At 61.7% G+C, this 100,985-nt stretch carries 79 protein-coding genes; 27 read left to right on the top strand and 52 right to left on the bottom strand.

The features are described 5' to 3' along the window. Window positions 1-285 (top strand): helix-turn-helix domain-containing protein (locus AB6A66_RS14355; protein ID WP_371056430.1); only part of this gene is annotated, 285 nt, incomplete at its 5' end. 73 nt (window positions 286-358) lie between these two features. Here the strand turns inward: AB6A66_RS14355 and AB6A66_RS14350 are convergent. The 11 genes from AB6A66_RS14350 to AB6A66_RS14300 form a co-directional block, all read right to left on the bottom strand. Continuing rightward, window positions 359-3,496, bottom strand: a complete 3,138-nt coding sequence (locus AB6A66_RS14350; RefSeq protein WP_371056429.1) for a DEAD/DEAH box helicase — start codon at window positions 3,494-3,496, stop codon at window positions 359-361. Beyond that, the gene (locus tag AB6A66_RS14345; protein WP_371056428.1) at window positions 3,448-5,310 is read right to left on the bottom strand and encodes a phospholipase D family protein; all 1,863 of its coding nucleotides are present in this window, start codon (window positions 5,308-5,310) and stop codon (window positions 3,448-3,450) included. The genes AB6A66_RS14350 and AB6A66_RS14345 overlap by 49 nt, the downstream gene beginning before the upstream one ends. Then, window positions 5,300-6,466: a DUF6361 family protein gene (locus AB6A66_RS14340; protein WP_371056427.1), complete on the bottom strand. Its 1,167-nt coding sequence runs from the start codon at window positions 6,464-6,466 to the stop codon at window positions 5,300-5,302. Before AB6A66_RS14340 ends, AB6A66_RS14345 begins: the two co-directional genes overlap by 11 nt. A 6-nt stretch (window positions 6,467-6,472) precedes the next feature. Beyond that, complete coding sequence (locus AB6A66_RS14335; protein ID WP_371056426.1) at window positions 6,473-9,682, bottom strand: UvrD-helicase domain-containing protein; 3,210 nt, start codon at window positions 9,680-9,682, stop codon at window positions 6,473-6,475. Window positions 9,683-9,684: 2 nt separating this feature from the next. Then, window positions 9,685-12,231, bottom strand: a complete 2,547-nt coding sequence (locus AB6A66_RS14330; RefSeq protein ID WP_371056425.1) for a PD-(D/E)XK nuclease family protein — start codon at window positions 12,229-12,231, stop codon at window positions 9,685-9,687. A gap of 127 nt (window positions 12,232-12,358) precedes the next feature. Continuing rightward, the gene (locus tag AB6A66_RS14325) at window positions 12,359-13,927 is read right to left on the bottom strand and encodes an ADP-ribosylglycohydrolase family protein (protein WP_371056423.1); all 1,569 of its coding nucleotides are present in this window, start codon (window positions 13,925-13,927) and stop codon (window positions 12,359-12,361) included. Between the two features lie 79 nt (window positions 13,928-14,006). Beyond that, window positions 14,007-14,696: a hypothetical protein gene (locus AB6A66_RS14320; protein WP_371056422.1), complete on the bottom strand. Its 690-nt coding sequence runs from the start codon at window positions 14,694-14,696 to the stop codon at window positions 14,007-14,009. Further along, window positions 14,693-15,634 carry a helix-turn-helix transcriptional regulator gene (locus AB6A66_RS14315; RefSeq protein ID WP_371056421.1) on the bottom strand — a complete coding sequence of 314 codons (942 nt, stop codon included), beginning with the start codon at window positions 15,632-15,634 and terminating at the stop codon, window positions 14,693-14,695. Before AB6A66_RS14315 ends, AB6A66_RS14320 begins: the two co-directional genes overlap by 4 nt. Window positions 15,635-15,683: 49 nt before the next feature. Beyond that, window positions 15,684-17,687, bottom strand: coding sequence for an AAA family ATPase (locus AB6A66_RS14310; RefSeq protein ID WP_371056420.1), 2,004 nt, complete (start codon window positions 17,685-17,687; stop codon window positions 15,684-15,686). A 355-nt stretch (window positions 17,688-18,042) separates the two neighbouring features. Continuing rightward, the gene (locus AB6A66_RS14305) at window positions 18,043-18,885 is read right to left on the bottom strand and encodes a hypothetical protein (RefSeq protein ID WP_371056419.1); all 843 of its coding nucleotides are present in this window, start codon (window positions 18,883-18,885) and stop codon (window positions 18,043-18,045) included. Between the two features lie 238 nt (window positions 18,886-19,123). Beyond that, entirely contained in the window at window positions 19,124-19,780 is a 657-nt protein-coding gene (locus tag AB6A66_RS14300) for a hypothetical protein (RefSeq protein WP_371056418.1), read from the bottom strand. A gap of 322 nt (window positions 19,781-20,102) precedes the next feature. On the opposite strand from AB6A66_RS14300, the gene AB6A66_RS14295 reads away from it, so the two are divergent. Then, window positions 20,103-20,684 carry a rhomboid family intramembrane serine protease gene (locus tag AB6A66_RS14295; RefSeq protein WP_371056417.1) on the top strand — a complete coding sequence of 194 codons (582 nt, stop codon included), beginning with the start codon at window positions 20,103-20,105 and terminating at the stop codon, window positions 20,682-20,684. A gap of 122 nt (window positions 20,685-20,806) precedes the next feature. Here the strand turns inward: AB6A66_RS14295 and AB6A66_RS14290 are convergent, their stop codons facing one another. From AB6A66_RS14290 to AB6A66_RS14275, 4 genes are all read right to left on the bottom strand, one after another. Next, window positions 20,807-22,675 carry a UvrD-helicase domain-containing protein gene (locus AB6A66_RS14290; RefSeq protein ID WP_371056416.1) on the bottom strand — a complete coding sequence of 623 codons (1,869 nt, stop codon included), beginning with the start codon at window positions 22,673-22,675 and terminating at the stop codon, window positions 20,807-20,809. After that, complete coding sequence (locus AB6A66_RS14285; protein WP_371056415.1) at window positions 22,675-24,663, bottom strand: ATP-dependent endonuclease; 1,989 nt, start codon at window positions 24,661-24,663, stop codon at window positions 22,675-22,677. Before AB6A66_RS14285 ends, AB6A66_RS14290 begins: the two co-directional genes overlap by 1 nt. 274 nt (window positions 24,664-24,937) lie before the next feature. Continuing rightward, window positions 24,938-25,939: a DUF4236 domain-containing protein gene (locus AB6A66_RS14280; protein WP_371056414.1), complete on the bottom strand. Its 1,002-nt coding sequence runs from the start codon at window positions 25,937-25,939 to the stop codon at window positions 24,938-24,940. Window positions 25,940-26,117: 178 nt separating this feature from the next. After that, window positions 26,118-26,393 (bottom strand): hypothetical protein, encoded by a 276-nt coding sequence (locus AB6A66_RS14275; protein ID WP_371056413.1) that lies wholly within the window; start codon window positions 26,391-26,393, stop codon window positions 26,118-26,120. A 194-nt stretch (window positions 26,394-26,587) separates the two neighbouring features. On the opposite strand from AB6A66_RS14275, the gene AB6A66_RS14270 reads away from it, so the two are divergent. The 14 genes from AB6A66_RS14270 (at window position 26,588) to AB6A66_RS14205 (ending at window position 37,998) form a co-directional block, all read left to right on the top strand. Next, window positions 26,588-26,947 (top strand): hypothetical protein, encoded by a 360-nt coding sequence (locus tag AB6A66_RS14270; RefSeq protein WP_088716109.1) that lies wholly within the window; start codon window positions 26,588-26,590, stop codon window positions 26,945-26,947. A 130-nt stretch (window positions 26,948-27,077) separates the two neighbouring features. Then, window positions 27,078-27,656: a lytic transglycosylase domain-containing protein gene (locus tag AB6A66_RS14265; protein WP_371056433.1), complete on the top strand. Its 579-nt coding sequence runs from the start codon at window positions 27,078-27,080 to the stop codon at window positions 27,654-27,656. Further along, a complete protein-coding gene (locus tag AB6A66_RS14260) occupies window positions 27,653-27,943 on the top strand; it encodes a TrbC/VirB2 family protein (protein WP_072244820.1) in 291 nt (96 codons plus the stop codon). The genes AB6A66_RS14265 and AB6A66_RS14260 overlap by 4 nt, the downstream gene beginning before the upstream one ends. Window positions 27,944-27,952: 9 nt before the next feature. Then, a complete protein-coding gene (locus AB6A66_RS14255) occupies window positions 27,953-28,231 on the top strand; it encodes a type IV secretion system protein VirB3 (protein WP_071676063.1) in 279 nt (92 codons plus the stop codon). Further along, a complete protein-coding gene (locus tag AB6A66_RS14250) occupies window positions 28,221-30,617 on the top strand; it encodes a type IV secretion system protein B4 (RefSeq protein WP_371056412.1) in 2,397 nt (798 codons plus the stop codon). The genes AB6A66_RS14255 and AB6A66_RS14250 overlap by 11 nt, the downstream gene beginning before the upstream one ends. Further along, entirely contained in the window at window positions 30,614-30,829 is a 216-nt protein-coding gene (locus AB6A66_RS14245; protein WP_371056411.1) for a hypothetical protein, read from the top strand. The genes AB6A66_RS14250 and AB6A66_RS14245 overlap by 4 nt, the downstream gene beginning before the upstream one ends. A 4-nt stretch (window positions 30,830-30,833) precedes the next feature. Next, entirely contained in the window at window positions 30,834-32,000 is a 1,167-nt protein-coding gene (locus AB6A66_RS14240; protein WP_371056410.1) for a lytic transglycosylase domain-containing protein, read from the top strand. Beyond that, entirely contained in the window at window positions 31,997-32,794 is a 798-nt protein-coding gene (locus tag AB6A66_RS14235) for a type IV secretion system protein (RefSeq protein WP_371056409.1), read from the top strand. Before AB6A66_RS14240 ends, AB6A66_RS14235 begins: the two co-directional genes overlap by 4 nt. A 26-nt stretch (window positions 32,795-32,820) precedes the next feature. Beyond that, window positions 32,821-33,468, top strand: coding sequence for a virB8 family protein (locus tag AB6A66_RS14230; protein WP_168624963.1), 648 nt, complete (start codon window positions 32,821-32,823; stop codon window positions 33,466-33,468). A gap of 53 nt (window positions 33,469-33,521) precedes the next feature. Continuing rightward, window positions 33,522-34,178, top strand: coding sequence for a TrbG/VirB9 family P-type conjugative transfer protein (locus tag AB6A66_RS14225; protein ID WP_371056432.1), 657 nt, complete (start codon window positions 33,522-33,524; stop codon window positions 34,176-34,178). Further along, the gene (locus tag AB6A66_RS14220) at window positions 34,175-35,500 is read left to right on the top strand and encodes a TrbI/VirB10 family protein (RefSeq protein ID WP_371056408.1); all 1,326 of its coding nucleotides are present in this window, start codon (window positions 34,175-34,177) and stop codon (window positions 35,498-35,500) included. Before AB6A66_RS14225 ends, AB6A66_RS14220 begins: the two co-directional genes overlap by 4 nt. A gap of 1 nt (window position 35,501) precedes the next feature. Further along, complete coding sequence (locus tag AB6A66_RS14215; RefSeq protein WP_371056407.1) at window positions 35,502-36,536, top strand: ATPase, T2SS/T4P/T4SS family; 1,035 nt, start codon at window positions 35,502-35,504, stop codon at window positions 36,534-36,536. A 17-nt stretch (window positions 36,537-36,553) separates the two neighbouring features. After that, window positions 36,554-36,973: a hypothetical protein gene (locus tag AB6A66_RS14210; protein WP_371056406.1), complete on the top strand. Its 420-nt coding sequence runs from the start codon at window positions 36,554-36,556 to the stop codon at window positions 36,971-36,973. Continuing rightward, window positions 36,973-37,998, top strand: coding sequence for a type IV secretion system protein (locus AB6A66_RS14205; RefSeq protein ID WP_371056405.1), 1,026 nt, complete (start codon window positions 36,973-36,975; stop codon window positions 37,996-37,998). Before AB6A66_RS14210 ends, AB6A66_RS14205 begins: the two co-directional genes overlap by 1 nt. A 187-nt stretch (window positions 37,999-38,185) precedes the next feature. Here AB6A66_RS14205 and AB6A66_RS14200 read toward each other — a convergent pair whose 3' ends face one another. The 3 genes from AB6A66_RS14200 to AB6A66_RS14190 all read right to left on the bottom strand — a co-directional run bounded on the left by AB6A66_RS14200 (window position 38,186) and on the right by AB6A66_RS14190 (window position 49,600). Continuing rightward, entirely contained in the window at window positions 38,186-40,450 is a 2,265-nt protein-coding gene (locus AB6A66_RS14200) for a hypothetical protein (protein ID WP_371056404.1), read from the bottom strand. 214 nt (window positions 40,451-40,664) lie between these two features. After that, window positions 40,665-46,601, bottom strand: coding sequence for a DEAD/DEAH box helicase (locus AB6A66_RS14195; protein WP_371056403.1), 5,937 nt, complete (start codon window positions 46,599-46,601; stop codon window positions 40,665-40,667). Further along, window positions 46,598-49,600: a hypothetical protein gene (locus AB6A66_RS14190; RefSeq protein ID WP_371056402.1), complete on the bottom strand. Its 3,003-nt coding sequence runs from the start codon at window positions 49,598-49,600 to the stop codon at window positions 46,598-46,600. Before AB6A66_RS14190 ends, AB6A66_RS14195 begins: the two co-directional genes overlap by 4 nt. A gap of 402 nt (window positions 49,601-50,002) precedes the next feature. Here AB6A66_RS14190 and AB6A66_RS14185 point away from each other — a divergent pair, with 402 nt between their 5' ends. After that, complete coding sequence (locus AB6A66_RS14185; RefSeq protein ID WP_371056401.1) at window positions 50,003-50,329, top strand: helix-turn-helix domain-containing protein; 327 nt, start codon at window positions 50,003-50,005, stop codon at window positions 50,327-50,329. A 23-nt stretch (window positions 50,330-50,352) separates the two neighbouring features. Here AB6A66_RS14185 and AB6A66_RS14180 read toward each other — a convergent pair whose 3' ends face one another. From AB6A66_RS14180 to AB6A66_RS14170, 3 genes are read right to left on the bottom strand one after another with little or no spacing between them, the layout of a single operon-like run. After that, window positions 50,353-52,335: a type IV secretory system conjugative DNA transfer family protein gene (locus AB6A66_RS14180; RefSeq protein WP_371056400.1), complete on the bottom strand. Its 1,983-nt coding sequence runs from the start codon at window positions 52,333-52,335 to the stop codon at window positions 50,353-50,355. Beyond that, the gene (locus AB6A66_RS14175; protein WP_371056399.1) at window positions 52,328-54,679 is read right to left on the bottom strand and encodes a relaxase/mobilization nuclease domain-containing protein; all 2,352 of its coding nucleotides are present in this window, start codon (window positions 54,677-54,679) and stop codon (window positions 52,328-52,330) included. Before AB6A66_RS14175 ends, AB6A66_RS14180 begins: the two co-directional genes overlap by 8 nt. Beyond that, complete coding sequence (locus AB6A66_RS14170) at window positions 54,666-55,268, bottom strand: helix-turn-helix domain-containing protein (protein ID WP_371056398.1); 603 nt, start codon at window positions 55,266-55,268, stop codon at window positions 54,666-54,668. The genes AB6A66_RS14175 and AB6A66_RS14170 overlap by 14 nt, the downstream gene beginning before the upstream one ends. A 578-nt stretch (window positions 55,269-55,846) precedes the next feature. Here AB6A66_RS14170 and AB6A66_RS14165 point away from each other — a divergent pair. The 4 genes from AB6A66_RS14165 (at window position 55,847) to AB6A66_RS14150 (ending at window position 58,785) form a co-directional block, all read left to right on the top strand. Next, a complete protein-coding gene (locus AB6A66_RS14165) occupies window positions 55,847-56,548 on the top strand; it encodes a ParA family protein (protein WP_371056397.1) in 702 nt (233 codons plus the stop codon). A 304-nt stretch (window positions 56,549-56,852) separates the two neighbouring features. Further along, window positions 56,853-57,221, top strand: coding sequence for a hypothetical protein (locus tag AB6A66_RS14160; RefSeq protein ID WP_371056396.1), 369 nt, complete (start codon window positions 56,853-56,855; stop codon window positions 57,219-57,221). A gap of 145 nt (window positions 57,222-57,366) precedes the next feature. Further along, on the top strand, window positions 57,367-57,537 hold the full coding sequence (locus AB6A66_RS14155) for a hypothetical protein (protein ID WP_284166037.1): 171 nt from the start codon (window positions 57,367-57,369) through the stop codon (window positions 57,535-57,537). A 138-nt stretch (window positions 57,538-57,675) separates the two neighbouring features. Continuing rightward, window positions 57,676-58,785, top strand: coding sequence for a Fic family protein (locus AB6A66_RS14150; RefSeq protein ID WP_371056394.1), 1,110 nt, complete (start codon window positions 57,676-57,678; stop codon window positions 58,783-58,785). Between the two features lie 145 nt (window positions 58,786-58,930). On the opposite strand, the gene AB6A66_RS14145 is transcribed toward AB6A66_RS14150, so the two are convergent. From AB6A66_RS14145 to AB6A66_RS14090, 12 genes are all read right to left on the bottom strand, one after another. Further along, window positions 58,931-60,490, bottom strand: coding sequence for a hypothetical protein (locus AB6A66_RS14145; protein ID WP_371056393.1), 1,560 nt, complete (start codon window positions 60,488-60,490; stop codon window positions 58,931-58,933). Beyond that, complete coding sequence (locus tag AB6A66_RS14140) at window positions 60,487-61,866, bottom strand: toll/interleukin-1 receptor domain-containing protein (RefSeq protein ID WP_371056392.1); 1,380 nt, start codon at window positions 61,864-61,866, stop codon at window positions 60,487-60,489. The genes AB6A66_RS14145 and AB6A66_RS14140 overlap by 4 nt, the downstream gene beginning before the upstream one ends. 259 nt (window positions 61,867-62,125) lie before the next feature. Further along, a complete protein-coding gene (locus AB6A66_RS14135; protein ID WP_371056391.1) occupies window positions 62,126-63,058 on the bottom strand; it encodes a hypothetical protein in 933 nt (310 codons plus the stop codon). Then, the gene (locus AB6A66_RS14130; RefSeq protein ID WP_371056390.1) at window positions 63,058-64,746 is read right to left on the bottom strand and encodes an AAA family ATPase; all 1,689 of its coding nucleotides are present in this window, start codon (window positions 64,744-64,746) and stop codon (window positions 63,058-63,060) included. The genes AB6A66_RS14135 and AB6A66_RS14130 overlap by 1 nt, the downstream gene beginning before the upstream one ends. A gap of 15 nt (window positions 64,747-64,761) precedes the next feature. Beyond that, a complete protein-coding gene (locus tag AB6A66_RS14125; protein ID WP_371056389.1) occupies window positions 64,762-65,934 on the bottom strand; it encodes a restriction endonuclease subunit S in 1,173 nt (390 codons plus the stop codon). Continuing rightward, the gene (locus AB6A66_RS14120; protein ID WP_371056388.1) at window positions 65,931-67,454 is read right to left on the bottom strand and encodes an N-6 DNA methylase; all 1,524 of its coding nucleotides are present in this window, start codon (window positions 67,452-67,454) and stop codon (window positions 65,931-65,933) included. The genes AB6A66_RS14125 and AB6A66_RS14120 overlap by 4 nt, the downstream gene beginning before the upstream one ends. Continuing rightward, window positions 67,455-70,850: a DEAD/DEAH box helicase family protein gene (locus AB6A66_RS14115; RefSeq protein ID WP_371056387.1), complete on the bottom strand. Its 3,396-nt coding sequence runs from the start codon at window positions 70,848-70,850 to the stop codon at window positions 67,455-67,457. Then, window positions 70,847-71,860, bottom strand: a complete 1,014-nt coding sequence (locus AB6A66_RS14110) for a WYL domain-containing protein (RefSeq protein WP_371056431.1) — start codon at window positions 71,858-71,860, stop codon at window positions 70,847-70,849. Before AB6A66_RS14110 ends, AB6A66_RS14115 begins: the two co-directional genes overlap by 4 nt. Window positions 71,861-71,987: 127 nt before the next feature. Next, entirely contained in the window at window positions 71,988-72,248 is a 261-nt protein-coding gene (locus AB6A66_RS14105; protein WP_371056385.1) for a WGR domain-containing protein, read from the bottom strand. Window positions 72,249-72,332: 84 nt separating this feature from the next. Then, window positions 72,333-73,265 carry a DUF2493 domain-containing protein gene (locus AB6A66_RS14100; RefSeq protein WP_371056384.1) on the bottom strand — a complete coding sequence of 311 codons (933 nt, stop codon included), beginning with the start codon at window positions 73,263-73,265 and terminating at the stop codon, window positions 72,333-72,335. A gap of 366 nt (window positions 73,266-73,631) precedes the next feature. Continuing rightward, window positions 73,632-74,663 carry a toprim domain-containing protein gene (locus AB6A66_RS14095; protein ID WP_371056383.1) on the bottom strand — a complete coding sequence of 344 codons (1,032 nt, stop codon included), beginning with the start codon at window positions 74,661-74,663 and terminating at the stop codon, window positions 73,632-73,634. Window positions 74,664-74,666: 3 nt separating this feature from the next. Further along, window positions 74,667-79,031 (bottom strand): strawberry notch-like NTP hydrolase domain-containing protein, encoded by a 4,365-nt coding sequence (locus AB6A66_RS14090; protein ID WP_371056382.1) that lies wholly within the window; start codon window positions 79,029-79,031, stop codon window positions 74,667-74,669. Between the two features lie 177 nt (window positions 79,032-79,208). On the opposite strand from AB6A66_RS14090, the gene AB6A66_RS14085 reads away from it, so the two are divergent. Then, window positions 79,209-79,505 carry a hypothetical protein gene (locus AB6A66_RS14085; RefSeq protein WP_371056381.1) on the top strand — a complete coding sequence of 99 codons (297 nt, stop codon included), beginning with the start codon at window positions 79,209-79,211 and terminating at the stop codon, window positions 79,503-79,505. Between the two features lie 22 nt (window positions 79,506-79,527). On the opposite strand, the gene AB6A66_RS14080 is transcribed toward AB6A66_RS14085, so the two are convergent. The 10 genes from AB6A66_RS14080 to AB6A66_RS14035 all read right to left on the bottom strand — a co-directional run bounded on the left by AB6A66_RS14080 (window position 79,528) and on the right by AB6A66_RS14035 (window position 85,902). Further along, entirely contained in the window at window positions 79,528-80,550 is a 1,023-nt protein-coding gene (locus AB6A66_RS14080) for a nucleotidyl transferase AbiEii/AbiGii toxin family protein (RefSeq protein ID WP_371056380.1), read from the bottom strand. After that, a complete protein-coding gene (locus AB6A66_RS14075) occupies window positions 80,543-81,136 on the bottom strand; it encodes a DUF6088 family protein (protein ID WP_371056379.1) in 594 nt (197 codons plus the stop codon). Before AB6A66_RS14075 ends, AB6A66_RS14080 begins: the two co-directional genes overlap by 8 nt. A 57-nt stretch (window positions 81,137-81,193) precedes the next feature. Continuing rightward, complete coding sequence (locus AB6A66_RS14070) at window positions 81,194-81,838, bottom strand: antitoxin of toxin-antitoxin stability system (RefSeq protein WP_371056378.1); 645 nt, start codon at window positions 81,836-81,838, stop codon at window positions 81,194-81,196. Next, on the bottom strand, window positions 81,831-82,250 hold the full coding sequence (locus tag AB6A66_RS14065) for a hypothetical protein (RefSeq protein WP_371056377.1): 420 nt from the start codon (window positions 82,248-82,250) through the stop codon (window positions 81,831-81,833). Before AB6A66_RS14065 ends, AB6A66_RS14070 begins: the two co-directional genes overlap by 8 nt. A 75-nt stretch (window positions 82,251-82,325) precedes the next feature. Beyond that, a complete protein-coding gene (locus AB6A66_RS14060; RefSeq protein ID WP_107326214.1) occupies window positions 82,326-82,523 on the bottom strand; it encodes a hypothetical protein in 198 nt (65 codons plus the stop codon). A 1-nt stretch (window position 82,524) separates the two neighbouring features. Then, window positions 82,525-82,902, bottom strand: a complete 378-nt coding sequence (locus AB6A66_RS14055; protein ID WP_371056376.1) for a hypothetical protein — start codon at window positions 82,900-82,902, stop codon at window positions 82,525-82,527. Between the two features lie 10 nt (window positions 82,903-82,912). Further along, a complete protein-coding gene (locus tag AB6A66_RS14050; RefSeq protein WP_371056375.1) occupies window positions 82,913-83,404 on the bottom strand; it encodes a DUF6878 family protein in 492 nt (163 codons plus the stop codon). 101 nt (window positions 83,405-83,505) lie between these two features. Next, window positions 83,506-84,024: a DNA repair protein RadC gene (locus tag AB6A66_RS14045; protein WP_371056374.1), complete on the bottom strand. Its 519-nt coding sequence runs from the start codon at window positions 84,022-84,024 to the stop codon at window positions 83,506-83,508. 108 nt (window positions 84,025-84,132) lie between these two features. Further along, complete coding sequence (locus AB6A66_RS14040; protein WP_371056373.1) at window positions 84,133-84,573, bottom strand: RadC family protein; 441 nt, start codon at window positions 84,571-84,573, stop codon at window positions 84,133-84,135. 129 nt (window positions 84,574-84,702) lie between these two features. Then, window positions 84,703-85,902, bottom strand: coding sequence for a DUF932 domain-containing protein (locus AB6A66_RS14035; RefSeq protein ID WP_371056372.1), 1,200 nt, complete (start codon window positions 85,900-85,902; stop codon window positions 84,703-84,705). 411 nt (window positions 85,903-86,313) lie between these two features. On the opposite strand from AB6A66_RS14035, the gene AB6A66_RS14030 reads away from it, so the two are divergent. Next, window positions 86,314-87,435, top strand: coding sequence for a hypothetical protein (locus tag AB6A66_RS14030; RefSeq protein WP_371056371.1), 1,122 nt, complete (start codon window positions 86,314-86,316; stop codon window positions 87,433-87,435). A gap of 173 nt (window positions 87,436-87,608) precedes the next feature. Here the strand turns inward: AB6A66_RS14030 and AB6A66_RS14025 are convergent, their stop codons facing one another. Continuing rightward, window positions 87,609-88,013: a single-stranded DNA-binding protein gene (locus AB6A66_RS14025; protein WP_009820080.1), complete on the bottom strand. Its 405-nt coding sequence runs from the start codon at window positions 88,011-88,013 to the stop codon at window positions 87,609-87,611. A 425-nt stretch (window positions 88,014-88,438) separates the two neighbouring features. Here AB6A66_RS14025 and AB6A66_RS14020 point away from each other — a divergent pair, with 425 nt between their 5' ends. Further along, a complete protein-coding gene (locus AB6A66_RS14020) occupies window positions 88,439-88,759 on the top strand; it encodes an H-NS family nucleoid-associated regulatory protein (RefSeq protein WP_371056369.1) in 321 nt (106 codons plus the stop codon). Window positions 88,760-88,903: 144 nt separating this feature from the next. On the opposite strand, the gene AB6A66_RS14015 is transcribed toward AB6A66_RS14020, so the two are convergent. The 7 genes from AB6A66_RS14015 to repA form a co-directional block, all read right to left on the bottom strand. Beyond that, window positions 88,904-91,012 (bottom strand): hypothetical protein, encoded by a 2,109-nt coding sequence (locus AB6A66_RS14015; protein WP_371056368.1) that lies wholly within the window; start codon window positions 91,010-91,012, stop codon window positions 88,904-88,906. A 216-nt stretch (window positions 91,013-91,228) separates the two neighbouring features. Continuing rightward, window positions 91,229-91,393: a hypothetical protein gene (locus tag AB6A66_RS14010; RefSeq protein ID WP_371056367.1), complete on the bottom strand. Its 165-nt coding sequence runs from the start codon at window positions 91,391-91,393 to the stop codon at window positions 91,229-91,231. 390 nt (window positions 91,394-91,783) lie between these two features. Beyond that, window positions 91,784-92,257 carry a hypothetical protein gene (locus AB6A66_RS14005; RefSeq protein ID WP_371056366.1) on the bottom strand — a complete coding sequence of 158 codons (474 nt, stop codon included), beginning with the start codon at window positions 92,255-92,257 and terminating at the stop codon, window positions 91,784-91,786. 99 nt (window positions 92,258-92,356) lie between these two features. Beyond that, window positions 92,357-94,528: a ParB/RepB/Spo0J family partition protein gene (locus AB6A66_RS14000; RefSeq protein ID WP_371056365.1), complete on the bottom strand. Its 2,172-nt coding sequence runs from the start codon at window positions 94,526-94,528 to the stop codon at window positions 92,357-92,359. 167 nt (window positions 94,529-94,695) lie between these two features. Beyond that, on the bottom strand, window positions 94,696-95,907 hold the full coding sequence (gene repC, locus AB6A66_RS13995; protein WP_132951972.1) for a plasmid replication protein RepC: 1,212 nt from the start codon (window positions 95,905-95,907) through the stop codon (window positions 94,696-94,698). A 212-nt stretch (window positions 95,908-96,119) separates the two neighbouring features. After that, complete coding sequence (repB, locus tag AB6A66_RS13990) at window positions 96,120-97,052, bottom strand: plasmid partitioning protein RepB (protein ID WP_371056364.1); 933 nt, start codon at window positions 97,050-97,052, stop codon at window positions 96,120-96,122. Next, entirely contained in the window at window positions 97,036-98,229 is a 1,194-nt protein-coding gene (repA, locus tag AB6A66_RS13985; RefSeq protein ID WP_371056363.1) for a plasmid partitioning protein RepA, read from the bottom strand. Before repA ends, repB begins: the two co-directional genes overlap by 17 nt. Window positions 98,230-98,438: 209 nt before the next feature. Here repA and AB6A66_RS13980 point away from each other — a divergent pair, with 209 nt between their 5' ends. Together AB6A66_RS13980 and AB6A66_RS13975 are read left to right on the top strand one after the other, a co-directional pair. After that, window positions 98,439-98,666, top strand: a complete 228-nt coding sequence (locus AB6A66_RS13980; RefSeq protein WP_132951966.1) for an AbrB/MazE/SpoVT family DNA-binding domain-containing protein — start codon at window positions 98,439-98,441, stop codon at window positions 98,664-98,666. Then, entirely contained in the window at window positions 98,656-99,051 is a 396-nt protein-coding gene (locus tag AB6A66_RS13975; protein WP_371056362.1) for a PIN domain-containing protein, read from the top strand. The genes AB6A66_RS13980 and AB6A66_RS13975 overlap by 11 nt, the downstream gene beginning before the upstream one ends. Before the next feature lie 78 nt (window positions 99,052-99,129). On the opposite strand, the gene AB6A66_RS13970 is transcribed toward AB6A66_RS13975, so the two are convergent. Continuing rightward, entirely contained in the window at window positions 99,130-100,014 is an 885-nt protein-coding gene (locus AB6A66_RS13970; protein ID WP_371056361.1) for a recombinase family protein, read from the bottom strand. Between the two features lie 226 nt (window positions 100,015-100,240). On the opposite strand from AB6A66_RS13970, the gene AB6A66_RS13965 reads away from it, so the two are divergent. Continuing rightward, window positions 100,241-100,985, top strand: a 745-nt coding sequence (locus AB6A66_RS13965; protein WP_371056360.1) for a hypothetical protein, incomplete at its 3' end; no start/stop codon positions are given.

Here is a 100,985-nt window from a genome sequence, read left to right as displayed (position 1 = left end):
GACGGGATGGAGACCGCCTGCCTGACCGCCGTGCGCCACCTAGACGATATCGAAGCATGGTCAGCGCGGGCAAAAACCGAGATGATCCCACTCTCGGGCCGCACACCCCCAGCCTTGTGCGCAGTTCTGACCGAATGGCCACTCGTCTCCGCCCCGATGGCCGAGACCATGACTGGCATCAGCCGCGCCGCCGTTCAGCGCAACCTCGCCTGGATGGAAACGCACGGCCTGATCCGCGAGGTGACTGGGCAGGGGCGGTACCGGATGTGGCGACCAACGATCTGAATGTTCTGAGGCAGGCGTCAGAAATGAAGGAACAGGGTTGCTTGGCTCTCGCTAAAGGTGCCGGTGGGGCGCGTCAGTTTGGCCTAAGCGATATCTGAAGCTCCGATAATTCTTGGATAAAGTCGTCGTCCATATCCGAGAAGAGGCTAATCAGTTCATCTTGGCGCGGTTGGCCAAAGGCCAGCCGGTAAGTGGCCAGAGATGTGATGAGATCCTTGTAGCGTTCCTTCTCGCGGCTGAAGGGCGGAATGAGGACGATCCGCTCAATCTTGTGATTACCTGGGTAGACCCAGAACGGAATGATATCTCCCGAACGGCCATTTGAAACCTCATCCTCTTGCGCGGCGTCAAACATGGAGATCCAAGGTGATTGGTTGTTCTGCGCAGTGAGCGGCGTGGCGGGAAAAGCAGCGACGACGTTGCGCCGGACAGCATGGTTTTTGTAACGATGAACCCGTCCTTCGCGCTGCTCGATATCGACAGGGTTCCGCGGGAGGTTCCAGTGCACGATCCGCGAGCAGTAGGGATGAAAATCCAATCCTTCCTGTCCAATCGACGTGGACGCGAGAACAAATGGCCTGAACGGCGATTTGAAGGCCGCCTGGACCGCGGATGTTCGACGCACCCCCTTTTCATCCTCGGCTTTTGTTGCAAAACGCATGGCGAAACGGGCGCGCACTCCGAATGTCTGTTCATGCAGACGCCCCGCTTTCGTCGACCAGTGGTCCAATGTGATCTGTGCAGGGCGCAAGGCGACTACGGCAATTACCGTTGCGGCGATGGTCTTTGCCTGGTCCTCGTTGGATTTTTTTTCGGCGCGCTCGGTTTCATGGACAAGCTGAAGATATTCGTCCAGAACCGCAGGAAGATCGTTTTGCGCAGCATGCCTTATGATATCGCGCCAATACTTGAGAGGCGAGGTTTCAGCCAGCAACGCGCGGGTTTCGGGTTGATTGTATAGGCTGCGAAAACCCAGCGCGATCCCGATTGATGCGCTGATCAACTCAGGGGCGTCGATGGCCATCTTCGGGAATAGTCGCGAAAGCGCGCGCAGCGCACAGATTGCAGGCGAGCCAAGTGCGAGGCTGGCAAGCGTTTCGATCACGGTGCTCGGGTCAACATCGCCCTGATGCGCGTCAGCTTCGCGTGCCTCTTGGAGCATGGCAATAGTCCGCGCCATTGCGCCACGTTCGTCGTGATCTTCATGGTCAACGACACTGACACTGGACCATTTCACCTCGCGCCCAAGCGCGCTGTCCAGCGCAAGTGCCAGAAGCCGGTCGCTTGTCTGGGATAATCCCGCGATGGCGTCCGCAGCAAGCGCTTCACGCAAAACCATGCAAGCCTGAGCGTGCAAGATCTCATAGCTTTCAGCGCGGCCAAAGCGGCGCTCCAATGCGAGAGGATCAACCAGTGCCGCCAACGAAGGCGAGGGGTAGAGCATCGGCATTAGTTCATCGACGCCAATTGGCCTACTCGTCCTGCTGACAAGGTCCGGCACCATACCCATTTTGCGGCTCGCCTCGTGCGATAGCAAAGCCGCGATCGCGTCTGGAACCATCGACCAATCCGAGAATACCAACGCCTTTGTGCCGGGTCTTGGCATTCCAAACGAGGGGCGCGACGGTGGAATCCAGAGCGATCTACCAAGGTCGTCGTTGAACGCCAGATCCGCAAGTGCACGCATCCTTCCATTGCGCAAGGGAAGCTCAGCATAGTCTTCAATCTGTTTTTTGCTGATGACGTGTGAAGAGGCCTGTCGAATTGCCTTGCGAAGCTCGGCGGTAGGATTGGATTTCAAGGCTTGCAGCCGATCGCGCAGCTTGTACCCTCGCATGAAATTCAGCAAGTATGGCGCAGATTTCCAGTATTCGATGATGCTGGGCGCGCCTACGAGTTCCGCAACTTTTGCGACGGCTTTCGCTTCTCGCAGATCGTCGGTTCCGATCGTTATCTCGGGCATAGCATCTTGGACGAGAGAATTGCGGTCTTCGGTAGAATCGACGCGCTCCGTGCGCGCGATGACCAGTCTCAGGAGGCCCTGTACTTTATCGCGTTGCTCTAATGCGGTCGCTCGGGTCTCTGGCATCGACTGCAGCGATCGCCTGAACTTTGCAAGTTCGCTTTTCAATTTCTCTACGCGCGCCGGACCATCCGCATCGCCGAAAAGGAAGCCCATCGTCCGTAAAAAGTCGTCGTAGTGGTCGCCCTCTTCCGGTGCATCGCTCGCAAGCGTTAGCATGCGATACGGCGTGGCGGACAAAAGCAGAAGCTTCGCCTTCGATCCGCCCTCGCCACTATAGGAAAACAATGCCTGCGCTAATTCCGCGGCCTCTGCCTTTTTGGGCGCAACCTCGGCATCATGATCGTGCAGAAGTTCGGCGAAGCGCTGGAATTCGTCGAGAATGATGAGATTCGGTGTCAAAGCATTCACACAGATCTTCGCAAGCATGCGTCGCAGCTCACCGATCATGACCGCGGGGCGCTGGTCGTTGGGATAGGGGGGATGCTTGTGCCGCCTTGCGAGGTCTGCCGCTCCGCGAATCCTTTCGATGAATGTGTCATCGACGACCTGGTTGAACGTATCAGCGATGTCTTGCGAAATCCGTTTACGATTACCTCGGATCCATGCCGTTCGGCCCGGCCAGTTCTCTTCGGAAACGCCGCCGCGAAACACTTGCTGGATGCCGCGATGGCGCAGACCGATACGCTTGCGGAGCATTTCAAAGATCAGCGCCCGTTCCTCTGCGGTCCCATAGGAAGATTTGAGGTCTAATGCCGTTCCCGGGGTGAGGCTGATCAGATTGATGGGTTGGGAGGCAATCCCGCCTTCCTTCTCGATCTCGAGCGGCAACAGCGTCAGGCGGGTGTTGAGCGGTTTGCTTGCAGAGTCCACTACATTGAGCGACTTGATGTTCTGGGCCGCAATCGCCTGATTGGAGCAGATGTAGACAATGTTGACGCGGTCGACTTTGCCCTGCAGGTGCTCGATGGTCTTGGCAATCACGCCCCTGGCAACCATGGTTTTGCCCAGCCCGACCTCGTCCGCGACCAGGAACTGATCTGTCGGGGACGGATCAGTAAATAGCCTTCGAAAGGCGTAGTCGACCGTTGCTTTCTGAAACGGCTTCAATAGCGCAAGGTGCTCGGCGGCGCTATAGGTCACTTGCGTCCCCTCTTTCTGGTCACAAGCGGCTCGAAGCTTTTCCACAGCGTCAGAAACTCCTTGGGAACAACGGTTTTGTCACTGGCCGGGTCACCAAGCCGTTCGATCAGGCGGCCGATTTCTTCGAGCTCGCCGCTTTCCAGATTCAGCGCCCGCACCATTGGCTCGAGAAGCGACGTTTTTCCATCGCCCAAGCTGCGAAGCCACTGGCCATCACCACCCGTGTCGCTTTCCAGAAAACTTCCCTCGCCAAGCGTGCCGAGCAGCATACGGAGATAGTGCAGGAAGTTGTCCGCGTTCTCGATGTGGGCACGGAGAATGGCGGCGTCGCGGCCCTCTGGGACGCCGACCAAGCGCGCACCAAGTGTGAACGTCACTGCCACCTGTGTCTTCTCATGAAGCAATCGAATTCCCAGCCAGCGCGTAACATCGCCAAGAGGAACAGCACCCAATGCAAGCTCTGTATCGGAGCCAGAAAGCAATCTGCTTAAATCGTATCCCTGTTCATTCGGAATTGTGATCGCCCTAACAAAACATCGGACGCCATCGGGCAGCAAAACATGCTTGTCTTTGGTGGCCAGTTGCAGCTCAAGTTGGATCAGGTCGCCCACTTCGGAACAACAAAGATCAAGCGGCAGCGCCGAGATGCCTGCCCTCATTTCCTCCAGCTTCTTTTCCGCCTTTACGGCCTCGTCCAGGGTCGGTGGATCCTTCGGTGTGTAACTGGCGAGCAACCGCTGGAACGCCTCGGAAAAGAGGGCCTGGTCGATTGTTCCCATGCGCGTCTTCGGGCCGTCCAAGGTTGCCATCACCTCGACATTTCGCGTCCGCCCGCCCTTGGTCGGAACCGTCGCAGCTGTGGTCGCATTTGCCGAACCGGTGTGGATCTGAAGCCGGGATCCCTTTTCCACGAGGTAGACTTTTGCATGAAGCCCTTCGAGATCTGACGGATTCGGTTCATCCGCCGCGCCTTCCTCATACTCGGTTGCACGCTCATCGAGTGTCGAGATCGAGAAACGCTCTCGTATTTCCGGATCTATGCCGTCAAGTTCCTCGGCGCGCGAGATGAGTTGGCGGTTTTCTTTCGATCCGTATCCCTTGGCGAGCCTTTCGAGCACAGGAGCGGTGACAAAGGGGGAAAGAACCGCAAGCTTTTCGCCGTGGGGAAGCACCCAGCCATCACCATCCAGACCATTGACCGCGAAGCGGACCTTTGTCGCCCCCGCAGGAAGATCCTCCCACCGAGTTCGTTCCAAATCCGAGATTAGCGAAGCCAAGAATTTCGGAGGTGCAGGTCGAGTGGCTGGATTGGTGAGGTTCGGGAGGGCGCGCAGCAACTTTGTCAGTGCGTGGTTATCGTCATTCTTTCCTTCGTATACGGTCCCATCGAGAGTCAAAGCGAGGTCCCAGCACCGATCATTAGTGAGATTTCTTGACAGGATCGCCACTCTCATTCGAACAGGGTCTGTTTTCTTTTGGGGCTCGAAACGAATGCACCACAGCTTTGGATGGAACGCACCTCCACCGGGGGCCGCAACTTCCACAATGGTCTTTTCGTAGAGCGCCATCAGCCTCGCTGTCTTCGGATTGGCCTCCTTGATGCGGCCGCGATCACAATAGACTGCGATGCGGTCGGCCATCCGCTCGACGCTCTGCAACAACGCGAGTGGGCTTCGCAGCATTTCGTCTCTGTTCTCGGCATCGCGGAACACGATGCTGATCGGAATGGTAAGCGCCGTCTCGAAATCGAGCGAATACGTCGTGGCAACGGCATGCCCGAAGCTGTACCCGTCCGGGGCACGCACCAGCGCGGTGTAAAGTTCTCGGTTCTCAGGGTCGAAAGGCGAGTCAGCTGACATCAACGAGCTCCCCTAGATAACGCCGCGCAATTCCCCAACGGAAATCCAGCGGCGCGAGGCCTGAAGCGCCTGACCAGCGTTCGAGGGGTGCATCATGAAGCAACCGAGCCTTCATCCGCTTCAGCGTCTGCTCGCGCTTTCGTAGAAGTTCAATGGCGTCTTGGTCTTGGTCCAATGACGTCTTGCTGTGCAGCGTCATTTCGAGCCAGGCTCGAACGAAAGCCCGAGATGGTTCGCGAAGGTTGTGACTGGTCGTTCCCACGATCTGGAACAGATCCTCCAGGTCCCAGTTTTGAAGCGCGAGAGCCGGCAGACTTTTTTGCCATTCCTCAAGCCTTTTTCGGTAGTCTTCGACCAATGCAGGTGCCTCGCCATGGGCTTTGGCATTCGGGCGATCCGCCGCTCGTAAGGCAAGCAGCAGATTGTAGAGGATGCTGGCGCCGTGCATCACGCCAGAGAAACGCTCCGCATGGCGGAGAATGGATCGATTGCGGTCGGACACCGTGTCTTCATGCACTTGCCATGCCCAATCCTCGCTGAAGTCTTTCTGTTTCGAGGCAAGTTCGTTCAGCAAGCTTTTTTCGGCACTGGCAGCTATGCGATCACGCAAGAAATCAGCTTCTTCAGGCCGCAGCGTAAAATCTGTTTGCTCGAACAGGTTTTCTGGCCTGTTCGGAAGGCTTGGCGCCCATAATGTGAAATCGTGATCCTTTATACTCTCTGGTCCATAGGCCAAAAAAGATGCTGGATTGCCGCCTCGCGTGCGGATGCCAAGCGTATGCATGCCAGCCCAATAAACGCTCGACGGGAGCCTCTTCAGGCTCCGTCCGGCAACGCGGCCGATTACACCTCCGGTCTTGTCGCCGCGCAAAAGTGCTTCGCTCAGTTTGAACTCAAGGTCCCGGGCGAATTTCGTGCGCTCTGCCTGACTTGCCTTTCGCTGCTGTGCTTCCTGATAGATCCAAGGGACGAACAGCATGTAGCGTATCCGTGTTTGAATCGTGCTGGTGCCCGGAAAGAGGAGATCAGCCAGCCCGTCGCGGATCGTCCCCAGGCCAAGCTCATCGCGCGCCTCTGGCTGCTTGAAAAGATCGATGAGGGTCTGGGCGCGCCGCCGCTCTTCAGGGTCAAAATCGATCCAGGCAAGATAGGACATCGGCTACTAACGTGTTGAAATAGATAGGGTTAGGTCAGGGTCCTCCCTGAAATGCTGTGGCTCGGCCAATTCTAATCGCCCGTGGTCTATCCAGAACACGGCCACTCCTTGCAGCGTGTGCTGTGGGAACAGTTTTGCCACCAAGCCAGCATAAGCAGAAAGCTGCGGCCAGTAGAGGCCGAAACCCTCACCCGCACCGCCGGTCTTGTGATCGATCAACAGGCATCTCTTCCGCCCAACGGCCAGCAGGTCGATCATGCCGGGAATTTCAGCACCCTCTTTAGTACGTCCTAGAAGAGGGATTTCACAAAGCAGATCAGTGTAGCCATCGGCCGCAAGCCAGCCTTTCAGCGCAGCTGCTCGCTCCGCGACCAGCTCCAGAGTCGCATCGTCCAAACCGGTAGCCTTGGGCAGGCCTTCAGTAAGACCAGGACGCGTCAGGCAAGTCCGCAAGGCAAGGTGGATCGCTGTCCCACGGGCCGCGTCACTAACTGTGCGGGACCATGGTGTGCCCAATTTGATACCCTGGCTTTCTGGTGCAGACAGTGCCGTCATGGCTTGTGATGGCTGCAACCTCCAGGGCGTTAAGTCCACAGCAGGCAAGGGGGTAGCTCTACCGAGCCGTGGTGTATCCGTGATCTCAGCCTCCGAATACGCGGTGAAGCCCGCGTGTTCGGGCAGCTGCCTAATGATGGCCGGGCAATCAATCCCGCCGATGCGCAGTTTATCACCACCGATCTGCGGCAAGCAGGCATCCATGAACACATGGAACAGGCACTTGGCCTCCGGAGCTTCCCCGTCACGCTCCTTCAGGAAGCCTGGCCACTCCAGAACCAGCCGGTCGCGTGCCCGGGTCAGGGCGACGTAAAGAAGGTTCTTCGCATTTGCCTCGAAATCCGCGCGCCGATCTTCAATGAACCGCCGCTCTGCTTCCGGAGCGGCAAATCCCGGCGTGTGGATCAGTGCGGCCGAGGCCAGCACGGCGTCCATATCGTCGATCTTGTCAAGCGCGGTGAACCGGGTCGCGGTGCTGCCCGGCCAGTCTTCGATCCCGTGGTCGAATTCCGCGACCACAGTTATCGGCCATTCACGCCCCTTGCTGGCGTGCCATGTGACGATTTCGACCGCCTCGGCGCTGTTGGCGGCGGGGTCGGGACGGCGGTCGAAATCGCGCTCGCTGGCGCGAGCATCCAGCCAGCCAAGAAACACCTTGGCGCTTTCGCCATGGAAACCGGCTGCGGCCTTGAGATCACGGTGCGCGGATTCGAAGTCGCTTGCTTCGGCTTCAAGCCGCAGAAGGTCAGCACGCGCCTGTGCTGGGTCGGGCTGACGGTCAGCCCAGACCCGAAGCCCAGAAGCATTGATCACCAGGTCCACAGCATTGGAAATCGGCAAGCGAGTAAGGCGGTCCGACAGAGCCGCAAGTCGCATGAGAACCGGATCATCCGCCAACCGACCTTGGATCTGCGCTTGCATGGCGGCTTGCAGGCTGAGCGGACCGGGGCCGAGGGTGCGCAGGACAAGCGCGGCATTCGTATCGGCAGGGTTCGCGGCATAGCTGAGCGCCGCGCGAGCCGCCTGAACAACCGGGCTTGTCGCCCAGCCATCCTCGGCAATGCGGACAGGTACGCCGCGCGCGCGCAATTCCTCGGCATAGCGGGCTGCGGTCGCGTGCCGGCAGACCAGAAGAGCGATGTCAGAGGGGCGCACGCCCCTTGGGGCCTTGCTGTGCCGGTCGGTGATCGTTTCCCCCACCTGCAAGATCTGGGCGATGCGCTCTGCAACATGCTCTTGCGGCTTCGAATACTTTCTTACCCCGCGACCCTTGACGATGTTCAAGACCTCGAGCGCCGGACCGGGCACCGGATCACGCGTCGGGGCTAACGGATTGTAGCCTGCGCCAAACAGCCCGGCGCCCATAGCGTTGACGAAGTCCATCACCGCCGGTGTAGACCGCCAGTTGCGGTCAAGGGGCTGCGTCGCTTCGGGGTTGGCCGCTGCCAGCGCCTGAGACAGGCGCGGATCAGCGCCCTGAAAACCCATGATCGACTGTTTGACATCCCCCACCAGCAGGGTGCGTGGCGCGCGGACACCCAATTGCCAGAGCAAAGCGAACTGCACCGGGTTGGTGTCCTGAAATTCGTCGATGATGACGCAGTCAATCTCATCCAGCACAGCTTGGCGCACTGCTGGATCGGTGCGTAGTAGCCGCTCGGCGCCTGCAATCATGTCGGCATAGTCAATCAGCCCAAGCGCCTTTTTGCGCGCCTCGTAAGCCTCCATCACTTCCTGCGCACAGGCGATCAGGCAGCGAAAGTGCAGCTTCGCATCGGCCAATGGACCGGGATGTGAAGGCAGCACCTCCGCAGCTTGCATTATAGCGTCGGCAAGCTCATCATATCCCTCGGGTGTCTTCGTGCGGCTGTTCGAGGTGAAAAGGTTGCGCAGTGACTGCCAGATGTTCCAGTCCCGGTCCAGCAGGGTCGGGTCGCGGTCAACACGGCGAAACAGGGCCAGATTGTTTTCCAGCGTCTCGCGGGGGCCCTTCGCTGTGACGCCGTCCATGCCACCGTCCGGAAAGGCCGTAAGCATGGCGGAAACCGCCTTCGCCAATACATCACGGGCGGCTGCGGCATCCGCGAGCACTTCGCCATAGATCGTATCGAGCCGCGCTAGCGCGGGTGCGATCAGGCCCGGATCACGGCCTTTATCACCCAGCCCGCGCAACAGGTCGATCATCGACAGAACCCGGCCCCGTAGTGAATCTTCGACCGTTTCGCCTTTTTGCCAGTTGGGCTGATATCCGAACCGCTCGGGTTCGGCCTTGATCGGATCAAGCGACTTTGCATGGGCCAGCGCCTGCCGGATCAGCAGCTCGCGCTCGGCATCGCCAAGGTGACGCGGTTGAAGTGATGCACCTGCTGCTAGCGCATGTTCCGTCAATAAACGCAGGCCCAAACCATGGATGGTAGAGACATATGCGCGCTCCACCGCCATGGCCTCGGCGACCAGCCCGTCCGCCAGAAGCCCTGCTCGGATACGTTCGCGCAATTCGCCCGCGGCGGCTTCTGTAAAGGTCACGGCAAGGATACGTTCGGGCTGCACGATCTTGCGCTTCACCCAGTCAGAAAGCTGGGTCTTAATACGATGGGTTTTCCCGGCGCCTGCGCCGGCGGGCACGATGACCAATCCTCGGTCTGAATCTGTTCCGTCCATGGTCATGCCTCCTCGGTCTGGCGGATGAACGCGGTAACCAGGGTCGAGCCGTCGGTCAGCGCATAGGGCGTGAATCCTGCTTCTTTCTTGAAAAAGCCTTCATCGGCTGAGGTATTCAGCACCACCCGGCCGGCCCCTAGCTGCGCCAGCCGTTCAGCAAGCATCGCAACAGCCGCATCGTTGACGGCGTCGCCCATGTCGCGGGCGGGAGATCCTTCTGCAGGCACATGCCCGGAGGTTAAGAGCCCACCATCATTCATAAGGTGATAGGCAATACCGACCTGTCGGCCAATCAGCGGGTCCATCCCGTCGCCGTCGCGCCGACTAGGACGGGCGAGCATGTCTCGGTATAGCCCTGCTTGCAGATCCCACCCTGCCTCCATTCGCCTACGCCGGGCCGATGTGCCGCTTTTTTTGTGATCGACGACAAGAAGCGTACCGTCTGGCAACTCAAGGATCGCATCGGCCTTACCGTGCAGGTTGATGCCATGCGCCTCACCCGCCAGCCAGATCTCGTTGCCGATGATTTTTGCGCCAAGCGCCAGCAGATGTTCGCGCCAGCGCAGCGCCGCCTGAAGGATCTCACGCTCGAGCCCGCTGCGCTCCATTTCCCATGATGCGCTTCGCAGAAACCCAGCATGGCGGGTCAGCGCTCGCTCATAGGCTTCGGCAACTGCAGCCGTCAGTGCCGCAGGTTCTGGCAGGGGTTGGTCCTTGAGGAACACATGTTCAAACACGTCATGGGCAATGTTGCCTTTGGCCATCACATCGAGTTCCTCAGCGGACCAAGACATGTCGCCCGCGCCAACCTCGTCCAGAAGCCATGCCAGCGGGCTGACCAGAAGTGTTTCCAGCCGTGAGGGTGACTGAGGTTTGCTTGTTCCGTCATCTTTGCGACGGAGCGCCAACAGGTCGAGGCCTGGGAACGAGAGCGCCTCGGGGAGTTCGTCCGATTCCGGCAACGGTGGCAGACGGTGATGTGCCACAGGCCAGTCGCCGGGCGGCAGGCGCGACAGGTCGAGGATCAGATCATGAGTTTCTTCTACATCCGATATTGCGCGTGCGACCAGTGATAGCCCAGCTGAAGGTTGTTGCCGCACACCCGATAGATCGCGCCACGGGACCAGAAATGTCACAGACTCCGCAACCGCCTGAAGCTGCTGGTCAAAGAGGAAGAGGTTTTCAGCCAAACCCTCTGCCCTCCCGCGAAGCTGCAAACCGGTGGTGGTTCGAATTGCAGTGATTTCGCTGTCCAGAAACAGCGGGTTGGCGCGAGGTCGGGTCGGATACTGACCGTCGGTGAAATCCGTGATGATCAGATGTCGGCATTGCCGCCACGGAGTTTCGTGCGCAGACCAGAGGCTTACACCTTCAAGGTTGCGCTCAGGATCGGCACTTGACGGGGATGCAATCTGGATACCGCGCAGGATAGCTTCCCAGTCTGGGCTACCCTCGCCGGGCGGGATCGACAGACGGGCTCGAACCTCGTTCCCTTGCGCAATGCGCTCACAGATACGGTCGATCAGGAAACGCAGTTGCGCAAGGCTGCTGGCGGATGACCGAATATCCGTCCAGAGGTCTTTGTGCGCAGGGCTGGGCGACAGGATATCACCGCGAAAGTCACCATTCATAATGCTTTCGGCAAGGTCGCGCCCGGTTTGGGCTGACCATTGCATCAGCGGTGACAATGCGAGACTTGCAAGGACCGTCGCAGGTGTGGGTGTGCGCTTGGCTAACGCCAGTTGAAGTGCTGTTTCACCAACGAGGTCGCGCTCTGGCAGGCTGCCGGGAAGCCCTGAAATCGGCACGCCCTGCTCGGCAAAGGCACGGGCGATCTGGCGTGGGTCAGCAGAGGCCAGCACAGCAATCTCCCGTGCCGGGATGCCACTTTCGATCAGGGCACGCGCACGGGCCGCCGCAAAGTCAGCGCAGGCAGCCACATCGCGCAAACCATAAAAGGCGAGACTGCCATCCTTTGGCGCGGCATCGATCGCGGCCTCGGCTACCCCGCCCTGCAAAGCGTGCAGCCGCGATCCTTCACGCGCCGCGCGCGTCTTGGCGGGCGCAGCCACAGCCCCGAATTCATCCTTAAGTCTTCCATAAAGCGCCTTCATCGCGGCTGGTGCATGCGGGTCAAGCGACCCTCCAACAACCGGCAATGGGTCAAGAAGCCGACCATGCGGCAGGTCCAGAACATGGCGGACCGCGGCCAGCCCCTCGGGCAAGGCGTCACCCAGCTTGCACCAAAGTGCGATCAGAGCATCCAGATGTCGCCCTGCACGGCTTTCGCCCATAGCGCCCGCTGATGGAATGCGCAGATCGGCAGTGGCCAGCACCAGACCTTCCAACGCCGCGCTGACGGCCGACATTGTCTCGACCGGTGCATTGGCCAAGCTCTCTTGCCAGACCGGGTGAGGGTCTTCCGCAATCACTCGCCCCGGCGCCCACTCTTGGGCTTTGGGGGCGAGGGATAGCTCTGCGAGACCGGTATCGGTCAGACGATACTGCAGGCCGGAGCGGGGATCGGCGACGAGAAAAGGGTAGAACATGGGTTTCGGGCTCACTGCGCAAATTGATACTGTATTGGGATATTATTTTGAATCAATGGCTTGTGTGGCCACAGTCATTCTCTTTCGAACTCTCAATCGATGCATTTCGGATATTCCCCCCATATGTCTAACCACCCGGATAGATCTCGAAGAGATCCTCGGCCGCACCGCTGTCAGATGTGAGGTCCCTGTAATCCCGTACGAGTTGCGAGATGATGTCTGCGCCTTCAACGATCTCGGCCCAGCGGTGTTGAAGCACAGCCACAGGATCAAGCAGCCCCAGCATGTTGCCGGCAATCGCCGCCGTTGAATCGCTGTCTCCACCATGGGTGGCGGCAATCAGCAGGGCCTCTTCGAAGGTCTCTCCGGCGAGGCAGGCATAGAGCGCGATGGACAGCGCCTCCTCGGCGATCCAGCCACCACCCAGAGATTCCACGGTTTCGCCCGCACCATCCCGGGGCGCATCCAGCGCGGCATGGATCGCCCGCGCCGTCTCTGCGCCTCCGGACAGTCGCGCATAGGTTTCTGCGGTTCGCATGGCGCAATCCTCAAGCTTGGCACCGGTTGCTACATCGGCCAGCATTTCGGCCCAGGCGGCGGCGGCCAGCTGACCGGTCCGGTGACCGTGCGTCAGGGCGGATGTCTCAATGGCCATCGAACGAACCTGGTTACGGGAGAACATCAGGCCGACCGGGGCCACCCGCATGATAGTGCCACATCCTTTGCTGTTGTTTCGTGCCGGTTCCCCGAAATGCGGGCTCGCTGCCAAGGATGACAGGCAGGTATTGCCAGGCGCGCGACAAACCCGCAGGCGCGGGTCATTAATCAGCCCCACATCATCTGTCTGAACCTGCGGTTCGCCACCTTGGGTTTTGCACCAACGCAGCAGCGCGTGATGGATCACGGACGGCGGGTGGCAGATGCCCTTGAGAATGCCGCGGACCTGCGCGCGGATGATCCCCTCGACCGTGAACACGGTCATCTGGGTGTCATCTGAGATAGCGCCGTGCAGCCCCCTGTGCGGTGGTATCTCCGAAATGCCGTCCGGGAAACGACGGCGGATTTCCGCGAGAGAGAGAAATTCGATATCGGCCCCCAGACTGTCGCCGATCGCCCCACCCAGAAGGCTGGCGTGCAGACGGATAAGCGATAGCCCGTCATGTCGGGCGTAGTCGTGCACGAAGCGTTCCTGTTCCGATGTTTCAATGGCTCCTGACCGCGCGGCGCGGACGAGGGCCATCGCCTCGCCTGCTGGACGCCCGCGGTCAACCAGCAGAAGCGCGGCAACGGTTCCCGCACGTCCCAGCCCGCCTCGGCAATGGACCAGCACACGGCCACCATTTTCCAAGATGCGGTGAAGGCGGGGCGACAACTCGCGCCAGCGCGCCATAGCCTTTGCCGTTGGCACATCGAGATCAGGGATCGGGAAGTGGTGCCAGTCCATGCCCCGTGCCCTGGCCGCATCGCCAAGACCCGTGACGGAAAGCAGTTCGAACTCCGAGTCCTCAATCAGAGTCACGACCGCTTGCGCCCCCCAAGCCTTGATCGCATCAAGATCAACGTCGAGATCGCGGTCCCACCCCGCGCCGAAGACGCTGTCGCCTTTCTTGCCAGGACATAGGGTGAGGCCGAGATGACCGTTGCCAACAAGCAAGCTGTCGATGCGAAGAGGGTGAGATGTGCTGTTACGAAGCAAGCGGTGTTCTTTCTTTCTTGACCTGATCTGAGTTTATCCTTGGGCTACGACAGTTTCGGACGTAGGCCGCAAATCCACCTCAATCAAATATAACAGCGCAGAGTCCAAACGCTGCTGGCCAATAATAGCCTTCCCAATTATGGTAAATTCTGCAGTCCCGCTGGCTGAATACCGCATGGTATACTCGAGCGCCCAGATCCCGACCAAGATCTTGCATGTTTGCTCGAAGCGCAGCAGTTTCAGCGGCAATCAACTCCGACCGCATTAGTGGTGGTGTCCCCCGCGCTCGTTCGGGAGCGTCGGGTCGGATGTGGCCAGAGAAGAATACAAGAGATGCTACGCAACAATCCAATGCATTAGCGGCTTCTTGACACTGAGTTGTATTTTCCGTGGCCTCTTTAACAGATGCCGATAAGAAAGAATGCCGGAAAGAATAGTCAGAGCTAGCACTGAGCGAGAATGCCCTTCTTTTCGCCTCAATCCAGTATGTTCCATCATCAATGGTCAATTCAATATCCATCCGCCCTGGGTAGGTAGCTGGGCGGCCTGGTCGCCCCGTGTAGAATTTCTTTTCAGCATCTACTTCACACAGAGCAAGGTGGCCCTCAGCCCAAGCCGCTGCCGAGAACAGCGCAGAGTTCGAGTTCTCAACATACCATGCGGGCAGGTCTTGAAATCGGTCATAATAATTTGCGTTGAACTCTCCCCATTTATTGACGATGCCGCGCCAACTGGCTGGGAAGTTATTTACATCACGTTCGAAGGTCATTGCGATCTCTCAGTTAAAATTTCCACCCGATCTCCCCACCTTGCCAGATACCAGTCCATCTCCTGCCGTCCTCCGGCGCGGAAACGGACGATCAGTGACCCGTCCTCCATCCGCTCGGTCTGCTGTTTGGGATGAAACAGATATCCCGCAGCTTCATCGGCAACGTCAGGCAGAAACCGCCAGACGACATCAAGCGGTTCCTCCCGCCACACACCAAAGCTCTCTGATAGCCATTCCTGCAGATCGAAACCTTTGGGGCGCTCGTAGACCTCGGGTTCCAACGAAACCCGTTCAAACCCAGCAAGCGCAAACAGGCGAAGATCGTCCTGATATTCGCTCCAAGCCAAAAGGTATTGGCGCCCTTGACCAAATAACATGGCAATTGGGCCGAGCCGGGTATTGCGTGAAAGCTTCGCCGAAGCACGCGCGCGATGATCAGCAGAGATCATGACCCCTGCAAGGATTGCTTCACGAATTGCAGATAAAATTTCAGGCGAAATTTTTTCACGAGGCCCAGGCCGAAAGGCTACACCGTCAGCTAATAGTTGTGCTTCAAGGTCAGCAGCAATCGACCGGCGGCGATCCTCGCGGAACATTGCCTGCACCTTTGTTAACAGTCGCTCTAGCGTATCTGCTGTGGCATGATCACCCTCGCGCCGCGAAATAGCGGCAGCGCGGTGGCCGGCGGTCAGTTCATCCAGCGTGGGTTCAGCCATTCGGCCTAATGATCCCGGCGGAAAGCGCCAGTATTTTCGACCACTTTCGCCGGAGATTTCCTCAATTTGAGGGTAGGCGTTGCGTACGGCATCACGCATGCGTTCTGCCGTGCGACGGGATACGCTGAATTCTCGCTCTATGTCGGAAAGCGAAATCCCCTCCGCTGACCCCTGCATTATCAGAGCGAGTCGTTGCAAATCTTCTTGGCGTGCGTAGCGCATGACTCCTCCTAGCAATACAGTACAATCATTCTGACGGCGCACTTTGGCGTCAACGGCCAAAGCCAATCGGTCGCGTTGTTCCTGTCTTTGCATCTTCCTCAAGGATCAGAGCGCGCAGAATTTCCTCTGGGTCCGCAACACCCAGTGCCTGCATTCTGCGGGCTACGTTCGCGAAATCTCCCGGAGCAAGTCGATCAAGCGTAGACAATTCTTTCGGTGGCGAACATGAAAAATGCGCAGCCCAAGCCAGCGGAAGTTGATCGGTTGAGAGAAAATCGAAGCGGATGCGGAAGGTAAACCGGCGCTGAGTTGCAGGGTCGAGCTTTTCGACGAAGTTGGTAGTGCAGACGAAGGGCAACGGGTGGCTTTCCATCCAGGTCAGCATCTCATTGACCTGGCTCACCTCCCAGCTGCGTTCAGCGCCACGACGATCAGCCAGCAGACTGTCAGCCTCGTCGAAGATGAGCATGGCACCGTCGGCGCGTGCTTCAGAAAAGGCCCGCGCGATGTTTTGCTCGCTTTCGCCAACCCATTTCGACATGAGGTCCGAGGCGCGCTTTTCGATCACCGGCATGCCGATGACCCGGGCCAGATGCCGTGCCCATGCGCTTTTGCCGGTCCCCGCCGGTCCTTCAAGACAAAAACTGACACGGCGAGGTGCGCTCGGAGGCGCCAGCCGCGCTTCGATCCGGGCAAGATCGGCGTCGGCGCGAGCCAGACAAGGTTGCCAAGGCACTTCTGAATAATGCCGCGGCGCGCTATCGGCTCCGCCCTTTGCCAAACGGGCAGCGGCATCAAGCACCTGCGAGACAACAGCCGGCCCACCATCGCAAAGCCTTGCCACCACCATCGCGTCCGAAACAAGCGCCGGAGCCTGGTCATGCCGTTCCGCCATGTCCGGCAGGGCGGTGTCCGGTATGCCGGCACCATGTCGCTCCTCGAGGCGTTGCCAGATACGTGCCCTGACGCGGCCCGATGGAGGGCGCATCAGTACAGAGTAGCTGATCCGCCGCAGAAAGGCAGGATCACAGGCGTGAACCGAATTCGTGGTCCAGATCACCGGGATCGGATTGGTTTCAAGAATTCGGTTGAAATGGACCTTCGACAGCATGTCATGGCTAAAGCGGAAGCTGTGCCCACCAATCAGGTCTTCCATCTCGTCGAACAATAGTACGGTATCCGATCTTTGCCCCAGCATACGAGATGCCATGGTGAGTTCGGCCAAACGCTCTCGGCGCGATGGCTCGCCTCCGTCATCGTCCGTTTCGCCGACCGCGCGCAGTTCGGCTCCGACCTCACGCGCGAGCACCTTGGCGAACTCGGTTTTGCCTGTGCCGGGAGGGCCGTAGAGCAGTATGTGCACGCCTGGCTGGCGCTTGGCCAGCGCGTTGGATAGCAGGTCACGCATCAGGTCCGCGTCCTGGCTTAGACCTTCGAAGTCTTGCCATTGAGCCTGCGGCGCAGCTGCACGCGGGAACATCAGGGCGATCAGGTCGGCAATGCAATCGACTTCGGCAAGTAGCGCGAGGGTCAGGCGATCAGACAGATCGAATGGCATCCGGCGGTGACGCCCGCCGCTGTTGCGCTGCACCAATCCCGAGTTTGTCAGTCGGCCGGATGCCCGCATGGCTGCGCGTATTTCAGGCTCGGGCGCAGCGCAGAACCACGACAAAAGCAGCGGCACCGTGACCTCTCTGGTTTCCAGCGCGCCATCGACGACATGCTCGAACCCGTCGAACAACTTGTAGAACGCGACGAAGGTCAACATGGATGTCTCGGCTGGGGATAGCCCGAAATGCTCGCCAAGGAGGGTTGCGTTGCGCTGAACGATCTCGCCCTCGCCACCCCCGGCGGTCGGCACAAGGTCGTGCGCGATGGTCCTGATCTTGTTCCACCATTGCGAACTTGGTCGGGTACGAGGCCGTTCGGGACATTCGACTTCGGTCAGGTACTCCAGCCAGCCGGGCAGTTCCTTTGCTATACGGCTGGCCGGACCGAAACGGTGGGCCAATCTAGCGATCATTTCAAGGGCGAGATATTGTTCGTGCGTCATTGCTCAGCTCCGTCGTTTCGACAGAAGTGACATGGCGCTACGTCAGATATGGACATAACCCGAGGAGAAGGTTCGTCGGGATGATTTTTGCATGAGCGCCATGGTGAAAATGACCGCTTGTCTCTAGCCCGATGGCCGAGTCCTTGGCCTGCGATTGTCGCACGACCGTCCAGCGAAACATTACAAAGATGGAAGTGCAGAGGCTGATCCGCGAGATGGCAGGGCAGGGCCGTTGGCACTCGGTTCTGGCCAACAATGCTTGGTTCCAACGGTTGCCGATCTGCTCTGATTGGCACTCTCGAATGCCTTGGCAGCTTTACTCCTTTTTGACCATGCGTATGCTAACCCTCCAACTTCATCGCGTAATTTCTCCGGCTATCACGGCCCTCCCATGAACGGCGAGCGTCGCAGTGAACCGTGGGCAGCCGAACCTCTGGATTACGTCGAGAATGCGAGCCTCGTAAGCCGTTTGCCCGATGAGCCGACACAGGTCTGACGCGTGAAACTGCCGGTTGCCGCTGGGTGCGGCCTTGATCTGAGCGTGCAACTCTCGTTCCCGGGGGTCAGCCGCCTTCAGCGAAGTTGGCGCCTCCGCCGGTCGGCTCACCGAACCGGAAGAGGTTCGCCATCGGCGCATGAACCCGAGTAGGTAGCCGGCTGGAACCCTGTCGTTCCCGCGCGCCCGGTTGAAGGCAAGAAAGCGGTCCCAGATCACCTGCGTGTCGACGTTCCAGCAGGGCAGGGCCCTCTTCGCTGCTTTGATCAACTCCGCCCAACAAGTCTGGAAGACGTTGGGCGCTTCAGAAATAGTGATCTGTCCTGAAAAAATAGTTTTGTTATTTCTTTCTCTAGATAGTGATGTGTCGCCTGTGCCTGACGCAACATCCTGATCTTCATCCTCAGTATCGAAGGCCGTGAAGCGAAACAGCCAGGGCGCGAACTTGCCGTTGGGCTTCTCGCGTCTCAGCTCCAGCTCGGACGCCTCAAGTTCAGCCATCAGCTCGGTCAGGTACTGGCGGGAGATGCCCATCTTCGACGCCAGGTCGGCGAGGGTGAAGGCAGCCGTCCCGCGCGCCAGCCCGTTGTAACCCTCCTTCCACGCAATGGCATCGAGGATGACGGTCGCCAGCTTGTGGGCGGAAACGGACAGCTCTGTCTGGGTGATCCGTCTCAGGATCAGGCCGGTCGTGGGTTCCATGGTTGGTGTCTCCTGTGAGAGACGACCCCATGCCGAGAGCAAACAACATTCTTGCCAGCAAAACAACTTTGCTGGTTGCGGCGGTTCGGACAGTGCGCTAGAAGATCCTTGTTCACGGGTTCTTCTAGCGCGGCGTCAGGCTTTTCGGTCTGGCGTCGTTTCCCTTTTTGGGTTCGGTGCACCGTCACAGGTGCAAGATGATTGGGTGCGGACCTGCCTCGGGCAGGCCCGGGCAAGTTCAGTAGCGGACCTCTTCGAAACCGTAGTTCCCCTCATGATCCCGCCAGTCCACGAAGACCGAGCGGTAACTGACCCAGTTACAGTGCGCGGTGTCGGGCAGCTGTGAGGCGGGCGGAACCTGGGCGACACTCGACCGTGTCCAACGATAGTCGCCTTGCACCCCATACGAACCGAGGCGGGTGCTGTCGTAACGGTTGCAATCGCCATCCCGGTTTTCGCGTTGGCTGAACTGGATGTGAAAGACACGGATGCTGCGGACGAAGTCGAAGGCGTCACCCGAAATGTCGATGTCGGCCTGCTCGTCTGATTGGACTTGGACCAGGGGCAGGGGAGCTTGCGGTACGCTGACCTGAGGCGCCTCCCGGAAGGCAATGTCGTAAAGCCGTTCCATCGGCGAGAGCGGGGCGGGGGCGTTGAACGACGCCCCCATCGGGCAACGCCAGATCTGCAAGGGTGGCTCGATCGGCCAAGGTGTGATCCTGCGGATGAAGACCGCACGCGCATGGGCACAGGGCGCCGATGCCGGCCAGCCGCCCGCGAGACAGAGCAGAATGGCACAGTCGACCTGGTAGGCTTGCGCCGGCTCGACCGAACCGACGAGGCTCGATACTGTGATGGCCGCAGCTGCTGCTGCGGTCCGGACCTTGTGATTCATGACGCCGACTCCAGCTATAATGGTGCGGCGATACAAAACAACACTAACGATAGCAAGCAGATTTGATCGCTGGGGAATTGCGGTCGCTTCGGTCTTGCTTCGACGGACAGAGACAAGGGATGGAATGAAGTCCAACATCCTTGGAGATGAGGCTCTGATGCCTCGCCACAGCCATCGGTAGCCAGCCCCGCTCTTGGTTTGGGCCGTGACGAGGTTCGGGGCCCTGAAGCTCGGTCCTTTAGCCGTGTCTCAGCGGCGCTTGAAAGCCGTTGCAGGCCTTGCGGAGACGTCTACTGTCGCCGCCATGATGAGCCGGGATCACATGCGCGCCGTCTTGCGCCGCGCCGCGGCGCTTGTCGCTTTTGTCGCCGTGCTCTGGGCGATCCAGGTCGTCAACTGGATCACCGGCTACGGCCTGAACCCAGCGTTCGGGCTGATCCCACGGCACCTTGGTGGGTTGGATGGTGTCATCGCCATGCCCCTCCTGCATGGAAGCTTCGGGCACGTGATGGCCAACACCCCACCGCTACTGGTGATGGGTGGTCTTCTGGTGGCAACAACCACGCGGGCTTTGCTGCCGGTGAACGCCGTGGTGATCGGCCTCGGGGGAGGCCTCGTCTGGGTGTTTGGAAGCTCCGCTATCCATATCGGTGCGTCGGGACTGGTTTTCGGTTGGTTCGGTTTCCTCGTCGTGCGCGGCCTCGTGGATCGCTCGCTGATCACGCTAGGGGCGGCACTGGTGGTCGGTGTCCTATATGGTTCCATTCTCTGGGGCGTTCTTCCGGGCCAACCCGGCGTGTCGTGGGAGGCGCACCTCTTCGGCGCCATCGCGGGCGCGGCCGCGGCGTTACTTGTCCGAACGCATGTCCATGCCCCGCGCTTGGGCGACGTCGATCTGGATTAAGCGCAGCAATTGATACGCGCGGCCCATAGCCGCCGTTCGGCCACTTCCAAGCTGACGTCCGCTTCAAGCACTCCACCACGTCCGATACGAAACCGGCTTACTGATCCCAGGATCTGCCGTCCTTACCTGTCGGCAGTGACAATATTGGCTCCGTCGATCTGTTCCACACCTGCAGGCAGGAGAAGCTGTTCCAGCCAGTCGAAAGCATTGCCCCGCTCGGAGCAGTAAGCGAAGAACGCCCGCTGCTTCGCTCGAGTAAACGCGACGAAGAATGAATTTAGCTCTTCGCCACGCTCCGGCGACAGGCTCCACCATGTCTTGGCATCGAGGCCGAAAAAGATCATGGTGTGGAATTCGAGGCCCTTGCTCTTATGGATTGTCATGAGCGGGACCTGGTCCTTGCCTTCGAAGTGATCAAGAACGCCACTCCAGCCCGCTGCGATCTCGACGCATTCCCGCAAAAGAACCTGAAAGCCGTTACGCACTCGCTGAAAATCGGCGTCGCGTCGATATTCGGGGTAGGTCTGACGCAGACGCTCGATCCCGGCGAAGTCCAGAGCCTGCGCGAACAACCGGTCGGCCACTGCCGGATCCGGTGGCTCGTCACGCATCGTCTGTCGAAGGTTCCGAGAGAACTCTCCGATATCGCGCTGCAAGCGCTCTTGCCCGGCCTCATCTTCGGGACTGGTGCCCGCCAACGTTTGCAGGCGTTCCTGCGTCGCATTCCAAGCATCGGGGTCGCGAACGCTTGCACCCAGCCGCAAGAGCGGGAGGAGAACTTCGGTCAGGGGCTCGGCTAACAAATCCTGAATGGCGATTTCGCTAACATTTCTGGCAAGATTTCGCAGCACGAGGTCGTGGACACGGAGAGCGGGCGCAAGCTCGTCTTCAACGTTGTTTGCCCGCATGCGCACGAGGATGGCAACATCGTGTGGGGCGATGCGGCCATCATCGACTTCGCTCCTGATCCATCGCGCTATCTGCTCAGCTTCCTGCTCGCGGCTGTCGAACCGCCAGATGGCCGCCGTATCCCCCTCAATCGCCAGCTCTCCGCGCGCCTCAACCTCCTCGACATCGGGATCGATCTGCCGTGCGATGACATGCTGGATGGCAACAAGCGTCCCGTGAGATCTCCAGTTCCTGAGTAGCGCATGGCGAACGGCATTGAAGTCGGCGGTGAATTCGTCGAACGCGTTATCCATTGCGCCCGCCCAACCCATGATCTTCTGCTTGTCGTCGCCGACTGCGGTAAAGACGGCATCACTTTCGCTGAACGCAGCATCCACGAGGCTATATTGCGCGTAGGTTGTGTCCTGGAATTCATCGAGAAAGACAAAGGGATATGTGAGGCGCAAAGCGCGCCTTATCCTGGGATTCGCGCGAAGCATGTATTCAACGACGCGGTTGATCATCGCAAAAGAAACAAGTGCGCCGTCCGGCATGGCATACTGGTCATCCCAGTAGGCCCGTAGCAGCTCTCTCTCGCGCGGATTTTCAACGGTTTCTTCAAGCGGCAGCGGTGTACGGGCGACCGCTCGCTCAAACCGGTCCGCACTGACGTCCGGACGGCCGTGTCTTCGCAGGAAGACCTCTATGTCCTGTCTGGAGGGAAAAGCGATGCTGTAGTCTGCGGGCGGTCGGTAGGCATAGGGGATCGCAAGGCGGAAATGATCCAGCATGTGCTTCGTAAATGCATCGAACGTCATCGAGTGAAATCTGTGGGCCTGATCCGCAGGGCAGCGCTGGCGGACCCGCGCGGCAAGGTTTTGAGCGGCATCGCGTTTGAAACTGATCGCAAGGATGCGCTTTGGTGCCGCACAAAGACCTGTCTGCAGGAGATAGGCGGCCTTCTGCGCCAGAAATTCGGTCTTGCCCGATCCGGCGCCGGCGGTAACACAAACACTCTGCGCGGTCTCTCGAAGAGCGTCCCATGCTCGCGGTTCAAGGTCATCGACGCCTTGTGGCCGCCAATCTTCCGGCGCGACGGGCATCAGTTTTCAGCCGGCTCAGGAAACAGAACGTCTCTGACATGATCGATCAGGGCGCGCAGTTCCGGGGGTGCGCGCCGAGCGAGGTCTCGACGAGCGATCCTGCTCAGCGCGGCGAGATGGGCCTCCGGTTTGCTGCGGCTGAGGAAAAGATATGGATACCAGGCGAAGCTATCGTCCCATTGCTCGCCGTCGTAGATGTCGGGATTCCCGTTGGTTTTCAGGACCACCCTTTTTTTCTCGGCAATCGCCTCTGCTGTCGTCCTAGGGCCTAGTCCAGCCGGATTGGGGTGCTGGTACGCCGCAGGAAACGCCTCAAGCATCGCGAAATCCAAGTCGATGGGGTCGGAAAAGAAGACGGCCTCATGTCTGAGAGCCTGAAGCCAGTTATTTTCCGCCCAATCCTCCAGAACATCTTCGTCATCCAAATCCTCCAGATCGTCGAGACTGATCGTGCTATCAATAACGAGGGGATTTGCAGTCAGGTCGCGATCCACCTCTTCTAGAGCCGCGAACGCCGTTCGGATCATTTTGGCTCCGCCATGAGCGCGGCCAAGATCGAAGTCGAGCAGTGTCGCGTGAGGGATGCCGAGATCGGTGAGCAGTCTCCAGAAGTGCGAGACATAGCGACCGCCCAAAGGCACGACCGGCACGAATGACGGGTCAAGCGGAACGCCTCTTGCTTCGGCTAAACGGGGCAGAACGACTCGCTCCGAGTCCCCCTCAGCCAGAATCACGAACCGCGCAAAATATAGTTCGGGGTAGGAACGGACCGCGAGGCGGACATATGTGCTGGCTTGTACATCGTCTTCAGGCAAGGTCAGCAGCCTGACGCTCGCGCGGCGCGTCTGGCGGTCAAGCCGAAAGTAGCGAACTTCGTCCGCCTCGATGCGGGAGAGGATGCTGGCGCTATGGCTCGAAATTAGCGCCTGCGCCGTGCTCATCTCGCCGATTTCCCGCGCCAACGTCACGATCCGAGACAAGAAGAATGGGGAGAGGCTGTTTTCAGGCTCTTCAATCGCGAGAATCGTCAGATGCGTGCGCCTCAGCTTCTCCTGATCAAACGGGCTCTCCGCCGCAGCGAGGGCAAGCGCAGCCTGTTCGGTCTCGAGGGTCGCAGCCGTCAGAGCGATGTGGAAAAGCGAGCGCTGTCCGTCACTGAGATCGGTGAGGATTCGGTTTCGACCGGCCTCGTCAGGATGAAAAACGAACTCCGCGCGCCGGACAAGCTCTTCGATCCTGCTCTCAATCAGCCGAAGATTAGGGGTTGTGTCCGTGTCGCCTTCGTAAACCTGCTGCCACCTGTGCGTCAGACGCTCAATGATGAAGCTTGCCGGGGCTTCCTGATCGAACTGGTTCTGGATAAGCTCGGCCCCTTCCGTCGCGCGGGCGCCAAGATCAGCTGACCATAGCGCCGCTCGCCATAGGCGTCCTTTCAGGAGCTCGGTGACACGGTCGGCCGCGTTGCGAAGGGCGGGAACGTAGACAACCTGTATACTCGCGCGATCCACAGCGGAGACTTTCGGAAGCGTATCCCATTCAAATTCGTTGCCGAGGGTCGTGATCCATCTGATGTCTTCTTCGACGGTCCCGTCAGGCGTGCCGTCTTCGATCCACCTGGCGATAAGCCGCATGCGCGCCTTTAGCGGTTCATCGGGGCCAGAAGCAGCCATGTGATTGAAAAAGTCGGGGACGGCCGAAGCGTCTTCGTCCTCTTCTTCGTCGAGCTCTGGGAAGCCGAGCAGACACTCGATCTCCAGAGCCCGCCCGTCCGGCAGCTCCTCTTCGTTCTGCGCGATATGGAAGTCTTTCTTTGTGACGGTCCTGTCCGCCCTCGTCACTCCAAAGAGACGGGAAAGCGCCTGGAAGAGCGCCGTCTTGCCTGAGCCGTTCCCTCCGACGAAGGCCGTTACCTGCTCTTCCAGGCTGATTTCCATCCAGTCGGGACCAAAGCAGCGAAAATTGCGCACGGCAATATTCTCAATCTTCATGGGCAGGCTCCACCGCAAAGAATCTTTCCGCACAACCAAGGTAGGATTTGAAAAAGGGGCTACTCCACAACTCTTCGTCGGCAAGCGGAACTCTCGGCGTCTCGCCGCGTGGTTGCAACCCAAATATCGCGCCCCACACAACCCTGTCAGCCGCCAGATAGGCGGTGACTAGCGGTGCAAGTTGATCAATTGCCTTTAGGCCTTTAAGCACTGAACCAGCCTTTGATCCTCTTCGCAGCCAACGACCGCTTTCCGACCCATCGCGTCGAACGCTTCACGTCAATCCCAGTCTCTCAGCCAAGCCTTCGAACTCCGGCGCTTCCGCGTATAACTTCTCGAAGTCACGCCGTGCCTGGGCCTTGCGACCCACGCGTTCGTAAAGCTCCGCGCGGTCATGACGGATCTGGTGGAGGAGACGATCCGGGCGGTCCTTGCGACGTCGGCCAGCGCGGGTGAGTACGTCGATGGCTGCGTCGAGCAGGCCGCGGGCCGCCAGCGCCCGAGCACGATAGAGCAGGATGCCCGTGTCGATGGGTGTCTCGTTCTGGGTGGCGACGGTCAGGGCGATCACCCTATCCATCAGGTTGTGATCTTGCGGCGTGTCGAGTGCGATCTGGACGAAGGACAAGAGTACGACGGGATCCTCCGGCGCTATGACCATCAGCCGCTCGAGATGCTGCGCCGCGCCTTCGGCGTCTCCGCTCGCCTCGCACAGCTCCACCAACGCAAGCCGGGTGCCGCGCTCGGTGGGGGAGATATGAGCAAAGATGCCTTTGGCGATCGGCAGGGTGCTTTGCGGCGAGAGGTCATATTTTACGAACAGCGCGCCGAGCCTGTCGCCCGCCGCAAGCGCGCTTTCCAGATGCTCGCGCGCCTGCGCAAATGCCTCCTGCTTCAGGCGCATCATGCCGGCCATCCAGGCGGCGTCGGGCAGATCGCTTGCGGCTTCCAGCTGGGACAGCGCCTCATCCTCATCGCCGTCGTTGAGCGCGCGCAGTCCGTCCACCAGTGCTTTTTCCTCGGGTGGGGTCACGAGCCTTCGGAAAAACCCGAGGGACAGCTTGTCCCGTGTTGGAGTGGCTGCACGCGCGCCCTTGCGGTCCTGGATGGTGTAGAAGAGGCCCGTGCCCGGCAGCCCGAGTGTAGCTCGGTTCCCCCTGGGGCTGACGGTGTATTTGGCACCGCGCGGTCCGAACGATAGAGAGGCCGTCGATTTCGAGAGGTTCAGCGTCACCCCGGGCGCAAGACGGACACGTTGCCAGAAACGCAAAGACACGGGGCGTAAATCCTTTCGGTGAATTGGGCGGAGACGAACCCTGATTGAACCGCATGGCGACCGCATAAGCAACCGATGCGGGGGCATTGGACAGGATCTAGGTCGAACATGCTCCAACAAAATCATCACTGTATCATCGGCACATGATGAGGGGCGTCCAGTGCCAGCGGGAAGGAGACTACTCGACAGCCTCGATGAACCGCCCGTATTCCTCGCTCACTTCTCTGGCCTCGATAAAGGCCCGCGCGCGCTCCTCGTCGAGGCAACGGAAATACTCCTGCACATCGGCGATGTAGGCCTCGAAATCCCCCCGGATCAGGTCCGCGTAGGCGCGCATGTCTTCTCGGGACGCGGGCAGGAACGGCCGTTCGGGCGGGATGCAGGCATGGACCGGACCACTCACCGCAAGGACGGTGATCAGCAGCGCCAAGGGGATGTTGCACGCACAGGACATGTGCAGGGCAAAACTCCTTTGCCGCCTTTAAGATCACGAGTTTGTCAGCTATCACCGTTATCGGAGCAAGGCAATCTGCGTCAAGACGCTTTAATTGTCTTGCTATCGTTCATGTTGTCTTGTATCGCCCGCGGTGTTGCGACCCCGTGGGCCCGAGACTGCACCCAGGCAGAAGAAGGACCCAAGGGAAGGCCATGATAGAAGAAGCACCGAATGTGGTTACAGAAGACGGGCTGCGCGGCCTCCTTGCCGAAGGCTATCTCATCGAGGTGGTCTGCAAGGAAGGCGCCGAGAAGCGCCATAACAGTTGGTACGGCGCCTGGGTCATACGTGCTGTCGCCCCGGATGGTGGCGACGACAAGATGCTCGTCACCAGCCGCAGCGTCCTCAAGCTGCGCGATTTCAAGACCATCGTCGGCCTTGTCAGCTTCCTTGCCGACATGGGCTGCACGACCGCCAGCATCCCGCTCGTCGAAGGTGCCCGCGAGCGCCACGCAGCCCCCGGGCGCTCGCCCGAGCCACGGACTGGTCCGGTTCTGGTCAAGGACAACTGACCGCGCGTTTGCGCTCGTCGTTGCAGTGGGTACAGGTGTTTGTTCCGCACCCTTGGCCCTTGCCGACGGTTTCATCTTCCAGGTCAGCCCCGATGGCCGACTTGTCGACACTGCCGAGAGCACGAGCAGCCTGCGCTCGTTCACCGGCGAAGACGATGCCCAGACTGGGCCCCTCCCAGATCGCCTCTTTCTTTTTGCAGCGCCGCAGTCCCGCGGGGATGATGATCCTCTGAGCGATGTGACGGCTGCCGCAGCGGTCGCCCCGCGCGCCGCCCGCGCCACCCCCGAAATTCTCCACGCCATCGAGACCACGGCGCTGCGTTACGGCAGCCATGACGCTTTGCGTCAGGCGGGCCTTTCGGTCAGTGATTGGGCGCTCTTCTACCGCGCCAATATCGAGGTCGAGAGCGCCTATAATCCCGGCGCGCGCAGCCCGGTCGGGGCCATCGGGCTCGGCCAGCTGATGCCCGACACCGCGCGCGATCTCGGCGTCGACCCCCATGACATCGCCCAGAACCTCGACGGCTCGGCCCGTTACCTGCTGATGATGCTCGAGCAGTTCGGCGATCCCGCGCTGGCGCTTGCTGCCTACAATGCCGGTCCCCATGCGGTCACCCGCCATGGTGGCATTCCCCCCTTTCGAGAAACCCAAGGCCATGTGGCCCGTGTGACAGCCGTGTTCCAGCGGCTGAGAGGAGACCTGTCGTGACGTCCAAATCTTCCCTTGTCGCGCTCGGCGCGATGGCCCTCATCGTGCTGGCAGGACCGGCGCTTGCGCAAAGCATCGACCTCTCGCCCGTGCAGACGCTGCTGCAGGGCATCGTCGATGCGATCACCGGTCCTTTGGGCATCGTGATCGGCACGCTCGCGCTGATCGGCGTGTTCCTCTCCTGGCTCTTCGGCATCCTCGATTTCCGTCAGGCACTTTGGGTCGTGGTCGCGATCGCGGGCATCGCCGCGGCACCCACTATCGTCGCCGCCATCTGGACCACCTGAGCTCCGTCCATGGCTGACCAGTCCCGTGTGTTCATCGGCCTTCTCAGGCCACCCAAGCTGATGGGCTTGCCGATCATGTACGCCATGGTCTGGCTCTTCGGCTCGACGCTTCTTTTCCTTTGGGTCCAGAGCTGGGTGGTGGCCGTCTTCGCGGGGCTGGCCTGGCCGGCGCTCTGGAAAGCCGCGGACTGGGATCCGAACTTCCTCGACGTCTTGGTGATCACCTTGCAGGAAACCCCGCCCACGGCGAACCGCAAGCTCCATGGGGGCGACAGCTATGCCCCGTGATGGAGTTGCCGATGATGTGGCCGACGCGCTCGATCCGCTGACCGCGCTGCCCGCATGGGTCATGGGCGAGAAACGGCTCTCCTCCATGCTGCCTTACGTCAGCCTTGTGACCGACCGTACGATCCGGACGCGCGGTAACGAGTTGATGCAATGCATCCGCCTCGAAGGGGTGAACAGCACCACGAGCGAGGACGCCCATCTCGACCGGATCGGCGGGCTCCTGGCAGGCATCGTTGCGCAGGTCGGGACGGGGTTCTCCTTCTACCTGCACAAAGTCTCGAAAGCGGTCGATGTGACCCTGCCGCCCATTCCGGGCGCAGGGTTCGCGGCCGCCGTTGACCAACGCTGGCAGGCCTATCTGGGTCGGTCGGGCTTGCGCGACAAGACACTGACCCTGACGGTGCTGAAGCGCCCGGAGACCGGCAGCCGTCTGCCCTTCGGTCTGGGGGCGTCCCGTGCCTGGAATGCTGCCGACACGACCCGGCGCTTACGCAAGCTCGACGAGGTTGTGGGTTTTCTCCTATCGTCCTTCGACGAGCTGAAGCCTCGCCTGCTTGCCGCCGGCAGCGGCGAGCTTCTGGGCTTTCTCGGCTCGCTCAACACCGGTGAGGAGCACCCGCTCTTCCCGCGGTCACGCTTGGGCGTGATCGCCGAGGACGTAGCGAATACCCGTGTCACCTTCCGCGGCACGACCATCGCGCTTTCCGACGGCGCTGTCGGCGACAAGCTCGGCGCAATCTTCGCAGTGAAGAACTACCCCGCCAAGACCGACAGCCTGATGCTCGACGAGCTGAACCTACCCGTCGACATGGTAGTCACCCACTCCTTCGTGCCGATCAATGCCAACATGATGGCGGGCCGGATCAAGCGGCAGTTGCGGCTCATGCAGGCGGCCAATGATGGGGCGGTCAGCCTCGCTCAGGAGCTGGAACTGGCCCAGGACGATCTGGAATCCAAACGCCTGATCTTCGGCGAGCACCACATGACCGTGGCGGTCTATGCCCGCTCCCAGCCAGCGCTTGACGACATCGCTGCCGAGATCCGCAACATCTCCGCGACCTCCGGCATCAACCTGATCTCGGAGGCCTTCGGCGCGCGGGCGCATTTCATGGCGCAGCATCCCGGCAACACTGGGGCGCGTAGCCGCAAGGCTGCGATCACGAACCACAACTTCGCCGACCTCGCCACTTTCCACCGCACCCCACTCGGTAAGGCCGGGCATGAAGTGCCTTGGGGCGTGCCGATCACGCTTTTCCCGACGCCCGAGCGCAGTGGCTTTCGCTTCAACTTCCACGAACAGGGCGCACCGGATCGCGAACCCACGGGAGGCCACACGCTGATCCTTGGCCGCCCCGGCTCGGGCAAATCCGTGCTGGCGGCTTTCCTGATGACCATGGCCCGGCGCGCTGGTGCGCGGGTCTTCGTCTTCGACTATCGCGCGGGTATGGAAATGGCCGTCCGCGCGCTTGGCGGCAGCTATTCGACGGTGCGGGCTGGGCAGCCCACGGGGCTCAATCCCCTGCAGACCGAGATCGACGCCCGCGGTCAGGCTTGGCTTGCCGATTGGCTCGCGAGCCTCCTGGAGCGCCGCGACCGACCCCTGACCCCGGTGCAGACCAACCGCCTGCAGGAAGTTGTACGTCAGAACGCCAGTGCGGGGAACGCGGGTTTGCGCAACTGGTCGGACTTCGCCTCGCTCCTCGTCTCGACCGATGACGAGGGCGATCTTTTCGAGCGGATGCAGGAATGGACCGCCGACGGCCGCTATGGCTGGATCTTCGGGGCGAACGCGCACGACACGTTCCAGATCGGGGGCAGCACCGACGCTGACGTCGCGGGCTTCGATCTAACCGGCATCCTCGATTCCGAGAGCGAGCGGGAACGCATGGCGGTCCTCTCCTACCTCTTCCGCCGCGTCGAGCGGGTGATCGAGGACCGCAAGCCCACGATCATCGTCATCGACGAAGCATGGAAGGCGCTCGACAACGCCTACTTCGCGGAGCGGCTCTCGAACTGGCTGGTGACCGCCCGCAAGCAGAACGCGGTCGTCGTGATGATGACCCAGTATGCCAGCCAGCTCGAACGTACCCGGACCGGCAAGACCATTGTGGAAGCCGTGCCGACGCAGGTGCTCTTGCCCAACATCCGCGCCTCGGCTGCCGATTACGCGATGCTCGGCCTCAGCGAGAAAGAACTCGACGTTCTTCTGGGCGTCGGCTCCGCCTCGCGGCTGGCCCTCGTCCGTGATGACCGGGGTTCGGTGGTGATCGACGCCGATCTGAGCGCCCTCGGCCCCCTCGTGACCATCCTTGGCGGCATGGAGAAGGGCGAAGCCCTTGTCGGCCCCGACTACCGTGACCGCCCTGATTTCTGGAGAGTGACATGACCCGTACCATCATCCGCAGCGCTGTGCTGCTCGGCCTCGGCCTGACTCTGACGGCCTGCGCGCAGCATAACCCCGCGCAAGCCAACTGCTTCAACTTCCGCGATGCGCCCGCACAAGGTGCAACCGCCACGACGACGATCTCGACCATGGGGGCCGCCGTCACCCGCCGTGACACGGCTTGCGATTTCGTCCTCTTGGGAGCGGGCGGCTAAGCCCATGCGGACCTGGTTTCCCCTCTCGATGGTCAGTCTTGCGCTGGCAGGTCCCACGGCGGGGCCAGCGGCCGCCCAAGGCGTGCCGACCTTCGATCTGCGCCTCTTCGCAGAGCGGCAGGCAATCCTCGATCAGACCGATCAGGATCTGGCGCTACAGCACGACCGGCTGGCGCGCGAGGAGGAGCTGGCCGAGATCGAGCGCCAGCAACTCGCCTCGCTCGAAGGTCTCATGGATGCCATGTCCCTCGGTTCGGGAGATGTGGCTGGCACCGTGGCCGGGCTTGAGGCGGGGCAGGGGGCGGTCGAGGACGTCGAGAGTGCTGCGGCCAGCCTCTATGCGCCCGAGGACAACAACCCGGCCGCAGCCCGGATGTTCGGCGATGCCCGGGAAGGGATCGAGGAGCTGATCATCCGCGCCGCGCGCGACACCCATAGCCTGCCCGGCGTAAGCCGCGCGGGGCTCTCACTCGTGCAATGGCGTTGCCTGCTGCAGGCGCTGATCTGGCAGGAAAGCCGCTTCCAGATCGGGGCACGCTCCCCCGTTGGGGCTTTCGGGCTGACGCAGATCATGCCCGCCACCGCAAGCGATCTCGGCATCAACCCCGCCTATTACGACGACCCGTACCTGCAGGTCACCGGCGGCGCGCGGTACCTCGCGCAGATGCTGAACATGTTCGATGGCAACATCATCCACGCGCTTGCCGCTTACAACGCAGGCCCCGGCAATGTGCAGGACTACGGCGGCGTCCCGCCCTTCGCGGAAACCCAACACTACGTCGTGGTGATCCCGCAGCAGTACAACAGCTACCTTGCCGCCGTCGGCGGCATCGATGCGCTCGGCACCATTGACCCTGTCCTTCTGGCGAATGCGAGCTTCAGTCTCTCGGCCCATGGGGCGGGGGTCTATGGGGATTATTCGCTGGTCTCGGTCCGTGCGGCCGCTTTGCGCGTTCAGGACATCATCACCCGCATCGGCGAGACCGAGGACCTGCACGAGGCCATCGCGCTCAACTCTTATGCGCGCGCCGAGCTGGCCCGATTGGTCGCGATCCGGACCCGGATCAAGGCCGCCCATACCCAGCCGCTGAGCGAGGAACAACTCGCCATGGCCGCGGCCCAAGCCGCCGAGCGGCAGTTCATGGATTTCACCCAGGAGACATTGCGATGATCCGGCGCTTGTACCGTTCCCTCACCACCACCGCCGCGACCCTCGCGCTGACCGCCGCCCTCGCCGGGCCCGTCACCGCACAGGGCGTGCCCACGGTCGATACCCAGAACATCGCCCAGGAAATCCGCCAGCTTCAGCAGATGCTGCAGGATTTCGGGATCCAGACCGATCTTCTGGACAATGCGCTCGAACAGCTTGAGACGCTGCAAGGCCAGCTCGATCAGCTGAACGAGATGTATGCCTCGCTGACCGGGCCGCGCAGCATCCTCGGTCTCGCCATGGGCGGCGATCTCGACGACCTCCTGCAGGCCAATTTCGAGGACATCCCCGGTCTGATCCGCGGCATCCAAGCGGGTGATTGGTCGAGTCTGATCGGCCCAAACGCAGGGCCCCTGCGCACGCAGATGGAACAGGCGCTTGCCAGTGCTGGGTTTGACGAGGACTCCCTGCGCGAGATCGCCACCAGTGGCAATCCAGGCGCGGAAGGAGTCGCGACCCGCGCCACGACCGGTGCCGTGATGTCGGCGGCGGCCCAGAACAGCCATGCAGAGGCAGCGCAATCCCTCGAACGTGTCGAACAGCTCGTCGCGATGATCCCCGACATGGAGGACCTCAAGGAGTCGATGGACCACAACACCCGCGTCACGGCGGAACTGGCCATCGCCATGACGCGGATGTGGGAGCTTGAGGCCATCCAGACCCTCGGCGCAGGCAATGCGGGCGTGGTGGATGCCGCCACCGTCGCCGAAGAGCGCCGCTACATGGACTTCACCCTGCCGAGCCTGCGGCCATGACCAAAGCACCCGACATGACGGCAGGCATGAGCACGCGTGAACTGGTCGAGGAGGAACTGATCCATGGCGCGCTGCGCCGGGAGCAGCTCTGGCGGATGATCGGTCTTGGCGGGGCGGGCTTTGGCGTTTTCGGCTGCCTTGCGGCCGCAGCCGTCGTCCTGATGGTCGAGACGCCGCCGCCGGTCGTCGTGCCCTATGACCCCGCGACGGGTCTGGCCCTGCCCAATGCCACGGTCGAAACGGTGCGGCTTGCCGAGCGGCCTGCGATCATCGAGGCGCAGATCTACCGCTACATCCTTGACCGCGAGGCCTACAACCAGCTCGACAACGATCTGCGCGTCCGCCGCGTGCTGGCGCAATCCACCGGGGCGGCCGAGGCCAGCATGCGCGCCATGTGGACCTCCGGGCAGGAGAGCTATCCTCCGACGCGATATGGCCCTGCGGCAGAGATGGCTGTCGAGATCGCCTCAATCACGCTCATCGGTGACAACCGCGCGCAGGTGCGCCTCAGAAAGCGCCTGACCAGCCCGCAGGGCGCGCAGGACGGGTCGTTCACTGCAACGCTGATGTTCGCCTTCCAGCCCGAACGGACCCGCTCGATCGACGATGTCTGGCAGAACCCTTTCGGCTTCACAGTCACCCAATATGCCATCCGATCGGACCGTTCCGAATGACCTCTGTTCCAGTTCTTGCCCCTGTTCACGCCCTGCTCGTCGCCGGTGCCCTGATGCTCTCCGCACCCGCAGCCTTCGCTGAAACCACGCCGCGCCCCGGTCCCCATGACAACCGCGTCCGGATCGCCACCTGGACCGAGGGGCAGGTCTACCGCGTCGTCACCACCCTGACCCGGGTCACCACCGTCGAGTTCGGCGAGGGTGAAACCATCCGCTCGATCATCGCGGGCGACACCGTAGGCTTCCAGTTCGACGGCGTGCCGGGCGGACGCGCCTTCGCGATCAAGCCTGCAGCCTCTGGCGTCGCCACCAACATCACGGTCTACACGAACCGTCGCTCCTATTACTTCCACGTCGTCGAGGCGCGGGAGACCCCGCATTACGTCGTACAGTTCCGCTATCCCGAAAGCCGCGTACAGCCAACTCGGGCGGTTGCCGCTGATGCGCCGAATGCGAACTACGCGGTCAGCGCAAGCGAGGAGTTCACACCGACGGCGATCTGGGATGACGGCACCTTCACGTATTTCCGCTTCGCGCGGAACGCGCCTGTTCCCGCGATCTTCCGCTATGCCAATGGCGGCGAGCGGGCGGTGAACAGCACGGCGCTCGAGGACGGTGTCATCCGTGTCTCGGGCGTGAACCGCCAATGGGTGCTTCGCCTCGGCGAAGACGAGGTCTGTGTTCAGGATATGGGCGGACCCACGTCATGAGCCAAGATACCGAAGACCTTTCTGCGCGCCTTGCGGCCCTTGAAGCGACGGGCGACAAGAAGCGCGGCGCAGCACGGCCCTCCGCTTTGACGGCCATCCTCGGTGTAGCCGGGATCGTGGCCGTGGGCGGTCTGGCCTGGGCCGCACTGCAGCCATCGCCCGAGGCGCCGCTTCCGACGGCGGCCCCGGAAGAGTTCCAGACCACAGGATCAGGCTTCGGCGATCTCGCACCCATGCCCATTGCTGAGCCTGCACCGCCCCCATCGGCCGAGACCGGCCCCTCCGCGTCGGAACTGGCGCTGATGGAGAGCCTCGCCACGCTGCGGGCGGAACTCGAAGACTTGCGCGCGCGGCCCGTCGAGGCATCGGACAGCGGCGCAGAGCAAGCCATCGCCGAACTCACAGCACAAATCGCGGCGCTGCAAGAGGCTTCGTCTGAGACACAACGCGCGCTCGAGCGGCAATTGACCGAACGCGACCGCGAGCTTGACCAGCTGCGCATGGACCTCGAAGTCGCGCGGCTAACCCCGCCTGCGCCCACCGACCTCGGGCCGAACGAGGAGGAGTTACGACTTGCCGAACTCGAGCGCCGCCGCAGCGCGGAGGCCGAGGCGCGGTCCGAACGCATCGCCTCGCCGATGATCGCGTTTTCCGGGATGGGGGCAGGGACCGACCGGGAGAACAGCCTCGAGGCCGCGCGCCTGAATGGGGACGAAGCCTTCGTTCGCGCAGGTGCGCGGCCCGCCCCGGTAACGCGGGCCGAAGTGATCGTGAACCCCGGCAACACCGTCGTGCAGGGCACGATGATCCAGGCCGTGACCGAGACGGCGCTGGACAGCACACTGCCCGGCGCGATCCGCGCCATCGTCTCCGAGGACGTTCATTCCTTCGACGGCACGCGGGTCCTGATCCCGCGCGGCGCGCGACTCGTCGGGCGTTACCGCTCCGATGTGGCGCTCGCGCAGTCGCGGGTGATGGTGGCCTGGGACCGCATCATCCTGCCCGACAACCAGACTGTGGAAATCAGCGCCTTCGGCGGGGACGAGCTTGGCCGCACAGGCACCACCGGCTTTGTCGATACCCGCTTCGCGCAGCGCTTCGGCTCGGCCGCGCTGATCTCGCTGATCGGGGCCTTGCCCGCGGCGGCGGCGGGACAGATCGAGGATGAGGCGGCGGCCGACATCGCGAGCGACGTCGGCACGGACCTGCGCGACAGCACCCAAAGCGTGATGCAGGACTATCTGGCGATCCGGCCCGTGATCCATGTCGATCAGGGCACCCGGATCACGGTCATGGTCGACCGCGATCTGGAGATCTTCTGACATGGCGGCGAGCTATCTCGAAGCCTCGCTCGACCGGCTGGGCGCAACAGTGCAGCGCGATGACACGATCGAGATCTGCATCAACCCCGACGGACAAGTTTGGGGAGAGTTTCAGGGCGATCACTTCATGCGTGCTCTGGGCAGCCCGCTGAGCCAGACCGAGATCAAGGACCTCGGCAACCAGATCGCCTCGGCTGCCTCGACGACGCTCAGCACCAAGAAACCCATCGTCTCGGTCTCGATCCTATATCGTGATCGCCCGATCCGCGCGCAGGTGATCCAGCCTCCCGCTGTTGAAGGCGCGTTCTCCATCTCACTTCGGTTCTTCTCCTCCCTGCCGCTGGAGGCCATCAAGCTCGGATTCCTCTATGGCAAGGAGCGCAGCCTCGAAGGTCTGCGCCGCGAACGGAACGCCGCCCTGCGCGATGTGGTGGCCTCCGGCGACATCGACGCCGCCCTGCGGTTCTGCGTCGAGAACAAGCTCAACATGACCGTCTCGGGCGGCACCTCGACCGGCAAGACGGTGGCGGCGCGCAAGATCCTCTCGCTGATCCCGCCCGAGGAACGGATCATCACCATCGAAGAGGCAGCCGAGCTGCGGCCCGAGCAGCCGAATGCCGTAACGCTGATCGCCGACCGGGATACCGAGGCCCGCAGCGCCGATGTGCTCCTGGCCTCGACCCTGCGGATGCGGCCTGATCGGATCGTGCTGGGCGAGGTCCGGGGCCGTGAGGCAATGACCTTCCTCGAAGCGATCAACACCGGGCATGGCGGCTCGCTCACCACTCTGCATGCCGAGACCCCGCAACTGGCCGTGCGCCGCCTCGCCATTGCCGCGCTCAAGACCGATGTGCCGATGACCTATGCCGACATGGTCGACTACATCGAAGGCTCCATCGACGTGATCATCCAGGCCGGCCGTCATAATGGCGCGCGCGGCATCACCGAGTTCTTCCTGCCGGGGCAGGCAAAGCATCCAGACCAGAACACTACAGGAACCGGGGGCACCAAGCGCCCCGCGGTTGCCGCCGAATGACCCGAAAGGAAAACCCCATGCGCCAGACCATCCTCGCCGCAGCTGTCACCCTGCTGGCCGCGCCCCTCGCGGCCCAGACCTCGCCTCAGGTCACGAACGATCTCACCGTGACCATCACGCCCCAGCAGTACCGGATCTGCAACGACCGGCCCGCACGGCCGGCGTGGATGGATGAAGTCCACCCGCGTCAGGCCTACAAGGCGCTGACGCTGATGCGGCTTTACGAGCTGCGGTCATGGGAGGCGATCAAGGCAACTGGTGACTGCGGTTGTGATGTCCGCTTCCCGTCATGGGATGCTGCCTCGGCCGAGTACGAGGAACGGTTCGCGACCAACACTCAGGCAGAACACACTCAGGCCCAATTGGCCCTCCGCAACGAACAGAACCAGATCGCCCGCGACGTCCAGGATATCTGCGAAGCGCAAGGCAACTGGTAATGAGCATCGTCAGCTGGATGGTCGGAACCGCCGACGGCTTCCTTGCCGATGCGGCCGAGTCCCAGTTCGGGGCTGTGGCCAGCAATACCGGCACGATCGTCCTGCTGATGGTCACCCTCTCGCTGATCGGCATCTGCATCAACATGGCCTTCCAGTTCCGCAGCATGGATGGGGCCAGCTTCTTCTGGTACCTGATCAAGCTGTCGCTGATAGGGCTCTTTGCCTTCAACTGGGCCAATTTCAACGCGGTCGCCAATGCGGTGATCGGCGGGCTCGACTATGTTGCCGGGGCCCTGATCTCCTCTGTCGGCGGCGGCGGGGCAGGTGCCACCTACTTCGCGGGCGAATTCGACCGGCTGATCACGGAGTTCAGCCAGTATCTGAACGCGATCGGCAGCAATCTGAACTGGATGACGGGCGCGATCCTGGGCGGGATCGGCCTTGTCATGTTGAGCCTCCTTGGCTTCATGACCGGCATCGTGCTCATCTTCGCCAAGATGATGCTCACCCTGATGCTCGGCCTCGCGCCGATCATGATCGCCCTGTCGCTCTTCGATGCGACCAAGGATTTCTTCCACAGATGGGTCTCGACGACGATCAGCTACGCCTTCTACCCCATCGTCATCGCCGCCATGTTCTCGACCGTCGTCGGCATGGCAAACTCGCTTTTGGCCCAGCTCGGCGATCCGAACTCAGCCACCAACATCGGCTCGCTGGTGCCGTTCTTCGTGATGGTGTTCCTGGCCAAGGGCTTCGTCGCGGCAACACCCCTGATTGTGCGGGGGATCTCGGGGAACCTGATGGTGGCTGCGGCACCAGCTGTGGTCTCTGGCTCGGCCGGGATCATGAGGGGGATCCTCAATACCGACGGCGTGAAGGGCAGGGCGCGGATTGGCGCGCTCACGACGGGTGAGGCGATCGGGCGGGGGGCGGTGCAGACGCCTGCCGCCGTGCGGAGCGCCGCGGCAACCGCAAGCGCGCAGGTGGTACGGATGGCCGAAAGGGCGAAGCGGCTGGGAAATTAGGCATGGAGAGCAATGCTTCACCCGGAGGCTCTAGATTCAGATCCAACCGCCAAAGCCAGAACCTAACGCGTTTCCCCTCCCGTGGACGTACTTTGAAGGCAAGACGAGTAGACGTCCTTCATTTCTCTGACTGAAATAAGCGTTGCTTTCAGTACCGCTCGATCATTGTCGGTGCGTTAATGGACCATCAGACTGTTCCCTTGCCGAGGGAGATAATGCCGCTCAGTTCCTCATCCTGCGCCACAAATTCTTGCTCGCTTGCCTCCTGGTAGCAGATCCACCGGAAGCCGCCGTTCTCCACACGGTTGAAGACATAAAAGCTGGTTTCTTGGGGCTGCTGGGGCGCTCCAAGCCGGAAGAACGGGAGGGCCCGGCACATCGTGCGGCTATTCTGTCCCCAGAAAGCGAGAGCGCCAGTCTTCACCTGCCTATCGACTTCAACCTGCCTTGCTTCGAATGTCGGGTCACTTCCTGCTAGCAGGTCGACTTTGTACCGTAGACCCGTATCCGTCACCTCGGCCATCCCGGGTCGGACGAGCTGAACGGCGCGTAGCAATGACGCAGTCGCTTCATAAAGGTCACGGACCTGCTGCTGGAGCTCGCGGTCTAGGCGCTCGGCATCGCTTGCCTTCAGATGCCCACCGTGGCCTTTCCAGCTGTTGCGGAAGCGCCGTGCCACATCCAGAGGTTCGATGGCTTTGCCAAGGCCGCCAAGTGTGCTCGCAACCTGCACCAGCTCAGGACCGCCGGTCTCGATGGCGATCGCCCTCAACTCCTTATCGCTCGTAATGCGAGCTGTATCCTTTAGGCTCGCCCCGGCTAAGCCGATCCAGAAGCCAAAGTCAGCCCGCTCGATGCCGGCGCTTCCAGCTGGATGGAGCCATTTTGCAAGCACGTCCGGCCAGTCCTGCCGCAGGGCCTTGACGTGGCTAGCACCGACAGCTGCGAGGTAAACAGCGAACATCTCAAAGAAGTGAAGCAGCGTCTCGAGACGTTCCTTCGCAGCCGTAGAGACTTGGTAGCGCCGGTATATCGTGGCAAGCGGATATGGGAGCTCGCGCCACCAGTCGGCAATCCGGCGCTCAATGTCGAGCACCGCTTTTAGTGCGTCAACCCGCTCAGCCACTTCGGTAAGACCGGTCCAGTCCTGCTCTAGGGTCGCTTGCATGTCGCGGAAGGCAGCCTGCAGCAGACCAATATCGCTATCGACGCGCGCGATCCGCTCCTGTGTTGCGAGATCGGGAACCGCAAGCTCAAGAGACAAAAGCGCATCAGTGCTGACGCGCTGGATTGTAGCCCCGCTCGCGATCCCGCTACGGAGATGCCGACCATATGGGCTGTTCAACAGCTGGGCGAGAAAGCGTGGGTTTGCCTGCTTGGCGTTGATGATGAGGCGATAGACCGACCGCGGCTTGACCGTTTGCTCTTCAAGATCAGCCGTGACGCGACTACCGGCGTATTCCGGTACGAACAGCAGCGCTGTGCCTTGAAAATCATCCGGCAGCGGCCGGTCAGCACGCTCCACCCGTTCATCGGCAAGCATAGAGCGGATCGTCCTCAGTTCGTGCCGTCCGCGTGGCGTCAACTTGCGTATCAGACGCTCGTGCTCAAGATCCATGAAGCTGCGCTGGTCATCCGCAGAGAGCCAAGCCCAGACTGCGCCCGGCTTTCGGACCGGCCCTGCTTTCAGAGCGGCGACGATTGGACCCACGTCTTCCTGTCCCCGAAGCGCGCCAACCAGCTTTTGTTCCTGCTCTTGGCGACGGAATACAATGAGCGTGGCCTCGATATTCGTGCCCGCAATTGCGCCTGGCGCTAGGTCGATCACGGCGGCAACATGCAGCCCATTCTTCGCCAGCGCGGGAAAGGTCGAGCGCGCCTGTCTGTTGGCGAGAACTCCCCGGGCCGTAATCCAGCAGAGAAGTCCGTCGTCGGAAAGGTTTGGCGCCAAGGCTGAGACGACCTCACTCCCAAATCCGTCACCGCCCTTGCTCCTCAAACCTATTGGAGGAGCGCAGATGATGGTGTCGAACTGCGCGTTGGCAGCTGGCACAGGGATGCCGACCGAAATCGAGGCCGATGCATCTGCCAAGAGGACACTGAGCACATCTGCGAACTGTGCATCACGCGCAAACACCGATATCTCTGAACCGTCGGTGGCGGTAAGGCCTGCAACCCGTAGCCTGTCGTCGGCTGTATACTCCAGCACCCGCGATGTCTTCTCTCCAGAGGCCAGTGAGCAAACGAAAAAGGCAAGTGCTGCCTCGAGCGCGCTATCTGCGCTACCAAAATTCTGGCCTGCATACTTGCGTACGACAGTGAGAGATTCGGTGATATCCAGCCCCGCCTCCCGAGCATGACTTGCAATCTCGACGGGATTGACAATGCGGCCTGAAGCGCGGGCTGTATCGATTAAGGCACGGAGCTTTCTTTGTGCGGCCTCATCGTTCATGCCATCCCTCCCTTCCATCTTGGCCTCCGGCACTTCATGAGGATTGAGTATCAGCGGTCATCTGAAGACGTTGGCAATTTGCTTCGGTCCGTCCGGTGTAATGCCACGGGAGCAAAACTTAGAAGTTCCGGGATTGGAAGTAATGGGCGATGTCCTGCATGCCTTTTCTCGCTAACTTTACGCAAAGGATGCCTAAGCATAGCGATGCGTCGCCCTAACGTTGCTCGATAAAAACGCTGCACTCCTTCGAGTGTGCCATCAGATTGTCGATTCCCGCGGTCACGTCCCATCTCAGATTGACCCTCGGCCCGTCATCAACGGTCTGAATCGTCACAACGCGATCATGGAAATGGCGATTGCGTGCAGAGCGGTGATGGAGTTCGGGTGTAACCGTGATGCCGGCAGATCGCAGCTCAGCGCGCAACGCGCTCGACTGCGATTGCGGCGTATCCGGCTCGCCATGATCGGGATTCCACACGACTGCAAGTCGCTCGATGTCGACGCCCGCTGACCCAGCGGCAGCGACAAAGCTCGCAAGGCGACGTCGGTTATGTGGGCGAACGCCGCACCAGGGATCCTCGATTTCGAGCGCGACACGGCGCCCTGCTACGCCTTGAAAGAGCGGTGTGAGCGCTCGGGCGGTGCCCGGTCGGAAGCGGAAGACGCGCAAGCGTTCTGTGAGCCCAGCCAACGGACCCGGCAGCGTTCGGATGCTGTCCTGCACCGACGCAAGCCAGCTGTCGCCAGCTGAGCATGAAAAAAGGTGGCTGACCCCCTCCAGTGGCCCGGCAAGAGCCGCCGCCGCGTCCTGCGATGCGTAGAACGCATCCACAGAGGCCTCTGCCCCGACACCCTTCAAGACAGACAGGCGAGCCGCATTCGCAACGGCCGACCCGTCGAGCGTGCCAAAGCGAAGCTGGCCGGATCGTTCGTATGGCGCCAAAGCATAGGCAATCTCACGATCGAGGCCTGTCGGGGTACCTGCATCGACCGCACCCGGTGGAAGTAGATATAGGGCATGCCTGTTCGAGGCTTCATCAAGCCAGTTTCGCAATGCCCGCGCGCTTGCAAGGGCCTCGGACCGATCTTCGGCCCCCCAGAGATCTGGCGAGGAAACAGCCACCAGCCCCGCTCCCTCGAGACGCACCCGCAGCGTCGCCGCGGCAGTCTGCGCTACCGGGACCGCAGCGTCGGGGGCATGAGCAGGCCGCGGTGTCGACTCTGCAAGCAGGCCGCGCAACCAGCCAAACACAGGATGACGATCGAACTGATCCCAATAGACCTGGTTGGAGTAGTCATTCAGGCACCGCGAGCAGCTCGTCTCGCAGGCTGCGCCACGAGGGCAATCAAGAACCGCGATCGCTCGACCCAGTAGCACGCGGGCCGAGAAGCGAGAATCGTCGAGCAATCGACGGCAGTAGCCGGCACCGCCTGGGACTGAGTCCGATAGGATAACCAGCGGGGCCGCACCGAGAAGCTCAACGGTCGCGCGGAGGTCTCTTGGGTCGGTTTCAAGAATGTCCGCTGCCGCAAGTCTCAGTGCCTCTGCCAGCGTTCTAAGGAAGCCATCCCGGGCCGCCCGCCGTTCAGTCTCCGTGGGGCGATCAGAAAAGTCTGGGACCGGCTGATCGATGCGGATCCCCCGAAGATCTGTCTCGAACACATGTGCGAGGTCCACGGGCCAGCGGAGGGATTCAACCCGGCACCGATCTCCGGTCCGAGGGTTCTCATGCACTGCCCGGATCTCGGCCCCGCCAAGCGCCTCTTGGGGCGCTGGTCTCGCGTGCTCGCAGGACGGGCACCAAAGATAGCCCGCCCCCAGCGGCCCGCGGTTCAAGACGAGCATCCGTCCAGGCTGACTCCCCTCTGGTGCGATAGCCGGCGCGAAGAAATGCGTGACGCGTGCTAGGTCTGAAACCTGGAAGTCTTCAGGGCGGGCTCGCGTTAGGAGGCGCGCTTCGTCGACGGGTCGAACTCTTAAGCGTGTCGCGCCGGGGTCTCTACCCTGCCGGTCGGCATATGATGTCAGGAACCCGACGGGTTCAACGAAGGCACGGCGCGGGCCACTGGCCCGTGCACCGCACTGAGGGCAATTCTCCCCAAAATCATCCCGCTCGTGATGTGTTTCTGCATGCTGGCACGTCGGACAAACGCGATGGAAACCACGTTCCATCCAAGCATCGCCGGTGCCTACTGTGGCTCTCCGTGCGATGCCCGCGGACGTCCAAATTCGGCCACCGGCCACGACTTCGGCCCCCGGCGCATACTCAGCGATCGCCATTGCTGCGTCTCGATCGAGCTGCAAAGCTCGATCATCCGAAGCGGTGCGAGCGCCTCGTTCCGTGACAATCTCTAGGTGAATCGAGTGAACCGGGAAGCTGTAAGTCGGTATGACTGCAGCACGCGACAGGGCCTCAACCAGGAATCGATCAAGATACCGACGCATGTCGCCCAAACGACCATTCATGCGACCGGCAGCGCGGGAGCGGGCCTGCTCGTTCGCATCCGGATCATCGAGCGCGGCACGTGCCGTTTCGTAGGCGTCATTGAGCTCGCGCCAGCGAGCGCAAGTAGCCCGGATCCAGCGCGTTATCTCTGCGCGCGAGTGCTCAGTCAGTTCGCCCGCGACAAGGCCTACATGATCAAGTCTTGCCGGAAGAGTGGACGCCATGCCCTCAGCAACCGTGCGTGCGGCAACACCGGCCTCCGAAGCGAGCCATGCTGAAAGGTCTGCCAGAAGAGTTGTCTCAGCAGCCTCTTCCAAGCGCTCGCCCAGCACATCACGCAGACGCGGAGCTCCCGTGCGCTCGTGGCCTGCCAGGCGACGATCCAGCCAACCTGCCAAAAGGCATGAGACCTGGTGCCGTCGGAAGAAGCTTGGGTTATCTAATGTCAGATATGGGGCGGGGGGGAGCGCCTCGAGATAGCCACGCAGATCGTTGAATTGTGCTTGGTCGTATCTGCCGGACCTCGCCATCATCAATGCAACAGGCGCGGCCTGCGCGCGGCGGCCAGCGCGACCGGCGCGCTGCTGATAGTTCGCAATGCCTGGCGGGACGTTCCGGCAGAAAACCGCTTCCAGCTCGCCCAGATCGACACCCATTTCCATTGTGGTGGTGCAGCTGAGCAAGTTGATCTCACCCTGCCGGAACCGCTGCTCGATCTCGGATCGTTCCGTCGTCGATATGGCGGCGGTGTGCTCCCGAGCGATCCCGCTCAGCGGCTGCCCTTCATATCGAACGAGGTAATGGTTGCGTCTGCGCATCTCGTCCCGTTCTTCGGCTGAAACAGGAACTGTGCGTCCAGTACAGCGCCAGGCGGTACACACACCCCCGAGATCGATCTGGCTGGACGCACCGCAACTTTCACAGCGGCGCAACTCTCCTTCCGGGGTCGCTGCGAAACGCATGGCCGCCAAGTTCAGCACATGACCGTGTCCGCCGGGCAGCAGGAGACGGTGGCGGGGCCGCGTCGCCTCCTCCCAGAAAGCCGAGAGCATGTCTCGCGCTTGGTCGTCTGGGATTCCAAGCCTGTCGATCAGCACCCACAGAGGCCGATTGGAGCGTCCCGGTTCTGAGAGCAACGTTCGCAATCGGCGGCTCTGGTGCGTCCGCGACAACGACCACGAAATGTCCGCGCTCGCCAACCCCTCTCCCCAAATGGACTCATCTGTTAGGTCAATGTTCTCAAGCGTGTTGATCGCTCGCGATTGCCGAATGAGGTCGAGCAGAAAGCGAACCAGGGCCGGCACCATGCCCCGATACTCAGGCGGAACCCTTTCGGTGAGTCGCTGAGCAATCCTCGCATCTCCCTCATATTGCACGGTAATTAGGCCGAGGGATTCGAGTGATAGCCGCAAAGGCCCACCACAGAGTTCAGCTGCGATCAGGGCCATCAGGCGGTCTTTCGCGGCGCTGCTGCTCAGAGGTTCTGGATTGCGGCGATCATATAGCTTGAAGCCGGATCGCCTGAGCTGCGTCCAGACACCATCGCGCAGCCCCATAAGATCCAAAGCTTCGTTGGTCTCTCGGCGCAGCGCCTGGACCATGGCTGCACGAAGCGCTTGATCGCGAGCCGTACGCTCGAAGAAAGGGGCGAAGAACGCCGCGTCCTGCCGGTTGTCCGCAAAGACAAGCAGGTTCCGCCCTTGCATCGGTGCTTCCGATGACCGCCCCTGCGGCGTTGGCAGGGCCTCAAGCAGCGCCTGCGCCGTTACCGACGCGAGCGCATCGTCACCGGGATGGATCGGAGTAACAGGCTCAGCGAAGCGTCCGCCGGTCGCTCCACAAGAGAGGCATTTCCGGACGTAGCTGCGCCGTTCCTCGGCATCGTCGCGCATCGGTGCTTCGGCAAGGGAGAGGACGCCCTCCTCAGGGCCGTCGGCCAACTCGCCAGTGTCGGCGAAGAATTCGAAAGGAGGTTCCTCCTCGGGTTCCTCGTCCAGTTCGTCAGGATCTATCTCTGTCGCGGCTTCTCCCGCCCTGATCAACCTCAAGACCCGGCGCCTCGCTCCGGGACTGATCTCGGGACGCGGGTGAAGCATTGTTCCATCGTCCCAGCCCTCGACGTAGGGCTCGCCGCAGTTGCGGCAGACGAGAAGGGGATAGGCCGGGGCACCGTCGATGTGCGTGCCATTGCGGGAAAGCCTGAAGTCCGCCCAATTCTCGACGACGCTTGCGGAAAGCTTCAGCGCGACACCCTCCACGCCTGAGGCGGCGAGATGAAAGCGTGCCGGGAGAAGTGGAAACGCGCCTGGGACGGAAGGTCGAGCCAGAACACCCAATGAGATCAGAGCCGCAAGAGCTGTCCGCGCCGTCTCTCCGGACTCTGACGCAAAAACCCGCGCCGCGAGATCGGCGAATGGCAAAGCTCGCTCCTTGAGCGCACTGGCTACGTCGCGAACCTGTTTGATCTCGGCTAGCCGCGCAATAAGCGCTTCGCCGAACGGTTGCGCAGGGTCGAGGAGTAGCGCATCGAGGCCAGCTTCCTGCATCGCCTCGTTCCAGTCCTCGGTCAAATAGTCGACATTTTCAGCTGCGAGGCACCCTTGCTCTCGTAGCTCCGAGAGTAGTTGCCCCGCCCTAACCCAATCGGCCGCGGAGAGTTCTTGTGGTTCCACGCCGTCGGTGAGGGCTGGATGCAGTCGTCGTTCGGCGGTGATGACCGCGCCGTCTCCGCTTGGGAACGGTTCCCCGAAAAGGTCTTCTGCGAAGCGTGCGAGTTCTTCGCGCTTCGCTGGATCGAGGCTTGCGGATGTCCCGACACAACGGATCTGCCCTTGGGGTATGCCGAGCCGCGCCTTCAGCTTTCGCAGGAGGAAGGCGACTTCGATGGCTTGAGCCCCCGTATAGGTATGGACCTCGTCAAGGACGAGCCAACGGACGTCCGCCCCGGCAAGCAATGCTCGGTTACGCGGCAAGAGCAGGATGTGCTCGAGCATGGCGTAGTTGGTGACGAGGATGTGCGGCGGGGTCTGAAGCATCTCACCCCTGGCGAGAAGCCAGTTGCGTGGAGCGTGGCGCGCATCGGGGAAATCGGCCTGAAAGGTGGGCGTGGCGGTCAGCCGTCCTTCTTCGTCGGATCTCGTGGAATCAGAGCGCACCTGTCCGGTAAAGCGCCCGAGCGTGATTCCGGGGTCTCCAAGATCCCGAAACAGTAGTCGGGCGATACGATGCATCTGGTCGTTTGCGAGGGCGTTGAGAGGATAGACCAGAATTGCGCGAACACCGGGCCGCTCCAACTCTCCCTGACGCAGGAGATCGTCGATCAATGGGAAGAGAAAAGACTCTGTCTTGCCCGAGCCGGTGCCCGTTGCGACCAGGTAATTCTCGTCGCGACCTATTGCTGCGGACTGGTGTAGGTGAAGCCGCCGACGCCAGAGGGATTGCCCCTCTTCGCTTTCGGAGAGTGCCGACCAAGCACCGTGCAGTGCCCCATTGCCCACCAGTTCTTCAATACTGCCGCCCTTCTCGAAGTCTGGCAGGCTCTCGACGAATGGGCCGCGCACCAATGCCGCGCGTGCGCATGCGTCTGCCACGGCGCGTGACAGACGGGGCGCCCGCGCTGCTGACACTGCAGCGGCAGTTGTGATGTACCGCGCCAGCGTCGCACCGAGGTTGTCCTTGAAACGGATTGGGTCGAGTTCGGTCATGGACGTTCCTTGGCGATTTGCCAGAGCAATAAGTGGAAGGCGAAAAGCTCAGGGGCGAGGCGCAACATGAACGCAATGCTGGTGAGAGCTTGTGCTGGCGGCATGCCAGCCCGAGTGGAGACGGTATCAACATACTGAGCCACCTCATTCATGCGGCTTGCCTGTGCAAAGCCAGAAAGCAGCGCAGAGCCCCATAGATCGACCTGAGCCGGTTCCTCGGATTCCTGACTGCGGCGCGGCACAGGTGGACGAAGCTTTTCGGGTGCCAAGGTCCAGGCTGCATGCATCAACCGTTGCAGGGATCCTTGGCGGCGGCTGTTCGGTCCCTCTTCGGCCGTGTCATCGAGGAAGAGGCCGGCTGCGTCGAGCCGCTCGACCAGCCGGAGATGTGCAGCGCGCCAATGATCGGGCCCGAGCAAAGGCGTACCGCGCCAGAACCATCCTGCCGACGGGTCACCATCGACCAATGGCAGATTTCTGAAGAAGCGTGCTGGATCGAATCCCTCCAGTCTCGCGCCCTTGTCGCGCGCCGCCTGCAGGTTTCGGAAGGCCAGGTAGACTGTGGGATGGAGATGAGACAGCTCGCGTAGGCGCGCTGTATTGAGCGTGGCGAGCGCGGCCATCTCGGCGACACCCGGATCAACGGACGCCGCCAGAGCGGCGAATGCCTGCGGCGCTGCAGCATATAGATCCGGAGCGAACTGCAGAGGGTGGAGGATCGGCACCCAACCGGGTGCCGCATGGTCGGGAGGCGGCAAGCAGGCCGCTCGCATAACGGTTCCATCGCCACCATGAAGTTCTCGCAGCCGACAGCCGAGCTCCTGCCAGCGTGGCACCAATGTGCGCTCCAGCGTTGGCCAGCACTCTGCTGCGTAGCAATCCGACAACCAGCGGCTGAGAGCCTCGAACCGACGCTGAAGCTCTCCGTCCTGCACGAATCCTTCTGCCGCCGGGTTGGCAATGGCGACGGCGAAACTGTCGCCTCGCGAATTGCGCAGCGGTCGCCAACCATCGCGTCCTTCGGGTCGGATCAAGAGCCGTGCCAGACAGGGACCGTCATCAAGCCAATCGGTATCGAGGGTCAGTTCGAGGCCGTTTGCGTCGTTGTTGCTCACCTCGGCATGGAACCAGTCTGGCCGACGGGTTGCCACCGGCCGATGCCGTAGGGCGGCTTCGGCGAAAACGACTGCGCCCGTTTCGTTCTCGACCTCGACAGCCACTGCATCGACCGGCTCTCCGAATTTCAGCTGCAGTCGGATCGCGTTGCGAGCGGGCAGGAGGTTGATTGCCTGCGGCGCCAGTGCCGCGACCAGTTCGAATAGCAGGACTTCCGATCCGTTTCCGCGCTGAAGCAACACACGTTCATCGGAGGCGGGAGCCAGAAGATCCCGCACAGCAAGACTGCGTGTCAGCCCCCCATAGAATGGCCGTTCTTCGCGTCTTCCACGAATGATCAGCTGTGCCTTCTGGTCAGGGCATCGGATGCTGATCGTATCGAAGCGGTCGTCTTCACCAACCGAGAGCCGCGTGCCAAGCGGAAGCGGGGCGACACTTCCCTCAGCACGGCGCCTTGATACGGTGACATCGGGCCAAGGCAGATCGAAAGGAACATGTACGCCTTCGATCTCGAACACGACCCGTGCGACGCTATATCCGCCGCCGGGCTCAAGGCATAGACGCCCCTGGTCGTCACGACCGACGTGGAGGCATTCATCCTGGACTAGGTTGCGGACTTGGCGTTCGCTGTGGAACACGATGCCGTCTGAGCCGCTGAAGCCAGGCCACACCCATGCGGCAAGCGCGATCCCGGACGCATGAGAGGCGGCACCATCGGCGCTTGGCGCCATCAGTTCCATCCGGAGGCGCACCGGGTCTGCTGCCTCAGCCTCCGCAAAGCCAGCGAGCACCTCTTCCATCCCGACATCACCAAAACCGTCATCTGAAATCGATACCTCGACGAGGCGTGACTGCACACCGAGTGTGACCCGTACCGCGCGTGTCTCGGAGCGTCCCAAGCCAGTTTCGATCCGAAGGCGTGCAGAACACCCATGAAGTGCGCCCCGTGGACCACTTGCGATTTCGTCTCCTGCCAAGGAAAGGCGTCTTCTCGGACGGGCCTTGAGGCCCGTTTGCAGGCCGTCAAGGTCGAGCACTAAGGGGCGCGGCCCAAGTACTGCGAAGCCGACGAAACTATCGGCTTCCGGTTCAAGAGCGGGTTCGCCGGCTATCGAGAATGGCGCCCGCGCCAGGAGAACGATGTCCGTTGAGTCCAGTTCGATATCGACCGAACCCCGTGGGATCTCGCGCAGATAGTGACCGGTGATCCTGTCGAACGCGGCACATCCCCCTTGAGTGAGGAGCTCGAGTTGCCCGGTCTGGCCAGAGATTTCCCAACGGAGCTCGCGGGGCCAGGGCTGAGGTAGTGTCCAGTCCTCACCACCGCGCAAACGGAGCGGTCGTTGCGCGCCATCGAGCCAGAGGCGAATTCGCCCCTCGCTTCGAGGCAGTCTCAACACAAGCCCACCAGATTGCCAATGGAGCCGCGGCCGCGGTGCCATTGCCTCGCTTCCTCCTCGGCTCGATGTTGGCCGCGTTTCTTTCAGCCTCTGGTCAAAGACTTCCTTGAAAGACCTCTCGAACTCGTTTGCAGGAACGAAGGCCTCTGGGTCTTGGCGTATCCGTGCAAACAGGGCGGCATGCCAAGCAGTCTCGTCCCAAAGAATCGCACGGCGAAGCACGTTGACCGCTGGAGGAAGAAAATACAGTGCATCATCTTCCCATCGGTTGAGCAGCACGGTAGTTTCCACAGGGGGCGGTCCAAAGGCTGCTTCCTGCCGCAGAAACGCGTCGATCAGGTGCGGAAGCTGCGCTTGGCTTACGCCGGCATGAAGAAGGTACACATCGACATCGCGGTCGAAACCTCGAGTTGGCAACCCGAACCGGTCGCAAACCGCACAGAATGAGCGGAACAACTCCTTGCGATGCGGCTGGTAATCCATCGGAACTTGGAGAACGTCGGCGATGTGTGGGTATACCGCATGGCCAGCATCTCCATATCCCTCGCTTAGAGAATGGGTGACAAGCCATGCCGCGAGGCTTGGAAAATCGCGGAACAAAACTTTCAGCCTTTCGGGCCGACCGCCCAGGAACTGTCGTGTGCGCTGAATGGCTCGTTCGCGTGCTGTCTTTTCGAGCGGCATGAGCCCGATGAACGGAGGTGCCCCTGCTGCTTGGCGACGTCTGCTGAGCAAGAAATCCGCAGTTCTACAGCCCACAATAGACCTTTCTTTATGTCATGCCCGCGGACCCGCTTCACTGTTGATCCACTTGAAGAACAGGAGTAACAACTCGCAAATCCGCGAACAAGCGGATTGACGGGGAGAGAAAGCTATGAACCGGCCATGTCCGCCGACGGTGTGACCTTTGGACAGGCGATTTCGAAGGCCCGCAAAGGGCTCGGTCTCAGCCAGAAGGAGCTCGCAGCGCGCGTGATGAAGGAAGAGGGCGGCGGGTCAATTTCCCCGCAGTACCTCAACGATATCGAGCACGATCGACGCAGCCCCAGCTCGGGGCACCTCATCCGCCAGTTTTCCGGCATTCTGAATATCCCAGAGGACTACCTTTTCGCCCTCGCTGGCAGGCTGCCTGACGATATGCGGCTAGAAGCGGCCAACCCAGACAAAGTTGTTAAGGCATTCGCCAATTTCAGGAGAACTCTGCGGGAGTAATTGATTTTGAGGTTGTTATATGATCACGCATACTCCGCGATGATCGCGCGGGTGGTCTGAACAGCCGCCGCAAGTTGGGTCCTGTCGGCCTCCTTGAGCCCCAGTCCAGCCAGATCGAACGACAATTGACCGGACCCACCGCCACCCGCCGCAGCGCGTGCTGCTCGGCCGCGCGCCCGACCTATTGGCGCTGGCTGCGGATCCTGCGTCTCCGTTGCAGGTAGCTCAACGGTCATCGACGAGGACGCAGTCCCAGACCCCTGTGCCCCTGCAGCCGCCCGCACCGCCTGCAGTTCCAGCTTCAGCTTCTCTACCGTCTCCCGCGTCTCGGTCATCTGCCGGTCCCGCCTCAGCCCGTCCTCGTCAGGGTACGGGAAACTCCCCGCCTGCCCGGCATGCAGCACCTTCAGCGCCGGGTCCTCAAAGTATTTGATCCGCCTTGCCCGGATCGGCATCTGCGCGTCGATCACGAGGATAACTTTGTCGAGGTCCATACGCCGGGCCTGGTCTTCCGTCAGGAGCGGCGTGTCTTCGGTCCGCTCAGATACACTGCGACCCTCGAACGGGTTTCGTCCGACGGCGCGGGACCGCGTCACCACGCGCTTGGTGGTCTTGCCCACGGCCTGGCTCAGCTCCTCGATGGTCTTCTGCTCGGATGGGGTGAGGTAGAGTTTCACGCCCGCGCCGCCCTGCAGCGACCGGCGGGTGTTTTCACCATAGATCTCGTCCAGCGCGGGGATCGTCTGGGTGACGATGGCGAGGTTGCCGCCGAAGGAGCGCAGCGTCTTGATGCTCTCGGCGACGATCGGCATTTTCCCGAGCCGGTCGAACTCGTCGAGCATGATCATCACCGGCCAAGGCTCGTCATCGCCGGGCTCCTGCGCCTGCAGCGAAGCGATCAGGTCCGAGAAGAACAGCCGGATCAGCGGGGCCAGCGGGCGGATCATCTCGGACTCGACAACGAGATAGATCGCATGCGGGCGACGCCGTATGTCCCGGAAGGAGAAGTCCGAGGTCGCAGTGGCTGCGTCGATGGCACGGTTGTCCCAGGTGTCGAGACCCGAGGTCATCAAAAGCGACAGGTAGGAGGTCAGGGTGTCGTTGTTGGTCGAGGCCATGCGCTCGAAGATCAGCTTGGCCGACCTGTTCTTCACCTCATGCGCGCGCTTGAGGTACTCCTTCTGCTTGTCGCCACCCGAGGCGGTGATGCGGTAAATCTCGCCGATGGTCGGCACGCCGCGCTCGAAAGCCAGAAGGCCGGCCGCCACAAAGAGATCGATGCCGCCTGCCAGGAGACCGCTCAGCTTTTCGTTGTCGGTCTGCAGGAAGAGCTTGGCGGTCAGCTTCAATTCCATCTGCTGCCGGTCGGGGTTGGTCATCGCCGCAATGCGCGCCAGCGGATTGTAGCGGTGCGTCGGGCGGTCCCAATCGGTCGGCGCGAACCGGAACACCTTGTCGCCCATGCTGGCGCGGAAACGCGAGGTCTCGCGGAAGTTTTCGCCCTTCACGTCCAGAACCACGGCCGAGCCTTTGTAGGTCAGCAGGTTCGGGATCACGAAGCCCACGCCCTTGCCCCGACCGGTGGGGGCCACAATCAGCGCATGCGGGAAGGTCTTGGACACAAGGAAGGGGCGCTTCGATTTCGGGGGGCCGAGCTTGCCGAGAAGGAAGCCGCCGCCCGGTTTGGCGAAGAAGCCATTGCGCTTCATCTCGGCCCGGGTCTGCCAATGCGTCGTGCCGAAGCGGGTCAGCGCCTCGCCCAGGAGCGTGATGCTGAGCAGGAACGCCGCAACACCAAACACCGCAAGGATCAGGTTCACCCAGACGAAGTCGCGTGGGGCGCTGGACCCCAGTGCGCGGTATTCCCGTGCGAGCAAGGTGAAATCGATGCGCTCAGGCGACAGCCCATAACGCAGGATCAGATAACCCGTGGCCACGACATAGCCGATGGCGAGACCGATCAGGGTCAGGCTCAGGATGCCGCCCGCAATCTTGCCCTTATCCATGGGTGATCCCTTTTTCGCCGTGGGCTGCGGCATGGCGGGCGCGCTGTGCCTCAATCTGCTCCTCTGCCAGGGCATCCAGCACCCGCTCCATGGCGGGGCCGTGGGCAGTCACCTCGCTGCTCTCCAGATAGGCCTTCGCAAGCTCCAGCTGCCGCAGCGGGTGCTCGGTGAACTTTTCCAGCACATCGGCATGGCCAGCACGCAGGGCGGTCACGGCGTTTAGCGTGAGGTTGCGGTCGATTTGCGCTACAAGGCGCTGTCCGGCGGCGTCCGTGAGCGGCGTCTCTTCCTCCGCCTCAGCCCTGCGCAGGAACGTCATGACATCGGGGGCGGTCTCCGCCATGAATCGCCGCTCGGCATAATCCTGTCGGGCCTTGTCCTCGATCTCGAAGCTCCGCTCGCTGATATAGGCGCGCGATGCCCCCATGGCGCGAAGCTGGTTGATCTCTTCCTGCACCGCCGCCCCGAACTCGTCATCCGGCATTTCCGCGCGGTAGCGCGCCAGATTGCGCGCGTCCTCGGTAATCGGACCCAGATCATCTGAAGGATGGCGCAAGGCCAGTTCCATGTCGCCCGCGTGGAGCCTGCGGTCCTTTTCCTCGACGGCGAATTCCTGCGGCTTGCGGCTGTCGGTGATCTTGTCCCAGGCCATCGACGCCAGTTCGGCATGATCGGGCGATCGTTGTGCATAGGCGTTGAAAGCGGCGCGGGCCTCTTCCACTTCAACGGCACCGGCCCTGCGCACGGACGGATCGTCCGAGAACGGGTGGTCGAAGTCCGTCCGGCGGAACTGAGCGACCAGTTGCTGGAAGTCCTGCCGCTCGGACGGAGCAAACACATCTGGCCGCTCGTCGACCAGATCGCGCTCGGACAGCTTCACACGCTCGGCCAGGGTAACCGGGTCATCTTTGGTCTCGTCCACCTCATCTACTGCCCGCAGGATACGCGCATCGGTCAGAGCATCGCCCAAACGGACATGGACGTCTTCCAGCCGGTCCAGCGCTTCCTCGCGGTCCTCGCCCTTTTCCAGATCGAGGCCGCCCGCTTTCGCGATGGCGCGCAGATCCTGCGCCAGCCACTGCCGTTCGAGAGCGGCATTGCCTGCACCCTCGCGCACGCGGGCAGCAACTGCCTCGGGATCGATGCCCGTGCCCTGCAGCGCCTCGCTGAGACGCGCCTTCACCGAATCATCGTCGAGCCGCCCCAGCTGGTCCTCGCGCATGTTGGCCCGCGCATAGACGCCGTCCCGGGATGGTGCATCGAGGAGCGTGGTCGAGCGGTCCCCGAGCGGATTGAGATGCGCGACCGATGCCAGCACATCTGTGAGCTTGCGCTCGATCTCCGGTCGCGCGGCCGCGGGCGCCCGGTCGATTGCCGCCTCGATCTGACGGATGTTCTGAGAAAACTCGGTGATCAGCGTGTCGAACGCTGTTTCGTCTTGGGACATGTAGATGGCTCCGTCAGATTGGATCTGACCGCCCCTGGCAAGGATGGTGCTGGCCCGCTCAAGCGCCTCGGCCACGTCACCGAAGTTGGACCGGGACGCCTCGGCAGCCAGACCCCGATAGGTTAGCGCGTTGCGCGCCACCGTCTCCACGGCAGCGGCGAGATCAGCGCCTGTGCGCTGGCGCTCGACCGGCGGGCGGCCCTCGTCACGGGCTTTGTAGACCTCGTCGATCTCGGCGCGGTAGGTCGTGACCCCCCGGTCAAGACGCCGTGTCGCCTCGAGCCGGATCCCGTGGAGCTGCGCCGCCTCGACCATCGCCACCCGGAAGGCGTCGTAGTTGAAGTGGTGATCCTTCCCGAGAAAGAACATTTCGCCATCCTTGCTGCGGCGGTTCAGAACGATATGCGCATGTGGATGCGCGCGATCTTGGTGTATTGCAGCAATATAGTCGAATTGCGACCCCTCACCTTGAAAGAACTTCTCGCAGACGGATTCCGTGATCGCGCGGACCTCCTCGCCGCTGGTGCCAACGGGAAAGGCCATGAGGAGATGCGAGGTATGCCCGAGCTTCGGGCTGTGCCGCTCGCCCCACTGATTTTCAAAGCGCCGCACGACCCGGTCGATCTCGGCCTCGGTCAGGGTCTTCTTGCCATCATGCGTGCCGCGGCTATCGAGGATGTGGCTCGACTTGGTGGTGAGGTAGGTCAGCTGGGCCTTAAGCTGCGCGCCGGTGTGGCACCCTCCCTTCGAGATCGGCTTGAAGATGGCCGGCGAGTAGCCGCGCGCAGCCCGGACCATCTGCGCCTTCTTCGACAGCCCCTGCCAACTGCCTGAGACCCGGCTCCAGTCACGGTCGAAGAGGGCGGGCCCGACGCCGCGCGCCTCACTCCGCACCATGTTCGGCCACCTGCTCCGCTTCCGGCCGTGCCAGACCGGCGAGCGCCTTGGTGACCTCGAGGTCCAGTTCGCGACGCCGCGCGCGGAACATCTCCTGGATCTGGTCGGCCATGTCGAAGACGAGCACCGCAAGGTCGCGGATCTCGGCATGGCTGGCGGGGGTATAGGGCAGGCGCTCGCCCTTAAGCTTTGCCTCGTTCAGGCGGCGCGCGACCTGGTTCACGTTGTTGCCGACCCGGTTCAGCGCCGCGCTCATCCCTTTCAGTTCATCCGTCATGCCGTGATCCGGGCGCAGGAGATCGTCGGCGGCCAGCATCAGGCAGCGCATGGCGTCTGACCGGTGGGAGATTCCGCGCCGAGCGAGGGCCGCATCGAAGCCACGAAGGTCGCGCTCGGTTACCCGCATGGTCAGCACGCGGGTGCGGCTGTCGTTGGCCGAGACGGCGGAACGACCCCGGCCGAGCACGTTGTAGACGGTCTTGGGGGAGACCTTCAGTGCAGCACTGATCGCACTGACCGGGACGCCTTTCGCCCGTTCCCGGACGATCTGACGGCGCTCCTGATCGGTCAGTCTGCGACTGCTGCCCATGTGAAGTATACGTTCCTATTTCTTGCCAACTTCGTACAAGCCCGCCTTCTCCCAGCACAAGCGGAGAAGGCACCAAGGGCTTGTACTCAATGTAGAAAATCGGCCAGCCAGGCCGATTTGACGTCCTTTGGCAAATGCAGCGCGCAACGCGCTCAATGCAACGCGTCCCGCGTTCCCTGCACCGCGCATCGCGTCCTTTGGACGGCGTTTTGCGCGCCCTGCAGCACGTCTTCTGGCGAGTGCCCGATGACATGTGCCGCCTGCATCGCGCATGGTGCGGAATGCATTTCGTCCCATGCGACATGCATCGCGTTCCCTGCGTCGCGCGCTATGGCCCATGTCGCCTGTCGCGCGTCATCTGGGGACCGCATCGAGCAGACGGGAGGACGCCAGGTGTCGCGTGCAGCGTGCCTTCCGCCCCCGGCGCGACGCACCATGCGCCCCGCATTTCGCCTGAGGGACCCCGCATCCCGTCTTCTGCTTGACGCCGTCGCAGACAGAGGTTAGCGACAAAGAAACATCTTTGTCGCGTTTAACCATTCTTGTGAGAGGTCCGCCCCATGCCGAACGACAATCTCGTGGTGATCGCCGCGATGGCCCGGAAGGGGGGGAGTGGCAAGACCACGCTCTCGCGCGCCTTGATCAGTGCTGCTGTTGCCGCCGGCCGTCGCGTCCTTCTGATCGATACCGACAGCACAGGTGTGCTCGGCACCTGGCACAAGCGGGCTGAAGCCGCGGGGTTGGGATCGCCCCTGCTGCGCTCTGCGACTGTCGAGAGCGTGGGGGCCGTGGATCGCCGGATCGAGCAGGTCTATGCGGCGGACTCGGCGGATTTCATCTTCATCGATACAGCAGGCGTCGGGGCCGAGTGGTCGGACGGGATCGCCGTTCTGGCGGATCACATCGTAACACCGGTGATGCTCTCGACCTCGGATCTCGATGTCGGCGCACAGACCGCCGACTGGTTCGAAAAGCTCCGCGCCCGCGTCGATGATCCCGAAAGCCTACCGCGGCACCACGTCGTTCTGAACATGGTCGACCCAAAAACCACGCGCGCCGATGCCGCCCTCATCGAGGCGGCAATCGCGCGGTTCCCGGTGGTCGAGACCGTGATGATGCGCAGGAATGTCTACAAGGAGATGGACGAAAAGGGCCTCCTGCACGCTGTGGCGCTGCAGAAGCAGGCCGATCCGAACCCCCTCATGCGCCCCCATGTGCGCCATGTGGTCGAGGCGCTCGAAGAGGCGACTGACATCCTCAACAACATCCTCGCGGCGTGAGGGTGGAGCGGTGAGGAAGAAGATTCCGACAATCACGCGGCCCGACCCGGCTTATGCCGCATCCCTGCGGCCAGAGGTGGGAGAAGACCCGGGAAGGGAAGAGGTGCGGCTCGCGGAGGTGATGCCAGAACCTGGTAGCGTGCAGCCCGCAGTCCTAGACGATCACGCTGCTTCGCCGCAAAGGACGCAGCCTGCGCCCCCACATCAACCCAGACAGGAGGCAACCGGATCCGCTGAGCCTGCGGTCATGTCATCACCATCCCGCCCGCGACGTAGTCCGGAGACGCGCAAGATCGACATCCGGGTGAACGCGCTGGAACGGCAGGAGGAAGCCCTGATCGATTGCGGCGTCGATCCCGCCCATGTGATCCGCGCCGCCCTGCGCCGCGCGGTCAAGAACTGGGAGCTCGGGTCCGAGTTCGTCCCACCGTCGGAAGAGCAGCGGACGCGGATCACCGAATGGCGCGCACGCACCTCGCTGGCGGTCGATGCCCCTGCGCTGACTGCCCTCTTGCGCGCGCATGACCCCCTCGATGTGCTGAGCAAGTGGGCCCTGGTCCGCGGTCAAATCGAGCCACGCGTCTGGGCAGAGATCGACATACTCCTGGACGAGATCGCCGTTCGCGCTGCAGCGCAGAAAGCAGAAAAGGATATGCCAGAAACCTGTCTATAAAGACAACTTGTCCTTTTGTCGGTGGGTTCTTGCCGAGGCCGCCCACTTCATCTTGCAGTTGCAGAAACCCATCCCTAAGACGTTCAAAACGATATTGCGGCCTCGTTGTTAACAAGTCCTGAGGTCAGTTTGAGAGGAGCACATCGTGACCACTTTTCCGCGGCTTACGGCCGAACCGATCATGCGCATCCTCTGCAAGAAGACCGACACGCTTGTGGGCTACCTGTACCAATGGAACAATGGCGACCTGCAGCCTGCCTGGCTCGATGATGCCATGCCCGACGTGCGCTACGAGCCGATGGTCGAGGCCGCCTGACCCGCGCAGAGGCCCAGCCTTTTTAGCGATCCTGCCGAGGTGTACGCCGGTTCAAGCTTCTGGCATGATGCATAGATCGCGCTTCCATAAATCATGTTTTGGCGCTATTTTGAGTTATAGGAAAGGAGCCTATAGCTCATGCGCTGGAACTGGTCGCAACCCGACTGGCCGAATTTCCGCTATGACAGTATTGCCGTCGAACCTCTCGAACGGCAGTTTCTGTTGTCGTCCGGAGAGATCGTCGGTGCCGTCCGCCATGTGGCCGACGACGAGCGCGACCGCCTGCGCATCGAGCTGCTGAGCGAAGAGGCGATGCGGACGAGCGCCATCGAAGGCGAGGTGCTGGACAGGGCCAGCGTGCAATCCTCTCTCCGCCGTCAGTTCGGCTTGACCGCCGACGGCGCACCGTCAAGGCCGCGCGAACAGGGCGTCGCCGAGATGATGGTGGACGTCTACTCGACCCACGCCGCGCCTCTAACCCACGAGACCCTCAGCCGCTGGCACGGGATGCTGCTGTCCCATGACCGGGGCCTCGAGACCATCGGGGCCTATCGGCGGCATTCCGATGCGATGCAGATCGTCTCTGGTCGCATCGACCGACCGACGGTGCATTTCGAAGCGCCTCCGTCGGCGCCAGTCCAAGGCGAAATGGACGTGTTCGTCGAATGGTTCAACCGCACGGCGCCAGCAGGGTCCACGCCACTGCCCGCGCTGACGCGCGCGGCACTTGGGCATCTGTGGTTCGAGAGCGTCCATCCGTTCGAGGACGGCAATGGCCGCTTGGGCCGCGCTCTGGCTGAAAAGTCCCTCGCCCAGAACATCGGCCAGCCGAGCCTAATCGCACTGGCCTACACGATCGAACGCGACCGCAAGGGGTATTACGACCAGCTCGAAGCCCACCAGAAGACGCTGGATGTGACCGCGTGGCTTTTGTGGTTCGGCGAGACGGTGTTGAACGCGCAGCAGGTCACACTGACGCGCGTTGCCTTCTTCATCGCCAAGGCGAGGTTCTACGACCAATTCCGTGATCGACTGAACGAGCGACAAGCCAAGGTGATCGAGCGCATGTTCCGCGAGGGGCCCGACGGGTTCAAAGGTGGCCTCAGCGCAGAAAACTACATCTCCATGACCAGCACATCGCGCGCGACCACAACTCGGGATCTGCAGGACCTGGTGGAGATGGGCGCGCTTAGCCGTACCGGGGAGCGGCGGCACACAAGGTATTGGCTAGAACTTGACCGCGGCTGAAGACTGGGAACGCCAGAAAATGATGTTCGCATGATTTTGTTTATGTAATGCAATCGACGATTATGGTGTGAAGCGGTCGGTCGATGGCCATCAGCTGGCGACACCAGAGCGGTAACAGGCTCGGACTGCCCCGCGATGCTTGCGCTTAGATGTAGAACTTGAACGGCTGTCTTTCGGCATCCTGAGCACTCCCCATGACCAGCACATCGCCGACCTTGTCTGCAAACCGGACCGTAACTGGGAGGGAATCGGCGAACGCGGCCGAGTTGTAGTTAATCTTTGTGAGTTTCAGAATGTCCGACAGAACGAGCGCGATGGAAGGTATGTCGCCTGTCGATCTCAGGATAGTCACCGAGATCGGGTTGGGCGTCTCAGGACCCATGTAGGTGTCGAGACGCGGCGTATACCCCGATGTCCAGAGAAACGCGTCCCGCTCACCTAGTACAACGGCAGTCCCGCGAATACATGGGTAGTCACCCTCCCGGAATAGCTTCATGTCCCCCGAAGTAGGCCGTATCCGTACACCGGTGATAGTCGTTCCCGACGGCGCAGCCTCGGCGAAGGCGTCCCATTCATCGGGGCTGAACTTCGTCTTGCCGTGAATGAACAGCTCCTTCGGATCCGCACCGAACTTGGTCCGGTACGTCTCGATGACCCGCTCAATGAGGCCGCGGGCAGCGTCCTTTGACAGGTGGAACTCCTTGCCCTCGGTATACCAGGGGCCGTTCGCCCCGCGAAACACTACACCATCGCCCTCGCTCAAGAACATTTGGGCGGCACAGCATGCATGATGGTCGCGATGGTTTGGGATCAGCTTGAAAACGAATCCGACGTAGCAAACTCCCTCGCGCATGCCCGCCACCTTCCATGGTGGCCTGGACTGACTCTTGTAATAGAGCGCCGTCGCAAGATTCCAGGCGACTGTTGCAGGGTCCTGCGTACCTCGCTTAGGACGCCCCAAGCGGTCGAGATGCCTCTCAGGAGCAATCGTCGTTTCGCGGATGATCTGACAAGGCTGTGCGTGAACTAGGAGCTTGGCCTTCATCTGTCGATGGAAGTCGGGAACATCGTCGAAAATGTCCTCTGCGCTCGTGTCGAGCAGCCCGTCGAATAGCGGCAGGATCTCCCTTCTCTTCGTCTTCTTGGCGAACTCGCCAGGGGTAAGATCTTGGGCTTTTCGCCCGCTTCCGGATGATCGGCATCGCTCGTGGACGATTTCCGGAACGACCATGAGCCAGACGTCGACGGCCGCTTCCTCGTTCCTGAGATGACGGACTACTGCATCGACATATAGATCGGCCGTTTTGGCTACAGCTTCGTGGTGATTAGCGATCGTAGTCGTGCGCTCGATCTCCGCCAAATCAAGATTGCAGGTGACGAGTGCCTTCTCGTCGACGGTAATCGCGTACGCTTCGCGCAGGCCCGGAAAGTCCGAGAGGTGAGGGCGGTCAATCTTCTCACGCTCACCGGCCACCGGAACCGAGATCCCGGCACGGAGGCGTGAGAGCCAGGATTTCAAGTCCGCAATCCCCGCTGCCGTGCCGACTACGCCGACGCGCACCACTGAACCAGCGACTGATGCGCCCGCAGGCCCATAAAGAAAAAGACCGTCCTTCGGATGATCGAGACGCTGGCCATGCCCGAACTCGAGGTCTGGCTCATCGATGAAAAGCGTTGTCAACGATATCTCGGGTAAATCCGTCATGCTTCGTCCTCCCCGAAGAATCCGTCGAGCGTCGAGATGTCCTTCTCCTCGGCCTCTTCGCCTAAATCGTGCAGTTGTCGAGCCGTCACGGGTACCGTGACCTGGATCGGCATAGCATCAAGGACAATGTATGACCCCCCTCCGGTCGGCAGCGTCACATAAGGACTCTCGCCCGCCATCAACTCGAGAAATGCCATCAACCTTCCATGCCAGGCCCGGTTGCGCCATGCACTGCAGACGCTTCGCCGCAAACGGTGCTGCGTGCGCGGATCGTCGATGACCGCACCCTTCTTTATTCCGTCAAGTTCGGAGAAGAGAACTCGCGCTTTGAGGCGGTAGTGGGGGAATGGAACGAGGCTGGGATAGGCTGTGATCCCAAATTCCCATAGCTTCTTGCGTGCGATGTTGCGGAGCACCGACGAGCGTCGCTGTCCTTGCCGCCCCCAACGGATGCGCTTCCCAATCTCGATCTTGCCTTCGCTTACGATCGCCGCGGATCCATTGGAAAAGAAGTGCTGAAGAAAGCCCTGGTTCCTACACTGTATTTCCCAAGCCACCCGAAAAAGATTTACGAGGTGGCGACGGGCATCAATCGACCCGAGACTCGAAGCTGGATACCCGTTCTCGCTGAAGTCGGTATAGGCGACGGACCATAGGGTTTCAAAGCGCCCGGTTGCCGGGAATACAGTCTCGAAGTCTGAAGCTGTCGCAAAGGAGAGATATCCGCCAGCATGCTCCAGAACCGGAAAAGGCGCCTCTTTCGCCAAGGCCCCAATCCGCTTTTCGCTCAGACTTCCAAATGGCCTAACATGGTAGATTTCGTCAGGAACTGTCAGCACACGCAGCCAGTTCGAGGTGAGAACTTCTGGCTCTCGCCTTAAGGCCACCGCTTGGCGCCGCCGGTATGCCGCCCATCCAGGCTGAATGGCTCGGGCTTCCGACCGGGGCACGTTCTCCTCTTCCAGAAACTCAAGAAGCTTCGTCAGGCCACCAGCCCAATTCCGCTCAAAGTCGATGTACTGGAGGCTCCCGATTCGGAATAGCTTCTTGAAGCGTTGCATTTTGAGAGGAACGATGAACCGAGAGTCGGTGAGTGATCGAGAAAGGTCTTTGGCAATTTCGATCTCTTCAATAACCCCGTCGCGGGCAAGCGTTTCGTCACTGCAGCAAAGCAGCATTTTGATCGCCTCGTCCTGCAGCGTCCGAGTAATCTTGAGGCGCCACCCGTCTCCTGGAGACAGGTCGAGGATGTCAGCGAAGACCTCATACCCGTGGGCCTCAAGGCGAGGTGCCAGCCAACTTGCAAAAGCATCGTCACCGGGTGTCGCCTTGGAAATGAAAAGCTTGGTGCGTGGAAAGACGGATTTTTTGCTCATGAGATCAGGATCGCGCCGGCGAACTAACATTGCAAAGGAGTGCGTAAATTATGGCGCAATTGTTCTGAGTTTCCTTCCATACTTTGCTCCTTGTTACGACAATTCTCTCATTGCCAAGATGAAGTTCTACGCGCAGATCACCTATCGGCGAAACGAGAAGCAGTCTAACGTGGCCGAATGCGTATTTCTTGAGGGGCCGATAAAGCTCAAGTTAAGGTCATTTTGTCCACGCTACTCGCATCCGTTCAAATGGTGCGCTCTAAAACAGCTCAGTACCTCCATCGTCTCGGATGCGCACAGCCGATCCAACTCGAGCGTAGACCGTTGATCCGTCTGAAAATCTGCTGCGAAGCCCCTGAGCGTGTTCGAAGTTCAGTAAAGTGAAAGCGGCTGACTCGTCGGGACCATCCGCAGATAGGCCCGCTCCGATCATGATCCCACCAAGCTCCGTCAGAACGTACCGATCATGGAAGTCCTCGCCGCCTAGTTTTTCCGACCATGCATAGAATTCGATGCGATAGCCAGGAGGGAGCAAGCCTGTGACCTTAGCGGATCCGTCGCGAGCAAGGATCTCTGCCGATGGGCGAGTATCGTGGTCACGGAAATGAATTCTGATGGCTTTCGTTTGACCCGGATCCCCAACAAGCCGCGCAAGCAGTGAGACCAGCGTGGCAAGATAATTACCCTTCGCAGAACGGAGGTCGAAATACGGATCAACGATATCGACCTCCTTTGATACCGCAGTCAGGGTATGCAGGGCATCGGCAATCTGGTCAGCGGTCCTTGTCACGTCACAGCTGGTTGTTGCTCTAAACAGCGGGTGCGCGTCAGAGCAATCGTCTGGCTCCATCGCCTCAGCGCAAGCTGTGCTTCCGGCGTGACATATGATTGCTTTGAAAGGTCGGTCCGCGTGTTCGCGTAGCACGTTGGTGATCCAGTTTGCCTCGTGCTCATATGAGCGGGAGAAATTGACGACCTTGCGCCTCGAGTCATTCAGCCGTTCAACAATTCGAAGATAATCTCTGTCTGAAACGCCGGCGTTTCTCGCAGCTTCCTTGACCATCCTCTCCCATTTGCTGGGGAGGCGAGAAATTAGCCGGCCCTTGTCAGCACCGAAGCGGTCGATCAGGTCCTTGAAGGTTCGCCAGTCCGCTCCGATGGCTGCAGGCTCTACCGCGTATTCCGACAGCATCAGAACAGTTCCTCAGCCCGTTCCGCGAAGAAGCCTTGTGGCCACCGGTCGACGAAATCACCATCCGGGCTAACGCGAAGGGGCCGGAAGCGGACACCTTCAACCGAAGACTCGACGTAGATCACGGAGAGGTCATCGGGAGTCAGTCCGAGCACGCCGGGCGGAACCTCACCATCGGTCCGCTCCCGCACACGGCGAAGCAGCCGCAGCATGATGTGTTCGCTGTGCGTCTCGATGATCAGGGTCTTTCCAGACGTCAGCTTATCCTGATCTGCGGTTGCAGCCTTGATGAACAGGTCGCCCATGCCGACCTGGATGGCGGGGTGAACATGGAGTTCTGGCTGCTCGACCCCCAGAACGCCGTCCTGCTTGCGCAACGAGGCGACGACCACCGGGACCATCTGCGAGATGCCGACGCCGACGTCGCCCGGTGCAACCAGGATGCCCTTTTCGAAGTCACGGAGGGCGATCTCTGTCCGCTTGGCGAGGCTCAGGTAGAGCTCCTGCAACTCGGCAATGTCGTCTTCGTTGAGACCACGCTCAAACATCTGGTGCATGGCACTTGGGACCGGGATTTCTTTGAACTCTACCCGTTCCAGCCTGTAAGTCGTTCTCAGCCGCTCCTCGCCAGAGAGCCACCAGTTGACCTCGGCCATTAGTTCGCCGCGACGGTCGTTGTACAGCAGGTCCCATGCGGCAAGCCCTTGGGCCCAGCGAGCCTCATCTGGCGTCACCTGCGGCCGATAGCTGCGCGAAGGGATCTCGCGTAGCGGGCCGATGTAGGTCATCTGCATCAGGTGGTCCCGCACCAGCCGGACCGGGCCGAGGACCATTTCGGAAAGAAGCGCCCGGAGGCCGTTGACGCGCGGTGTACGCGCCTCCAGTTCGGCCTTCTTCACGTCCGGGTCGCGGATATCGAGGACGAGGTCGCGGTCCAGCCGCGGCAGTGCGCCCAGCTCGGTGCCAACGGCGATGCGCAGTTGGTCATCGGGCGTGTCTGGTGTCGAGCGGTCTGCGGCGGCCTCGCGCGCGAGCAACCAGATTTCTTCCTCAAGCGGCGACCCCGCCATGTCCTCGTCGTCGAGGTCTTCTGGTATGTCGCCAGGACGCACGGCGCGCCGCAGGAGTGGGTGCGAGAAGTTGAAGTCGGTCAGCTGCGCTCGGCCCTCTGCAGGGGGAGAAACGATGGCGGCAAGCGGCTCGCCGTCCATTTCAATGGCAAGGCGCGAGACATAGGGTGCTTGCTCGAGCGCGCTCCAGCGGATGTCGACTTCTAGTCCGACCTCCTGCACGATGGCATAGTCGCGATACTCGTCACTTTCTCCGACCAGGTATCGAACGAGCAGCTCTGTGAACTCGGGGGCGCCGATCGACATACCAGCGTTGAGCGGCAGGCCGTCCGAGCCCTGGTCAGCCGAGAGGTCGAGGACAACCTTCAGGATCACAGTTCGGTCCAGCTCGTGGTTGTGGACCAGTGTTGCGAAGCCACCGAGGTCGATGAGGCCGCCAGCGATCGTTCGATCGGGATCGACGTTCCCACGCTCGAGGATTTCCCGCAGATAGTGCAGCGCCTGCAGGATTGTGCTCTTTCCGGCGCTGTTCGGACCGAAGAGCAGCGTTATCGGTCGCAAGTCGATGCGCTGCCGTAAGCCGATGCCTTTGAAGTTTTCAATTTCGATCCGGGTCAAGCGCATGGCGGCACCTCAAAGTTCGCCGCGGAAAGCGCGCTGTGAAAGGGATCGAAAAAGGTCCTCACCAGAGCCATCTGGCGTCTGTGAACGCGCCTCGATGGCTTGGGCCTTGCGCAGCATTCTGACGAATCGAAGCTGTTCCTCCATCGGAGGAAGGTTGATCTCGAGCTTTCGGATGATTCCGAGGTTCAAGCCGTCCATGATCGCGCCCTTATTGAAGGACTTGATCTGGCGAATGATCAGCGGATCGGAATGGATCGCGAAGGAAAGCACTTCCGGGTGGATGAGTTCCTTGTTGCAGGTGATCGTTGCGAGGTGCTTGGTCGTAATGGCTTCGGGAATGTCGTCCGGCACGACAGCGGAGCGACCGGTAGTGCCCATGATCGTGATGATCACATCGCCCGGGAAAACCTTGTAGCGACGCAGCTCCTCGTACTTCGACGAAGTGATGAAGCGCCGCTCGGCCCAAGCGAACTTATTCTGTACCGCGTTGTCGATGCCGAGGACGGCGATGCCTTCATCCACGAATTCGCCGTGACGCAGCGCACTGCCAAATGGTCCCGAACGGATCGCGCCCTTTCGATCTTCAGCAAGCGCATCAATCATGAACGGTTCCCAGTCGCCATGGCTCGGGTTGAGATGTCCGACTGTGTGGAGATAGGCAGACCTCACGAAGTGTTGGGCCTCATCGATCAAGCGCTCGCGCTTTCGCCGGATGCCATCAGCCCTCGCTAGGATAGATGCAATCCGCCGCTGCTCCGAACGACCAATGCGCGGAAGCTCAATCGATTCCAACTTCGATTTATCGACGTGCGGGATTGTGGCTCCGCGGGCCTGTGCCTCGTCATTAAGTTGGCGAAATCTGCTCTGAAGCAGTCTGCCGACGAACTCCGTATCCCATTCGTTTGGCGCCTTGATACGCATTCTGGCGACGGTGCTGCCGATCAGGCCATCGACGCCATATCCGACAGTCCCAGCATTCGCACCGTCCCAGACAATACAGAGATCCGCCGGCGTTACGATCACCCCCTTGGCGTCATGAGCAAACTTCTGGGGTGCCGCCCCTCGCACTTCATCAATCTGGATGTAAGGCATGGCACCGTTGACGCACTGGTCATGAACTTCCGTCGCCTTCTTGCCTTTCCGAAGCTGAATGATGTCGCCCAATTGAACCGCGTGCGTCATCCCAGCATATCCTCAAGCTCAGCCAAGTCTTCAGAAATTTCGTCGTTAAGTTCCTTCATCCGACCAAGGATCACGTGAGGCAGGTCATGGTCCTCCTCCTCATACACACGTTCCTTGTAGCGGCTGAGAGAAAGGTCATAGCCGGCCTCTTTGATCTCGGCGGCCGGCACAAAGAAAGCCTTCGACTTCCGGTCTGTGTCCTCAGCAGGATCGCGGGAGCGCCAACGGGCAAGGCAGTTAGGCAGATCGTTCTCGGCCACCGGTTCCCGCTTGTCGTCGAGCGAGAGACCATCGGCCTCGACATCGTAGAAGAAGACGTTATCGGTGCGTCCCCCTTTGGTGAAGACCAGGATCCCGGTGGACACGCCCGCATAGGGCCTGAACACACCGCTGGGCAGCGAGATCACTGCTTCCAGCTGGTTGTTGTCGATCAAGAGCTGACGCAGCTGACGATGCGCGCCGGACGAGCCGAACAGGACACCATCAGGCACGATGGTCGCCGACCGGCCGCCGGTGTTCAGCATGCGCAAAATCAACGCGAGAAAGAGCAGCTCAGTCTTCTTCGTCTTGACTTGGCGCAGAAGCCCCGAGTGCACGTCCTCGAAATCCAGGCTGCCCTTGAAGGGCGGATTGGCGAGGATGACGTCGAAGCCCTCGCTCGCTTGCCTCGGGAACTTATCGGTGAAACCGGTGCTGAGCGTGTCCTGATAGTGGATGTCGGGATCATCGACCCCGTGCAGCATCAGGTTCATCGCCGCGATCCGCAGCATGGTGGCGTCGAAGTCGAAGCCGTGGAACATGTTGCTGCGGATATGGTCGCGGTGATCTTCGAGCAGGTCGCCGGTGAAGATCTTCTCTACCGCGCCGGTCTCGGGATCTTTCTCCTCGATCACGGCCTCTGGCGAGGAGTAGGTCTCGAGCAGATATTCCATCACGCTGACGAGGAAGCCGCCGGTGCCGCAGGCGGGATCGCCGATCACGTCGGTCGGCTTAGGCTCCAACATGTCGACCATCAAGCGAATGATGTGCCGCGGCGTGCGGAATTGCCCGTTAATGCCGGCCGTCGTCAGCTTGCTGAGCAGATACTCGTAGAGATCACCCTTGGTGTCGCCCTCTGTCAGCGGCAGTTCGTGGATCATGTTCACGGCCTTCACCAGAAGTCCGGGCTTCTGGATCATCAGCTGCGCGTCCTTCATGAACTCGGCGAAGGCCGTTCCGCTGGCCACGGTGGAGCGGAAATGCGGAAAGACCTTGTCCCGCACGAGGGGCAGCATCTGGTCGGATCCCAGGTGCCGGAACTGGGACCAGCGCAGATGCTGTTCGTCCTCCTTGAAGCGGCGCTGAAACGGCTTGCCCGTCCGCTTCTGGCGGTTCTCGTCGCGCGCCTCGTTGATGTCGAGGAGGCGCGCGTACATCAGGAACGTGATCTGCTCGATCACCGTCAGCGGGTTGGTGATCCCGCCCTGCCAAAATTCCGTCCAGAGCGCGTCGACGCGCCGCTTGAGCTCACCCGTGACCATTTATGATTTCCTCTCGTTCGGGTTGTCGTCGGGGCGCTCCTCGGCCCGAGGGCCGAAGGAGCGCACGATGTTGATGAGATCGGTGAGGTCGGCCTCGTCCTCGAACACGCCGTCCGGTCCGTCGGCGTCGACCACAGTGAAGGGATCGTCGTAGAGCCGCTCGACCTCGATGGTGCCGTACCGCGCGATGTGATTTTGCAGCAGTGCGAGAAAGCGTGTCTGCTTCGCGCTCAGCTTCGGATGCTTCTGGACGAAGGCGGTGAACTTATCCCGCACGGCCCCGGGATCCATCCCGACGATCATCCGGATAGCGAGATAGAGCGGACCAGTGGTCTCGCTGAAGAACTCCTCAAGGTGCTCGCGCCGCACGTCCGGGTGCTGCGTCAGAATGAGCGACACGAGCGAATCGATTTCGCGGTCGGACACGGCCTCGCCGGCACGGATTTTCTTCAGGACCGGGTTGGTCTCGAAGTGCTTCTTGAGCTCCGCTTCGACGATCTGCTGGTAGGCTTTCATGTCGACGGATTTCAGGCTCGCCGAACGCCGTGCAAACTGCATCTGCCCGGCATCCTCGGTGATATCGACCACCTTCGGAGGAAGGCCCTGCGACCCGCCCTTGGCACGGTGATGCATGATTTCGCGCAGCTGAATGCGTGCGCCCTCCAGATCGGCGACTGTTACATCTCTCCAGAAAGCATCTGACTTCACGCGCTTGATGATTTCCGCCTTCTCTCGCACGGGGTTTAGGTGCATCTGCAGAGATGCTAGGCGGTCGAGGAGCTCGATTTTCTGATCGGCAATCTCGCCCGAGCCACGAAGCACCGCAATTTGCATCCGCGCTATGAGAAGATCGAGCGCAAGGGCGTCACTGAAACCACGGATGTTTCGCCACTGCATCAGAGGTGCTATCTCTTGGCGAAGTCTCGCGACAGTCGCCGGGGCGAACGCCTTCAATACCTCGGGACGAGATAGAGCGCGCTTCTCCTTCCATTTCTCCCGAATGGCGATGGATTCTTCCGGCAGTGCATTGATATCCTGCGCCACGAGGTCAATCACAGCGTCGAAGGCTGCGATTTCGCTCTTCTGAAGGGCGATCTCGGCAACATTCAACCGCTCTTCGAAGACCTGCTGAGCAAGCGGCTTGCCCTGTGTAGGTTCGGCAGGGCGATAGCCCATTTCGAAGCGGGCAAAATTGCCCCAGTGGTCAAAGATGCGAAACACGCTCTTGTGCTGGCCGAGGCCGAAGAGGTCCGGACAGAGACGCGTGCCTCGGCCAATCATTTGCCAGAACTTCACTGGTGATTTGACGGGCCTCGCGAAAACCAGGTTCACGATCTCCGGGATGTCGATCCCGGTATCGAGCATGTCGACCGAGATCGCTATGGTCAGATCGTTGTTGGTACCTTCGCCCTTGAAATCGTCGATCAACTGCTCCGCACGCGGATCGTAGTTGTCGATCACCTGGCAGAACTTGCCGGCGTATTGCGGATACATTTCATCGAAGAGCTGACGCATCAGCATCGCATGCTGATGGTTCCGTGCAAATATGATGCTCTTTCCTAGGATTTGTCCGGTCGCATCCTTGATTCCGTTTTCCAACAGGTTTCGGAGGATCGCGCGGTTGGTGTCCTTGTTATAGATGACCTTGTCGATCTGCTCCGAGGAGAAATCATACTGCGCCGGGTCCTCCCCCTGGTCTTCGAGCTCCTGGATCTGTTGGGGCGATAGACCATCGAGGGTGATGCCGTCGCGGAGGAACTGCGTCGTGTGCTCATAGACCTCGAATGGAGTCAGGTAGCCTGCCTGAACCGCCTGTTCGAGATCGTAATTCGACGTGGGAAGTTGCCCTTCGCATCCAAAGAGGCGGAAGGTGCTCCTCGTAACGAAGTCAACTGGCGTCGCGGTAAGCCCCACCTGATAACAGTCGAAATAGTGAAAGATGTCTCCGTAGACGTTGTAGATGCTTCGATGAGATTCATCCGCGATGATGAGGTCGAAGAAGCCTGGGTCGAAAGACTGGAAGACCTTTTGCATCGCGGGATATGTCGCAAGGAAGACGCGCTCACTGGCGTTCGTCCTAACGCGCGATGTGATGATCCGAGTGGGCTCCGAAAGGAAATCGTTGAAGGCGTTCTTGGCCTGCTTCCGGAGTTCCTTGCGATCGCAGAGGAAGAGGACCCGCTTGACCCAACCGGCTCTGATCAGAAGGTCCGTCAGCGCGATCGCAACGCGTGTCTTGCCTGTACCAGTGGCCTGAACCACCAGCGCCCGACGGTGTTTCTGCGAAAACCGCTCAGAAACCCTTTTGATCGCTTCCAGCTGGTACAGCCGATCGACGATCTGATCGCTGATCGCGACTGTGTTGAGGGGCTGTTTGTTGTGCCGTTGGTAGTTAGCCAGATGCTGAAGGCTGTCTTTGGAGTAGAAGCCATAGAGCTTCCGCGGAGGAAAGTCCTGCGCGTCGTCCCAAATCCAAATGTCGAAGCCATTCGTGTAGAAGATGACCGGGCGATGCCCATACCGCTTTTCAAGGCTATCGGAATAGAGTTTGGCTTGATGCCGACCGAGCTCCGCATCGGTCGAGGTCTTCTTCGCCTCGATCACGGCCAGCGGGTTCCCGTTGTCATCCCAAAGCACGTAATCGGCGTAGCCGATGCCCGAAGCCGTTGGTTGACCGTCGACCTCGACTTCCTTGCCCACTTGGGTCGTGTTCTTGACGCCTTCTGCGATATCCCAGCCGACGCTCGCCAACATGCTATCAATGAGGCGCGCTCGGGTTTCTGCCTCGCTGAACTGAAGTTCATCGGCCGCTGCCTGTGCCGAGCTTGCTAGCTGCTTGAGCTCAGCCGCTTCCTTCTGGGCGGCGTTTGCTTTCGATCGCACTTCTTCGAGCTCAGAAAGCAGCGTGTCCATCTGCGCTTCCTGTGCCGCCAGTTTTTCAAGGACTTGGCGCCGTTCCCGCTCCTCAACCTGACCTGGAATGGCCGGCTGCTGGAAGGCGGGAAGCTGGTCTGCTTTCGCTCGCCCATTGCGGACACACATCCAGCGGGCCAGATCGTGCGCTTCCTTGAGCAGCCATAGCGCGTGTTGGCTTTTTACGGGCTCGCCATGTGCGGCTTTGTTGCCGTGCATCCGCAACGCGTGAAGTTTGTCGAGCACAACCTTCGGAGTGATCGCGACGAAGGCGTCGTTCTCAAGGAGATCAACAAATTTCGATAGGTCTGGCTTTGGCAGCTGGAGCTCGCGGTAGATATCCTTTGTCAGGTTCTCCGCGAACAGGCGAAGCTTGACGAGCGCGCTGGCCGGATCTGCGTGAGCGTATGACTCCGCAAACCCGCCAAGACCTGCAAGTTCAGGCCAACCGTCACGAAGGATTTCGAAATTGACAGACTTCATGCCATCGCCTCCGCGAGCGCGGCGTCAAAGGCAGCTCGGTTGGCGACCACGACAGGGACTTCGTGGGGGTTGTCCAGCTTGTCTGCGACATCCAGACGGAGACGCTTCAGGAAGTAGTAGAGGAGCGCCTTTCGCACCATGACTTCGGTGCGCTCGTTCGTCATTTCATAATCTTGGGCGATGATTGATCGCTGGCTCTCGCTCAGGGCTGGATTCGGTTCGAGCGCCACCGAGAAGCGATCATGCCAAAGCTTGTCGTCATTCGCAGACGCGCCGGACAGTTCATGCTTTCGAGTTTTCATGCATCGCGAGAGGATGAAGTCCTTGAACTTGTGATCGATGTGACAGAATGCACGGATATGCCAGCGCAGTCCGTCACTGCCGAGAGCGTGGGGAGAAATCCGCCTCCACTCTGGGGTGTGCTTGTTGGCGCTCATCGACTGGTAGAAGACCTCGATGGAATGGCCTTCTCTAACGGCCTTGAGGACATCGCGAAGGACGTCGGCCTCCACGCGCCGGTGTGGAATAGGCAGGGCATCATGCGCGGGCGCCGATGCAAGCCAAGCTTCGGTTACACCAGACGCTCCTCCGTTAGTGTCGCGCAGATGAGCGAGGTACGTGGATGCATCAGGCTGCATGAAAACGGGCTTGAAATCGTCCGCCGCTTTGTAACGCTTGGCGCTCTTGTCGTAGATCAGATTTCCCGGTGCCTTCTCCTCGTAGAGCGTAAGATCCTTCGAGGCCTGGGGCACGGATACCCCGAACTGTTCTACGATGTCGGCACGGTTGATCCCGCCCTCCCAAAAGAGGCGGAATTCAATAAACTCCAACCGTTTTTCGACACCCCAGCGCATGGCAGGTCCTCGTTGAACAGGTGGGACGAGAGCACCCACCAGAATCGTTTCATGATGGGTATATAAACTATACTCATGATGAAGATCAACCCCTTTGCGCGGACGTTCTACCTGCGAGCTCTCTGAAGCGAAGTGGTAGAGGAGTAAGGTGACCATGCCGACCAACCCAACCTCTTGATTGGTTGCTCAGGCCAATCCAGTTATCTCGCACAGAGCTCAAGGCAGCGCCGTTTCATCATAAAAGGACTTGCCACAGGCCAAGCAGTAGAAGCAAACCTACGCGTCAGTCGACGTACCCGCGCCGCTTCTTCACCGCTGCAAGCTTCATCAAAGCGGTGATGGCCTTGCCTTCATCGGGGTGGGTCTCAACCATCATCTGGCCACGGAAACCGATACGACCCCACTCGCGCACGAGGCTCGCGCGACCGAAGAGGTCACTTTGCACGCTCAGCCGATAGAAGCGACGCATGTTGCGCGCCGGATCGATCCGGCGCATCTGCACGTCGGTCGGAAAGACATCGAGCTGGAACGGGCTGTGGTACATGTAGTGATCGACTTAGGTTTTCACCACAATATCAGGTGGAAGACTATGCTTCCACCTCGATTTCCCCTTGAGGGAGAAGGGGGCTCACGCCCCCTTCTCGAACTTCATGACCGGGATGCCCAGCTTCTTGGCCTTGTCGGCAAGGTTCTCCTGGATGCCGTTGCCGGGGAAGACGAGGACGCCCACTGGCAGGACGTCCAGCATGGCGTCGTTGCGCTTGAAGGGCGCGGCCTTGGCGTGCTTGGTCCAGTCGGGCTTGAAGGCGACCTGCGTCACGCCGCGAGCCTCGGCCCATTTGGCGGCGATGAGCTCTGCGCCCTTCGGGCTTCCCCCGTGCAAGAGCACCATGTCGGGATACTTGGTCCGGACCTGATCGAGCCTGCCCCAGATCAGGCGGTGATCGTTGAAGTCGGTCCCACCGGTTAGGGCGACCTTGGGACCTGCGGGCAGCATCACCTCGGTCTCTGCGCGGCGCTTGGCGGCCAGGAAATCGCGGCTGTCGATCAGCGCGGCGGTCATGTGCTGGCGGTTCACCATCGAGCCGGTTCGGGGGCGCCAGGTGGAGCCCGTGTGATGGACGAACTCGGTGGCGGCGTGATCGCGCATCATGTCCATGCAGTTGCGCCGTTCGATCAGCGTCAGGCCTTCGGCCGTCAGGCGCTCAAGCTCGGTGGATTTCACCTCGGAGCCGTCCTGCTCGCGCTGGAGGCGGCGCTGCGCCTGTTCGTTCTCATCGAGCGACCGCTCGATCCGGGCCGTCGCGCGGTGGAAGAGGTTGACCTGGCCCCAGAGCACCTCTTCGAGGTCGGGTTCCATGCGGGTGTCCTCAAAGGTCGCGACGAGGGCATCGAAGATGTCGGCGACGGCGACCGCGAGACGCTGCCCATCGGGCATCGGGCGCGGATCGGGCTCGTCAAAGGGGCGGTAGCCATAGAGCTGCAGCTCGTCGAGCGCATGGGCGGTCTGGGATGCGGTATGGGCGGGTTCATACGCGTCGTCGTGGGTGTGGATCGTCATCGGTTTCTTGCCTCCGGGCCTCAACTCGTCCGCGCGACAACCCGCGCGGCCTTCATGGGCTGCGAAAGCCGTCACGGGGGACGCCCCTTCACCCCCTTTCGGGGCCGGAACGCATGTGGAGGAGGACGGGGGGCGGCTGATTTGTCTCGCGATGCAAAGGCGGGGCTTGTCCCCGCCGGCGGAAATCAGTCGCCCCCCGTCCTTGAAGGGGCGGCCCCTTTGACGGCCGCCTGCCCATCTCTTCAAGGCCGCTCGGGTGACGGGTGGATGAGATTGCCCGGGAAGAGGCAATGCGACGATCCAAAGCCACGACAGGAATGCGGACCCCTGCCCCGCACTCCCGGGCCGCCCCTTGCGCGATGCTGCTCAGCCGAACAGGCGATGCCGATCCTCTGGCCCGATCTGCGCTGCCAGATGCTGGCGCAGCGCCTCCTTGCCGGTCGCCCGGAGATCATCGTTGAAATCCCCGAGCCGCGGTTCGAGCACACGAACGGCAATCCCTACATCGGTTGCTTTGGCGCTCAACCTCTCTGCTGCGGCCCGCCCCGCGGGATCGCGGTCGATGGCGATGTAGAGGCGCTGCAGCCCCTCCGGCAGCAAGACCGCCCCGAGGTGACCGGACGAGAGCGCCGCCCAGACGGGAAGGCCGGGCACTGCCTCGACCAAGGACAGCATGGTCTCGATGCCCTCGCCGACCACGAGGATGTCTTCATGCGGGGTCAGCCGGACGGCATTGCCGAGGAGGTGACCCATGGCTCGTCGCTGCGTCTCGACAGCCGCCTTCCCCTGTCCGTCACGCGCCAGCCAAGTGCGATGCACGCCCTGCAAAGCCCCTGCCCCATCGGTGACCGCCGCGATCAGCGCCGGTCTGGGGACGCTCCGGGTCTGGCCCTCATCCCGATGCCAGCACTTCGGGTGGAAGCGCAGCGCGCTCATCATTGCGCCTTTGGTAAGGCCCCGGGAGCGGAGGTAGGTGTCGGCAAGCGTGCCTGCGACCGGCACCGAGGCTGCAAACAATCGCACCGCCGCCGCTGGTTTGCCGCCGGGGGCCTTGGCCTTCTTCGGCATTGGCGCATCTGGGAGGACCGGCTGCGGACGGCCAAGATGCGCCCGGGCCTCGGCCAGAAGATCGGGAAAGCGCGATATCCCGGTCCGCTCGCGGATGATATCGAGGAGATCGCCATGCTCGCCCGTTGCACCGTCGGTGAACTTGCCGGCGGCACCCGGTCCGGACGCAGGCCCCGTCAGCCGCACGAAGAGCGACCGGCCAGGGTTGTTCTGCAGATCGCCCACGATCCAGTAGGATCCTTCCCGCCGTCCGGCGGGAAGGTAGGCGCGACACACGTCTTCGGCGTTTTCCGCAAGAGCGCGGATCACCTCTTCGGTCTCGGAATACATGGCTCAACAACCCCCGCGCGCATGTAGTCCCGTTACAGGAAAACGTGCAAGCAGACGATCCAGCACGGCAATACCGCTCGCATCCGTCGGGCAGAAGAGGCGAAGCTTCCAGCTGATGATTTCCGAGAAGAAGCCATCGGCCTTGAGCCGGTCCTTGGCGACCTCAGTGAACCCAGACAGCTCAATCCGATTCACGCCCATGACGCAGGAGCGGTGCAACTCCATTCCTTCGGCCAGCCGCACGACGGTCTTGCCCTCCAGAACGAGGGCAAGGACCTGCGCCGCTGTGAGCTTCGGCGCATCGTCTGCCAACGTGGTCGCGACCCAGGCGGGCGAGACACGGCGGCCGATGATGCGCTGGCCGTCATCGGTCTGCAGCCGGTAGACGCGGGTCTCATCCTGGGGGAGCTGCTTCCAGATCGGTAGAAGAAGCCCCGCCACGATGTGCAGCGTGGATTCAGAGAACTCGGGCACCTCGGCCAGTTCCGCGGTCCAGGCGGCGGCGAAGGCTGCGCGGTCTGCTTCCAGCCAGTGGGTGTCCTCCATCATCCGAGCTGGGACCGTGCTGGCCTCCGTTGGGCGAACCAGCCGCTGGCGGGGTTCAATGGTCCCATCATCCAGCATCAGGCTGGTGGCGGGCACCTGCATCGCAGCACGGCCCGAGCGGCTGTTGACCAGAAGCCGAGCCTTCGGGTCATCAAGCCAGTCGAGCGCATCCGCGAGCGAGGTCGGCGTGTTGCGACGCTTTTCGGCGATGGTCAGGAGCTGGGTCTCCGCGCCGGAGCCGGGATGGGTGTAAATCACCCGAGCATCCGTCACGCGGAAGCTTTCGGCGCGCAGCGTCTCGAGCCCGAGGTCATAGACCCCGGCAGCGATGGCGCCCTCGATCCGCGCATCGAGAAGCTCTTCGAAGGCCGAGAAGAGCACAGCCTGCATGTCGATCGTCAGCGCCAGCAGGCGATTGAGGAAAGTCGTGATCGGCGGCAGGTCGTCCTTCAGCCCGTTGTCATCGGTCAGGCTGAGGCCGGTGGCATCCTCGAAGGCCCCGAGCGAGCAGCCCGCCACATCGCCGCGATAGATGCGGCGGTAGAGCTGGCGCAGGGCATCGCGGGCGTAAGGACTCTCGAGATTGTCCTCGGGCCGGAACAGCCCCTGCCCGCCGGTCTGGCGCTGACCGCGCGTGATCGCACCCAGCGTGTCAAGACGACGCGCGATGGTCGACAGGAACCGCTTCTCCGCCTTCACATCGGTGGCCACCGGTCGGAACAGCGGCGGCTGCGCCTGGTTGGTACGGTTGGTACGGCCAAGGCCCTGGATCGCCGCATCGGCCTTCCAGCCCGGCTCCAGCAGGTAATGGACGCGCAGGCGCTGGTTCTTGGCCCCGAGATCGGCGTGATAGCTGCGCCCCGTGCCACCGGCATCCGAGAAGATCAGGATGCGCTTCTGGTCATCCATGAAGGCGGCGGTCTCTGCGAGATTGGCCGAGCCCGCCCGGCTTTCGACGACAAGCCGCGCAGCAGGGCCCTCGCCCTTCCGTACGATGCGGCGCGAGCGACCCGTGACCTCGGCCACGAGGTCGGTCCCGAAGCGCTGGACGATCTGGTCGAGCGCCCCCGGCACGGGCGGCAGCGAGGCCAGCTTTTCGATCAGCGCGTCGCGCCTGCGGGCGGCTTCGCGGCACTCGACCGGCTGACCATCCCGCACCACGGGCCGGGACGAGAGATTGCCCTCGCTGTCGGTGAAGGGCTCGTAGAGCTGCACCGGGAAGGAATGGGCGAGGTAGTCGAGGACGTATTCCCTGGGAGTGATGTCACAGCGGATGTCGTTCCATTCCTCGGTCGGGATCTCCGAAAGGCGGCGTTCCATGAGGGCCTCGCCGGTCGAGACGATCTGGATGACGGCCGCATGGCCTGCGGCGAGATCGGCATCGATGCTGGAAATGAGGGTGGGGGTTTTCATGCTAGTCAGCAGATGGCCGAAGAAGCGCTGCTTGGCGGACTCGAATGCCGACCGCGCGGCTGACTTGGCTTGGCGGTTCAGCGTGCCGCTGTCGCCAGTGATGTTGGCGGCCTCCATCGCGGCGGCGAGGTTGTTGTGAATGATGGCGAAGGCCCCCGCATAGGCATCGTAGATGCCGCGCTGCTCGGGCGTCAGCGCATGCTCGAGCATTTCGTATTCGACACCGTCGTAGGAGAGCGAGCGGGCGGTATAGAGGCCAAGCGACCGCAGGTCGCGGGCGAGGACCTCCATTGCCGCAACCCCGCCCGCCTCGATGGCCTCGACGAACTCACCGCGCGTCGCGAAGGGGAAATCTTCCCCGCCCCAAAGCCCGAGACGCTGTGCATAGGCGAGGTTGTGGACCGTCGTCGCGCCCGTGGCCGAAACATAGACCACGCGGGCATTGGGCAGTTTGTGCTGCAAGCGCAGGCCCGCCCTGCCCTGCTGCGAGGCCTCGGTATCGCCGCGCTCGCCCTTGCCACCGGCGGCATTGGCCATGGCGTGGCTTTCGTCGAAGAGGATCACCCCGTCGAAATCCGCCCCGAGCCAGTCGACGATCTGATCGACGCGGGATTTCTTGGCGCCGCGTTCTTCGGAGCGCAGCGTCGCATAGGTGGTGAAGAGGATGCCCTCGGTCAGCGGGATGTCGCGGCCTTGGGCGAAGCGCGAGAGCGGTGTGACGAGCAGCCGCTCTTGCCCGAGCGCCGACCAGTCGCGCTGCGCGTCCTCGAGGAGCTTGTCGCTCTTCGAGATCCAGAGCGCCTTGCGGCGACCCTGACACCAGTTGTCGAGCAGGATCCCGGCCGACTGGCGGCCTTTGCCCGCGCCAGTGCCGTCGCCGAGGAAGAAGCCGCGACGGAAGCGCACGGCGTCCGCGGCATCGTCGGGCGCGGCCGAGACCATATCGCCGGTTTCATCGACGGTCCACGAACCGGCGAGATAGGCGCCATGCGCCTCGCCCGCGTAGATCACCGTCTCGAGCTGGGCGTCGGAAAGCAGGCCGTCGCGCAGAACGGCTGCGGGGAGTTTCGGGCGGTAGGAAGGTTTCGGGGGCGCGACCGAAGCCATCGCCGCGGACTGGACCAGCTTGGTCGGGTGCGGGGCAGCGCCAGGGATGTCGATCGCCTGCAGGCGGAAGGTCTCATAAATGGCATCCGATAGGCGCATACCAGCTGCCCCGTCCTCGGTCGGACCGCGCAGGGTGTAGGCGAGGTCCTCGGCATCCGGCGCGGCGACAATCGCATTGGTCCTGGCCGATGACGTTGCCCCCAAATGTCGAGTGGCAGGGCCGGACGTACGGGCTGGCTTTTGCCGGAAAGGGGAAGTGGGCTGGGGGCGAGGCACCGCGCCTGCTTCCAACTCGAGGCGCGGCGGGACTTCGGCGGTAATCCGGGAGAGGAGCAGCGCCACGTCGGATGACATGGGCTGGGCCAGATCGGCGGTAGTGCCGCCCGCCTCGCCACCGCGGCATTTATCGAAGACCGAAATCCGCGTCTCGAAGCTGGTGCCATGCTTTGCGAAGGCTGCCCCCGACACAGCGCCGGTGAAGACCAGATGGGCACTCTCGGTCAGGCGGCCGAAGGTCTCGGACCAGGCGGGCGCGTCGGGCGCGAAGCTGGCCCCTGTGATGGCGACGAGCCGTCCGCCGGGGGCCAGCCGTGCAAGCGCCGAGCGCAGATGCCGGGCCGTCGCCTCGGTCGTCCGACCATCGACATGGGCTACCGCCGAAAACGGCGGGTTCATCAGGATGACGCTGGGGCGCAGGCCCGCGTCCAGATGATCGTCGATCTGCGCGGCGTCGAAACTGGTGACGGGACGCCCCGGGAAAAGGTGACGCAGAAGGTCGGCGCGGGTCTCGGCGAGTTCGTTCAGCGCAAGGCTGCCGCCTGCGATTTCAGCGAGTATCGCGAGAAGCCCGGTCCCGGCCGAAGGCTCAAGGACCAGGTCACGCGGAGTGATCTGTGCGGCGGCCAGTGCAGCGAGCCCCATGGGCAGCGGCGTCGAGAATTGCTGGAACCGGTCCATCTCCTCCGAGCGCCGGGTATGCGTCGGCAAGAGGCCCGCCACCTTGGCAAGGATCGGCAGCAGTGCCGCAGGCGATCCAGCACGGGCCAGCAGCGCGCGGCCGAATTTCCGCAGGAAGAGGACCAGCGCCACCTCGCCCGCCTCATAGGCGAGCTTCCAGTCCCAGGCGCCGTCGGCATCGGAGCCGCCAAAGGCGCGCTCCATCTCTACGCGCAGGCGCAGCGCGTCGATCTGGAAGCCCTGCGCGAGATCAGGCTGCAGTGCCGCGGCCACGGCGAGGATTGCGGGCGCGGGTTCAGTGGACGGAACAGGAACGCGAGGCGCAACAGGCGCGAGATAGGTCATCGGGAAACTCCGGAATGAGGGACAGGGACCGGCCCGGACACCCTCTCTCGGGCACCCTCAGGCCTGATCTTCCCCCGCCACTCTCTCCCTCTCGAACCGGTGCGTTCCGTTCGCTTGGCTTGATTTTGTTCCCGTTATGTTCTATATTGAGGGCCAAGCTAAAAAGGGAGTTTCCCGATGGACAGCACCACATACACCCTGCCCGCGACACCGAAGCAGATCGCCTATGCGCGGTCACTCGCCCTGCGCAACCAGACCCTCCTGCCTTGGGAAGTTCAGCAGGACCGTCGGTCGTTGAGTGCCTGGATCGAGGCGCAGGCCCAGCTAAAGCCGGTGTCGGCCATGGACCGGCTGCCGACATCGAAGCAGGTGGCCTTCGCGGAGAAGCTCGCCCGGATCAAACGGCGTGCCGTTCCGGAAGAGTGCTTCCGCGACAAGGGGCTCATGTCGAAGTGGATCGACGGGAATAAGTAGCGGGAATCTTCCGAAAAGATGGTCAGTCAGGCTTGAACGCTGCATTGGCCTTGCGCGCGATGCCCGCGCAACGGTCCATCAAGTCGCCAAAAGGCTCTGGTGTTGATGCAAGCAGGCCGTCCTCGACCATCCGGCCATAATCGTCAGCGAGAGCCTTGAGAGCATCGCCGCCTGGGACCAGTTGTAGATGCCCAGAGGTTGCGGTGCCGTAATCGATCCGCGTGGCATCCGCCGCCTTCTCTGCAAAGAACATCGTCTTGTGCCGGGCGACAGCGATCGCAAGCGCGCGATCTTCGATGGCCGCAGCGGCGATGCCCGCATCGTCCAACCGGGCGACATCATGCCAGTGGCGAGAAAAGCGATCCCCTCGCATACGGTTTTGCAAACAGAAGACGTGGATCGCTGTCGCCTTTTCCCAGAACGTCCGTTCCGCATGCATCACGCGCGGGCGGGCAGTGGGAAACTCCACGCCTGCGATCACCGACGCGGCATCGCAAACGATATCGCGTGGGGATGCGGGCTCTCCGGTAGAACGCGCACCGAATTCCAGCATCACGCTCGGAGAAACGTATCCCGTGCCGCGCGCGAGGTGTGGGTAGTCGATGAACAGCTTGTCGCCGTCAGTCCGAAGCCTGGCATCGATCCCTTCCCGATCAATCGCCTGCTGCAGGATCGGCTCGACGGTCCCGGCCACCCATTCAGGCAAAGCCTTTCGAACACGTTTCGACCAGCGCCGCTCTTCGCTGGAAGTAGCGGGCATCGCGTCTTCACGGCCCTCCAGCAGATCCGGGATCAGCGCTCTGATATCGAAGGTCAGATCCACATCCTCAGAAAACCGGTCGATGACCCGGTAGGCCTTCGACAGAGAGGTGCCACCCTTGAAGACGAGGTTTGTACCAATGGGCGATCCAAACAGCTGCTGGATCGCCCAGACCACCCAGACGTCCTTTTCGAGGAGATGGGCTGGTCGGCCGAGCCGATCGGCCGCGACACCAAGAGCATCCAGTCGGTCCTGGCCGCTGAGGCGCAGGAATGCCTCAGCCATGGACCATCTCTCCGATCAATCGTGCCAGCCAAGTCGGGAACTGCGGCGCGGCGGACACGAGTTCGGTCTTTGCCGCCTCCGTGAGCTTGGATCGCAGGATTTGCAGGACATTGGGAGCCTCATCCGGCCCGAGCCATGCCAGCGCACGGACAACCTGGCCTGAGGTCTTGCTCCCTAGGGCCAACTGCCAGCGCGGCGCATGACGCAGTTCGACCGCTTGCCGGCCAAGGTTCAGCACACGGCTTCGACCGGAAGTAAGGTAAACCGACTTGACTGGCACCTGTGTCGTGAGGCCCAGAGCGTTTGCCGCAGCAGCACCGCTCGGGACGATCGTCTCGCCCCGCTGCACTGCGAGCGCTTCAATCGCTTGTTCAGCCGACGGGCTACGCGGTCCAAAGCGTGTCTGGACCGGGCGCATGTAGATGCCGCGTCCCGCACGGATCAACTCGCCGCGTGCGGCAAGACGCGACAGCGTTTGATCGACCGCCGCGCGCGAGCCCAGGTGCAGGAGCCCCTTCGCTGCCAAGGGCACCCCCTCCGGCAACGTCGTCGCAACATTCATAATGCTCTCGGCCATGCGCTCCATGATCGCTCCTTTGTCAGAAACATACGCAGTTTTCTGACAGTTTTCAACCGTGCGCCCTTACCCGAAGCGACGCCCGGCTTCTGTGAAGGTGTACTCGTTGACGATGATCCCCTCCTCGATGGCCTCATCCGAGGTCAGGTGGTCGTATTCAGCCTCAAGCTGGCGGTAGAGCCAGCGGGCCAGATCGCGCAGCGCGTCGGTCACGATCTCCTCGGCATCCTCAGTCGGCGGCTGCCAGGTCGGGCTGTCGCGGGTGACGTCTACGGACATGGTGTATTCGTGGTAGTAGCGGCCACGGTGGCTGACCTCGGCGGCGAGCTGGTAGAAGTTCCGCCGCTGGATGGCCTGCAGCCGGTCGGCTATGCCATGCAGCGTCGCGTCCTTGGGCGCGTAGTCCCGGATGCGCGCGGCCGCGCCCTTCGCGTGGGACCAATAGCCCTCGAAGCAAGCACCGTCGCCCTGGCTCCAGAAGCCGGAGAACCAGATGCAGGGTTTGGCCCGCGTCCCGCCGCCCATAAGGCGGACGGGTGTAGTCTTCAGGCGAATGCCGAGGATTTCGCAGACCCGCTCGAAATCCTCGTAGACCGAATCCCACCAATCGTCGTGTGGGCCAAGCTCGCGATACCAGCTGCGCGCCTTTTCCTTGGCGGCATCCGAGAGTTCGGGGAACTGGTAGACCGTGGTACAGATCACCTCAGGCATCGACGTCCTCCCCGTTCAGCGCGGCGGCCAGCCATTCTTGCGTGCTGGTCCAGCCAATGGATTTGCGGGCACCGAGATCGATGACTTGCGCGCCGCCGCCGAAGGCGTCGAGGCGCGGCCGGGAGCAGGTCAGGGCATACTGGAAGCCCCAAAGGCCGATGAGGTCGAGCTCTTCCGCGAGGCGCAGCACGAAGCGGATGACGGCTTCGACATCGCCGTGCTCATCGTCATGGATCCAGAGGGTGCTGCCCTCGGGCGCATCCTGGCGCACGAGTGTGAGGCCCGCGACCTCCGGGTCGTCAGCGTCCTGATCCGCAGCGCGCAGTTCCTGGAACAGCGCGAGCGCGCGGGCGGCCTTGTCGGGGGTGCCAACGTCGAGCAGGCATGAGAAATGGGTGAAATAATCCGCCATGGGGACCTCCTGAATGGGGAAGACCCGGCCGAGAGGCCGGGCGCTGGATTGGGATGAAAGAATGGTTGGGAGCGATCAGCCTGTGGGACTGTCGCCCGCCGCCTGTCGGTCGGCATGCGCGCAGAGCATCTGCCGGTAGAAGCGCTTGCGCGCCGCCCGGAAGCCGCGAACGGCGCGCGTGTCCGGGTGGAGCGCCCGGACCGCTGCCCGCAGGACAGCAAATGGCGAAGCCGTCACTGGCAGGCCCAGGCGCTGATAGGCCGGATCGGTCATCTCAGGTGACCTCGACCACGGGCGAGGCGAAATACGGGTCGACCAGCGCCTCGGTCCGCCCGGCCCGGCCCATCCAGGGCTCGGGACGGATGGCCTTCACCCAATCGCCAAAGCTCGGGATGAAGCCGAGGTCTTCCTTCACATGCTGTTCGCCAACCCAGCGGGTCGGGATGATGCGCCCGGTCGAGAGGGTGAGGGTCGGCCCGAAAATCGTCTCGGCCATGAAGATGCCTTCGGCATGGTGGCGCAGCGCCCGGTGCCGGAAGTCGGCTGTGATCTCCTTGCTCTGGTCGAACCAGGCATGCACCGCCATGAAATCCTCGACCGTGCCGCCCCATTTCTTCACCGAGGAGAGGGCGTGGTGATAGGGATGTGCCATCGCCGCACCCTCAGAAATCATGGGTGAAGAGTTCGGACGAGGTGTACCGCTCGTTGAACTCGAGATGGATGCAGCGGGCCGCGGCGTCGAAGTAGAATTCGCCCCAGGCACCGACGTTGTTTTCCCAGCCGCCATGCGTGTCGGAGAGGAAGTCGTAGGCGAGTTGCTCGACGACATCTTCCAGCGAGAGCTGCCGCATCTCGACCTCGGGGTCGTCCCAGGTGAGCGCGGCATACTCGATCTCGGTCGCGGGGAAATCGACGGCGGTTTCACCAGACCATGCACCGATACTTTCGATCTGGCCGCTGTCCCCCGCACCGTCGAAGGTCACGGTGACATGGGTGATGCCAGCGGCCATGAGACCGTCGAAGAGGCGGTCCTTGTTGCCGGGGCGCAGTGCGTCGATCCGGGCCGCGCGTTCGGCATGCGCCGCGAAGATCTGCGCCATGTCGACGGACGAGGGTGTCATCGGCGCCGTGAGGGTGGGTTCGGTCAGGGTCATCGTGAGTCTCCGCTAAGGTTAAAGGATCGGAGCCGGTCCGGGCGATCTCTCTCCCCCGGACAAGCTCCAAATCCCCCCTGCCCTCCTCTGCCTCTCGGGCCTCAGGCAGCGACCTGCAGCGCCCGGGCAGTGAAAGCGCGCCAGAGCGGGTCGACGAGGCGCCCGTCCAGAAAATCGGCGCGGTGGCGCAGCCGCTGCGCAAGATCGGGCTCACCCCAGGCAGCCGCGCGGCCCGCCTGCGCGCGCAGCTGGCTCGCCTCGGTCACGACGCCACGTGCCTCAGCCGTGCTCGTCACCGGGTGGCACCAGGCGACGGCGTGGTCACTGGCGGCCCCGGCCAGCACAAGGCGCTCGTCGCGATCGAGTATCGCCAGAAGCTGGGGCGTGGCATCCGTGGCCATGCCCTCGGCATGGTCGATCGCGCCCTGTATGGCATCGGCCAGCGTCGCAAAGCGCGCGAAGACCAACGGCGCGGCCCGGCCCGACATCAGATCCGCAGGCGTGCGGCGCGACAGGGTCAGGGCAAAGGGGTGGTTGGGATCAGCATCGCCCACAGCGAAAACCGGCGAGAAGCCTCGCGGGCCGGTGGTCGGGTGGATGGGGAGGGGCAAGTCGAACATGGGGAAATCTCCGACGGCGCGGGAAGCCTCTCTCCCCGCTTCATCCGTCAAAGACCAAACCGCCGCCCTCGTCCTCGAAGGGGCGGCGGTGATGGGTCCGATGGGCCTTCAGAGCTTGCCGAGGGCCCGCAGGCTCAGCTCCGTCCCGGCGCCGACGATGATGTGGTCGTGCAGCGTCAGCCCGAGGTACTTGCAGCCCTTCTGGATTTCCTTGGTCATGCTGAGATCGGCCTCCGACGGCGTCGGATCGCCCGAAGGGTGGTTGTGGATCAGGATCAGGGCGCTGGCGTTCAGCATCAGCGCTCGCTTGATCACCTCGCGCGGATAGACCGGGACATGGTCGACCGTACCGGTCGAGAGAAGCTCATCCGAGATGATGCGGTTCTTGCGGTCGAGGTAGAGCACGTGGAACCGCTCGATGGGCCCGCGGACGGTCAGCGCGCAGTAGTCCATCAGCGCATGCCAGCTGCCGATGACCGGGTTCTGGCTGAGGTAGCGGCCGAGGATGTCACGGGCCTCGAGGATGACGGTTTCTTCCTGGGGGGTCATGAAGGTTCTCGCTGAGATGCGCAGGCCGAAGCCCCCTGCCCTCTCGGGGCGGGGCCAGTGGCGTGCGTGTGGAAAGGGAAAGTGCGACCGCCGCCGCGCGCGAGGGCGGTCGCGTTGTCGGGCCCGGCGTCAGGCGACCCGGTCGAGGAGCTTCTTGGCGCGCCCTTCCATGTCGAGGCGGGCATCCTGCTGGGTCTTGTCGCGCGCAAGCCGCGTGATGCCCTGCACGAAGTCGAAGATGCTCTCGGGCGGGCGGCCTTCCTCCATCAGCACCTTCTCGATGATCTTGCCGGATTCGGCTTTCGAGAAACCGCGCTTACGCAGGAAATCTGCACGGTCCTCATCGCTGCGCGCCACGACCTGCTGCCGTGCTGCCCTGATGCCGTTCACGAATCCCAGCGGCGAGGAATTGGCGAAGCGCGTCAGCGCCGGCGCCGCCTCATGTGCGAAGCGCGACGCGGCGTATTTCGAGTGACGGATCTTGATCTCCTGGAAATCCTCGACACCCCAGAGGTTGCGGTTCTGGCACACCGCCCGCAGGTAGAAGCTCGCCATGCCGAGGGTCTTTGCCCCCACCTCGGAGTTCCAGCAGTAGAATCCCCGGAAGTAGAGGTCGGGTGAGCCGTCCGCCAGCTTGCCCGCCTCGATCGGGTTTCGATCGTCGACCAGGAACAGGAAGACATCGCGGTCCGAGGCGTAGAGCGTGGTCGTGTCGCGGCTGATTTCGACATCGGGGTTGTAGACCCCGGTCGACCAATCCAGCACACCCGGTACCTTCCAGCGCGTATCGCCCGTGCCATTGCCGGCGATGCGCTGCACCGCCTCCACAAGTTCGAAGTCATGGATGCGGCCGTAGTCGGGACCGGTCACGGCGCGCAGTTCCGTGCGGCCATCCTCGGTTTCGAAGGTCTTCACCTGCTCGGCACGGTGATTGGTCAAACCGTATTGCAGGTTGATCCCCGCCAGAGGCGCGGGAAGCTGCCGCAGGTAGGATGCCGGGGCACCGACGATGCTGGCAAGCTGGCCAAACGCCCAATGCGTGGGTGCGACAGGCTCCTGCGCTTTCGGCAGCATCAGATGCAACCGCTCAGGGTTATCGCGCGCGGCCTCTACGCGGATGTCCGCCGTCTGCACCACCCGGCTGCGGCTGCGCTCGGACCGACCCTTCACATTGGCCCAGAGATCATCGAGCGACAGATACCGCTCGTCATCCGGCCGGTTGAACCATTCGGACGACACTCGCCCGTTCCGCTCACCACGGCTCACATCCACTTTCCAGCCACCCGCCCGCGCCGGTGCGACTGGATCCAGAACTTCCACAACGCCCATCGGTATTCCTCCGTGACAGGCGCCGGGAGCCACTCTCCCAGCCCTCAACCCGTCACCCGGAAACCGGCACTCCTCTGACTCTTCAGCCTCAGCGCGAAGGGCAGCAGTGCAGGACGGAGCAAGCTTTCTCTGCAACCGCACGAAGGTCTGCTTCAATGATTGAGCTGTTCAACAAACGGTGGTTGTATCCGAGAAAAAATACCATCTGCAGAATAGTTGGATGACGGTCAGGAGGGCAGAAACTGATGTAAGCTACGGGGTTAGCATTTTGTTGCAGCCAACTAGAAATTTTCTGCTGCGCGCTTCGTTTTGTCTCCATAGACGGAGTGGTGACGATCGATTGACCAGGCTATCTTAGACTTTTCTGGCGCTCTATGATTGCGGAGTGAAGTGAGCGGTGGAGGGCGTTGGATGACGCTGATCAACCGGATGTGGTGGGACCATCTTGTCCCCAAGGAGATGGCGCCGCTTCGGGGCCATCTGCAGGCTATGCTGTCTTCCTTTTCCAAGACCGAGTACGGTGCGCAATGGATGAAAACAGCCTTTGAGCCAAACGGCGTGGTACGTCTTGTGCCGGGGCAAATCATACCCGTGTTTCATGTCATCTTTCTGGAGGGTGCCGAACCTTTCGTGGCACCCCAAAAGAAAATCGAACTCCAACACAGAGCCGTTTCGCGGGATAGAGCCTTTCAATCAGGCCGCCCGGCACAGGATGGGGAAATCGCCATAGGCCCCAGCATTCAGGTAGAGGTTGTCTCAGATCCCGCGTTTCTTGCGGCAGCACGCGCACGAAAGACAGAGATCGACGAAAGTACTGTGTCGAAGCCTGCCATGATATTCAGTTGTCCCGCGCATATGCTGTTCAATCCCCAAGGGTATCCTAAGAAGTCATATGTGCTCTACCAGCACATTTTCGGCGGTGGCGGCTCCTATCCCGATCAAGGATGGTTTTACGTGGGCGTAACGACACGCAGTTGGCAGAAGCGGTGGGCTGAGCACCGCCGCAACATTGACCAAGGCAGCGTGCTACTGTTTCACCGCAGGTTTCGCGAAGAACGCGATGCGGGCCGTCTCACATACATTCACCACAAAGTCATGGCCGCGACCGATGATGTAGAAGCGCTCTATGAAGCGGAGGAGTTCATGGTGGACGGCCATTGGGACGACCAACGACGCCTCAATATGATACCGGGCGGGAAGTCAGGTTTGCGCTATATGCGCGAGCACGGAATACTTTCCAAAAACGTAGTCCCAATGCCGGACGAGCGGGATCGGGTTGTCCTGAAATGGTTGCAGGAGCATCCGCGCAAAGGCTTACCTGCACCTTGGGTAGCAGAAAAATGGCGTGACGACGCATGGGCAATTGCTCAAATCTGCGGACGTGATGGACGACTTTCGATTAAGCAGGTTCAGGCTATTAGGGCGTTGGCGAAAACACACAGCGCTGAGGAGATCGCCATACGCATCGGCGCCAATAACACCGCGCAGGTAGAGCGAGTTTTGGCCGGGAAGACCTACACTCGGGTGCAATGATATGCGGTTGAGGCCCAAAACGGTCTATTGGTCACGGCTTTGTCTACGTCCCGGAGAATGGGTATTATCGCAAATTGCACCACTCGGTAGGTCAGGGCTCGACGCTGCCTTGCGGCAGTGCCGCGAACCCGGCGGGTTGCCCCGCCGGGTTCGAGGGGGAGACCCCGTTCTTTTCAGAACGGGATCTCGTCGTCGCGGTCGACCAGCTCGGGGTTTTCGGTCTCGGCCGACTTCGGGCGGCTCAGGAAGTCGACCTTCTCGGCGATGATCTCGCAACCGTAGCGGTCGTTCCCCATGCTGTCGATCCACTTGGTGTAGTGGATGCGGCCGTGGACGAGGACCTTCATGCCCTTTTCGCAATGCTCCGCGACCGTCTTGCCGAGACCGTTGAAGCAGGTGATGCGGTGCCATTCGGTGTCCATGACCCGGTAGCCGTTCTCGTCGCGCAGGACGCGACCTTCCGAGAGGCGGGGGCGGGATGTGGCGAGGCTGAAGTTGGTGATCTTGGTGCCGCCCTGGGTGGTGCGGACTTCGGGGGTCTGACCGATGTTGCCGGCGAGGATGACGATGTTCTGCATGGTAAGCTCCTGTGTTTCCTGTCTTCGGGACCGTCCCTTCGACAAGACCCGGAAAAAGCCCGTCGGGTGACGCGTGCACGGTGGCCGGAACGGACGCCGGAAACCCCCAGAGGACCGGGGTGGAGCGGGCAGCCCCGAAGGGGCAACACGGCCCGGACTGACGCGGGGTTGCATGCAGGCAACCGAACGGGATTAGGGGATTGTCAGTCGAAGGGATGGCCCAGAGGACAGAGATGCGCAGGGAGCCAATGCCAGACACTGTCACCCCTCCAATCGGGACAGCCTGACCCCCAGTTCAGCACCTCACTGGCGGCAACGACGGCGATCATCATCCGTTGCCACCCCTGCCCTTAGCTTCCGGGAGTTGCGGCACCCTGCTGCGACAGGCTATCGATACCGGGACATTCAGGACACGGACCGCACCAATGGCTGATTACGAACTCGAGGCGCTGTCGCTCAGCGAGCTGAAGAAAATCCAGAAGGACGTCGCCAAGGCGATCTCCACATTCGAGGATCGGCAGAAGGCGGAAGCCCGCGCCAAGGTGGAAGCTCTCGCCCGGGACCTCGGCTATTCCCTGGCGGAACTCGTCGGCACCGAGACGAAATCCTCCCGTGCGCCAGCCGCGGCGAAATACCGGCACCCTGAGAATCCGTCGCTCACCTGGTCCGGCCGGGGACGCAAGCCGCAGTGGTTCGTGGAGGCGTTGGCGGCGGGAAAGACCGCGAGCGACCTCGCCATCAGTTAAAGGCTTGACCTACGCGATCGGCCCTGAGCTCCATTCGCCTCACAGCCAGGCGCTGCCACGTAGCTTCACAGAACCGGTCATTCGTCCATCGTGCAGCATTTTTGGTGGGTGCAGGTCGGCGGAGCGGCACCAAGCCGACCTTGATCAAAGCGGCGGTAGCTTCAGGCGCTCCCTATATACTCCGATGCGTTTGCGAGCACGATCCACGATGTCACCGTAGAAAAGAAGTTCCGAGTACAGCTGCCCGAGTGTAGCCTGGCTTTTCGGCTCCTTCACGTCGTTGGTGCTGAAGAAGCCGTTCTCGCCGGGCAAGCGATTGTAGCCTCTCAGGCGGATTGGATTGATGGTATCCCCTATCAGGTATCCGTAGAACTTTTTCAGCCTTCCGTTGGACTTCGCGGCCAAGATTGTGGCGTATTCCATCAGGTCGTTGTCGTGCTCGTCGAGACTGACGCCGGGCGCCTTGAACTCGACGATCACAACGGAGCCTTCCTCGTGGAACAGCGCTATATCCGGGCGGCAGCCCCCGTTCTCCTCTCCTATCCGGTTTAGCAACTCGCCAACGGCCTCATCGACGTCGGCTTCAAAGAGGCTTTGGCCGTTGTCCCATTTGATCTGGTTCAGCGGCATGTCAGAGGCGATGTAGTCGTAGTAGTGGTACTCCTCGCTGAGCAACCAGACGTCGTGGTCCGAAACCTCCTCGCTGTCCTTCCGCATCGGGAAGAAGATGCTGTGGATCAGAGCCTCGTTTTTGCGGCGCTTTCCGTCGGGTAGTTCGGCCTGGACGTTGAGGCCCTGTTTCACAGCCAGGTCCAGCACGTCGATCAATGCTGACCTGCGAACAACCAGCTGCGAGAGGTTGGCCATGTCTATCGTCTTGAGGGACGAGGCGAATTCCCACGAAAGATCGTCGATCTTGCGTCGGAAGTCATCGCTGTCCGGGGCGAGGCCCTTGATCGCATCCTTCATAGCCGAGAGGCTGGACGTCTCGTTGACCACCAGCTCCTGAAGGTTCGTCAAGACACGCTTCGCTACCTCGTTCGGGGTGTCCCCGAACTTCACGCGCGTGTTCGAGTACGAGAGCATCTCCTCAGACACGCCGAAATCCTTCGCCACGTCTTTCACAATCGTATCCCTGGACCAATCAGGTGGCGTTATGAGCTCCTGCACCTTGTCGTCGAGAACCGAGAATATGTCCTCGAAGGTGACCTGCATCCCTTCGAAAAAGTCGCCTGAGCCGTCGTCTAGTGGAATCTTATCGAACCCATCGCGTTGCTCGTTCACACCATCATCCAACAGGTCCCCCTCGATCAGGACAATGTGGTAATGACCGTCAATCGCGTTGTTTTCGAGCGTCTTGGTCTTGAGGTAACGACCGGTGATGAGCTCAGCGATAGACGCCTTGGCGCACAAGCCTATGATGTTGCGAGGCAACGGGTACTGCGTCTCGTCCAGCTTGTAGTGCGTTATGGTGAAGTCGGCCGATACCTTATCCACGCCTTCGATGTGTTCGACGGTGATCGGCGTCACGGACGTGTGCTCGGGGATATCTGCGGGCGTCAGGGTTTCTTCAGACTTGTTGCCCCCAAGGTCGCTGACGAACTTAATCTGGAAGCCGCCGAGGTCATCCTTAAGGCTGACGAACCTTTGCAGCAGGTTGAAGAGAACGTGCTGTCGGATCGCCTCTGCAGTGAACGTCCTGTGCACGCTGGCGACGGATAGGATGGTCTCGCGCAGCTTCGGCACCACGTGCGAAAGTCGTATATGGGTCCCGACTTCGCCGGTGTCCCGATCCTCTACCGTGAAATCGGTCTCTTCGATGGTCTTTCGGTCGCGCAGAAGAGGCAGCGAGATGTGCTTTAATCGGTCTCCCTCTCTGTAGATTGATGACAGGGAGACTGCCGTGAAGTGGTGGAAGAACTGGACGCGACCGGTTCCTTTGCACTTCCCGATGCCGGGGATGTTGAGGTCATCCTTGTAAGAGGTGTCCTTAGTCAGGAAGGCCTTGCGCTGCTCTGGCCCAAGACCGCAACCATTGTCCTCGCAGGTGATCTCAAGGTCGTACACCTCGCCGAGCAAGTCCGCTTTCGTAGCTTTCACCTTGAGCGTCACTTCCAGGGCAACCGCGTCGGCCTCATCCCTCTTTCGGATCAGGAACGCGTCGATCGAGTTCGCCAGTAGCTCATCCACGACCACCAATGGATTCTTGCTGATGCGCGTGTTTTTCAGGCTACCGCGGATATCCAGCGTCACTGTCGGTCCTCAATCTTGTAACGATTTGTTTTTCCCACTTATCCTAGCGTGCTCTCTCCAAGTCAATTTTCGCGTGCTTGAGCCCTTGTAAGTACTGTGATCTGCGCTGGTGGCACACAGGCGTTCTTCAGATCTGCAGCACCGATCACACGGCACGCGATAGGCCCGGCGGCGCACCTGCGCCGTGCCGGACCCTCGGGAAGTGAGGCCGAAGCCTCACCCGAAGGGATCGTATTCCCAGACGATCACGACCTCGTCGCCGTCGATTTCATCGGCGGGGACGGCGCCGAAGGTTCCATCCCCTGCCTGGAAGACGACGATCGAGACCATGAGCGTGGCGGCGAGGGAGGCGGCGAAGGCGTGTGCATCTTTGCGGGACATCTGTTTGGCTCCTGTCTTGGAGGCGGGGGACCATCCCCCGCGCGACAGGACCCCGCAGGCCCGAAGACTGGCTGACATCACCGGGTGCGTTCGGCTCGTCCGAATCCACCCGGCGGCACGGGCTTGCCCGTAGTCCGACCCCTCGCGGGTTGATCTCGAAGACGGGATTCGGGGCAAGGAAGGGAATGGCGAGCGGGGGATGGTGCCCCAACGTCAGGAGCCGGTTGTCCCGCTCATGCTTGGAACGCCGCCAGCCTCCCGGGCAGGCTCTTGGTTGAAGACCTCCGTCTTGGCGGATGGATCCTATGGCGCCCCGCGATATCGCGGGACGAGGTTCTTGGTCGGTGAGAGGCCCGGCCCTTCGGCAGACCCCTCGCGCATTGTCGGGGCTCAGGCGGCCAGGTCCGCGCCCCCTGCCCTTTCGCCGTCCTCGGCACCGACGATCTCGAGCCGCGCGTTGCGATAGCCTTCTCGCGCAATCCAGAGCTCGGCTGCGGTGACGGACTCCGCCAGATGCAGCAATTCAGTGTTGCCCCCGAAGTCGAGGAGCACACGCACCTGCCCGGCCTTCGGTACCTCGGCCACCTCGAAGATCAGACGGCTGTCCGCCGAATGGCTGCGCATGATGGTTACGAGGATCACCCCGTCCGAAGAAAAGTTCCCTTCATGCAGCGTGAAGGAAGCTGGAGCGGTCCAGGTCGGATACACCCGGGGCGGCTCTTTCTTCACGAGACGGCCGACGCCGTTCGAACGCTCCCAGGCTGCCAGCTTCTTGGTGAAGCGTGCCGGTGGCTTGGGACTGCCGTCGGTGTAGCGGATCAGTGCCCCGAGGGGGGCTGTGTCGATGATGATTGTTGCAGACATGATTCCTCATCCCGAATGCGAGAATCCGCATTCATCATATTGATATTGCAGTCTTTTGTTGGAATGAGGGCGGGTTTCCCCGCCCCCGGATGGCTCAGATCACTCTGCGGCCATCATCGACGCGGAACTCTCCGGCAAATCGGCCGTCAGGAAAGCCGGGAGATCGATGTCTTCGGGCTCGCCCACATCTTCCCCCTGCCCTTCCGCGAGATCCTCGCCGTCATGCGCCGCCAGATCGGCCCGGCGCAGGACCTCGGGCAACCAACCGCTGCCCTTGAGGAGCCGCTCGGCTTCGGTCGCCATCTCGCCCTTCTTCAGGTGATCGAGAAGCTGCGCGGTCCCCTCCCCCTTCGCCTCGCGCACGGCCTCGAGGATCCGGGCCTTGGGCACACGGTTGAGATAGCCATCGACCGTCGGCTCCCAGCCCGCTTCGACCATGTCGAGATCCACCGCGTGGGCCACGAGGTCGGCATGCGCCATGCGGCGGGTCAGACCGCTGGCCGAGATGCCCGCACCGTAAGGGTTCACCTTCTCATGGAGCGCATTGATCCCGAAACTGAGGCAATGCGCCAGAAGGGCGAGACGGCTGCCCTGGTCGAGAGCCGTCAGATAGTCCCAGAGGGCAGCATCATCGCCGAGGGGTAGATCAGCCTCCCAGGCGACATGACGCTCGTCGACCAGCTTAGCCACGATGCTGTCCTTCAGGTCGGGCGCCTGGGCGGACATGTAGACGTGGCGCACCGAAGCCTCGAGACAGCTGCCCGAAGCAGAGGAGGTGCGGAAGGTGTCTGTCACCAGCTTCAGGAGCAGTAGCGTAAGCGCGACGTCGGGAGAACGCCCGATGGCCTCACGCAGCGCGAGGGTCCGATGGGCGGTCAGTTCGATGACCAGGCGCTCGGGCAGCGGCTTGAGAGCGCCGTCTTCCTCATCTTCGGTCGGATCGGCACCGATCGGCTGACCACCCGAAGTGATGACGGTGCCCCCGGCGGAGGTCGCCGACGGTTTCCAACTGGAAACACCGACATCATCCCCCTGCCCCATGGCATCCGTGCCGTCACCATCCTGGACCGCGGTCTCCTCGCGCGGCTCGTCTTCGGGCCGGACATAGCCTCGATAGACCGCGAGACTGCCGTCCCGATCCAGCGTGACGAAGACACCCGCGCGCCCGACCTCGACCAGGTCATAGATCAGCGGCCGCTGCTCGAGATCTTCCATCGCCATCTCGAGCTGACCGAGTTGCGCGTCGATCTCCTCGGGGTATTCGTCCTGGCCGGAGTATTCCTCTTCCAGCGCACGATACTCGGCGAGGAGCGAAGCGTGGGCCGCGCTTTCCTCGTCGGTCATCGGGGCGGAATCACCGGCCAGACGCCGCAGACCGTGGCTGTAGCCATAGGGCAGGTCGGTCGCCACCTCGATCCACTTCCAGCCCTCCGAGGCCAGCGCCTCGGCTTCGGCTTGGAGCTTCTCGGAGACCAGCCGATCGAGCAGGGCAGGGTCCTCGAGCCAGCCTCCGTCATCGCCCTGGAAGAGATCGCGCAGGACGACACCGCCGGCCGCCTCATAGGCATCGACACCGACGAAGACCGCGCGGCGATCGGACGCCCGGACCGAGGTTTCCGTCAGAATGCGCCGGATGGCATAGGGCTCCTTGTTCCAGGAGTTTTTCACCGCATCCCAGACCTGTTCCTGACGCGCATGATCCGGGTTCACGGTGAAGGCCATCAGCTGTTCCAGCGTCATGCCATCCTCGGCATAGACCTCAAGCAGGGCAGGGGCCACGGACGCGAGTTTCAGGCGCTGCTTGACGATCTGCGGCGTGACGAAGAAGGCCGCCGCGATCGCTTCCTCGCTCTGACCTTTCTCGCGCAAGGCCTGAAACGCACGGAACTGATCGAGCGGGTGCAGAGCGACGCGCTGCATGTTCTCTGCCAGCGAGTCGTCCTCGGCCAGAATGTCGGACGCAGCATCCCGCACGATGCAGGGGATCGGCGCGGCCTTCGCCAGCCTCTTCTGCTTTACCAGGAGCGACAGCGCCTGGAAGCGGCGGCCACCGGCCGGGATCTCGAACGTGCCGGTCTCGACACCATCGGCATCGAGCACGGGCCGCACGTTCAGGCTCTGCAGGAGGCCACGGCGGGCGATGTCCTCGGCCAGCTCCTCGACCGAAATGCCGGCCTTGATGCGCCGCACGTTGGACTGGCTCAGCACGAGCTTGTTGAAGGGAATGTCCCGCGACGGGGACAGGGTGATGTTCTGGGTTGCTTTCGCCATCAGATCTTCTCCACGACGGGCGCCGGAAGCCACTCTCCCGATCTCACTTCCCGTCACCCCTCAAACCCCAACCTTTTCCTCTCGAACATCCTGCGGCTGCCAAGAGGCGACTTAACAGCTGTTAAGTCATGAAACACGAGCCATAGACGATCTGAACTTAACAGCTGTTAAGCCGCACTCCGCCGACCGATCAACGCCATGACCATTGGCCCACAAGAGAACTCGCCAGCTGCAGCTTTGGATGTCAGCGCACGGAGATAGCCCCCCGGGGATCGGATGTCGGCAAAGCGTTCCAACATGGCGACAACGACGATCGACGCCTGCTCGGGGCCCATAAACCGCTGCGCTTCTTCCCAGGCGGATGCACTGATCCCCATCGCAGGCCGGACATGGCACGCCGCGTCGAAAAGCTGGTGCCAGTGCCGGATATCAGCATGGTAGAAGGTCTTGAGCGAAGGGCAGGCGGCAAGTACCAAGTGGAGCGGGATTTTTGGGACTTGTCGAGTATCCGGCTCTTCAACGTCAGCAACAGGCGCATCGGTATCATCATCTGGCGCGCCGGCCGCCGCCCCGCCTTTTTCTAAGGCAGGTTCAAGATCTATAGATTCTTTATTTGAATTATGATGGTGACGCTCAAAACGAGCATCATTGGTGTTCATTTCTTCTGTTTCAGGACCATCGATGAGGTTGCGAGCCTGATCGAGGAGAGCTTCAAGTTCGGCCCGATAGGCCGAGAGGTCCTCAAGCGACAACTTGCGGCGAAGCGCGCGTGCCGTGAGGGCGGCCATGTCGCGCAGCTGATCCCAGAGGCCAAGGCCAGGCCGGATCTCCTCTCCGAACTCCGCGAGGGCCGCGAGATCGCGCCGCATGAGGCTGACGACCTCCCTCAACCGCCTGACACGCTCCTCGGCCTCACGCACGGCCTCTGCGGCCCGCGCGATCTCCTCGGACCGGCAGTAGAGCGGCGAGAGCTCGAAGCCGAAAGCCACATGCTCTTCACCGTGCTTGCGGACGTAGCGCTTCCCGTTGGGGCTATCGCGTCGCATCAGCAAGCCGGCCTCGACCAGGCGGGCCAGGTGACGGCGCATCGTGGAGCAGGGCATGCCGTTCAGCCGCTCGCAGATTGCCTTGTTGGACGGGAAGACGACCATCTCGGCGTTCCCGCCAAGCGCATCATCGGGAAAGAAGCTGAGCAGCCCCTGGAGAACCGTCAGATCGCGCTCGGAAACCCCAAAGGCAGCCTGCGCCTTGGACAGCTCACGCAAGAGCTCCCACTTATTGACGGGCTTGCCTGAAACGGACGCCTCGGGTCGCTCGACCACACGCAGATGGGCGTGCGAAATCGGCCGCATAAACGGCGAAATAGGTGTGTACTCCATGATTTTCGTTCACGAAGGCAAAATTTCCCTGGCCCGCGAATCGCTTTGCGCTTGCGGGAAAGGGGCCAGATCGCTACATTCAGAGGTGCGAAAACTGAAGTTTTGTAGCGGGCTGGTCCCGTGCGAAACCTAAGAAAGGTCTCGTGAAGCTTGCTTCTCGGGGCCTTTTTCTTTTCTGCCTGTCTCGTGCCTCCTTTGTTTGTTGCTCTTCCTCAGTCTTCCGAACGCTTCCAGCGCTCGTGAAGCTCGGCGATCAACTGCGGGGCATGTCCCTCCAACCAGCTGACGAAATCACTGTCCTCGGCCTTCAACTCGAGCTTGAGTTGCTTGCCACGACGTCCAGTCGTGACAGTGGCTGCACCGACGCCCGGAATGACCGTGCCAGGCTGCCCGCGAGGGCGAGACGAAGACGCGGTCTGTTCAGGCTTTCCTGCAGCGGAGAGGACAGCCAAGAATGCATTATCGGACTTCTCGTTTATCCCGCCTTGGTGGGCGTTCTTCGCCTCACCGGCCAAAGCGGCAAGCCGTTCACGATCGACATCTTTAGATCCAAGCAACTTCTTGAGCTCTTCCCATCGCGGCCTTCCGATGCCCGGTGCCGCGCCAATGGCCAGGATCAAGTCCTCTCCCACGGTGCGAACCACGCTTAACAGCTGAGAAACGCCTGCCTCAGTCAAATTGAGAACCTCGGCGACACCCTTGTTTGTGCGTTCGGATGCGGTCAGATGATCACCGTCAAGCAAGGCGGCGGCGACAAGCGCGCGTTCGATGAAGCTAAGGTCCCGACGCTCCTGGTTCTCCAAAAGCTGATCGCGAAGCGCCTGATCGCCCTCCATCTCCGTGACGATGGCGCGGACCTTGATCCCGAGTTCCCTGCAAGCTTCCAGACGACGACGGCCATAGATTAGGCTGTAACGCTCACCCTCAAGCGGCCGGACAAGGATAGGCACGCGCTGACCATTCTTGGAAATCGAGGCTTTGAGACCCTCGGTCTCGATGTGCAAACGGTCATCAAGCCGACCTGCGGTCTCGATTTGGTCAGGCTCGATTTCGAAGACGCCGCCGCGCAGCCTGCGCCCTTCCAGTGCGTCCGGCGCGTTGCGCAGGGTCTGCAACGGCAGCCCGAGTTTAGGCTTTCTTGCCATTTCGGCCCCACGTGTTCTGGATGATCTCAGCGATCTCGTCGTTGACTGCGTTCATGGACTCGATTGCGCGGTCGAATGTCTGACGCGTGAAGTCCTTCTTGTCGGCCTCATAGAGCGTCTGCTTGGTCAGCCCCGCGTCAGAGATAGCCGTCGACTCAACCATATGGTTGGTGAGGACTGATCTACCGAACAGTCCACGGATAAAGGCAATGACCTCGGTCTGTGGGGCATCGCCCACCTTGTATCGGGTCGGTAGGAACCGCAGCCAGTCGAAACGCAGATTTGCGCCGGCATCCCGGATGACACCGAGCAGATCAGCGGTCATGCGCAGGAACTGCGACATGGACATCAGATCGAGCATCTGCGGGTGAACGGTTACAAGGACGCCGGAGGATGCCGACAGGGCGGACATGGTCAGGAAGCCGAGCTGCGGGGGACAGTCGATGACGACGACGTCGTAGTCTGCTTCGACACTGTCGAGCGCATCACGCACCCGCGCGAAAAAGGCGCGCGCACCACCCCGCTGAATAGCGGCAGGCGTCTCGTGCTCGAATTCCATGAGTTCGAGGTTGCCAGGAATCAGATCAAGACCGCGGATGTAGGTCTTGCGGATCACCTCCGAAATCGGAACCGGCTCATCGTAGCGCACCGCGTCATAGAGGGTCCCGCCCTCCATCAGGTCCAATTCAGGCTGGATGCCATGCAGCGCGGAAAGGGAAGCCTGAGGATCGAGGTCGATCGCGAGCACCCGATATCCTTTGAGCGCCAAGCGTTGCGCCAAGTGCGCTGAAGTGGTCGTCTTGCCTGACCCACCCTTGAAGTTGACGACAGAGATAATCTGAAGCTCATCCCCGCCACGACGTCCCGGGACGTAGGTGCCAGGCTTTTTTGCATTTGCCTCAAGGGCGTGGCGGATGTCCCAGACATCATCCAGCGTATACCGACGGTGACTTCCCGCAGTCGTTTCGACGTCAGCGATCTTTCCTTCTCGATGAAGCTTGCGAAGATAGGTATGGTCGACCCCAAGCAACTCGGCCGCTTCACCGCTGGTCAGGCTGCGCATGACCTTCTTGGCGTCAGGAGGGAAGTGAGCCGCACGTTGCGCGTGAAGGTTCGACGCGAGAAGCTCTGCGTAGTGCCCGATGGCAATGTCTAGGTCCTGCTCAGCGTCGCTCATCTCTGCCTCGATCCGTGGGCGCGATTTTTATGTGACCACGCGGTATTTTTCGAGACTATTGCCCGACATGCCAGATTCGCGCAAGCTCTTTCTAAATCTGGTGTTAGTGGCTGCGTCGTGCACAAGAGTGGCTACGGTTTGGTGGCAGGCTTGTTCTTGTAGCCCTTCGGATATACATTACTAAGAGTATATCCAGCTAGGAGGCCACAATGCAGGTCGCGAAATGGGGCAACTCGCTTGCCGTCCGTCTGCCCGCGGAGCTTGTTCGCGAACTTGGCTTGAAAGAAGGCGATCAGATCGACTTGGTCAAGGACGACGGCCAAGTGAGGGTGCGACGCCACGCGCGTGCGGACGAGGTGCTGAACGGCCTGCGCCGCTTCCGGGGCAAGTTGCCCGCTGCAGAGCGCCTGAGCCGCGACGCTGCGCATGAGCGCTGAATTCGCGGATACGAATGTCGTTCTTTACCTGCTTGACGACGGCCAGAAGGCCGATCGCGCCGAGGTCATCCTGGGGCAGGGGCCCCGGATCAGCGTTCAGGTCCTGAACGAGGCGCTGGTGAACTGCCGCCGCAAAGCCGGCCTCAGTTGGGAGGAAGCATCGGCATTTCTCGAAGGCGTGCGCGCCTTGTGTCCCGTCGAAGATCTAACTGTGCAGACCCATGACGTCGGCCGCGCCTTGGCGGAACGCTACGGCTTCTCAATCTACGATGCGATGATCGTGGCGAGCGCTTTGGTTGCGGGCTGTACCACGCTCTGGAGTGAGGACATGCAAGATGGCCTGCTGGTGGAAGGCCAGCTTCGCATCGTCAACCCCTTTGCATGAGCGGACAGTTTCCGAGTGTGGCGCTGGCCTTAACCCTGTAATCCTTCCATGGCGCGGAAGATGTGCAAGGTTGTTTGGCTACTCGAGCAGCCCCAGCCTTTCGGCTCGCTCCAACAGCATCTTAACGGATGACGGCTGCCAGCTTGTCCGCCCGCGGGGTGTGCGCTCGCGCATCGCTTCTAGCCGGGTGCAGATCGCCTGAAGCGTGATGCCGGGATCCGCGCCTTTGATGGCGGCGACGATGGCAGGTAGGCGGTCGTCGGTTTCGCGTCGGCCGGCACGGCCCAGCACAGTTTCGGGCAGGAAGCCATCGCGGACATAGGCATTCACGGCGCGCAGGAGCCGGCTTTGCGTCCAATGCCGCTCTCGGGGCAGGGGAGCGTTGATGATGCGCAGCACGTCCTCCCAGGCCATGTCTGGCCGCAGGCGGCGGACATGGGGCACCCAGTCCTGCGCTGTCTCGTTCAGCCGTTCCATGTAGCTGTCCTGTCGCGCCAGCCGCACCTTGCGCAGCGCCGCGGGATCGCGGGCGCGCAGGCCCGGGTTGCCGCCGATCCGCCCCTTGCTGCGCGCCGAGGCCAGCCCCGCCTTGGTGCGTTCGCGGATCAGGGCGCGCTCGAACTCGGCCGCGGCGCCGAGAACTTGTAGGGTGAACTTGCCCTGCGGCGAGGACGTGTCGATCGGATCGGTCAGCGAGCGAAAAAAGGCACCTTTCGCCTCCAGCAGCTCGATTACCTCCAGCAGATGCGAGAGGGACCGCGCCAGGCGGTCGATACGCACGACGACCAACGTGTCACCCTTGCCGATGCGTTCCAACACACGGGCCAGCACGGGTCGCGCGCGGTTTCCGCCAGAGGCCTGTTCTTCGTGAATCTCGACACAGCCTGCAGATGTCAGGGCCTGCGACTGGGGCAGGGGGGTCTGATCCTCAGTCGAGACGCGGGCATAACCGATCAGGGGCATCAAAACTGGCCGTTTGCAGTTTAAGGTATGATCAATAAACGACCGTTTGAAAACGAATGCAAGGGCGCTCTCTGTGGCCCTGCTCAACGTAAAGCCCTTGGTTTCTATGCAGCGAGCGCGATCAGAGAGCCCTCGTCGACCATCGCCTGTGCGTGCTATATGAGGAGCGTGGGTGCATTCTGACAAAACCCTTGGGTAAAATGCAAAACTCCAGTATTTTGCACATATGAAGCCTCAAGCACCTGCGCTGCATGATGAATCGGACGCTCTCTTCCTCGATGCTGAGGAGGTGGAGCAGTCGTCTGAGGACGATCTTTGGTTCCTGCCCGGCCCCATGGAAGAGGAGCCGGATTATTTGCCGCCCGGACCACGGGCCGAACCGCGTGAAGCCGCTGTTCTCGACGACTGGCGGAAAGCAGAGGCCGGTCATGCCGCGCGTCTTGCCCGTGTGGCCGGTCGCGTCGGCGCGCTGGACGACCGGCTGAAGCGCGGCCCGGAAGGATGGCGGCACAGGCTTGCCCTGATCGAGGCTGCCGACCTCAGCTGGTTCGCGGGTGATCGCATTGGCCCGGATCGGCTGGCGCTCTGGATCTCCATGCGCCTGTCCGGCGCGCACGACGACACCGCAGCCCTTGCACGTGTCGGTTGGGCGGTACGTCGTCTGACAGGGGGGCCAGGCCCAGTGGTGGACTTGGCCGCCTTTCTCGACCGCCGCGATCCCGAGAATATGGCAGATGAAGCCGAGCCTTTCGCGGATCGCGCGGGCGGTTGGCTCGACCTGATCGCACAAGTCGCCGATCTTCACCCGATAACCCGCGCCTGTATGGGTTATCACCTCTGGAGCCTCGCGGGCCTTGGGCAGCAGGGCGATCGAATGGAAGCGGCAGTCACGGCCGCGCGGATCGCGGCTAGCGAGGGCAAGGGAGCGGTCTTTTCACCTCTGGCCATGGGTGGGGCAGGGGGGCTGCGCG

This window comes from Rhodosalinus sp. K401 (assembly GCF_041365735.1).
Lineage (GTDB): Bacteria > Pseudomonadota > Alphaproteobacteria > Rhodobacterales > Rhodobacteraceae > Rhodosalinus.
Note: the sequence above shows the minus strand (reverse complement) of the source record. Positions and strands in the feature narration are given on the sequence as shown.

Coding starts and splice junctions, on each gene's coding strand:
- AB6A66_RS14310 (WP_371056420.1), bottom strand. CDS start 17,687: ATGACGCACGAACAATATCTCGCCCTTGAAATGATCGCTAGATTGGCC.
- AB6A66_RS14205 (WP_371056405.1), top strand. CDS start 36,973: ATGAGCATCGTCAGCTGGATGGTCGGAACCGCCGACGGCTTCCTTGCC.
- AB6A66_RS14240 (WP_371056410.1), top strand. CDS start 30,834: ATGCGGACCTGGTTTCCCCTCTCGATGGTCAGTCTTGCGCTGGCAGGT.
- AB6A66_RS14180 (WP_371056400.1), bottom strand. CDS start 52,335: ATGGATAAGGGCAAGATTGCGGGCGGCATCCTGAGCCTGACCCTGATC.
- AB6A66_RS14025 (WP_009820080.1), bottom strand. CDS start 88,013: ATGCAGAACATCGTCATCCTCGCCGGCAACATCGGTCAGACCCCCGAA.
- AB6A66_RS14075 (WP_371056379.1), bottom strand. CDS start 81,136: ATGGAGCGCATGGCCGAGAGCATTATGAATGTTGCGACGACGTTGCCG.
- AB6A66_RS14005 (WP_371056366.1), bottom strand. CDS start 92,257: ATGTCTGCAACAATCATCATCGACACAGCCCCCCTCGGGGCACTGATC.
- AB6A66_RS14030 (WP_371056371.1), top strand. CDS start 86,314: ATGACGCTGATCAACCGGATGTGGTGGGACCATCTTGTCCCCAAGGAG.
- AB6A66_RS14095 (WP_371056383.1), bottom strand. CDS start 74,663: ATGTATTCCGAGACCGAAGAGGTGATCCGCGCTCTTGCGGAAAACGCC.
- AB6A66_RS14110 (WP_371056431.1), bottom strand. CDS start 71,860: ATGGTCACCTTACTCCTCTACCACTTCGCTTCAGAGAGCTCGCAGGTA.
- AB6A66_RS14330 (WP_371056425.1), bottom strand. CDS start 12,231: ATGTTCTACCCTTTTCTCGTCGCCGATCCCCGCTCCGGCCTGCAGTAT.
- AB6A66_RS14245 (WP_371056411.1), top strand. CDS start 30,614: ATGACCCGTACCATCATCCGCAGCGCTGTGCTGCTCGGCCTCGGCCTG.
- AB6A66_RS14105 (WP_371056385.1), bottom strand. CDS start 72,248: ATGTACCACAGCCCGTTCCAGCTCGATGTCTTTCCGACCGACGTGCAG.
- AB6A66_RS14000 (WP_371056365.1), bottom strand. CDS start 94,528: ATGGCGAAAGCAACCCAGAACATCACCCTGTCCCCGTCGCGGGACATT.
- AB6A66_RS14135 (WP_371056391.1), bottom strand. CDS start 63,058: ATGCTGTCGGAATACGCGGTAGAGCCTGCAGCCATCGGAGCGGACTGG.
- AB6A66_RS14345 (WP_371056428.1), bottom strand. CDS start 5,310: ATGTCAGCTGACTCGCCTTTCGACCCTGAGAACCGAGAACTTTACACC.
- AB6A66_RS14285 (WP_371056415.1), bottom strand. CDS start 24,663: ATGAAGATTGAGAATATTGCCGTGCGCAATTTTCGCTGCTTTGGTCCC.
- AB6A66_RS14300 (WP_371056418.1), bottom strand. CDS start 19,780: ATGAATCACAAGGTCCGGACCGCAGCAGCAGCTGCGGCCATCACAGTA.
- AB6A66_RS14290 (WP_371056416.1), bottom strand. CDS start 22,675: ATGCCCGTCGCGCCGGAAGATTGGCGGCCACAAGGCGTCGATGACCTT.
- AB6A66_RS14045 (WP_371056374.1), bottom strand. CDS start 84,024: ATGTTCGACTTGCCCCTCCCCATCCACCCGACCACCGGCCCGCGAGGC.
- AB6A66_RS14225 (WP_371056432.1), top strand. CDS start 33,522: ATGCTCTCCGCACCCGCAGCCTTCGCTGAAACCACGCCGCGCCCCGGT.
- AB6A66_RS14270 (WP_088716109.1), top strand. CDS start 26,588: ATGATAGAAGAAGCACCGAATGTGGTTACAGAAGACGGGCTGCGCGGC.
- AB6A66_RS14335 (WP_371056426.1), bottom strand. CDS start 9,682: ATGGACGGAACAGATTCAGACCGAGGATTGGTCATCGTGCCCGCCGGC.
- AB6A66_RS14250 (WP_371056412.1), top strand. CDS start 28,221: ATGCCCCGTGATGGAGTTGCCGATGATGTGGCCGACGCGCTCGATCCG.
- AB6A66_RS14200 (WP_371056404.1), bottom strand. CDS start 40,450: ATGAACGATGAGGCCGCACAAAGAAAGCTCCGTGCCTTAATCGATACA.
- AB6A66_RS14340 (WP_371056427.1), bottom strand. CDS start 6,466: ATGTCCTATCTTGCCTGGATCGATTTTGACCCTGAAGAGCGGCGGCGC.
- AB6A66_RS14230 (WP_168624963.1), top strand. CDS start 32,821: ATGAGCACGCGTGAACTGGTCGAGGAGGAACTGATCCATGGCGCGCTG.
- AB6A66_RS14050 (WP_371056375.1), bottom strand. CDS start 83,404: ATGACCCTGACCGAACCCACCCTCACGGCGCCGATGACACCCTCGTCC.
- AB6A66_RS14255 (WP_071676063.1), top strand. CDS start 27,953: ATGGCTGACCAGTCCCGTGTGTTCATCGGCCTTCTCAGGCCACCCAAG.
- AB6A66_RS14085 (WP_371056381.1), top strand. CDS start 79,209: ATGGACAGCACCACATACACCCTGCCCGCGACACCGAAGCAGATCGCC.
- AB6A66_RS14120 (WP_371056388.1), bottom strand. CDS start 67,454: ATGGTCACGGGTGAGCTCAAGCGGCGCGTCGACGCGCTCTGGACGGAA.
- AB6A66_RS14090 (WP_371056382.1), bottom strand. CDS start 79,031: ATGACCTATCTCGCGCCTGTTGCGCCTCGCGTTCCTGTTCCGTCCACT.
- AB6A66_RS14100 (WP_371056384.1), bottom strand. CDS start 73,265: ATGACGATCCACACCCACGACGACGCGTATGAACCCGCCCATACCGCA.
- AB6A66_RS14040 (WP_371056373.1), bottom strand. CDS start 84,573: ATGACCCCCCAGGAAGAAACCGTCATCCTCGAGGCCCGTGACATCCTC.
- AB6A66_RS14195 (WP_371056403.1), bottom strand. CDS start 46,601: ATGACCGAACTCGACCCAATCCGTTTCAAGGACAACCTCGGTGCGACG.
- AB6A66_RS14060 (WP_107326214.1), bottom strand. CDS start 82,523: ATGACCGATCCGGCCTATCAGCGCCTGGGCCTGCCAGTGACGGCTTCG.
- AB6A66_RS14140 (WP_371056392.1), bottom strand. CDS start 61,866: ATGAGCAAAAAATCCGTCTTTCCACGCACCAAGCTTTTCATTTCCAAG.
- AB6A66_RS14055 (WP_371056376.1), bottom strand. CDS start 82,902: ATGGCACATCCCTATCACCACGCCCTCTCCTCGGTGAAGAAATGGGGC.
- AB6A66_RS13975 (WP_371056362.1), top strand. CDS start 98,656: ATGAGCGCTGAATTCGCGGATACGAATGTCGTTCTTTACCTGCTTGAC.
- AB6A66_RS14315 (WP_371056421.1), bottom strand. CDS start 15,634: ATGCGCTACGCACGCCAAGAAGATTTGCAACGACTCGCTCTGATAATG.
- repA (WP_371056363.1), bottom strand. CDS start 98,229: ATGAGCGACGCTGAGCAGGACCTAGACATTGCCATCGGGCACTACGCA.
- AB6A66_RS14010 (WP_371056367.1), bottom strand. CDS start 91,393: ATGTCCCGCAAAGATGCACACGCCTTCGCCGCCTCCCTCGCCGCCACG.
- AB6A66_RS13970 (WP_371056361.1), bottom strand. CDS start 100,014: ATGCCCCTGATCGGTTATGCCCGCGTCTCGACTGAGGATCAGACCCCC.
- AB6A66_RS14170 (WP_371056398.1), bottom strand. CDS start 55,268: ATGGGCAGCAGTCGCAGACTGACCGATCAGGAGCGCCGTCAGATCGTC.
- AB6A66_RS14210 (WP_371056406.1), top strand. CDS start 36,554: ATGCGCCAGACCATCCTCGCCGCAGCTGTCACCCTGCTGGCCGCGCCC.
- AB6A66_RS14145 (WP_371056393.1), bottom strand. CDS start 60,490: ATGACGGATTTACCCGAGATATCGTTGACAACGCTTTTCATCGATGAG.
- AB6A66_RS14220 (WP_371056408.1), top strand. CDS start 34,175: ATGAGCCAAGATACCGAAGACCTTTCTGCGCGCCTTGCGGCCCTTGAA.
- repB (WP_371056364.1), bottom strand. CDS start 97,052: ATGGCAAGAAAGCCTAAACTCGGGCTGCCGTTGCAGACCCTGCGCAAC.
- AB6A66_RS14175 (WP_371056399.1), bottom strand. CDS start 54,679: ATGGTGCGGAGTGAGGCGCGCGGCGTCGGGCCCGCCCTCTTCGACCGT.
- AB6A66_RS14125 (WP_371056389.1), bottom strand. CDS start 65,934: ATGACGCACGCGGTTCAATTGGGCGACATCATTCAGCTTCGGAAAGGC.
- AB6A66_RS14215 (WP_371056407.1), top strand. CDS start 35,502: ATGGCGGCGAGCTATCTCGAAGCCTCGCTCGACCGGCTGGGCGCAACA.
- AB6A66_RS14080 (WP_371056380.1), bottom strand. CDS start 80,550: ATGGCTGAGGCATTCCTGCGCCTCAGCGGCCAGGACCGACTGGATGCT.
- AB6A66_RS14020 (WP_371056369.1), top strand. CDS start 88,439: ATGGCTGATTACGAACTCGAGGCGCTGTCGCTCAGCGAGCTGAAGAAA.
- AB6A66_RS14320 (WP_371056422.1), bottom strand. CDS start 14,696: ATGACCTTCGAACGTGATGTAAATAACTTCCCAGCCAGTTGGCGCGGC.
- AB6A66_RS14305 (WP_371056419.1), bottom strand. CDS start 18,885: ATGGAACCCACGACCGGCCTGATCCTGAGACGGATCACCCAGACAGAG.
- AB6A66_RS14035 (WP_371056372.1), bottom strand. CDS start 85,902: ATGGGCGTTGTGGAAGTTCTGGATCCAGTCGCACCGGCGCGGGCGGGT.
- AB6A66_RS14295 (WP_371056417.1), top strand. CDS start 20,103: ATGCGCGCCGTCTTGCGCCGCGCCGCGGCGCTTGTCGCTTTTGTCGCC.
- repC (WP_132951972.1), bottom strand. CDS start 95,907: ATGGAGTACACACCTATTTCGCCGTTTATGCGGCCGATTTCGCACGCC.
- AB6A66_RS14150 (WP_371056394.1), top strand. CDS start 57,676: ATGCGCTGGAACTGGTCGCAACCCGACTGGCCGAATTTCCGCTATGAC.
- AB6A66_RS14275 (WP_371056413.1), bottom strand. CDS start 26,393: ATGTCCTGTGCGTGCAACATCCCCTTGGCGCTGCTGATCACCGTCCTT.
- AB6A66_RS13980 (WP_132951966.1), top strand. CDS start 98,439: ATGCAGGTCGCGAAATGGGGCAACTCGCTTGCCGTCCGTCTGCCCGCG.
- AB6A66_RS14235 (WP_371056409.1), top strand. CDS start 31,997: ATGATCCGGCGCTTGTACCGTTCCCTCACCACCACCGCCGCGACCCTC.
- AB6A66_RS14185 (WP_371056401.1), top strand. CDS start 50,003: ATGTCCGCCGACGGTGTGACCTTTGGACAGGCGATTTCGAAGGCCCGC.
- AB6A66_RS14065 (WP_371056377.1), bottom strand. CDS start 82,250: ATGGCGGATTATTTCACCCATTTCTCATGCCTGCTCGACGTTGGCACC.
- AB6A66_RS14070 (WP_371056378.1), bottom strand. CDS start 81,838: ATGCCTGAGGTGATCTGTACCACGGTCTACCAGTTCCCCGAACTCTCG.
- AB6A66_RS14190 (WP_371056402.1), bottom strand. CDS start 49,600: ATGGATTACCAGCCGCATCGCAAGGAGTTGTTCCGCTCATTCTGTGCG.
- AB6A66_RS14115 (WP_371056387.1), bottom strand. CDS start 70,850: ATGAAGTCTGTCAATTTCGAAATCCTTCGTGACGGTTGGCCTGAACTT.